Genomic DNA, 114336 nt, shown 5'->3' with positions numbered 1-114336 from the left:
AGCGGCGGGCGACGTCGACGTGCTGCTGCTCGACAAGACCGGTACGATCACGCTCGGCAATCGGCAGGCCTCGGCCTTTACGCCGGCTCCGGGTGTCACGGAGGAACAGCTTGCCGACGCGGCGCAACTGTCCTCGCTCGCCGACGAAACACCGGAGGGGCGCAGCATCGTCGTGCTGGCCAAGCAGCGCTTCAATATTCGCGAACGCGATATGCATGCGTTGCAGGCGACCTTCCTCGCCTTTAGCGCCCAGTCGCGCATGAGCGGTGTCGATCTGCCCGAACGGGAGATTCGCAAGGGGGCGTCCGATGCTATCAAACACTACGTCGAGGCGCACGGCGGCCGGTTTCCCGCGGAGCTGAGCGCGGCCGTGTCGGAGATCGCGCGGCGTGGCAGCACGCCGCTGGTCGTCGCGCAACATAATCGTGGCGAGAGTGCCGCGCGGTGCCTCGGTGTGATCGAGTTGAAGGATATCGTCAAGGGCGGCATCAAGGAGCGCTTCGCTGAGCTACGCAAGATGGGTATCAAGACCGTCATGGTGACGGGCGACAACCGTCTCACGGCCGCCGCGATTGCAGCCGAAGCAGGGGTCGACGATTTCCTCGCCGAAGCCACGCCGGAAGCGAAGCTCGCCACGATCCGCACGCACCAGACCGAAGGCCGCCTCGTGGCGATGACCGGCGACGGTACCAACGACGCCCCGGCGCTCGCGCAGGCGGACGTGGCGGTGGCGATGAACACCGGTACGCAGGCCGCAAAAGAAGCCGGCAACATGGTCGACCTCGATTCGAATCCGACCAAGCTGATCGAGATCGTCGAGATCGGCAAGCAGATGCTGATGACGCGCGGCTCGCTCACCACGTTCTCGATCGCCAACGACGTCGCCAAGTACTTCGCGATCATCCCGGCGGCGTTTGCGACAACCTATCCACAACTGCGTGTGCTCGACGTGATGCATCTGAGCTCGCCCTCGTCGGCCATTCTGTCGGCGGTGATTTTCAATGCGCTGATTATCGTTGCGCTGATCCCGCTGGCGCTCAAGGGCGTGAAATACCGGGCGCTGGGCGCGGCGTCGCTGCTGCGCCGCAACCTGCTGATCTACGGGCTGGGCGGAATACTGCTGCCGTTCCCGTTCATCAAGCTGATCGATATGGTGCTGAACGTGTTCGGCTGGGTCTGACCCAATAGAGTGAAGATCATGAAAACGCTGCTTCGTCCGCTGCTCGTTCTGTTCATCCTGATGACCGTGATCACCGGGGTGATCTATCCGATCGTCGTGACCGCAATCGGTCATACGGCCTTCGCGGCGCAAGCGAACGGCAGTCTGCTCGAGAAGAACGGCAAGACGGTCGGCTCCGCGCTGATCGGTCAGCAGTTCGACGCGCCGGCCTATTTCTGGGGACGCCTGTCGGCCACCACGCCCCAGCCCTATAACGCGCAGAACTCGGGTGGCTCGAACCTCGGCCCGACCAACCCCGCGCTCGCCGACGAAATAAAAGGCCGCCTCGACGCGTTGAAAGCGGCCGGCAACGACATGTCGCAACCGGTGCCGGTGGATCTGGTGACGTCCTCGGGCAGCGGGCTCGATCCGGAGATCAGTCCGGCGGCGGCCGCCTATCAGGCGGCGCGCGTGGCGAAGGCTCGCGGCCTGACGGTCGGCCAGGTGAACGATCTGGTTGCGCGTAATACGTCGGGGCGGCAGTTCGGCCTCTTTGGCGAGGCACGCGTGAACGTGCTGAAACTCAACCTCGCTTTGGACGATCTCAAGCCGATGCATTGAAGCGGTTGATTACTGTTGCTCTTTCTTTGCTGTTCAATCATTACGGAGACCCCGCCTGGACGTTGGCCGCTACCTCATCGGGCTGCTGCCGACGTGGCACATTCATGAGCGATCCCACCGTAACAGTCGTTGTGATCGACGCCGACAAAGCCATCCGCCGCTTTGTTCGCAGCAGCCTCGAAGCGAATGGCATGAGTGTCTTCGAAGCGCAGACCGGCGCGCAGGGCCTCGCACAGGCGGCGACGCGGCTAGCGGATCTCGTCATCGTCGATCTGAATTTGCCGGACATGGACGGCATCGAGGTGATTCGTGAGTTGCGCGGCTGGTCGGCGATGCCGGTGATCGTGCTGTCGGCGCGAAGCCGCGAGGAAGACAAGGTAGCCGCACTCGATGCCGGCGCCGACGACTACCTCACCAAGCCGTTCGGCCTGCCGGAGCTCAGCGCGCGGATTCGCGCCCATTTGCGCAGGCAGGCCAACGGCGACAGGGCCGGCACGCCTCAGGTTCAGTTTGGTCTGGTCACGATCGATCTCGGTGAACGAAGGGTGGTGCGCGGCAGCCACGTAGTCCATCTCAGCCCCACCGAATATCGCCTTCTGTCCGTGCTGGTGCGCCATCCTGGGCGCGTATTGACGCATGAGCAACTGCTCGGCGAGGTGTGGGGGCCGTTGCGACTCGACAATCACCATTACCTGCGCATCTACATGGCGCATCTGCGCCACAAGCTCGAACGCGACCCGGCGCATCCTGAGCACTTTGTCACGGAGGCCGGCGTCGGGTACCGGCTGGTCGGCGTGCGATGAATTTCACAGGATTTTTATGGCGCCCGCGGCAATCGTTTCCCGGTCTTTACGGTGTCGTCCGTATAGTTCAAATCTGGCATACCGCCGTAAGAATGAGTCCGCGAATTGAAAGAGGATGTATGGCATTCAAGCAAACAAAGGGTAACGTGACCGTCGAGGCGTGCGTATTCCCCGCGCCGGGCCACATGTTCAAAGGCGCACTGCGCGTAACGACCACGCGGCAAGACAGGCAGATCCAGCAGGTTACCGGGCGTGGCTGCGGCCGGCCGATGCGCGATTGCGCCGCGGCATTGGCCTTGGCCGAAGCTGAAGCTGAAGCACGCCGCATGCTCGGGGTTTGAAAATCCATGACGCCCTCGAGACCCGCCATGATATTCAGGGGAATGTGCAAGGTCGTCGCCATCGCCTTCGTCACCAATCAGGTTCTCACGACTATTTTTACGTACGTCGCGCAGCAACTCGACGCCGCGCTGCCCCATGAAACGATCTGGCTTTTCAGTTGCGTGACATGCGGGCTGCTCACCCTATGGTTGCAATCCGACGCGCGGCGCGCGTTCGGTTTCGCACGTGAGAAGGGTTTCGTGAAGACGGTTGGCGAGCGTAAGCAGGAGTTGCAGATTGCCGAGGATTGTCCGAAGCGGTGGCTGGTCATTCTGCATATCGAACTGAATCCCGCAGCGATACAGACATCGTGAGAACGCGGTACGCCGCAGTGGAATGTGCCTGCATGCGGACACATTCCACTGCGGCGTGCTTTAGCATGAAGATTTCTAAATGCCATTTTTTTACACGACATTAATACCGCATTGGCTAAGCTAAAAGTACAAGCTACCTGCCGGAGTTCTCGATGATACGAATGCTGATTCCTGTTCTCGACCATGGCGGCGCGATAGAAGCCGCGCGCTACGCGGCCTTCATGTTTCTGGAGCGTGGCGTGACCGAAGTCGAATTGCTGGAAGTACTCGAGCCGGTGGATCAGGGGCGCGCGGCAGCCTTCCACACCCGAAGCTCACTGGTGCGGATGGAAAAGCAGGCCATGCTGAAAGCGTTGATCGACGCCCGCACCATACTGGAAGAAGCAGGTGTGCCGTACCACTGGAAACGGGTATTCGGGCACCGCACGAAAGCCATCGCCGACTACGCGGCAAGCACCCGGCCCGACGTGATGGTGATCGACGCAAGCCAGATGGGCTTCTTCAGAAGGCTGGCCATGTTCGCTTCTCTATCGAGGCGGACCCCCACGCCGGTCACGATGGTTCATTGAAATAGCCCACGTTCATCGGCGGCAGCACCATCTGCTTGCCATGCCGGTGCAACCGCCTCGCGCTTATTCATTCCTTACCCAGCTCGGCAAAGCAGAGGGTGCTCGCCTCGCAGGCTTGCGTAAATGCGAGGTCGTAGCTCGAGAAAAAGACGGTGCGGGTTTCAGCGAGCGTTTTAAACAGATCCACCAGAACCGCACGCGCCGACGCGTCGAGTCCGCCTACCGGTTCATCCGCGATCACGACTTTCGTGTCGCCGAGTACCGCCCCCGTGAGAAAGATCTTCTTGCGCGTGCCGAACGACATCTGTTCGAAGCGCTTGTCGAGATGCGGTTCGAGTCCGAAGCGATGCGCGAGATCGAGCGTGTGAGCGTCGAGCACCGTGTTTCGCTCCGCCGCCACGCGATTCAGATACGCGCGGCCCGTCTCGTCGGGATACGTCATGCAGTCTTCCGGTACATAAGTGAGCACGGATTTCGCCAGACGCGGCGCGCTGCGCAGTGAGTGGCCGCCGAGCCATACCTCGCCCGTGTCGGGTTCGATCGTGCCTGCGAGCATGCCCAGCAATGTGGATTTGCCACTGCCTGATTCATCGTTGAGCGCCACGCATCCTGCCGCAGTGTCGTAATGCAGGTGCTGGAAGAGGATGCGTTCGCTATAGCGTTTGCTGAGGTTCTCGAATCGAAGCATAAACGTGGAGTGTGTCTGCCGAAGAATGGGCCGCGCGCGCTCGCGCTGAGTGCGATTCCGCGCGATGCGGCGGCTCGGGATTCATCGGGAAGTTGGCGGTGTGCAAGTGTAGCAGCGCGCCTGAAGGCACTGCCCGGCGTTCGACACTGCACCGGACGGTTGCGCCATTCGCCTGCGCAGTTGCGCGCAAACATCGGGGCAGGCGTGTAAAGTTGCGTCTCGCCGCGCCGTTAAGTAAAAAAGCGCCATTGACACGCCAACAATTTCCCGACTCTCCCGACGCTTTCCTCGTCAAGCGCAATCCATGCAAACCGCTGCCCGCGAAAGGACTCCGCCGTCCCGCGCCGAACTCAGACGTATCGTCACGGCGATTGTCGTCGGTAACGGCTTCGTCGCATACGACTTCACCGTCTACAGCTTTTCCGCCGTCATCATAGGCAATCTTTTTTTTCCTTCGGTTAATCCCGCGTCGTCGTTGCTGCTCTCGCTCGCCACCTTCGGTGCGGGTTTCGTGATGCGCCCGCTCGGCGCGATCATGATCGGCCACGTCGCCGACACCCGTGGCCGCAAAGCCGGTCTCACACTATCGCTAACCCTCATGACCGTCGGCACCTGGTTGATCGCGTGCCTGCCGGGCTATGCGTCGATCGGTCCGGCGGCGCCGGTATTGATGGTGCTCGCGCGCCTGATGCAGGGGCTCGCGGCAGGCGGGGAGATTGGGCCCGCGTCGGCTTCGCTGATGGAGTCGGCCGCTTACCGGCATCGCTGTTTCATGGTGAGCTGGCGCGGCGCGAGCCAGGGCGCGGCCGCGTTCGCCGCCGCGCTGGTCGGGGCGAGCATGACAGCGCTGCTGTCGCCCGCCGCGATGCAGGACTGGGGGTGGCGCATTCCGTTCGTGCTGGGCGGGCTGATCGGACCGGTCGGCTGGTATTTGCGCCGCCGGATGCCGGTGGCCGCGCCGCTGCCGCGTGCGCGGCTCAGCCCGTGGCGCATGCTCACGGACCATCCTCGTCCGATCATTTGCGGCCTGCTGATGATGGCGGCGCCTTCGGTGGGCATCTACCTCACCGTCTTCTATATGCCGGCTTATCTGGTTCGCACGCTGCATCGGCCGGCTGCGATCAGCTTGCTGACGGCCTGCCTCTCCGGGCTCGTGATCCTCGTCGTGACGCCGCTCCTCGCGTACGCGGCCGATCGCCTCGCGAGCCGCAAGACGCTGCAATACGCGGCACTCGTGGCCGCGCTGGCGGGCACATGGCCGGCATTCCGGGCGCTGGTTCACGGCGTGGGCGATGTCGCTGCGCTCGTCATCATCACGGCGTACGTCGCGCTTGCGGTCAATAACGCCGGCCCGGCGTCCGTGCTGATGATGGAGGCGTTTCCGGCGCATCGGCGCGCGGCCGGACTGGCGGTGATTTACAGCTTCGGGGTCGTGCTGTTCGGCGGATTTTCGCCGTTCCTCGTGACGTGGCTGATCAACCGGACGGGCGATCCGATGGTCCCCGCGTGGTATCTGATGGCCGCGACCCTGCTCACGCTTGCTGCGCTGCGGGCATTTCCCGAGGCAGAAACGCCCCGCGCGAGTGTTGCCCGCGCTTCGCAGCCGAGGCCGTAAGCTCGCCCGCGCCGTGGTGCTGCAGGATCAGCGCCCGCGCCCGCATGTCCTGCGGGCTCATGTCGAAGGCGCGGCGAAATGCGCGGGTGAAATCGGACGCGCTCTGGAAGCCGAGTCCGTACGCGATATCCGTCACCTGAAGATGTGGGAAACGGACCAGTTCGTCCGCCGCTTCCCGCAAACGGCGATTGCGGATGTAGGCGCCAAGGCCGCCGTCGTGCTCGAACCAGCGATAGATGGTGGCGCGTTTCAGTTGCAGCGCCTGGACCACGCTGGTTGGCGTGAGCTCGCTCTGATGCAGATTGGCGTCGACGTAACGCCGCACCTGTCCCATCACGGCCGCCTGCAGCGCCGCCCGGCTCGCACCCGTCAGGCTTGCTTCCTTGCGGAACGCGGCGATCATCAACTGGGCGCCTGTATGGAAGGCGTCTGCTGCGGCGAGCGGGTCGAGCGTGGGGATTTCCCTGGCGAGCGCCGCCATATGGTCCAGCACGAGACCGGTCAGCGGTGAGCCCTGCGGAACGATCCGCCCGTGAATGGCCGAACCGTCGCCCAGTTCCTCGTCCACGATCGCGGCTGGCACGAACAGATTCAGGAGCCGGCTTTCGGGCCGCGCGGCCCGAAACGGCTGGTTCATGTCGAACGCGACGATGCCCTGCACCGAACCCGGCGCACTGCGTTTCTTGCGAACCCCCGTTACTTCGCCGATTTCGCCTTCCACGCACAGATGGAAGACGTAGTCGCGCCGCGAGTCCGTGGAGACGCGCGCGACTGAGCGTTCCAGCCGCAATGCCTGCGTGCGGCAATCTGTAAATACGATGCCGCCGACCGCGTACAGATCGATCTCACCGCGAAATCCCGCCACGATCTGTTCCTTCGACGGCGGCACGTCGACCACATGGCCCACACGCTCGCGCCAGCCGAGAAATTGTTCCTCGATTGGGAGTGCATGCGTGCTGAAGCGGCTCGCGGAAATCGCAGAGCGCGATTCGGCTGCGGCGGCAGCGGCCAGATGCGGCGGCAAGGTGCGCTGATTCATGGATTGACGGTGCGAATTGGGGGGGCGCGGTCCTGCCGGATCGAGCGGCGGTAACCCGATATTTAACACGCCATCGTCCAAAACTGAGACGTATGGTAAAGCGTATCAAAAAAGCTGGGTTATTGTCGGACGATTGGCGGCGAATGGTTTTCATCTGCCGTTTAATGAGTCCATTGATAACAGAACAGGCCGCGGCGACGAATAGCCGTTTGAATCTGTCGAAGGAAGAGTTGCGAGGATCGGGGGTAGTTGCAGGAGAGCCGACCGGTGCCACCAGGCACCGGCAATAAGAAAAGATGGACCTGAGAGTGCGGCGAAATGCGGATGGACCCATAGAGGTCCGCCTCCCAGCCGCGAAAACGTTGGGCGCCTTGCCCGACGTCCGTCCGGCGGCGTGAGGTAGGCGCCGCCGGACTTGGCCGAGCGACCGGTCGGGGACTGCCACTAACGTGTCATCCCCGCCGGGCGCCCGCTCGGTTAACTTCTTCTACGCGACACGCGAAACCCGTTTATAGCCATCCGCCGTGTCTGGATGAATGTCTCTAATAATCCACGCTTTGCTGTCATTCTGACCGCTTTTAAATAGGGCGCGGTTACTTTCAGATCTGAAGAATACGCAGGGAATATAGCGCTGATAAACTGTGCGCCGGAGCAACCGGGCATCGCTTTAGCGCGCCGATTGCTCCCTGAATCCGACGCTATCGAAGGTCGGATAGACGGTAGAAACAGGCCTTTTCTGCAACCCGGAATGAGTGGCCAGCCGGTCTCCTGGCCGGCGGGTTGGCTGCTAAAAGGGACAAATGCTTTGGTGTCCTTCTTTTGGTGTCCTTCTTTCCGCACACGCATGGTGTCGCATCAGCGGATCTTCCCCATCAGCCTCTACCACCTGATTTTGACCAGTATTGAAGGCCTGTCTTGGCCTGTTTTTGGAAGTGACTCATGAAGCCGGGAAAGAATTCGCTTGAGAAAAGACGCGTACGCAAGATCGCCATGGCGCTCGGTGCGTTACTCGTCGCCGTATTGCTCGCCTTGAGCATGTGGGCTTACCAGCAGCGCGACGGGCAGGCCAATCCGGCGCTCACCGGCATTGCGAGTCAGATGCGTCACGATCCCTCGGCGTGGACACACGAAGAGAAAGACGCGTCGCAAATGCTGCGTGACGTTCGCGCCGCCAACGTAACAGCGATCGGCGTGAGCCCCAATGCGATCCTGGTGTCGACGCGCGAGGGCGCGAAATACTTCGTCACCGACCATAACGCCACGTTCTCGCACGCACTGCTGCTCGGCGAACCCAAAGCCGATCAGGCGGCGTCGTATCAGCTCGTCTGGCTGCCCGACGCCGATATCCGGACCGGCGCGGCGCGTTGGGTGCCGATATTCGGCCTGTTGCGCGACACGATCGGTCTGCTGCTGCCGTTGTTGCTGATCGGCGGCATGGTGTGGTACATGCGCCGCGAGATGAAGGGCGGCGCCTCGCTGCTCACCAAGGCGCCCACGCTGTGTTTCGACGACGTGATCGGCGCGGGAGAGGCCAAGGCGGCACTCGCGGACATCCGCGGCTATCTGTCCGATCCGAAGCAATTCACGTCGATGGGCGTGCGTGCGCCGTGCGGCATTCTGATGGTCGGCGGCCCGGGCGTCGGCAAGACTCGGCTTGCGCAGGCGCTCGCCGGCGAGTGCGGCGCGAACTTCATTTCGATCACGGGCAGCTATTTCAGTGCGAAGTACTACGGCGTCGGCATTCAGAAGGTCAAACACCTGTTCGAACTCGCGCGCAAGAACGCTCCCACGGTCATCTTCATCGACGAAGCCGACGGCCTCGCCAAACGCACGGATACCGGCGGCGGTCCCGTCGAAGCGGAGAGCAATCGCATCATCAATCAGTTGCTCGCGGAAATGGACGGCTTTGCTTCCAACGAAGGCGTCATCGTCGTCGCAGCGACCAATCATCCCGACAATCTGGACGAGGCGTTGCGCCGTCCGGGCCGCTTCGACCGTACCGTGCAGGTCCGTTTGCCCGACCGCGAAGAGCGCGCGGAAATTTTCCGCTTCTACGCGCAGAAACTGAAATCGAAAGCCGCCGATATCGACTACGACCAGCTTGCGCGCCTGACCACGGGGCTTTCTCCGGCAACCGTCGCGATGGTGGTGAATCAGGCAGGCCTCGTCGCGCGCAAAGCGGGCGAAACGGAAATCGCGTCGAGGCATTTCATGGAGGCGATCAAGATCGCGCGCATCGGCGACGTGAGCGGCGCCGAACGGGCGCTGAGCGAGGACGAACGCACGCGGATCGCGGTGCACGAAGCGGGGCACGGACTGGTTGCCGCGCTGCTCGGCACCGGTGTGCTGGAAGAGGTGACGATCTTGCCGCGTGGCGGCGCGTTGGGTGTCGCGCTGATCACGAAGGCGCAGGACAAGCACCTCTACCGCGAAACTGAAATTCGCAACGAGATTCAGGTTTTGCTGGGCGGACGCAACGCCGAAATCCTCACGTTCTCCGAAGCATCGAGTGGCGCCGCATCCGATCTGCAGGAAGCGTCGCGCATCAGCCTCGACATGGTGTCCAGGTTCGGCTTCAATCGCGACGGCGATCTGTTCAGCCTCGCGGCGCTGCCCTCGCAATACGCGGGTCTGCAAATGAAGAACGCCATCGAACACGCCAACGTGCTGCTGAAGGAATTGAACGAGTCGTGCTACGGACTGCTGCACGCCTATGAGCCTGTCCTACGCGCGATTGCCGACGAGCTGCTCGAACGGGAGACCGTTCCTGGCGAAACGGTTTACCGGTTGATCAAGGAGCACAAGAGTGCGCTGAAGATCGTCCACGAGCCGGCTGCTGCCTGAGCAATTTGCCCGTCACGCGTCGTCTGCGTGGGGCGCCGGTGGTGGTGTTTCGCCTTTTTGCGGTAACGGCTTATCGAGACCCGGTTCGACCGGTGTGGGGATGGCGTCGCCAATCGGCTTGGACACCTCGGTAGGCGGGCCGCCCGGATCTTCATCCGCCTTGCGGTCCGGCTCATTCGGCTCATTCGGGGGATTTGCCTTGGTTGCCAAGAGGGCTCTCCGGTTGATTGCGGTAAGCAATGACCAGCAAGGCGCGTTCCACGGCCTGAATTGACCGCCACACGGAACCCGAAACCTTATAAAACCCCGGATTTCCAGACCATCTGCGCGGCGGCGGCCAGAACGAACAGCAGAACCAGCACTCGAAACGCCGCCGGCGGCAAGCGGTCTCGCAGCGGCCGTACCAGTAGCATGCCGATGATTACCGGCACGCTCGCACACGCTGAAATGATCAGATCGCTCCAACTGGCATGCGCGCCGCCACTGAACGCGGCAACCAGCGTGATGATCGACACCACCAGGATAATTGCGATCTGCTTGGTAAAAGCTTTCCCCGTGGCGCCGGTGGCGATCAGATACATCGCCAGCAAAGGCCCCGGCACCGAGGCGATACTTTCCATCACGGCCGCGCCGAATCCCAGCACGAAGCCCGCCGGCTTCGCCCACGCCGGCGATAATGTCAGCCGCGGCGACAACAGCAGGAGCAGTGCCGCAACGATCAGCAAACTGCCTGCGGCAGCTTGCGCGCGATGCGGCGCCAGCGAGATCAATACGCTCACGCCGACAATATTGCCGACCACCGTGCCGATCAACGGCGCAGCAATGCGCCGGACTGTCGGCAGCATGTCGCCGCCTTCCAGCGCCTGAGGAATATTGCCGAGGATGATCGGCATCGACAGCAACAGCACGGCCTCTTTGATCGGCATGAACTGGCTGAGGATCGGCATCGCCACCAGCGGTACGCCGATACTGACTACGCCCTTGACCATGCCGCCCAGCAGCAGCGCCGCAATGATGCCAAGCAGCGCGTAGAGACTGAGCGTCTGCAGGCTCGCGCCAAGCACGCCGTCGGCAAAACTGAAATGAAACATCGTTGGTGTCCGCGAGCCAACCGCGCGGACCAGGTGGAGCGGCGTTCGCGGGCAGTGGCTTGTTTTTATTGTTCGGCCTGTTCAGTGCCCGCGTGTCGCGCAAGGATCGAAGCAGCCGGCTAAGTGAGGCCGCATGATACCGTGCCTGCGTTCAAATCGCATGAAGGCATATCGTAAGCTTCGCCGCGTTCAAATTGCATCTGACGTGACGTCTTCACCCTTGCGTGCACGCTCGTTGCGAGCGGCAGCGGAGGTTCCAACTGAGGCGGCAGGCGAGGCGGCAAGCGCCGGCACTCTTTGCGCGCTGACCGGGTCCGTCGTGTCCGTCTGCGCGTGCCGTGTTTTCAGGCGCAGAATCGGTGCTTCGATCAGCCGCCAGGACAGCACGGCCAGCGTCAGCGAAATCAGGAATGACGCGACAATGCCCGCGGCGTGCGCCCAGACCGGTACGACGCCACCGAAGAACGCCGTGGCGTGGCGGTTGCGAGTCAGGTCCGGAATCAGGTTATGGTAGAGATAAAAGCCGTAGCTGATGCGCCCGAAGTTCACCAGCCAGCCGGTTTCAAGCAGACCGATCACCACTGCATTGCGGCAGCACGCAATCGAACCCACAAGCGCCGCGATACAGACGCCATACACGGCGGTCACCATTGTGAAGGCAAGCGGACTGTTCAACTGGCTCCACCTCGGCTCGGTCGCGCAAAACCCCACAAGGCACACACTCAGTACGAGTAACGTCATGCCATGTCCGAGCATGACGCGTAAGCGGCTCGCTTCTCCTGCGATCATCAGGCCGCCCATGCCGCCTAAAGCCAGTAGCCAGAAGTTGGTTAGCGGATGCGTGTAGATGGTGATTTCCTGCCACTGTGCCGCACGCATCGCTAACAGCGAGACCAGCCCGACCGCGATGATCGCGAGACACACAGCCCGATGCCGCCGCGTCGCAACCAGCAGTAACAATGGCGCCAACACGAGATAAAACTGTTCTTCGATCGCGAGACTCCAGAGGTGCGAGTAACGTCCCGGCCAGTAATGGAGCACGGAGCCGATCCAGAAGTTCGACAAATAAGCGAAATGAAACGGCATGCCGCCCGCCAGTTCAGGACTTGCCATGCCCAGCGCCATCAGCACGCACATCACGCCCAGCATCAGGTAGTAAACCGGAAAGATACGCAACGTGCGGCGGAATAAAAAACGCTTCAGTTCGGCGCCGAAGCCACTGTCGTTTCTCTCGATACGTGTGCGTTGCGCGGACAGAATGCCGATGATCAGAAAGCCGCTCAGCGCGAAAAAAATCCATACGCCGAGGTGGCCGATCTCACCGATTTCACCGAACAGACGGTGTTGAAAAAAGACCATCAGGACTGCAATCGCGCGCAATCCGTCGAAGCCGGCGATCCTGTTGTTCATGGGGTTGTCTTCCAGCGGAAATGCATAAATTCATCCTACGATGAAAAAAAGCGAAAAAAATCGCGCGCTGGAATGTGTGATTTTTTTCAGCTGCCTTCAGTTGCCTTTACCGATCGCATTCGCACCGAACCTGGTAAAAGCCGCAAAACTTGCTGCAAGTTTTCCGTGAATCAACACGGGACGAAACTGTATTACGGTGTACCGACAGCCGAATTTCAGATTGCTGCCGCCTCGAATGCGTTTAAAGGGTGGTTGTCAGCGCGCACGGACAGGGCGCACGGACTCGGCGGGAACGATTTATTGTCATAGGGTTCCTAACGGGAACAACGACATCTACCGGCCTTCCACGGCGCCTGGCACGCACGCGCCATCTTGCGAGAAACAGCATGGACATTCGTCGCGGACGCTCGATCGAAGTGGACTTCTTCCGTGGCGTCGTGCTGATCGTCATCGTGCTGGATCACATTCCCGGTAGCACGCTGTCGCATCTGATGTTGCACGCCTATGCGTTGTGCGATTCGGCGGAAGTGTTCGTATTCCTCGGCGGCTATGCGTCGGCAGCGGCGTATACGGCGGTGCTCGCGGGCCGCGGCGAAAGCGCGGCGGCAATGCGCTTTGTCCGGCGCTGCTGGGAAATCTATCGTGCCTATCTGTTGACCGCGGTGTTGACCCTGCTGTCCGGCGCTATTCTCGCGCTATTGCATCTGAACCAGCCGATGATCGACCTCACGGGCTGGCAGCCGTTCGCGGTTCAGCCGCTGCACGCGGCGTTCGATATTGCCGTGCTGCGGCGCCAGCCGTATCTGTCGAGCGTGCTGCCCATGTACGTGATCTTTGCGCTGTGCGTGCCGCTCGCGGTGCCGCTGGCGCGCCGCTCGCCGCTCGCGGCGCTGGGTCTGAGCCTCGCGGTCTGGTCGCTCGCCCGGCCGCTGGCCGCGCTATTGAGCATTGACGACGTGGCCGACTGGGCTTTTAATCCGTTTGCGTGGCAACTGATGTTCGTGCTTGGTATTCTGTGCCGGGTGCAGCCCGTCAGCGAGCGCTTTCACGCCACCCGTGCGGCGCGCTGGCTCACGCGTGCCGCGGTGGTCGCCGTGCTGGCCTTCGCGATCGTCAAACTCTTTATACTGACGCAGCCATTGCCCGGCGTGCTTAAACAGAACCTTTCAGTGGATCGCGTGATCAACTTTGTCGTTATCGCCTGGCTCGCCGCGCAGTTCGTGCGCGCGGGCAGCATTGCGTGGCTTGCACAGCGGTTGCCGGCCGTGGTGACGGTCGGCCGCACCGGGCTGGTATGTTTCGTTTCCGGCACGCTGGTATCGCTGATCGTCGATACGGCGACACCGCATACGTTCCACGGCTTTCGCGGCACGCTGATCGGCCTCGGCGGCGATCTGGTCGCCATCGGCGCAGTGCTGATGATCGCGCGCGGCTGGAACGACTGGAAAGGGCAGCAGTCGCGCACGGCTGCCAGACGCGCGCGTTACGGATGAGGGCGCGTGCGGGCCTGGTGTGCCATGTGAATTTGACGCGAGGTTCGCGCACGCTGCTCATGGCCGTCGGCGCGATGCTGTGCTTGAACGCTCCGGCGGCATTCGCCGCGACCAAGGACGCCCCGCTCGCCATGCGCTGCGCGGAACTCGCGGGCGCCGTGCTGCCTCCTGAACTGATCGCCATACCCACAGCCGGCGTGCTGATCGAAAGCGCTGCCATGATCGCGGCCACCGCGCCCGGCAATCAGCAGGGCGGGGAATATTGCCGTATCACCGGCCGTATCAAAGGGCTCAAGGCCACCACCCCCGATATCCGCTTCGACCTGAATCTGCCGCGCCGCTGGAACGGCCGCGCGTTGCAGATTGGCGGCGGGGGCTATAACGGCGTGGTGGTGAGCGGCACGGGCGTGATGCCGTTCTCACCGGATCGCGCACCGCTCGCGCAAGGCTATGCGACCTTCGGCGACGACTCCGGGCATGTGGGCAATTCGTCACTCGCGGTCTTCGGCCTCGTGGATGAAGCGGTGACGAATTTCGGCTACGCGCATCTGAAGAAAACGCACGACGCCGCGCTCGCGCTCATTGTGCGTGCGTATGGCCGGCCGCCGCAGCGCATGTATTTCGCCGGCGGCTCGACGGGCGGCCGCGAAGGCTACACGGTGATGCAGCGCTACCCGGACGACTACGACGGCGTAATCGCCAATTCCCCCGCGCTCAATTTTTCCGGCGTGCGATTGATGGGCGTGAAGCTCGGCCAGGCGGAATACGCGACGCCCGGCGGCTTCATCCCGCCGCTGTTGCTCGAGCACGTGTATGAACGCACGGTTGCGGTGTGCGACCGGCTCGACGGCGCGGCGGACGGCATCGTCAGCGATGTTGCCGGGTGCCAGCAACACGAAGCGGAAATCATCGCCTCGTTGCGCTGCGCCGGACGAACACCCTCGCACGACGAGTGCCTCAGCGACGCGCAACTCTCCACCTTGCTGCTGATGCGCGACGGCCTGGCGTTGCCCTACAGGCTGGCGTGGGGCGTGACCGGCTATGCCGGCTATAACGTCTTTCAGGGCACGCGCCTGACCGGCCTGCTCGGGCTCGCGCATCAAGCCGAGCGTTTGCCGGTGCCGACTTTCTTCGCCAACGGCTACCTGTTCGCGCAGGGCGACGGCTACATCCGCTATTTCGTGACGCGCGACGAGGCGTTCGATTCGCTGAGGTTCGACCCGTCGCATCCCGGCAAGTATCGCGGCCAGCTTGTCGCGCTGTCGCAGACCATCGGCGCGATGAACCCCGATCTGGCAGGCTACATCGCGCACGGCGGCAAGCTCATCACACTGCAGGGTCTCGCCGACGAAGTCATTAGCCCGAACCAGACGATCGCCTACTACGAAGCGTTGGTCGATCGTTTCGGCGTCGATCAGGTCGATGCATTCATGCGGCTCTATATGGTGCCGGGTTTTCAGCATGGCAGCGGCGTGTTCATTCCCTCCGTGGATCTGCTGGGCGCGCTCGACAACTGGGTGACGCGCGGCGTATCGCCCGAAACGCTGACCGCCACCGATATCGCGCCCACCACCAACGGACGCTCGCGCCCGTTGTGCCGTTACCCGCTGTTTCCCCGCTACAGCGGCAAGGGCAACGTGAATCTGGCCGCCAGTTTCACGTGCGCCGAGCCCTGAGGGACCGCGCCCGGCGGTTTTCCGGATTATCGGGGTTATGCTGCACGCTTTCGCACTTTCAATTACATTGCGGGTGCGGCCGCCTATTCGCACCGCCCCCTTCCAATCAAAAACCGGTGTCTGCCATCGTCGAATCCATGCAGCCAATCGTCTCGGTCACGAATCTGTCGAAAACCTATGCCACGGGTTTTCATGCACTCAAAAACATCAATCTGGCGATCAACCGCGGAGAAATCTTCGCCTTGCTGGGCCCCAACGGCGCGGGCAAAACTACCCTTATCAGCATCATCTGCGGCATCGTCAATGCGAGCGAGGGCAGCGTGACGGTGGACGGCCGCGATATCGCGCAGGACTACCGTGGCGCACGTTCGCTGATCGGCCTCGTGCCGCAGGAACTCACCACCGACTCGTTCGAAACCGTCTGGGCGACCGTCTCGTTCAGCCGCGGCCTGTTCGGCAAGCCGAAAAACCCTGCTTACATCGAAAAGGTCTTGCGCGATCTGTCGCTGTGGGAAAAGCGCAATAGCAAGATCATTACGCTGTCGGGCGGCATGAAGCGCCGCGTGCTGATAGCGAAAGCGCTCTCGCACGAACCGCGCGTGCTGTTTCTCGACGAACCTACGGCGGGGGTCGACGTCGAGTTGCGCCGCGATATGTGGAAGCTGGTGCGCTCGCTCACGGCGAGCGGCGTGACGATCATTCTCACCACGCACTATATCGACGAGGCCGAGGAAATGGCTGACCGCATCGGCGTGATCAATGCGGGCGAGATCATGCTGGTGGAAGAGAAGACCGCGTTGATGCGCAAGCTCGGCAAGAAACAGTTGACGCTGCAACTGGAGAGTCCGCTCGCCGAAGTCCCCCCGGCGCTGGGCGGATATGGGCTCGATCTTGCCAAGGGCGGCAACGAACTGATCTACACGTATGAAGGCGACGGCGGCCGCACCGACATCATCGCTCTGCTCAAAGCGCTCGACGATGCCGGCATCCGCTTCAAGGATCTGCATACGACACAAAGCTCGCTCGAAGACATCTTCGTCAGTCTGGTACGAGGTAACGCATGAACATTTACGCAATCCGCGCGATCTACAAGTTCGAGATGGCGCGCACCTGGCGCACGCTGATGCAGAGCATCATCGCGCCGGTGATTTCAACCTCGCTTTACTTCGTCGTGTTCGGCGCGGCCATCGGTTCGCGTATCAAGGAGGTAGACGGTATCAGTTACGGCGCGTTCATCGTGCCGGGTCTGATCATGTTGTCGCTGCTGTCGCAGAGCATTTCGAACGCGTCGTTCGGCATTTACTTTCCACGCTTTACCGGCACGATCTACGAATTGCTGTCGGCGCCGGTGTCGTATCTGGAGATCGTCGTGAGCTATGTGGGCGCGGCGGCCACCAAATCGATTCTGCTCGGGCTGATCATTCTGGCTACCGCCGGCCTGTTCGTGCCGCTGCAGGTGCAGCATCCGTTCTGGATGATTCTGTTTCTGGTGCTCACCGCGGTGACCTTCAGCCTGCTCGGTTTCATTATCGGCATCTGGGCGGATGGCTTCGAGAAACTGCAACTCGTGCCGCTGCTGATCATCACGCCGCTCACGTTCCTCGGCGGAAGCTTTTATGCGGTCAATATGCTGCCGCCGTTCTGGAAAGTCGTCACGCTGTTCAATCCGATCGTCTATCTGGTCAGCGGATTTCGCTGGAGCTTCTATGGCCTCGCCGATGTGGATGTCGGTGTCAGCCTCGGCATGACCGCGTTGTTCCTTGCGGTGTTTCTCGCGATCGTCGCATGGATCTTCAAGACCGGGTATCGGCTCAAGAGTTGAGCGTTCTGGCGATACGAACGCACGCGGCATGCGAAACTGACGGGCGTGCCTACTTCGGAGCCGATAGCTGCCATGTCCGTCGATTTGAGTCTTATTGAGCGAAGCGCGTGCGAAATTGTCGATCTGCTGCGTGAGGAGGCCGTCAGTCCGCACGATCTGCTCGACACGCTGGCCGCCCAGGTGACGCGCGTCGAACCGCGGGTCAACGCACTGCCCACGCTGTGTTTCGAGCGTGCCTATGCCCATGCCGATGCACTGCTGAAAAAGCCGGTCGCCGAGCGCGGTCTGCTATGTGGGCTGCCGGTGCCGATCAAGGATCTGACCGATGTCGCCGGGGTGCGCACCACACGCGGTTCGCTCGTCTATCGCGACCGCGTTCCGGAGACATCCGACGCCGGCGTGACACTTCTTGAGGCGCGCGGCGGCGTGGTCTATGCGAAATCGAACACGCCGGAGTTCGGCTCGGGCGGTCATACGTACAACGGCGTGTTCGGCGTGACTCGCAATCCGTGGGACCTGTCGCGCTCGGCGGGCGGTTCGTCGGGCGGCGCGGCGGCCGCGTTGGCGTCGGGCACCGCATGGGTCGCGCAAGGTTCCGATCTGGCGGGGTCGTTGCGCACGCCCTCGGCGTTTTGCGGCGTGGTGGGCATGCGTCCCACGCCGGGGCGCGTGTCGTACGGGCCGGCTGCCAACCCGTACGAGACCATGAGCGTTCATGGACCGATGGCGCATAACGTGGCGGACGTCGCACTGTTACTCGATGCGATGTGCGGAGAGCTTGATTGTGCGCCCTTGTCTCTGAGCGAACCGGCGACCTCGTTTCTGGATCATGCACGCAGTCCGCGGCGGCCGGCGCGCGTTGCGTTCAGCGAAGGGCTGGGTATCGCGGCGGCCGAGCCGGAAATTCTCACGATCTGCCGCAAGGCGATGGACCGCCTGGCCGCTTGCGGCGTGGGAGTGGATGAAAGCGATATCGATCTGAGCACGGCAACCCAGGCTTTCCACACGCTGCGCGGTATTTCGTACGCGGCGAACTATGAAGACGTGCTGGCGCAGCATCGTGATGTGCTGAACCCCGACGTGATCTGGAACATCGAATTCGGCCTGCGGGTGGATAACCCCGCGATGCTCGCCGCACAGCGCACGCGCAGCGCGTTGTTCCACAAGATGAACGCGCTCTTGCAGCGGTACGACGTGCTGATCTGCCCGGCCTCCATCGTGCTGCCGTTCCCGGTGGAAGCGCGCGATGTTCGCGATGCCGCCGGCCGGCACCTCGAGACGTACATCGATTGGCTCGCGATCACCTACGCGCTGACGCTCACCGGCATGCCGGTCATCGCGATTCCGTGCGGGATGAGTGCGAGCGGCTTGCCGGTCGGCATTCAGATCGTCGGTAAGCCGCGCGGCGAGGCGGCATTGTTGTCCGCTGCGCGTGCGATCGAAGAGGCGATCGGGACGTGGTTTGTGGGTAGGCCGCAAACGGCCTGACAGGCACGCCAGCACGCTTGATGGGGGGACGTGACGGTGTTTGCCGTCACGGCTCCGTTCTCCGCCGCAATAGTTTCCTCGCGATTCCTTCGCCGCTTTCTCCGCGACGTCCTGCGCATTGCCTCTTCGCGATCCCACCGTCGGTCTGTTGGGAAACCTGCTGTCAGCCCTCTCCGGCAATCCCCTTAGTCCATCCGGACGATGCCCGCATGCCTCCGATCGCCGTCAATGACGGTATGAACCGGGAGCGGCGCGACAAGGTTGTTCGTCCGCCGTATCGAGGCGCACAGCCACGCGGCAGGCGTTTGAGCCGCGTATAGGAATGGGGACAAGCAGGATGAGGACGGGCGTGATGCGGGAGGAATGCAGATGAAATCCAGAGTTCAGCGGGATGGACTGGTTGCGGGTTTGCTGGTGGCGATCGGTGTGGTTGGCGTATCCGTGCGGCAGCTCTACGCATGCGCCTGGAGCGACGAGTTTCCCGGCATGGTGTGCACGGCCGGATCGTCGCTGTCGCTGTTTCTGGGCATCACCGGATTGGCCGCGCTGGCTGGAAGAATCTGGGCGCGCCGCTCGGGTGCGGACGAACAGTGTTTCACCTTCCTCGGCGCGGTCGGTGGTGCGGCGTTGGTGTACGCGATGGTGGTGAGCGGCTTCTAGCCGCCCGCGCCGCCCGCCGCGCCACGACGCGCGATGAAACGAAGCGGTACCGCACCAAGCGGTACGGCACAAGGCGGCTCGGCACAAAGCGGCACGAAGCGTCACGGCACGAAGCGCCACGAAACGGCACGGCGGGGCATCCAGAACCACCGCGCCAATCGCCCCGGCACTCCGTATCAGGCCACGATCGCCGGATGCGCCTGCACCGGGCCGCCTAACGCCTCGCGATGCGAAGGCGGCTGGCGACCGTCGAGCTCAGTGATGCCGTACTCGCGCGCAAGCTCCGCGCCGACCAGCACCAGGCCGGATTTCTGTTGACGTTGCGGGTCGCGATACAACGCGTCGATCAGGCGTCCGGTGAATTGCGGGGTCTCGGCGAGTTCGCTGAAACCGGCATATTGCTCGGGATGCGCGGCGATCACGCGCGCGGTGCGCTCGGTCTGCAGCATGCCCATCCAGATGGAGACCGCGGCAACGCCGTACGATTTCAGATCGACCGCCATGTCCTTGGCGAATTTATCGACGCCCACTTTCTGCGCCCCATACGCCGCGCCGTGCATATAGCAGCTTGCGCCGAACGAGGACGTGAACGCGATCAGCCCATCGCCTTGCGCGGCCATCAAACGCGCGGCGTGCCAGCTCGCGACATAGGCGGAGCGCAGACCCACGTCGAGAATGTCTACGAGGTCCAGCGGTTTCTCCCAGAACGGCGCCGGGCGAATCAGTTCGTCGTGCAGCGTCGTGGCATTGTTGACGAGAATGTCGAGGCGCCCGCTGTTGCGCCGGATGTAATCGAATACTTCGGCTACCTGCCGGTCGTCGGCGTGATCGCAGGTCAGGGCGATGCCCTTGCCGCCGAGCCTGTCGATTTCGATTGCCGTGGCGTGCACCGTGCCGGGCAACGGTGCGTCGCCTTCGCGCTGGGTGCGTCCGGTTACATAGACCGTTGCACCCGTCGCGGCGAGAGCGAGCGCGATACCCTTGCCGGCGCCGCGCGAGGCGCCGGTAACGAGAGCGACATAGGGCTGATTGGGTTGAGTCATCGGGGTAGTCACCATGAAGAGGCTTCGAGTTCGTACGATGCCGGGTGAGCGCTTGCCTGCATCACCGCGGTGGATCGAAGAGCCAGGGGTTTCAATGTCACGTCAATCCTCGGCGCGGCGGACACGCGATCGAACGCGTGCGGGTTTTCCAGGTCCGCTTCGCCAAGCGGAATGAACGCCATGATTTCCAGTTCATGCCCCGACAGCGCCGGCAGCCTGAATGGACTCGACAACACATTCAGGCGACGCACGCCGAGGTCGCGCAAGATCTGCGAGCCAATTCCGGAGAGTCTGCCGTCCCTGCGCGCCGGCATGCTGTTGCCGCCGCTTATTGAATCGGTTCGCATGTCGCAATCGAGCAGAACCGCCACGCCGCACCCTGCCGCATCGATTTTCTGCAGTGCCGCGTGCAACGGCCATGAATGCGCGGAGGGTTCCGCATCGAGCAGGTCGAGCAGCGAGAAGCATTCGTGCACGCGAGTGAGCACCGGCACATGGGGCATTGGCGTGCCGCGCACCAACGCCAGATGCGTGGAGTGACGCACGGTGTCGCGATACTGAATGGCGCGAAACGGTCCCCACGGCGTGTGCAGCGGTCTCTCGCCGACCCGCTCGACGAGTGACTCGTGCGTACTGCGATAGTGGATCAGATCGGCAATCGTGCCGATTTTCAGGCCATGGTGTTCGGCGAATTCGATCAGTTGAGGCAGACGCGACATGGTGCCGTCGTCGTTCATGATTTCGCAGATCACCGCTGCGGGCGTCAAGCCTGCCAACGCGGTGAGGTCGCAACCCGCTTCGGTATGTCCGGCGCGCACCAGCACGCCGCCTTCACGCGCCGCGATCGGAAATACATGGCCCGGTTGCACCAGATGTTCGGCGCGCACGTCCGGCTGAATCGCCGTGCGGATCGTGTGCGCGCGGTCGGCAGCGGAGATGCCGGTGGTCACGCCGTGCGCCGCCTCGATGCTGACCGTGAACGCGGTGCCATACTGCGTGCCGTTCTGTTCCGCCATCGGCGGAAGCTTCAGGCGCGCGCAGTGCTCGGCACTCAGTGTCAGGCAGACAAGGCCGCGGCCAAAGCGCGCCATAAAGTTGATCGCCTCGGGCGTGACGTGGTCGGCGGCAATCAGCAGATCGCCTTCATTCTCGCGATCTTCCTCGTCGACCAGAATGATCATGCGGCCGGCTCTCAGCTCGGCGACGATTTCGTCGGTAGTGGCCAGTTTCATGGGTTTGTCCCTGTGCTACTGCTGTTGTTGCTGCTGTTGTTGTCGTTGTTATTGCGGTTGCCGCGTTTAAACAAGCGAAGAAAAAACGCTTAACGTGCGCCAGAGCCGAATACAGGTGCGCGCTTCTCGAAGAATGCGTCGACACCTTCGCGGAAATCCTCGCCCGCCGCGCAGTGCAGAAAGCTGCGCTGTTCCGCGTACAGATGCTCGGCGAAGCTGCGCTCGGGTGCGTGCAGGATCAGATTCTTGGTTTGCGCGAATGCATCCGGCGAGAGCGCACCCATCCGCTTTAACAGCGAGCGCGTTTGTGCGGCGAGTTCGCCGTCAGGGACGACCCAGTTGACGATACCGGCCCGCAGAGCGTCATCGGCGCTATGCCGTTCGTCGAGATACATCCATTGCGCGGCCTGCTTGATGCCGAGCGCGCGCGGCAACGTATAGGTCGCACCGCCGTCGGGGGAGGTGCCGATGCGGCCATATGCCGACGTGAACGTCGCGCTCTTCGCGGCGATAGCCAGATCGCAGGCGGCGACGAGGCTCAGGCCGAAACCCGCCACCGCACCATTGATGCTGGCGATCACCGGTTTGCGCGAACCCGTGACGGTTTCGACCACGGTTTGCGCAAGCCGCACGAGTGTGCCGATCGCCCGGTCTCGTACCGCGGGCTTTGCATCGAGCGCGGCGCGCATGGTCTGCAAGTCGCCGCCCGCCATGAAGGCGCTGCCGGCGCCGGTCAGCACGATTGCGCGGATATCGTCGTGGTGAGCGAGGCGTGCGAGCTTGGCGTTCAGTTCGTTGGCCATCGCTTCGTTGAGAGCGTTCAGCGCCTCGGGGCGGTCGAACGTGAGCGTCGCGATACCGTCTTCGGCCGCGAGGCGGATTAATGCAGTCATGTCTTTTCGGGTGAACGGAGTCAGGTGTTCTGGACGTGCAGCGCATGACGCAAGGCGCGCGCTGCGAGCGTGAGTGCCTGGTCGGCCGCGTCGAGCGCACCGAGCAGACTGGCGAAGCCGTGCATCTGTCCCGGCCAGCGCAGATGGGTCGTAAGCACGCCCGCTTGCGCGAGACGCGCTGCATAGTGCTCGGCCTCGTCGCGCAATGGGTCGTACTCGGCACTGATGATGGTGGCGCCGGCTATACCCGGGAGATCGGCGGCGGCGAGCGGACTCGCGAGCGGATCGGCGCGATCGGCGTCCGGTGCGAAATATTCGTTTTTAAACCAGCGCATCATGTCCGCCGTCAGCAGATACCCGTCGCCCATCGATTCGTATGACGGATGCTCGGTGGCGCAATCCACCACGGGATAGAACAGCACCTGATGCGCGATATTCACCGCGCTATGACGCAACTGTTGCGCGACGACTGCCGCCAGATTGCCGCCGGCGCTGTCGCCCGCCACGGCAAGCGCGCCGGGTCGCACGCGCAGATCACGTGAATTGGCCGCCGCCCAGCGCACGGCATCGCACGCGTCGAGCGCGGCGGCCGGAAAGCGTGCTTCGGGCGCAAGCCGGTAATCGACCGATAGCACGACCGTTCGCGCGCGCTGCGCGAGGCAACGGCAAATGTTTGCGTGGGTATCGAGCCCGCAGGAAACGAAGCCACCGCCGTGAAAGAAGACGGTAAGGGGCAGCAGGGTATTGCTGTTGCCGCTGTTGCCACCCTCATCGGCGCTTTCCAGCGCAGGCCGGTAGAGGCGCGCGGCAATCGGGCCGTTGGCGGTCGGAATCGTCAGATCTTCTTCTGCCGCGACGGAGTCTCCCGGTGCAAAACCGCCGCCCGCGGCGAGCATCGCACGGTATGCGGGCACGGTGAGTTGCGCGAAATCGAGTGGGGGCATGCCGGCGAGAGCGGCGCGCACGGCCTGCGCCTGAGGATCGAGCGCCATCGGGTCTCCTGAGAATGTGATGAAAGCGGCTATACCGGGTATAGGCGATACGGCTGCGCCGAACCCGAATCGCGCTGCAAATCAGGGCATTCGGCGCGCACGCCGCAACCCTGAATGCATTGAAACGCGGCGGCTTCAAGGGGGCATCGTCCGATTGGACGAGAGTTCGTTCGCACGCTCAGCGAAACTTTCGTCAGCTAAGTACTTCCCCCGATGCCAGCAAGCAGATCGGCCCTTAAGCTTGGCGTCGCGCTGCAAAGTCGCATGGAGGACGGAGAGTGTTGATGGAGACAAAATGGGCCCCTGAAGAGGGCCAGGCCATGAGTGAACTGGCCGAGGTGAGCGTTGCGCAGTTCAGCGAACTGACCGCGCGCATTTATCAGGGGGCGCTGGAAAGCACACCGTGGGCCGGCGCGCTCGAGTTGATCCGCACCTCGCTGGGCGCGAGCTATGCCACCCTGATTCTGCGTTCGCCCTCCAGCGAGCGGCGCGGCCTGATGGTGCATGCTTCCGAAATGGGCTCGGGTGTGCCGGGTGAAGCGTCATACAACAACTACTACTATTCGCTCGATCCGTTCGTCGGTTTGCCGGCGGATCGCGTGGTCACTGTCGACGAAGTATTCGGCGACACGGGCTGGCTCACCAGCGAACTCTACAAACAGTTTCTGAAGCCGGCCGATATCCGCTACATCATGGGCGCCGATCTGCGTACGGAGTCCGGCGTGGAATGCCGGTTTCGCGTGTGCCGCAGCCACGCTTCGAAGCATTTTTCCGCGCGCGACAAGGCGTTTTGCGCGTTGCTGCTGCCGCATTTGCGACGCGCGGTCGAATTGCATTCGCGGCTCGATATCGTGGAGTCGGAGCGTACGCTGTATGCGAGCGCGATCGACCGGATGCTGGTGGGCACGGTGACGCTCGACGAGAGCGGTGCGATCATGCGCACCAATAGCGTGGCCGACGAGATTCTCGCGCAGAGCAACGGCTTGCGTATCGTGCATGGCAACGTCGAAGCGACCGATGCGCAGGAGAACCGCAATCTGCAACGTCTCGTGCGTCATGCGCTGATGGGGCACTTCGGCACCGCCGCGCCGATTGTCGAAGCCATGCCTATCACGCGTGGTTGCGACAAGCCGAAACTCGGCGTGCTGGTACGCACGATTCCACTCTCGGACTGGTCCGAGGACAACAAGCGCCGCCCGGCAACGGTGCTGTTTCTGCGCGATCCCGATCGCAAATCGCAGGGCTCGCAGGAGATCGTACGCAAGCTGTTCGACCTCACGCCGGCGGAGACCTCGCTTGCGTTGCTCCTGACCAATGGGTTGACGCTGGAAGAGGCCGCCGACGAATTGAGTATCAGCAAGAACACCGCGCGGGCCCATCTGCGGGCCATCTTTTCGAAGACGGGCGTCACGCGTCAGGCCACGCTCGTACGCATTCTGCTGGGCAGTGTGGTGCCGCTTGGTTGAAGCCGGCTGAGACGACGTGTGCCGCGCCTTTGTCAGGCGTGGCACACGCTCCACGGCCTTAAACCGCGCGCTTCTGCGACAACACCAGTAACGCGCCGTTCTTATCCTCCAGCACCGCACGCCATTCGTGCGGCCCTTGCTGCACCGGCACGCGCACTGACGCACCCGCCGCGACCACCCGCGCCATCGCTGCGTACAGGTCGTCGGTTTCGTCCACGCGAAACACCAGCGCCGCGCGTTCGACGATCCGTTCCTCGCCTGCCACCAGCGCGACGCTCAGCGCGCCACCGTCGAGCGCGCAATAGCGCTCGCCGTCACGAAACTTCACCGTCAAACCTAGCCCGTCGACAAAGAGCGGCAGCGCCGCATCGATCGTCTCGACCGGGTACAGCATCATCGAAGCCTTCATTGCATTGCACTCCCATCAGTTGAGCAGCGTTGTATAGCGGCCCGATCGTAGCGTCACGGATGCACGCCGTACGAGGTCCAATCGGACTAGCCCGGTTATGAAAAAGCATCGCCAAACTTGCGGCCGGGAATATGGCAAACACGTGGCAAAAACGTGGCAAACACCCCTTCGATCAAAGCTTCTACGGTAAAGCACACACCGTTAATCCAAATAGACGATGCCGCGCCGCACGCGCGAACTGAAACTTCATTCCGTGGACCGTCACGATCATCGTAGGAATCGGTGGGTCGGGAGCGGACCGCCCGTTTCAGCACAGTCCAAAATTCATGGAGACGCACGCAATGAAGTTTTCTCTGATTTACGAAGCCCAGACCACGGACGCTTCGCGGGAAGGCGATCACCGGGTATTCAAGGAGACCGTCGAGCAGGCGTTGCTCGCCGAACAGATGGGTTTCGATACTGTCTGGTGCGTCGAACACACGTCGCTGACGAATTACGCGCATATGAGCGCACCGGAAACCTTTCTCGCTTATCTGGCTGGCCGCACGACCCGTATCGGCCTTGGCCACGGCGTGATCTGCCTGCCGCCCGCGATGAATCATCCGATCAAGGTGGCCGAGCGCGTGGCCATGCTCGACATTCTGTCGGGCGGCCGCGTGCATTTCGGTGTCGGCAAAGGCGGCAGCCAGCAGGAAGCGGGCGCGTTCGGCTACGACCTCGCCGAGCTGCAACCGATGATCGACGAATCGATGTACCTGGTGCCGAAGATGTTCGTGCAGGACGAGATCGAGCACGACGGTAAATACATCAAGATTCCTAAGCGGCCGATTCATCCGAAGCCGTTTCAGGACCCGCATCCGCCCATGTACATGGCATGCACCAACAACGACGGCCTGCTGCGCGCCGGTCAGCGTGGCCTTGGTGCGCTGGTGCTCGGTTTCGGCGGTCCCGATGAAGTCGCGAAGAAAAACGCGCTGTATCGCGAAGCCTGGGCGACCCGCAAGGCCGAGGACCAGGTCGGTTTCCGTCCGACGCAGCATCTGGCCGCACTGTGCCCGACCGTCGTGCTGAGCGACGGCCAGCAGGCTCGCAAGATCGGCATTCGCGGTCAGCGCTATTTCATGGAGTCGCTGGCGTACTGGTACACCGGCGGCGAGCGTCCGAACCCGGATAGCTGGGGCGACGACCTCGTGAAGGGCAACACCGGCGAGATGGTGATCCGTTCGCGTTTCGCCTCGGAAGAGGTGGTGGTCGATTTCAGCGATCCGGCGCTGTCGATGATGAACCCGAATCACGCGTACGGCACGGTCGACGATTGCATCGGCTATGTGGGCCGTCTGATGGAAGCGGGTGTGGATGAAGTGCTGTTCCTCTGCCAGATGGGCACGGTGTCTCAGGAAGCGCAACTCGAAACGATCCGCAATATCGGCGAACACGTGATTCCGTACTTCAATCGCCTGAAGAGCGGGAAGCAGAAAGCGCAGGTTGCCGCCTGACGTTGCCGCGTAACAACGGGCGAGACGGGCGTCGCTAGTCTCTTCAGACGATGCGACGCCGCAGCCGGCGCTCGAAGATGAACCCAACAAAACAGGCGCGATATCCATCTTGCGCGCCATCATGGAGACAGCCGTGCATCGCGACAACGATTCGAACGCCCTTGCAACCGAACTGATCGCCCGCGCCGAAGCGCTCGCACCGGTGCTTGCCGGGCGTGCCGCGCAGGCCGAGGCGAATGGCCGGATTCCCGCCGAAACGCTGGCCGATTTTCAGGCCGCCGGTTTTTTCAAGGTGCTTCAGCCGAAGCGTTATGGCGGTTACGAACTCGATCCGCAGACCTTCTTCGAGATTCAGATGGCGGTGGCGCGCGGCTGCATGTCGACCGCGTGGGTGTACGGCGTGATCGGCGTGCACAACTGGCAACTGGCGCTGTTCGACGAACGCGCGCAGCAGGACGTGTGGGGTAAGGACCCCGCCACGCTGATCGCATCGACCTATATGCCGGTGGGGCGTGTGACGCCGGTTGAGGGCGGCTTCCGGCTGTCCGGGCACTGGAAGTTTTCGAGTGGCAGCGAACTGTGCGAGTGGGTCTTTCTCGGCGCGCTGGTGCCGCCGGCGAAAGAGGGTGAGCCGCCGGAATACCGCACTTTCCTGCTGCCGAAAAGCGATTACACGATCGAACACGATTGGGACGTGCTGGGCTTGCGTGCAACCGGCAGCCACGACATCGTGGTGAACGATGCGTTCGTGCCGGACTATCGCACCCACAAGGCGATCGACGGCATGATGGGCACGAGCCCCGGTCTTGCAGTGAACGACGCACCGCTGTTCCAGTTGCCGTTTGCGCAAATTTTCGTGCGCGCCGTGTGCACTGCGTGCATCGGCGCATTGCAAGGCGCGCTGGACGACTTCACGTCTTACGCGGCGACACGTGTGAGCGCCAACAGCGGCGCGAAAACCACCGACGACACCGGCGCGCAAACCGCCTGCGCCAATGCAGCCGTCGCTATCGACGAAATGAAAGTGCTGCTGATGCGCAACTTCGCCGAGCTGCTCGCGGCGGTCAATGGCGGCGCGGCGGTTTCGATCGAGCGGCGCGTGCATTTCCGTTATCAATCCGCACAGGTGGCCGAGCGCTGCGCGCAGGCTGCCAACGCGCTGCTGCGTTACGCGGGCGGTAACGGCATCTATAACCGCAATCCGCTGGTGCGGCGCTTTCTCGATCTGCATGCGGCACGCGCGCACTACGCGAACAACCTCGATCGTTTCGGCCAGAATCTCGGCGCGGTGATGCTCGGGCGTCCTAACACGGATTTCTTCATCTGATGGATGGCGCCATGAGCCAACAGCAAACGCAGAACTACGTGTTCGACGTGGTGGTGGTCGGCTCCGGCGCGGGCGGCATGCTGGCCGCCTGCCGCGCGGCCGATCGTGGCCTGTCCGTGGTGGTGCTCGAAAAGAGCGACGTGTACGGCGGGACTTCGGCGGTGTCGGGCGGTGGTATCTGGATTCCGTGCAACCACCATATCGCCGGGATGGGTGTCACGGATACGCGCGAGGCTGCACGAACCTACCTCGACGCCTGCACGCAGGGCGCGACCGCGAGCGAGCGGATCGACGCCTATCTCGACACGGCGCCCGAGATGCTGCGCTATGTCGAAGCGCATACGCCGGTGCGCTATGAGTCGTTGCCGAAGTACGCGGACTACTTTCAGGGCCTGCCTGGATCGATGCCGGGGTACCGCGCGCTCGATCCCTTGCCGGTGGACGGCGCGTCGCTCGGCGAAGAATTCGCGCGCCTGCGGCTGCCTTCACCGGGGACGCTGATCGGCGGACGCGTGGCGGTGACGTCGAAAGAGGCGCACGTCCTGCTGTCGAAAGCGCCGGGCTATATCGGCCTGGCGGTAAAGCAGTTCGGCCGTTACTGGTTCGATCTGCGCGCGCGCAGCCGCTCGCGGCGCGACCGGCGCCTGACGCTCGGCAACGCGCTGGCAGGTGGCCTGCGCCGCGCCTTGCTCGATCGCGACATTCCGTTGTGGCTCAACGCGCCGATGACCGAACTGCTCGAGGCAGAGGGCCGCGTCACGGGCGTCGTGGTGGAGCGTGACGGGCAGACTGTGCGTGTGCTTGCAAAACGCGGCGTGATTCTCGCGGCCGGCGGTTTCGAGCGCAATCAGGCGATGCGCGAACGCTATCTGCCACATCCCACGCAGGCACAGTGGAGCGCGACGCCGCCGAACAACACCGGCGACGCGATTGCAGCCGGTCTGAAACTGGGTGCGCAGATTGCGTTGATGGAACACGTGTGGGGCGCGCCGACAGTTCACGTGGATCATGAGGAAAAGCAGCGCGCGCTGTTCGTCGAACGCAATCTGCCGGGTTGCGTGGTGGTCAACGGGCTCGGCAAGCGTTTCGTCAACGAAGCCGCGCCGTATTCGGAGTTCGTCCCGGCGATGTATCGCGACCATGCGCAAACCGGAGCGTGCGTGCCCGCGTGGATGGTGTTCGACGCGCAATTCCGCCGTAAATATCCGTGCGGACCGATCATGCCCGGCGCGATGATGCCGGATAACCGTATCCCGGCGGCGTTCCGTTCGCTGCTCCACAAGGCCGATTCGCTCGATGCGCTGGCCGCAGGGATTGGCGTCGATGCGCAAGGCTTGCGCGACACCGTGGCGAAGATGAATCGCTACGCCGCGACCGGTATCGACGAAGAATTCGCCAAGGGCGGTAACGCCTTCGACACCTACTATGGCGACCCGGGCGTCGAGCCGAATCCGTGCCTCGCGCCGATTGAAACCGGACCGTTCTACGCCGTGCGTATCGACGCGGGCGACATCGGCACCAAGGGCGGCCTCCTTACCGACGCCAAAGCTCGTGTGCTGCACGCCGACGGCACGCCGATTGCCGGACTCTATGCAATCGGCAATACGAGTGCGTCGATGATGGGCGCGAGCTACCCCGGCGCGGGCTCCACGCTCGGACCTGCCATGACCTTCGGCTACATCGCCGCGAATCATCTCGCCGACGGCGGCGATGATCGCGACAGCAGCCCCTCAGAACCAGCACGCGCTGCCAGCAAAGAACTTCGCGGAGTCACGCCATGACCGAACTCACTTCCTCACACCCGTTGCGCGCCGACATGCTGCTGGCGATGCGCCGCCTCGCGCGCTCAGTCGCTGTGATCAGTTGCAGCGATGGCGAACGGCGCTATTCGATGTCGGCCACCGCGGTCGATTCGCTATCGACCGAGCCGCCTTCGCTGCTGATCTGCATTAACCGCACGTCGTCGATTTTTCCGCCACTCGACAAGGGCGCGGCGTTTTGCGTGAACGTGCTCTCGGCGCAGCATCAGCACATTGCGATCGATTGCAGCGGACGCCTCAAGGGCGAAGAGCGCTTCACGACCGGCAACTGGCAAAACTCCCAGCAGGGCGTGCCCTATCTGCACGACGCGCAGGCGAGTCTGCTCTGCATGCAGGACGGCCGCTTCGATTACGGCACGCATGCGATTTTTATCGGGCGGGTCGAGCAGGTGCTGATCAGCGGCGAGGTGGATCCGCTGGTGTATGTGGACGGCGTCTATACCACTGCTGCTGCGCCCGCGCCCGCGCGTTGTGCAGCGGTCTGATCGGATCCGCCGCGTGATGCAAAGCCCTTCGTTTGCCCAGCCGGAATCGGCCACGCCGGTCGAAGCACCCCTGGTCGTCGACGATCCCGCCGCTGTGCGTTGGGACGATGTCTGCGACGTGCTGGTGGCGGGCTTCGGTGCGGCGGGCGCCTGCGCGGCGCTGGAAGCGGCGGCGGCCGGCGCGAAAGTGCGGATCGTCGAGCGTTTCGAGGGTGGCGGCGCGAGCGCGAAAAGCGGTGGTGTGGTCTACGCGGGCGGTGGCACGCGCTATCAATCCGAAGCGGGCTACAGCGACACACCCGAAGCGATGTTCGCGTACTTGCGGCAGGAAGTGGGCGACGCGGTATCCGCGGTGACGCTCAGGCGTTTTTGCGCGGGCAGCGTCGATATGCTGCGCTGGCTCGAGCGCTTCGGTGTGCGCTTTGCCGCGTCGGTGCCGCCGCGCAAGACCTCGTACCCGCAGAACCGCTACTACCTGTACTACTCGGGCAACGAAGCGGTGGGTGACGCCGTGCGCGAACATCCGCCGGCGCCGCGTGGGCACCGGGTAGTCGGCGATGGCATGTCGGGGCGCGTGCTGTACGACACGCTGCGGCGCGCCGTGCAAGCGCAGCCTTTCGTCGACACGATGTGCCATGCCAGCGTGCGCAGGCTGGTTACCGACCGCGGCGGGCGGGTGATCGGCGCGCAGGTCTGGCAGGTGGCGCCAGGCCGTGCGCAGCGCGCCCATCGACGGCTCGCGCGCTGGGCCGAGCGTCTGCATAACGGCATGCCCGCGTGGGCCGACCGCTTGCGCGCCGCGCTGCATCGCGTCGAGCAGCGCGCGGGCCGGCTCTTCACGATCAAGGCCGATGCCGTGGTGCTGAGCACCGGTGGCTTCATCTTCAACCGGTCGATGGTGGCGCACTACGCGCCGCGTTGCTTGCCGAACTGGCGTTTGGGCACCACAGGCTGTGACGGTTCGGGCATCCGGCTCGGCTTGTCCGCCGGTGGGGTGGCCGAGCGGCTCGAACGTGTGTCCGCATGGCGCTTCATTAACCCGCCTTATGCATGGGCACAAGGCTGCGTCGTGGATCGCCGCGGCGAGCGTTTTTGCAACGAGGAAGTCTATGGCGCGGCGCTCGGTCACGCCATGTGCGAAACGCGCGACGGGCACGCGTGGCTGATTCTCGATGCGCGGCTTGTCAAGCAGGCGCTCAAGGAATGCTTGCGCGGCAAGCTGTGGGCGTTCCAGAGCGTGCCCGCGATGCTGTTGATGCTGGCGGGCCGCAAGCGCGCGTGGTCGCTGGCCGGTCTGGCCGCACGCATCGGTTGCGATCCGGCGGTGCTCAAGCGAACCGTCGATGCGTACAACCTGGGCGCACTGAACGGCGTCGACCGTGCGTTCGGCAAATCCGCCGCGATGTTGCAGCCGCTCCTGCACGGACCTTACTACGCGATCGACATTTCATCGGACAGCCGCGTTTTCCCGTGCCCGTCGATCACGCTGGGCGGCCTGCGAGTCGACGAGACGAGCAACGCGGTGCTGTCGGCGCAGGGCACGCCGATCGAAGGTTTGTTCGCCGCCGGCCGCGCCGCGTGCGGTCTCGCTTCGAATCACTACGTGAGCGGCCTTTCGCTCGCGGACTGTATCTGGTCCGGCCGCCAGGCGGGCCGGGCCGCAGCGGGCGTGGTTCTCGCGAACGCCGCCCATTTCCTGACTGAAACTGACTGACACTGAAAGAGAGAACGAAGATGGGAGACAGACTCAAAGGCAAGATCGCCGTCGTGACGGGCGCTGCGAGCGGCGTCGGCAAACAGGACGCGTTGCTGTTCGCCCGGGAAGGCGCGCGTGTCGTGCTTACCGACGTCAACGAGGAAGCCGGCCGCGAAGTGGCTGCGCAGATCGGCGACGCCGCACTGTTCGTGCGCCACGACATCTCGTCGGAAACCGGCTGGAACGATGTGTTCGGCGCGGCGCAAACGACCTTCGGCACACCGGATGTGCTGGTCAACAACGCTGCGGTGCTGTTGCTCGGCAGCATTGAAGACACCACGCTCGAACAATGGCAGCGTGTGCTGCGCATCAATGCCGAAGGCTATTTTCTCGGTTGCCGCGCGGCGGTCAAGGCGATGAAGGAGAAGGGCGGTTCGATCGTCAACATGTCGTCGGTGGCGGCGTTGGGTGGACTCGGCATGTTCTGCGCCTATTCGGCCAGCAAGGGCGCGGTGACGGCGATGACGCGTGCGATCGCGGCGCACTGCAAGCAGCAGGGCTACAAGGTCCGCTGCAACACGATTCACCCGGACGGCATTCTCACGCCGATGACCGCGCCGTTCTTCGGTGCGGCTGAAGAAACCCGCGATGCGCTCACGCAATCGGTCGATCCGCACGGCCGTATGTGTCTGCCGGAAGACATCGCGAATCTGGTGCTGTTCCTTGCGTCCGATGAATCTCGCTTTATCAACGGCAGCGAGTATCGGGTCGACAATGCGCAGATGATCATGGGCATTGCCTGAGTTCGCACGTCATGGCCGATTCGCGTTTTCACCGGCTCAAAGTGGCGGACGTGATCGCGGAGAGCGCCGACGCGCGCTCTTTCGTGTTCGATCTGCCACAGGCGCTGCACGATGCCTTCAGCTATCGCCCGGGGCAATTTCTCACGCTCAAGGTGCCGTGCGCGGATGCTGTCGTGCAGCGCTGTTATTCGCTCTCGAGTGCGCCGGGCATCGACCGCGCGCCGAAGATTACCGTCAAGCGGGTGCGCGATGGACGGGTGTCGAACTGGATGTGCGACAGCATTCAGCCCGGCGACGAGCTCGACGTGATGGCGCCCGCGGGCGTGTTCACGCCGCGCTCGCTCGACGGCGACCTGCTGCTGTTCGCGGGGGGCAGCGGCATCACGCCGGTGCTGTCGATCGTCAAGTCCGCGCTGGTGAACGGGCGCGGCATGCTGACCCTGATCTACGCGAATCGGGACGCGCAGTCGGTGATTTTCAGCGAAGAACTGCGGCAACTAGGGCAGCGGCACGCGGGACGGTTGCGGGTGATTCACTGGCTCGACAGCGTGCAGGGCATTCCGCAGCAGCGTCATCTGGAAGAACTCGCGCGGCCGTGGAGCACGCAGGAATGCTTTATCTGCGGACCGGCGCTGTTCATGGAGAGCGCGCTGGCAGCCATGCTTGCGCTGGGCTTGCCACGAGCGAAGGTCCATGTGGAGCGGTTTGCTTCGCTGCCGGATCTGCCGCGTGAGCCTGGGGTGTCCGAAGGATCCGGAACGACCGGCTTGCCCGAGGCACGTACCGCATCCGCCGCGCCCCAACCGCGCGAGCTGCCCTTAGCCTCCGATTCAGCCCAACCGGCTTCCAGGCCTGCTTGCATCGCCAACGCCGCCATTGAGACCGTGCTCGACGGCGACACCTTCACGTTCACCTGCGAAGCCGGTGAAACCCTGCTCGACGCCATGCTGCGCGCCGACGTGCCGGCGCCGAATTCGTGCCGCAGCGGCTTATGCGGCGCCTGCATGTGCCGGGTCGAGAGCGGCAGCGTGAACCTGAACGCCAACCACGTGCTCGATGCGGCCGATCTGACCGACGGCTGGACACTCGCCTGTAGTGCGATGCCTGCCAGCGCGACGCTGCGCGTGGTTTTCCCCGACTAGGTTTGCGGTTCGCACGTGCGACTCCTGTCTGTTGCGCGCGCTTCGAACCGCATCCATCGAATTCATCCTGACATTCTCCCCCTACCTGAAGGCCGAGGTTTCTCGGAGACACTGATGACGCTCAACCACATCCTGACGACGCCCGCGCTGATCGCGCGCGGCGCCGCGCGCTACGGCACGCGCACCGCGATCGAAACCGTTCAGGGCAGCCTGAGCTATGCGCAACTGGACGCCGCGCGAATCGAAGCGGCGCGCGCGTTGATGAGCTGCGGCATCCAGCCGGGCGAGCGTGTCGCGATCTGGGCGCCGAATATCGCCGAATGGATCGTGGCGGCGCTCGCGATTCATAGCGCCGGCGCCGCGCTGGTGCCGATCAATACCCGCATGAAGGGTCTCGAAGCCGCGGCGATTCTCGAGGACAGCGGCGCGCGGCTGCTGTTCTGCTGTGGCACCTTCCTCGGCGATTCGTATCCGGCCATGCTGGCCCCGCACCGTCCCGCGTCGCTTGAACGGATCGTGGTGTTCGACGGCCCGGTAGCGGAAGCGGGCAGCGCCGGCGACGAGACCTGGGACGCATTCCTGCTGCGCGCGGCCGGCACCGCGCTGGACCTGTTCCGTACCCGCGAGGCGGACGTGCGTCCCGACACGCTGATGGACATCATGTTCACGTCCGGCACGACGGGGCGTCCCAAGGGTGTGATGACCACGCACGGCCAGAACTTGCGAGCGGTTCACGATTGGGCGCAGATCGCGACGCTGCGCGAAAGCGACCGCTATCTGATCGTCAATCCGTTCTTTCATGCATTTGGCTACAAGGCCGGCTGGCTCGCGGCGTTCGCGAGCGGCGCGACTGTATTGCCGCATCTGGTGTTCAACCCGGAGCGCGTGCTCGAACGCATTGTCCGGGAGCGCGTGTCGGTGTTGCCGGGGCCGCCGACGCTGTATCACGCATTGCTCGACATGCCGGACCTGGCCACACGCGATCTGTCGTCATTGCGGGTCGCGGTGACTGGCGCGGCCGCGATTGCGCCGAGCCTGATCGAAAGGATGCGTGCGCAACTGGGCTTCGAAACCGTACTGACGGGCTATGGCCTCACGGAGTCATGCGGGTTTGCCGCGCTATGCCGCGGCGGCGACGACGCGCAGACGGTTGCCAATACGTCGGGACGCGCGATGCCCGGCGTGGAGATCCGGATCGCCGACAGCAGCGGTGCGGCGCTTGCCAGCGGCGAAACAGGGGAAGTGCTGATTCGCGGCTACAACGTGATGCAAGGCTATTTCGGCGAGCAGGACACCACCTTCGACACGATCGACAGCGACGGCTGGCTGCACACCGGCGACCTCGGCACGCTCGACGCACGCGGCTATCTGCGCATCACGGACCGGATCAAGGACATGTTCATCGTTGGCGGCTTCAACTGCTATCCGGCGGAGATCGAGCGGCTCTTCTGCGCGCATCCGGCGGTGGCGCAGGTCGCGCTGGTCGGCGTTCCCGACGAGCGGCTCGGCGAGGTAGGGCATGCCTATGTGGTGCTGCGTTCAGACGAGCACGCGAGCCCGGAAGAATTGACCGACTGGGCCCGCAAGAACATGGCGAACTACAAGGTGCCGCGGCATGTCACGCTGGTCGAACAGTTGCCTGTCAGCGCGGCCGGCAAGGTGCTCAAGTACCGCTTGCGCGAGACCGTCCGAAGTGACGTCCGAAGTGACGTCGGAAGCGAGGTCCAAAGCGACGCTGGAAGCGACCTCGAAAACCACCGGAAAACCGCGCAAAACACCGCTGCAAGCTAGTCCCAACAGACGATGTTGGCCTCCCTCCGGAGCGCCAGAATAAGCCTGACAACAACAGTTTCTGGAGGAGTCGGAGATGATCGATGTACGGGCTTTAGGCTACGTCGTCGTGCAGTCGGCGGAGGTCGACACATGGCGCGGCTATGCGGAAAACGTGCTGGGCATGCAGGCGCAGGACGCAACGGATGGCGCGCTGTACGTGAAGATGGACGAGCGCGATTTCCGCTACCTGATCGTACCCGGCGAAGCCGATCGCTACTTCGCGTCGGGTTGGGAACTGGCCGATGTGGCCGCGTTCGACGACGCCATTCGCAGCCTGGAGCTCGCCGGCGTGGAGCCGATCCGCGCCAGCGCGCAGGAAGCCGCGCTGCGCCGCGTGCAGGCGATGGTGTGGTGCACCGATCCGTCCGGCAACCGGCATGAGTTTTTCTGGGGCGTGCGTGCCGATTTCCGCCGCTTCGTTTCGCCGCTCGGCGTGCCCGGTTTCGTCACCGGCGCGATGGGCCTCGGCCATGCCGTGCTGCCCGCTCCGCAATTCGATGGGACCGACACATTCCTGCGCGACGTACTCGGCTTCGAGCTGTCCGACATCTTCCGCGTGCGCTTTACCGACGACCCCGCCGAACCCGAAAAGCGCATCCACTTCCTGCATTGCAGAAACGCGCGGCATCACAGCCTCGCGATCATGGATCTCGCCGTGCCGTCCGGCTGCATCCATGTGATGGCTGAAGTCGACTCGATGGACGAGGTCGGCCGCGCACTCGACCGCGTCGCCGCGCATAACGTGAAGCTCTCCGCCACGCTCGGTCGTCATTGCAACGACCACATGGTTTCGTTCTACATGAAAACCCCGAGTGGCTTCGATATGGAATATGGCTACGGCGGGCTGACGGTCGACTGGACGCAGCACAACGTCTACGAGGCGACCCGCGTGAGCCTGTGGGGCCACGATTTCAGCGTTGGATTCCGCTAGGCCGTAATGAGCGATCAGGGTGATCTGGTCGACCTCGTAGCAAACCCGCGGCGACCCCGTGGAAAACACGCAGCAAACCCGCAGGAATAACGCATGAAACCACTCGACAAAGCACTCAGCGCACGCGAAGCCGTCGCGCAACTCGCCGACGGCATGACGATCGGCATCGGCGGCTGGGGCCCGCGCCGCAAGCCGATGGCCCTCGTGCGCGAGATTGTCCGCTCGAATCTGAAGGACCTCACCGTGGTTGCGTATGGCGGCCCCGACGTCGGGCTGCTGTGCGCGGCAGGCAAAGTCCGCAAGCTGGTGTTCGGTTTCGTCTCGCTGGATGTGATTCCGCTCGAACCGCATTTTCGCCGGGCGCGGGAACAGGGCGCGCTCGACGTCTGGGAACTCGACGAAGGCTTGCTGCAACTCGGCCTGCGCGCGGCGGCGGCACGTCTGCCATTTTTGCCGACCCGCGTTGGCCTCGGCACCGACCTGTTGAAACACGCACCGCATCTGCGCACCGTGCAATCACCGTATGGCGATGAAACGCTGCTGGCAATGCCGGCGCTCGAGCTCGACGCGGCCTTGCTGCATGTCAATGCCGCGGACAGGATGGGTAACACGCGCATCGACGGTCCCGATCCGTTCTTCGACGCATGGTTCGCCCGCGCGGCGAAGAAGTGCTTCGTCAGCAGCGAAACGCTGGTCGATTCGCTCGCGAGCGAGGACCTCGATCTCGCGCGCCGCAACACCTTCGAGCGATCGCTCGTGAGCGGCGTGGTGCACGCACCGTGCGGCGCGCATCCCACCTCGTGTGCGCCGGCTTACGGCTGGGATTTACCGCATCTGAAGGCGTATTGCGCGAGCGCGGAAGATCCGCAGCAAACCGCGGCCTACCTGAGCGACGTAGTAGGCGCCGACGAACCGGGCTATCTGCAACGCGCGGGTGGCCGGTCCCATGTAGCGGCGTTGCCGTTGCCGATTCTGTAATGGAGCGCAAATGAGCGACTCTCTCGATTATTCCCTGGCCGAACTGATGATCGTTGCTGCGGCGCGAGTCTGGCGCGATGACGGCGAGGTGCTGGCAACCGGCATCGGTACGGGGCCGCGTCTGGCCGCCGGTCTCGCACGCCTCGCCTATAACGCGGGTTTGATGCTTACCGATGGTGAAGCCTATCTCGTGGAGAGCCCCGTGCCGCTGGGACCGCGAGAAGCGGGCTACCGCGTGCAGGCGTCCGGTCTGATGACCTATGAGCGCGTATTCGATTGTGTGTGGCATGGCAAACGTCACGCGCTGGTGATGCCCACTCAGATCGATCGCTTCGGCCAGGCCAACATTTCCTGGCTTGGTGACGACTATGCCCGCCCGAAAACGCAATTGCTCGGCGCACGCGGTTTTCCCGGCAACAGCATCAATCACGCGAACTCGTTTTTTGTCTCCGGCCACGGCAAGCGCACGTTCGTGGCCGGTGAAGTCGACATGGTGTGCAGCGTGGGCTACAACCCGGCGCGAGAAATCCCCGGCATGCGCGCGTTCACCGACCTGCGCAGTGTCATCACCGATCTGTGCGTGATGGATTTCGGCGGTGCGGATCATGCGGCGCAGGTGCGCTCGCTGCATCCTGGCGTGAGTTTCGACGAAGTGCAGGACGCGACCGGTTTCGAACTGCGTGCGCATCCCGAGATGCAGATGACGCCGCCGCCTGGCGCCGACGACCTGCGCATCGTGCGCGCGCTCGATCCGCACAACCTGCGGGCCGGCGTCGTGCGCAACAACCCCGCGCCGCGTCGCGTGTGAGGGACATCATGCAAGTCACCCACGACAACGTTGTCGACTATCGCGTGAACGACGGCATTGCCACGCTCACGATGAATCGCCCCGAGTATCACAACGCGCAGAACTCAAAGATGACGTATGCGCTCGACGCAGCGTTCAAGCGCGCGTCGAACGACGATGCGGTGAAGGTCATCGTACTCGCCGGTGCAGGCAGGCATTTTTCGGCGGGCCACGATATCGGCACGCCCGGCCGCGACATCGATCAGTCGTTCGAGCGCGCCTCGCTCTGGTACGACCATGTCGGCAAGGAAGGCGGCGAGTTTCTGTACGCCCGCGAACAGGAGGTCTATCTCGGCATGTGCCGCCGCTGGCGCGATCTGCCCAAGCCGACCATCGCGATGGTGCAGGGGGCATGCGTAGCGGGCGGCCTGATGCTGGCCTGGGTGTGCGACCTGATCGTCGCATCGGAGGACGCGTTCTTTTCCGATCCGGTCGTTCGCATGGGCATTCCAGGCGTCGAGTACTTCGCGCACGCGTATGAACTGAATCCGCGCATCGCCAAGGAATTTCTGTTTCTCGGCGAGCGGATGGACGCGGCGCGTGCCTATCAGATGGGTATGGTCAATCGCGTCGTGCCGCGCGAGCGACTCCAGGACGTCACGAGCGAAATCGCTGCGAAGATCGCGCGTATGCCGCGCCTCGGTCTGACGCTGACCAAGCAGGCCGTAAATCATGTCGAGGAATTGCAGGGCAAGCGCGCGGCAATGGATGCGGCGTTCGCCTGGCATCACTTCGCGCATGCGCACAACGAACTGGTGAGCGGCGACAAACTGGGTGGCTATGACGCGCGCAAGATGGCCGAGTCGCAACGGCCTGGCGGCGGCGCGCAGGAGAACGGTAAGGCCGGCGGAGAAGCCGCATGAGCGCGACGCTGCATACGCCCCTTTGCGACTTGCTTGGCTGTCGATATCCGATCGTGCAGACGGCGATGGGTTGGGTCGCCGATGCGAGACTCGTCGCCGCAACCTGTAATGCGGGCGGCTTCGGTTTTCTCGCCGGCGCAACGCTGGAAGCCGAACGCGTGGAAGCGGAAATCCTGCGTGTGAAGGAACTGACGGACAAGCCGTTCGGCATCAACTTTCATATGTTCCAGCCGAACGCGGCGCAGGTAGTCGATCTGGCGATCAAACACCGGCTGCGCGCGGTCAGTTACGGCCGCGGGCCGGACGCAAAGACGATCCGTCGCTTCAAGGATGCGGGCGTGATGTGCATTCCCACCGTAGGTGCCCCGAAACACGCGGCCAAAGCGGTCGAGCTGGGTGCCGATGCAGTCACCGTGCAAGGCGCGGAGGGCGGTGGCCATACCGGCTCGATGCCGACGACTTTGCTGGTGCCGCGCGTACTCGATGCAGTGAAGGTGCCGGTGATCGCGGCAGGCGGGTTCTACGACGGGCGCGGTCTCGCGGCGGCGCTTGGCTACGGCGCGGCGGGCATCGCGATGGGCACGCGCTTCCTGATGGCCGAAGAGTCGCCGGTGCCGCGCTCGACGCTCGCGCGCTACGTGGAGGTCGACGATCCTTCGCACATCCGCGTGTCCGCAGCGCTGGACGGCTTGCCGCAACGCATGATTGACACCCCGTATCTGCTGCGTCTCGAAGCATTCGGCCCGCTGCGCCGCACGCTTTTCGCGTTGCGCACGGCTGAAGCATGGCGCCGCCAGAGCGGCATGAGTTTGAGCCAGATGGCCGCGCTCGGTTTCAAGGCGCTGCGCGATCACAGCTACACCGCGAGTCAGACCTTGATGGCGGCGAACGCGCCGTTTCTGATTCAGCGCGCGATTGTCGAAGGCAGGCCGGATGAGGGTGTGCTGCCGAGCGGCCAGGTCGCGGCGGTGATCGGCGCGATCGAACCGTGCGAGACCTTGATTGCACGCATTGTCGAAGAAGCCCTGGTGCGGCTCGACGCACTCGCGGCGATGCGCAGCGAGCCGGTTCACGCATGACGTCGCGCATTCCCCAACGCAGCGCATGGCCAGCTAAAACAAATCAGCATCCTTCATCAGGGACGGAGACATGACAGAACCCATCAATAGCGTCCGCTCGCTGCCGTTCAGAATCGAACGCGAAGGCGGCATCGGCGAACTGGTGATCGACCAGCCGCCGGTCAATGCGCTCGACGCGCGCGGCTGGCAGGCGTTGGCCGACGCCATCGACGCGCTCGGCCGCGACGACAGCGTGCACGTAATTGTGCTGCGCGGTGCAGGGCGTGGCTTTTGCGCGGGCGTCGATATCAAGGAACTGGCCGCGCATCCCGAACGGATCGTCGCGGTCAACGCCGGCAATTACGCGACCTTTCGTGCGGTGCACCGTAATCCGAAGCCGGTGATCGTCGCGGTGCATGGTTTCGTACTGGGCGGCGGTATTGGCATCTGCGGCGCCGCGGACGTGATCGTTGCGTCCGAATGCGCGCGTTTCGGCGTCCCCGAGATCGATCGCGGTGCGATGGGCGGCGGCGCGCATTTGCAGCGCATGTTCGGCGTGCAGAAAGTGCGCGCGATGTATTTCACCGGCGACATGGTCGACGCCGCCGAAGCGTACCGGCTCGGCGCGGTCGAGCGTGTGGTGCCGCGCGAACAACTGCGTGACGCGGCCTTCGAGATTGCCCGCAAGATCGCCGCGAAGAGCCCCGCGATGTTGCAGCTTGCAAAAGAAGCGCTGAACGGTGTCGAAGACGGCGATCTCGAAGACAAATATCGCTGGGAGCAGGGCTTCACCTTGCAGGCGTACATGACGAACGATTCGGCGGAAGCACGCTCGGCCTTCGTCGAAAAACGAGACGCGCAGTTCAACGGCGGCAACGACGCCGAACGCCAGGGCGGAGCACGCGCATGAAGCTCGATTACACGCCGGCGCAACGCGCGTTTCGCGCTGAGATCCGCAGTTGGCTTGCGCTCCATGTGCCGCGCGAACCGCTGCCGAGCTTCGATACCGAGGCGGGTTTTGCCGCGCACCGGGAATGGGAGCGCACGCTGCATTCAGGCCGCTGGAGCATGGTGACGTGGCCGCGCGAACTGGGCGGACGCGGTTGCGATCTGATCGAGTGGCTGATCTTCGAAGAAGAGTACTGGCGCGCCGACGCGCCTATGCGCGTGAACCAGAACGGCATCTTCCTGCTCGGCCCGACCTTGATGGACTTCGGCACGGACGCGCAGAAGGCCCGCTTTCTGCCGGCGATGGCGGCGGGCGAGCACGTATGGGCACAGGGCTGGTCCGAGCCGAACGCCGGTTCCGACATGGCGGCGATCCGCGCCAGCGCGATCCGTACCGACGAAGGAAAGGGCGGCGAGTACATCCTGAATGGCCAGAAGATCTGGTCGACGCGCGCGGTATGGGCCGACTGGCTGTTCGGCCTGTTTCGCAGCGATCCGCAATCCACGCGCCATCATGGCCTGACCTTCCTGATGGTGCCGCTTGCGACGCCGGGCATCACCGTGCGGCCGATCCGTCAGTTGAACGGCCACACCGGCTTTGCCGAGATTTTCTTCGACGACGTACGCGTGCCGGTCGAAAATCGTCTGGCGGGCGAAGGCATGGGCTGGCAGGTCGCGATGGCGACCGCCGGGTTCGAACGCGGCCTGATGCTGCGCTCGCCCGCGCGTTTTCAGCGCACGGCCGAAGCATTGCGCGCGCTCTACCTCGCGCACCGTGAACAGGCTGATCGCGATCCCACCTTGCGCGAGCGCGTGATCAGCGCGTGGATGGATGCGCAGGCCTACGCGCTCTCCACCTACGCGACCGCGAGCCGCTTGCAGAAGGGTGGCCACATCGGTGCGGAGTCGAGCACCAACAAGGTGTTCTGGTCCGAACTCGATCTGCGCATGCATCAGACCGCGCTCGATATTCTCGGCGCGCACGCCGAAGTCGTGCCGCAGACGCACGAGCAGCACGCGGCGCTCGGCAACTGGCTCGACGGGTTCCTGTTCGCGCAGGCGGGGCCGATCTATGCGGGCACCAACGAGATTCAACGCAACATCGTCGCCGAACGGATGTTGGGTATGCCGCGCTCGTGATGCCGGTGCTGCAAGCATGCAAGCACTTAAGCCGTGACAGCCGGCATTCAGACGCGTAAAGGATTGAGCGAGGAACTATGGATTTCGTATTCAACGAAGATCAGGAAGCATTGGCCAGCAGCGTCAAGCGCTTTCTGATGACGGAGATGACGCCGGAGTTGATCCGTGAGTTGTGGACTACGCCCACGGGCCGCTCGGAGCGCATGTGGGACATGTTCGCATCGCAAGGGCTGACCGCCGTGTCGGTGCCGGAAAATTTCGATGGGCTGGGACTCGGTGACGTGGAGTGGGCACTGCTTGCGCAGACCTATGGCTATTTCGCGGGACCCGAGCCGTTACTCGATACGGCGCTCGTGGCGGTTGGCATGCTGGAAGGCTTGCCGGCGAGCGGGCAACGCGATGCGTTGTTGCGTGATATCGCGGCGGGTTCGGCGCGAGTAGCGATTGCACATCCGGTGAATCCTTATGTCAGCGACGCGCACGTCGCAAAGGTTCTGTTGTGCGAGCGCGGTGGCGAGCTGCATTGGCTCACGCCCGACGCTTGCAGATTGAATCCGGTGGAGAGCGTCGATCCTTCGCGTCGGCTGTTCGAGCTCGGGTGGCAGGCAACCCCGCACACGCGGGTGGCGACGGTCTCCGAAGCGCAACCCTTGCTGGCGCGCGCACTCGACCGGGGTGCGTTCGCCGTCGCCGCGCAATTGCTCGGGCTCACGCAGCGTGTGCTCGACGTCGCGATCGATTACAGCGCGCAACGCAAACAGTTCGGTAAGCCGATCGGTTCGTATCAGGCGCTCAAGCATCTGCTCGCCGACGTCGCGATTCGCTACGAGTTCGCGCGGCCGGTGGTGTACCGGGCCGCCTGCGCGATCGCCGACAACGACCCGCAGCGCGCGCTCTACGTCTCCCACGCGAAGCTTGTCGCCACCGCCGCGGCGCAACTCGCCGCGCGCCATGCGATGCAGGTGCACGGCGCGATCGGCTACACGTGGGAACTCGACTTGCAGATCTTCATGAAACGCATCTGGGCGCTCTCGGGCAGTTGGGGCGACACGACGTTTCACAAGGCCCGCGTGGCCGACGCGCTGATCGAGTCCTGTGCTCCGATCGGACCGGCCCGCACTTTCGAACTGGAATCGTAATGAAACAGGCTTATATCGTCGATGCGTTGCGCACACCCACCGGTCGCCGCAAAGGCGGACTCGCGCAAGTGCATGCCGCGGATCTCGGCGGCTTCGTATTGAAAGAGCTGGTCGCCCGCAATGGCATTCCCGCCGAGGAATACGACGACGTGGTGTTCGGCTGCGTCGATACGATTGGCCCACTGGCGGGCAATATCGCTCGCACCTGCTGGCTCGCCGCCGGCTTGCCGTTGACGGTGCCGGGTGTCACGGTGGACCGGCAATGCGGTTCGTCGCAGCAAGCCGTGCATTTTGCGGCGCAAGCGGTGATGAGCGGCACGCAGGATGTGGTGGTTGTGGGTGGCGTGCAGACCATGACGCAGATTCCGATTTCGTCGGCGATGACGGCGGCCGAGCCGCTTGGTTTCACCGATCCGTTCTCGGGCAGCATCGGCTGGCGCGCGCGCTTCGGCGATGCGCCGGTGTCGCAGTTTCACGCGGCGCAACGGATCGCAGACCACTGGAACCTGTCGCGCGAAACGATGGAACAGTACGCACTGGAGAGTCACCGGCGCGCGTTGGCTGCGATTGAGGGCGGCCACTTTGCGCGCGAGATTGTGCCGTTCGCCGGAGTCGTTCATGACGAGACGCCGCGTAAGGACACGACGCTTGCCAGAATGGCCGCGCTTGAACCGCTGATGCCAGGCGGTGCGCTAACGGCGGCTGTCTCGAGCCAGACCTGCGACGCGGCGGCGGCATTGTTGATCGTCTCCGAAGAGGCGCTCAAGCGTTACAACCTCACGCCGCGCGCCCGTATTCATCACCTCAGCGTGCTGGGCGACGATCCGCTGTGGATGCTCACCGCGCCGATTCCCGCGACACGTCACGCATTGAAGAAGACCGGTCTCGCGCTCGCCGAGATCGACGTGGTTGAACTGAACGAAGCGTTTGCCTCAGTGGCGCTCGCATGGCTCGCCGAACTGGGTTATCCGCATGAGAAGACCAATCCGAACGGCGGCGCGATTGCGTTAGGTCATCCGCTCGGCGCCACCGGCGCGCGCCTGATGACCACTCTCCTGCACGAGCTTGAACGCACGCAAGGCCGCTACGGTTTGCAGGCAATGTGCGAAGGCGGCGGGCTGGCCAACGTCACGATCATCGAGCGCCTCTAAGCGCAACCAGGTGCACTCAGGCGCACTCAGCCGCATCACTGTCTACGAGGATCAAGTATGGGAATCTGCAACGAACGCACCGTGATCATTACCGGGGCGGGGGGAGGGTTGGGCCGCGAATACGCGTTGGCGTTCGCCGCCGAGGGCGCGGCGGTGGTGGTCAACGATATTCGTCAGGAAGCCGCGCAAGCCGTCTGCGACGAGATCGCGCGAGCCGGTGGCCGGGCGCTGGCGAACGCCGACGACATCACGCGGATCGACACGGCGCAACGCATTATCGACGCCGCGCATGAGGCCTTCGGCGCGATTCATGTGCTTGTGAACAACGCGGGTATTTGCCGCGACCGGATGTTCACGAGCATGACCGAGAGCGATTGGGATGACGTGATGCGAGTGCATCTACGTGGCCATTTCTGTCTCTCGCAACTGCTGGCACGCGAGTGGCGTGACGCGTCGAAGGCAGGACGCGAGGTGGACGCACGCATTGTCAACACAAGTTCGGGGGCGGGTCTGCAAGGGTCGATCGGCCAGGCGAACTATGGCGCGGCCAAGGCGGCCATCGCGGCTTTGACTCTGATGCAGGCCGCGGAATTGCAGCGCTACGGCGTGCGTGTGAACGCATTGGCGCCGGCGGCGCGTACCTCGATGACCGAAGGCGTGTTCGCCGAGATGATGAAAAAGCCCGCCAACGGTTTCGATTACTTCGATCCGGCTAACGTGGCGCCGCTGGTCGTCTGGCTCGGCAGTGCTCAATCGCGCGACGTGACCGGTCAGGTATTCGAAGCGGCGGGGGGCATGATCGCGGTGGCAGAAGGCTGGCGTACGGGGCCGCGCATCGACATCGGCGCGCGCTGGCAAGTCACCGCGCTGGGGGCAGCGGTGGCGAAGCTGGTCGCGGAACGTGAGCCGGCACAGCAGGTCTACGGAAGCTGACGCGATGAACCTCGCTCTCTCCGAAGAACAGACCATGATTCGCGACTCGGCCGCCGATGTGCTGGCCGAGCGCAGCGCATCGGCGGCGGTGCGGCAGGCGATCGAACACACGGCGAGCCGCGACGAGGCGCTGTGGCACATGCTCGGCGGCGAACTCGGCTGGTGCGCACTGACCGTGCCGGAAGCGGCGGGCGGTGCGGGCCTCGGGGCGATGGAGCTGGTGTTACTGATGGAACAGATGGGGCGGCGCCTCGCCTGCGTGCCTTATTTCAGCACGGTGTGCCTTGCGGCGACTGCGCTCGCGCAGTGCGAATCGGCCGCAGCTCGCGTGTGGCTCTCGCGGATCGCGGGCGGCGAAGTGAGCGCGACGCTCGCGCTGGATGCGGCGGGTGGTTTCGATACGCGCAACGCGTCGGCGTGCGCCGTGCCCGGCTTTGATACGCGTTCGGTGACGGTCTACGCTGAAGAGACGGCTTACGGTTACCGTTTGTCTGGGGCGTTGGCACAGGTTATCGATGGCGCGAGCGCTGATCTCGTGCTGGTGCCCGCCTGGATCGCCAACGAGTCGCAAACCATCGCGCTGTTTGAATTGAACTGCGCCGATCTTGCGGGCCTCAGCCGTACGCCGCTCACCACGCTGGATGCGACGCGTCCGCTGGCACGTATCGAATTGCATGCGGTCGATGTGCCGCGCGACGCGCTGCTCGCGTGTGGCGGCGAGGCGCAACGTGCGCTCGAAATTTCCGTATGGTTTGCGGCTTTGGCACTGGCTGCCGAACAACTGGGCGGCGCGCAGCAATGCCTTGATCTCACGCTTGCCTATACAGCGGAGCGCGTGCAATTCGGCCGCGCGATCGCGTCGTTTCAGGCGATCAAGCACCGTTGCGCGCAGATGATGGTCGAGATCGAGGCGACCCGTTCGGCCGTGCTCGGCGCGGCACAAGCCTGGGACCAGGCACGCGATGAAGCAGGGAATCAGGCGGCCGTTTCGTTACCGCAGCCCGTGCTTGCCGACATCGCCGCGGCAAAAGCCACCGCCAACGACGCTTTCCGTTTCTGTGCTCAGGAAGCGATCCAACTGCATGGTGGCGTCGGCTTCACCTGGGAGTACGACCCGCAACTGTATTTCAAACGCGCACAGGCTTGCAGCGCGCAATTCGGCACGACCGCGCAGATGCTGTCGTTTATCGCGGAACACGTGATCGATCGTAGTGAGGCTTCGAGCGTAACCCGGCCCTTGCCGCCGGCGCATGCGGATCACGTGCAAGCTGTCCTCGCAGGAGTGCTCTGATGAACAGCGAAACGCAGCAGCAACGTTTGCGCGCGGAAGTCGCCGGGTGGATGAGTACCCATCTGCGTGGCGAGTTCGCCTGCCTGCAATACCGCGGCGGTCCCGGCGATGAAGAGGCTTATCCCGCGCTGCGCAAGCAATGGGAACGTGAACTGGCGAGCGGCGGCTGGACCGGGCTGGGCTGGCCGAAAGAACAGGGCGGCCGTGCGATGTCCGTCGCCGAACAGGTGATTTTTCATGAGGAATACGCCCGCGCCGGCGGTCCAGGGCGTATGGGCCATATCGGCGAGGGTTTGCTCGGGCCGACTTTGATCGCGTGCGGCACCGACGATCAGCGTCGCCGGTTTCTGCCGGGCATTCTGAACGGCACGCAGTTCTGGTGCCAGGGTTACTCGGAACCGGGTGCGGGTTCGGACCTCGCGAACGTCCGCACACGCGCGGTTCGCGACGGGAGCGGCAATTGGCGTGTGCATGGCCAGAAAGTCTGGACTTCGCTCGCGCACGATTCCGACTGGATCTTTGTGATTGCGCGCACCGACGCCGAATCGCGCGGCAATCGCGGACTCTCGTTCCTGTTGATGCCGCTCGATCAACCCGGCATCGAGATTCGCCCGATCAAACAATTGAACGGCGGAGCCGAGTTCAACGAAGTGTTCTTCGACGGCGCACTCGCGGCCGCCGAAGATCTGGTCGGCACGCCGGGCGACGGCTGGCGCATTGCGATGACCTTGCTCGGTTTCGAGCGCGGCATGTCCACGCTGGGTCAGCAGATGCAGTTCATCCGCGAGCTCGAATGGGTGGTCGATGCGGCACACGAGGCGGGTGTGGCGAACGATCCGCTGGTTCGTCAACGGATCGCGCGGGCGTGGACCGGCTTACGCGTGATGCGCTACAACGCGTTGCGGATGCTGGCGGGCGCCTCTACCGATGAAAACGGCGCCGGCGCGTTGAGCCGCGAAGCGCTGATCTACAAATACTACTGGTCGAACTGGCATCGCGATCTGGGCCAACTGGCGATGGACGTGCTGGGCCTCGACGCCAATCTGATCGACAGCAGCGACGCGAAACGTACCCGTCTGCAAGGCGTGTTCCTTTTCTCGCGCGCCGACACCATCTACGCGGGCACCAACGAAATCCAGCTGAACATCATGGCCGAGCGCGGGCTCGGTATGCCCAGAGAACCTCGAGGAACACTATGAACGAATTCCAAACGGTGCGTACCGCGCCTGCCTATGTGCCGGGCCATCGACTGCTGGCGGGTAAATCCGTGCTGATTACGGCGGCTGCCGGTGCGGGCATCGGTTTCGCCGCCGCCAAACGCTGCGCCGAAGAAGGTTGCCGCGCGCTTTTCATCTCCGACATTCACGAGCGGCGTCTTGAGCAGGCGGTCGACACCTTGCGCGCCGAAACCGGCTTACAGGCGATTTACGGACGCTTGTGCAACGTTTCGGTGGAACAGGACGTACGCACGCTGGTGGCGGATGCCGAAGACCGGCTGCAAGGCGTGGACGTGCTGATCAACAACGCCGGGCTCGGTGGCGCGCGTCGCATCGTCGAAATGGACGATGCCGAATGGTCGCGGGTGATCGACATTAGCCTCACCGGCACCTTCCGCACGACACGGGCAATCCTGCCGCACATGCAGCAGCGAGGCCGGGGCGTGATCGTGAACAACGCGTCGGTGCTCGGCTGGCGGGCGCAGGCGGAACAGGCGCATTACGCGGCAGCGAAGGCCGGCGTGATGGCGCTGACGCGCTGCGCCGCGCTCGAGGCCGCGCCGTACGGCGTGCGTATCAACGCGGTGGCGCCGAGCATTGCATTGCACGATTTTCTGAAGAAGTCGGCTTCGGCCGACCTGCTCGATCAACTGGCGTCGCGTGAAGCATTCGGACGCGCCGCCGAAGTGTGGGAGGTGGCGAACGTGATGGTCTTTCTGGCAAGCGACTACGCGTCGTATATGACCGGCGAAGTGCTGTCGGTCAGCAGTCAGCACGCGTGATGGAGCGCGTTATGACTGAAGTCGGCGACATCGGCGGCACCCGTGGCGTTGGCAGTGTGAGCGACGTTGACGGCCATGGCCAGCCCGCTCGCCTATTCGCCCATCCCGAAGCGCTGATAGCGGCCGTGGGTGAAACGCTCGGCGCGAGCGGATGGCTCGCGATCGATCAGGCGCGCATCGATCTGTTCGCCGAAGCGACGCTCGATCACCAGTGGATTCATGTCGATGCCGAACGCGCTCGCCATGGTCCGTTTGGCGGCTGTATCGCGCACGGCTTTCTCACGCTCTCGCTCGTTAATTTTTTCTTGCCGCAGATCGTGCGTGTCGACGGCGCGCGGCTCGGCGTCAATTACGGCTGCGACAAGATCCGCTTTCCCGCGCCGGTGCGAGCCGGCGCGCGCATTCGTGGCGTCGGCCAGTTGTTGCGCGCCGAAGCGATTGAAGGCGGCGTGCAGGCCTGGATTCGCGTGAGCGTGGAAATCGACGGCGAGACCAAACCCGGTTGCGTAGCGGACACCATCAGCCGCTACTACCTGTAGAAACCTGTAGAACCCGTAGAGGAAATCTCATGAACGAAGCGGTCATCGTCTCGGTTGCGCGCACACCGATCGGCAAGGCATTTCGCGGTGTGTTCAACGACACCGAAGCGCCCGCGCTCGGCGGCCACGTGGTGCGCGCCGCGGTCGAACGCGCGCAACTCGACCCTGCCGAGATCGACGACGTGTTGATGGGCTGCGCCGCCCAGCAGGGAAGCCAGGGCTACAACATCGGCCGGCTCTCGGCGGCCGCGGCCGGTTTGCCGGCTTCGGTGCCGGGCATGGCGATGGACCGGATGTGCTCGTCGGGCTTGATGACCATCGCGACCGCCGCACAGAACATCCTGTGCGGCGATGCGCGAATCGTGGTGGCCGGCGGCGTGGAGTCGATCACGCTCACGCAGAACAAGCACAAGAATGCGTACCGCGCGCGTTCCGAGGCGGTGCTCGCGCATCAGCCGGCTGCCTATATGGCGATGATCGAAACGGCGGAAATCGTCTCGCGCCGGTACGGCATTTCACGTGAGGCGCAAGACGAGTACGCGCTGACGAGTCAGCAGCGCACGGCGACGGCTCAGGCTGCGGGCCGCTTCGACGAAGAGATCGTGCCCCTCGACGCGCAGCGCGCGCTGTTCGACAAGGAAGGCAAGCCGGCCGGCAGCGAAGCCGTGCGGGCGAGCCGCGACGAATGCAATCGTGCCGATACCAGCGCGGCCAGTCTGGCGGCGCTCAAGCCGGTCTGGAGCGGCGGCGAGGCGGTCGCGCAGGGCGAATTCATTACCGCGGGCAATGCATCGCAACTGTCCGACGGCGCGGCGGCGGTGGTTGTGATGAGCGCGGCGGCGGCGAAGCAGCGCGGTTTGACGCCGCTCGGCATGTATCGCGGCATGGCTGTCGCCGGCTGCGAAGCCGACGAAATGGGTATCGGTCCGGCGCTCGCGGTGCCGAAACTACTGGCGCGCCATCGGCTGACGGTGAATGACATCGGGCTGTGGGAGATGAATGAGGCGTTCGCGTGCCAGGTGATCTACTGCCGCGATCAACTGCATATTCCGGCGGACCGTCTGAACGTGAATGGCGGTGCGATCTCGGTTGGCCATCCGTTCGGGATGTCCGGCACCCGTATGACGATGCACGGCTTGCTTGAAGCGCGGCGGCGCGGCGTGCGCTATCTCGTCGTAACGATGTGCGTCGGCGGCGGCATGGGCGCTGCGGCACTCTTCGAAATAGCGGCGTAGACCGCACTCGGAGCTTTGCATGGAACCAGAGTAAGTGCTCTGCGTGGGACCTGAGTAGCGCGACAAGGCGCGAACTCTGGACGACACGCTAAAGCGCGAACTCCGGTCGACAGGAGACAAAAAATGAAATCAACACTACCCGGTTTGCTGCTCTCTGCTGCCGTGCTGGGCGCGGCGCTGTTTGCGTTTTCGCCTCGCCCGCTGCCGGCTTTCGCGGCGACTGCCATTCAGGCCGACCGCCTGCAGATCAACGGACTTGCCCGAGCGGGCAGGCGTCTCGTCGCGGTGTGCGAGCGAGGCGTCATTCTGTTGAGCGACGACGCGGGCGCGTCCTGGCGGCAAGCCGCGGTGGCCTCCGACGAAGCGTCCGCGCTTACCCAGGTGTTTTTTATCACGCCGCGTATCGGCATCGCGGTAGGACATGACGGCTGGATCGTACGTACCGTCGATGGCGGCGCGCATTGGAGCGAGGTGCACTTCGATCGCAAGCATTCGGACCCGCTGCTGTCGGTGTGGGGCAATGCGAGCGGACTGGTGTTCGCCAGCGGCAGCTTCGGCCAGTTGTTCGTTTCGCACGATGCGGGCGCCACCTGGACCCAACAGAAAACGCCCGCCGACGATCGGCACCTGAATGCGATTGCCGGCGATGCAAGTGGCCGTTTGATCATCGCGGGCGAAACCGGCACGCTGCTCCTCTCGACCGACAACGGCGCGAGTTGGGAGAAGCGGCCCGTGCCCTATCAGGGTTCGCTATTCGGCGTGCTGAAGCTGGAGAACGGCGACTGGCTCGCATACGGCATGCGCGGCAACGTGCTGCGCAGTACCGATCAGGGCAGCACGTGGACGCATATCGACAGTCACGTCGGCACCTCGTATTTCGGCGCGGTGCAACTGTCCGACGGCGAACTGGTGCTGGTCGGCCAGGGCGGTGCGATCGTGATCTCGCGCGATAACGGACAGAGCTTCACGGTGCGCAAGGTGGGCGGCGTGCAGAGCCTCGCGGCCGTGGTCGACGCCGGGCATGGCGAGCTGGCGTTGGGCGGGGAGGCGGGCGTGGCGTTGCTGCCGGTTTCGCCGGCGGCCCAGCCACCGCTTGCGCCGCTGCACGCGTCGCTCGGCGCGTCACCGTCCTGAATCCTTCGGTTTCGTTCGCCGAATTCCATAGCGCGCCCGCCGGCCACCGACTCGCCACGCCCGCCGCGCTCCCCGTTGTTTTGCCGTGAGACGCACCATGAACGCATCGTCCCGTCCTTCTTCGTCCCGCCTTTCGCGTTTTGTCGAGCGCTGCGCCGACGCCATCATGCGGCACCGGCGCATTCTGCTGACGCTGTGTCTCGCGGTGACCGTCGCGCTGGGCTGGTCCGCGACGCGTCTGCGGCTCGATCCCGGCTTCAACAAGATGATCCCGATGCAGCACCCGTATATGCAGGTGTTCAACCGCTATGCGAGTGCTTTTCCGGGCGCCAACACGATTCTCGTGAGTCTGCGCTGGAAGGGTCGCGGCGACATCTACAACCCGGCGTTCATGGACGATCTGCGCCACGCGACCGATGACGTGTTCTTCATTCCCGGCGTGAACCGCTCGCGCGTGTTTTCGCTGTTCACGCCGAATGTGCGCTACACGGAGGTCACCGAAGCGGGTTTTCGCGGGGACGTGGTCGTGCCAGGCCAATTTAGCAGCAGCAATCCCGACGATCTCGCCAAAGTGCGCCGCAACGTGGCGCGTTCAGGGCAGATCGGCCGATTGGTCGGTAATGACCTGCATTCCGCGCTGATTCGCGCGGAGTTGCGCGAGACCGATCCGGTTACCGGCAAGCATCTGGATTACAGCGCGGTGGCGCGGCAACTCGAACAGATCCGTGCGCGCTATTCGAACCAGCATGTCGAGGTCGACATTATCGGCTTCGCGAAGCTCGTGGGAGATGTGGAGGCGGGAATCAGCGGCGTAATCGGCTTTTTCGCCCTCGCATTCCTGATTACGGCTGCGTTGCTGTTTGCCTACACGCGCTCGGCGAAGACCACGGTGCTTGCGCTGTTCGTCGCGTTGCTGCCGGTGGTGTGGCTGCTCGGCGCGTTGCCGGTGCTGGGCCTCGGTATCGATCCGATGTCGATCCTCGTGCCGTTTCTGATTTTCTCGATTGGCGTTTCGCACGCCGTGCAGATGACCAATGCGTGGAAGCAGGCGCTGGTTGCGGGCATGTCCTCGACCGATGCCGCCCGCGACGCTTTTCGCAAGTTGTTCGTGCCGGGCACCGTTGCACTGCTGACGAATGCGCTGGGCTTTATGGTGATCATGCGCATCCAGATCGAGATCGTGCGTGAGTTAGGTGTCACGGCGTGCCTCGGTGTACTGCTGATGATCGTCACCAACAAGGTTTTTCTGCCGATTCTTTTGTCGTACACACGATTGGAAGCCGGCACGCTGGCGCGTGCAAAAAACCGCGCGGCGCAGGGTGGCAGCCGCCTGTGGACGCGCTTCGCGATGTTCGCGCGTCCCGCGCCCGCTCTCGGCGTGTTCGTGATCGCGCTGTTATTGCTCGCGTTCGGCGCGAGGGAGTCGCGCAAGCTTCAGATTGGCGACATTGGCGCCGGCGCTCCCGAGCTACGCGCCACTTCGCGCTACAACCTCGATAACGCGCGCATCACGAGTCAGTACAACATTGGCGTCGATGCGCTCGCGGTGATCGTCGAGACCACCGGTTACGACGATGCCTGTCTGCATTACCCGGTGATGAGCGCAATCGAGCGCTTCGAGATGGAGATGCGCGGTGTGGCGGGCGTGCAGTCGGTGGTGAGCGTGCCTTCGCTTGCGAAGATTTCAATTGCCGCTTTCAATGAAGGCAATCCGCGCTGGGGTGCGCTGCCGCGTTCGAGCGATGGCCTTACCCAGGGTTCGAGCGCCTTCGATCCCGACAACGGTATGAACACCGAGAACTGTCAGGCGATTCAGGTGTTGATCTACACCACCGATCACGAAGGCAAGACGATCGCGCATATCGTCGATGAGATCAAACGTCTGGCGGCGCAGGATCACACGCCGAATATCGCTTTCAGGCTCGCGGGCGGCAATGTCGGCGTGATGGCGGCGACCAACGAAGCGGTTGGCGACGCCGAGGTGGCGATGTTGCTGTCGATTTTCGGTGCGATCGCGTTGCTGTGCTTCGTGACCTTCCGGTCGTGGCGTGCGGTGTTGTGCATCGTCGTGCCGCTGACCGTGGTGTCGATTTTGTGCAACGCGGTGATGGCGTGGCTCGGTATCGGGCTGAAGGTCGCCACCTTGCCGGTGATTACGCTGGGTGTGGGGGTGGGCGTCGACTACGGCATCTACCTGTACGAACGTTTGCAGCATGAAGTGCGCGGCGGAGCCTCGTTGCCCGAAGCGTTCGCGGCGGCGATGCGGCAACGCGGCACCGCGGCCTTGTTTACCGCGGTGACCATGTTCATCGGCGTGGGGACATGGGCGTTCTCCGCACTCAAGTTTCAGGTGGATATGGGGGTGCTGCTTGCCTTCATGTTTCTCGTCAACCTGTTCGGTGCGGTGTTTCTGTTGCCGGCGCTGGCGGCATGGCTTGGGGTGGAGCAGGCGGAGCGGCGCGCGGGTTCGCGGATCGGCGCAGCGGGCGTGGCCGTTACGAACGTACGAAACCCGACCGGGGCGGCTGATGCACCTGTGCGCGGTGCTGCACCGGCTCCTGGCGAGGTCGAGCCGGCTGCGCTCGAGCATGGCAATCCGGGGCGCTAACGACGTGCGGGTGCCGTGCAAACAACGCGCGGGCGAGGCGCTGAGGCGTAGCTGAAGTCCCTAGTCCATCGGGACGATGAAGGCGGAGTGCGTGGCGCTTATCGTCAGGCGTGAGCACGAAAATCTGCCCGCGCTCTGCAGAAGTATTGATGACGGCGGCTAATCAGAAGCGCCGTCTTTTCCATTGGAGGAGATAAGAGATGTCCGCACGGCCCTACAGAATTGAAGCGCAGCCGTTGGTGCAGCGATATGCACGCGGCTGGCATTGTCTTGGTCTTGCCAGCGAATACAAGGATGGCAAGCCGCATACGCTGAACATTTTTGGCCAACGTCTTGCTGCGTTCATGGATTCACAGGGGAAGGTGAACGTGGTCGATGGCTACTGCCCGCACATGGGTGGTGATCTGAGCACTGGCCGTGTGGACGGCGACACGCTGGTGTGTCCGTTTCACGGCTGGCAGTGGGACGGCGAAGGCAACTGCCAGTCGATTCCGTACTGCAAGCGGATTCCGCCGAAGGCCAGGATCGGCGCCTGGCAGACTTGCGAACAGAACCAGTTGCTGTTCATCTGGCATGACCCCGAGGGCAATCCGCCGGGCGAAGATGTTGCGATTCCCCGTATCGACGCATGTTTTTCCGACGAATGGTCCGATTGGGTTGTGGATCTGATGAAGATCGACACGAACTGCCGCGAGCTGGTCGACAACATCTCCGACATGGCTCACTTTGCTACTGTGCACGGCGCGCCGGTCGATTATTTCGCGAATCTGTTCGAAGGGCATAAGGCAACGCAATTGCTGGTTGGCCGCAGCGAGCGGCTGGGGGATGACGAACTGATCGCGCTGTCCACTTACTTTGGTCCGGCATATCACATCACGGAAATGACGGGTAAGAGTGGTGGTCATCCGATTCATTCGATTCTGCTGAACTGTCATGTGCCGGTCGATATGAACAGCTTCGAATTGCGGTATGGCGTGATGGTGAAGAAGGTGCCGGGTTTATCCGAAGAGCAGAACATGGAGATTGCGCGTGCTTATTCGAAGCAGGCGCAGGCTGCGTTTTATGAGGACGTCGCGATCTGGGATACGAAGACGCGGATTGACAATCCGCTGTTGTGTGAGGGTGATGGTCCGTTGTATCAGATGCGTGATTGGTACTCGCAGTTTTATGTCGACGCCGCGGAGGTGCGGCCTTCCAGTACGGCGAGAAAGGTCGTGGAGATTAAGGTTCGGGAGGGGGCGGGGAGGGGTGGGGCCTTGCGGCATGTGTTTGAAGAGTGAGATTTTTTGGGGGCGTTTTTTGCCTGCTCGGCGGGTTGCTTGTTGAGCTGGCGGTTTGGCTTTTTCCTGGTTTGTTAGTGGTCCGTTCTGTTGTTGGTCTTTTGGACTTTTTTGGCCTTTCCTTGATTTGTTAGTGGTCTATTAGCGTTGCCCCTGTGCGGGGCGGCACCTACTTCTCTTTGCCGCCGCAAAGAGAAGTAGGCAAGAGAAAGCGGCTCACACCGCTAATTCTTAAGTGGGTCCCCCGCGCAGCCACGGTAGTGGTGCATCTGGAATCTGTCGCCTCGCACACTCCGCCTCAGTGACAAGGCAGTCATACCTCCGGCGGCGCTGCGCGCGCCGACGCCCAGTTCTGAACACCACCCGCTGCGTTTTGCCGTGCGCCGTACGTGGCGCGATGGCACCTCCAGAATGCCGTGTTGCTTATGCATTGGTACCTTGCCACGGCGAAGCCGTGGCTCCGCTGTGCGAAGTAAACCCGCCGGTTTCCCTGGCAGACCCGTCCGCGACGCACGCAGTGCGGAGTGGGAGCTGATGAGTCCTTTGTCAAAGGTGCGGAGTGTGCGAGGCGACAAATTCCAGATGCACCACTACCGTGGCTGTGCGGGGGACCCGCTTATGAGCTGGCGGTTTGAGCCGCTTTCTTTTGCCTACTTTTCTTTGCGGCAGGCAAAGAAAAGTAGGTGCCGCCCCGCACAGGGGCAACGCTAATAGACCACTAACACAGCAAGGAAAGGCCAAAAGCCCAACAACAGAACACCCCCCAAAACCTTTACACCAAAACCTCCCTCTCGCGAGCAAGCGTCAACGCCGTATCTTCAATCATATCCTCCTGCCCACCGACCAGGCGCCTCCTCCCCATTTCAACAAGAATATCCCGTGCCGGAACCCGATACTTCGCTTCAGCCCGCTTGGCAAACAGCAAAAACGACGAATACACTCCCGCATACCCAAGCGTCAACGCATCGCGATCGATCCGGATCGGCGCATCCATAATCGGCACGACAAGATCCTCGGCAACATCCGAAATCCCAAACACATCGACACCCGTCTCGATCCCCATCCGCTCGCACACAGCAATAAAAACTTCCATCGGCGTATTGCCGGCACCAGCACCAAGCCCCGCAGCCGCCGCGTCGATACGATTGGCCCCGGCAGCAATAGCCGCAATCGAATTCGCAACACCCATCGCAAGATTGTGATGGCCATGAAACCCCAACTCGGTCTCAGGTTTCAACGCAGCACGAACCAAGCCAATGCGCGCAGTCACATCGTCAGGCAACATATAACCGGCCGAGTCGGTAATGTAGATACAGTTCGCACCGTACGACTCCATCAGCTTCGCCTGCTTGACGAGCTGCTCGGGTGGCGACATGTGCGCCATCATCAAAAAGCCCACCGTGTCCATCTCGAGCTTGCGGGCAAGACCTATGTGCTGCTCGGACACGTCCGCTTCCGTGCAATGCGTCGCCACACGAATCGTGTGCACGCCAAGCCCGTGCGCCATGCGCAAATGCTCAACCGTGCCGATGCCCGGTATCAAAAGCGCAGAAACCCGGGCCTGTTTTAGGTCTTCAATCACGGCGCTTAAATAGGCCTCGTCGGTATGCGCCGGAAATCCGTAGTTAACCGATGCGCCACCCAGGCCGTCGCCGTGCGTGACTTCAATGAGCGGTACGCCAGCGGTGTCGAGACCGCGCGCAATCGAGCGCATCTGGTCGAGTGAAATCTGGTGACGCTTGGGATGCATGCCGTCGCGCAACGTCATGTCGTGGACGGTAATGCGGGTTCCTGCTAATGACATGGGAGCTCCTTACGCAGTGGCAGGGGATGCGGCAAGCATCTGTTGGGCAAAGACTTCGGCAGTACGCGCGGCGGCCGCGGTCATGATGTCGAGATTGCCTGCATATTTCGGCAGATAGTCGCCGAGACCTTCGACCTCCATGAACACAGACACGCGGCGGCCGTCGAACACAGGACCGTTTTTCAACGTATAGCCGGGCACGTACTGGCGTACTTCATCAATCATCGCGTGGACGGAAGCCGTGATCGCCTCGACGTCCGGATCGGTCTCGGTCAGGCAATGGATCGTGTCGCGCATGATCAACGGCGGTTCGGCCGGATTGATCACGATGATCGCCTTGCCTACCGCCGCGCCGCCGATCTGTTCGATCGCGAGCGAAGTGGTGCGGGTGAACTCGTCGATGTTCTTGCGCGTGCCAGGGCCGACTGAACGCGACGACACAGTCGCGACGATCTCGCCATACGCCACGCGCTGTACGCGTGAAACGGCGTACACCATCGGAATCGTCGCCTGGCCGCCGCAGGTGACCATGTTGACATTCATGGCCTGCTGGTCGATCTGCGCGGCGAGGTTGACCGGCGGCACGCAGAATGGGCCGATCGCGGCAGGTGTCAGGTCGATCACGCGCACGCCGCGCGCGGTCAGCTTGTCGGAATGCTCGCGGTGGACATACGCGGAGGTGGCGTCGAAGGCGATACGAATATCGTCGGAGGCCAGATGGGGCAGCAGGCCGTCAATGCCGTCGGCCGTCGTTTTCAAACCCATCTCGCGGGCCCGTGCGAGGCCGTCGGAATCCGGGTCGACACCGACCATCCACACGGGTTCGAGTACCGCGCTGCGGCGCAGTTTGTACAGTAGATCGGTGCCGATATTGCCGGGCCCGATCAACGCGCATTTGATCTTGCTCATTCAATGCATCCTCAAGGAAAAGACGGTGAAGCGCTCAGACGAAGTGCTCGGATGAATGCTCAGATGAAGCGCACCGAACAACTGCCGATACCTTCGATCCGCATGTGCAACTGGTCGCCACGGGTGACAGGAATCAACGCCGCCAGCGAACCCGACAACACCACTTCTCCGGCGAGCAGTGGCACACCGAGGTCGCCCAGCGTGTTTGCAAGCCACGAGACTGCATCGGCGGGGTGACCTAGCGCGGCGGCGCCGAAGCCTTCCGCGGCACGCGCGCCGTTCTTATCGAGCACCATGTGGCAGGCCGCGAGATCGAGCGTATGTGGCGCGACGCGTTCTTCGCCAAGCACGTAGACACCGCATGACGCGTTGTCGGCCACCGTGTCGCCGATGCGAATCGCCCAGTCGCGGATGCGCGAATCGACGATTTCGAAGCACGCGCCGACCGTTTCGGTTGCCGTAAGTACGTCGTCTCGCGTGATGCCCGGACCGCGCAGATCGTCTTTCAGATAGAACGCTATCTCGCCTTCCGCGCGCGGCGCGATCAGCTTGTCGATCGGGATGTTTTCGCCTGCGACATAGTGCATGCCGGAAAGCAGCACGCCGAAATCCGGCTGGCGCACGTCGAGCATGTCCTGCACGGCCTGGCTCGTTACGCCGATCTTCTTGCCGACAATGGTTTCGCCGGCTTGAATGCGGCGGGCGACGAAGTGCTGCTGCACGCGGTAAGCGTCGGCAAGCGACAAACCCTCGGCGCGCGCCGAAAACGGTGCGATCGGCGCACGCTCGTGCCATGCGCGGTAAAGCTCGTCGCCGAGCGTGGTATGTAGTGTCGAAGTCATGGCGGGCGCGATTAGAAAGGAAAAAGCGCCGGGGCTGGACCTGAATCCGTCCCCGGCCGTGGTTTCGTTAGCGAGGCAACGAAATCAGTTGCCCGCGCCGCGAATCGCATCCGGCGAGAAGTACGCTTCGGTCAGTTGCGAGCCGCGTGTGAGCACCGGCATCGGTTCCTGATTCGACAGACGGTCCGCGTAATAAGCACCCGAGATCAGATCGTGATAGAACACGGCGGTCGAGTAGAACGATTTGGCGTCGTACGCGTAGAGCGTCGGGGCAAGGTTGGTGCGCCACAGCGTGCCGCGTGCGTCGTAGTTGTCGGCAGCGACCGCGTTCCAGGTGTCCTCGTCGAGATACAGCACCCGTTTCGCGTATTGATGGCGATAGCCGGACTTGAGCGTAGCCTGCAACACCCACACGCGATGCAGTTCGAAGCGCATGTATTGCGTGTTCTCATGGCCCTTGGTCAGCAGATCGGTGTATTTGATCGACGGGTCCATCAGCTTGTAGTTGTCGTACGGCACATACACTTCGCGCTTGCCGAGGATCTTCCAGTCGTAGCGCTCGCCCGAACCGTTGAAGAGGCGGTCGTCGTCGACGGTGCGAAAGCCACCCGGTCCTTCGGGCTGGTCGAAGCCGAACTCGGGCGCCTGGCGTACGCGCCGCGTACCGGGGTTATACGACCATGTGCGGCGGGTGTCGGAGCCTTCCTGGTCCCACATTTCGTAGCCGGTGATGATCGTGCCGCGATCGGAGAGCGGCAGCATGGTGGTCTGGCGGAAGAAGCTCTTCGCGTTCAACGGGCTCTTCGGATCGAAATGGTCCGCGCTGCGCGGTCCGTAAATCGCGTACTGCACCTTGCCCCACGCGATATTGCCGTCGGGGTAGACCACCGCCTGGTCGTAGGTCGCGGTTTCGCCTTCGACCGCGGACGCGAAGCGCAGATTCCACATCGCCTCGACGCCGTTTTTCGGCACCGGGAACGGCGTGACCGGCGGGAAGTCCTTCAGGCCGTTCTGGTCTTTCGTCATCGTGGTATTGGGCGAGTACAGGCGAATGTCCTTGTACACGGCGTCGCCATAGCTGAAATCGCGGTGGCTCGGGTAGACCGGGATCTTGAAGCTGTCGGGATACTTCTTGAGCAGCGCTTTTTCGCCATCGGTGAGACGCGCTTCGTACTGCTGCATGTTTTGCGCGGTGATCACGAAGAGCGGCTTCTCGTTCGCATACGGATCGGGGAAACGCTGGCCCGGCTTGTAGTCGACGCCCGGTGGCGTGCCGAACCATTTGCCGCTCCACGCGGGGATCGTGCCGTCGGTGTTGCCTGCGCGCTCCGCGCCCATCGGCGTGAGCGGGCCTTCGAGTTTGGCGAGATCTTCCGGGCTGGTTTTGGCAAACGACGGGGCACCCAGTGTGACGGCGAGCGCGGCGCCTGCCGCGAACACGCAGACACGCAATGCGGGATTGAAAATTCGACTCATGACCAAATCCTCTTGCAGTAAAAAGACGGCTGATTCAAAGGGTGATACCTGCCGCTAAGCGCCCAAAGCGTGCGATACGCGCAATGCTCGCAATACGCGGGGCGCTTTGCAGCATCAGAACGAGTAAGTGGCGGTGGCAAGCACGTAGTCGCGGTCGGCAAGCGGGCGATTGTTCGGGTCCGGCGTGCCGAGGAATTTCGCGTACACGATCCCGAGTTTCAGGTTGCTCAGACGCGTGAAGTTCACCCCCACTGTCACGCGGTGGTCGCCCACGCCGGTCAGCGAACCGAGCGCGCCGCTTAGCGCGGATTGGCCGGTGTAATCGTCGGCATAGGTGATCGGTACGTCGACGTCCCAGCCGCTAAAGACGTTCTTGTAGCTGAGCGTCCATGCCACCTCGAAGGCGGCGGAGTTGCGCGTGCTGGTGAGCGTCGTCGAGCCCATGACCGGCGTGATGTTGCCGGCGTGCACATACGAGATTTCGCCCACCAGCGTTTGCGACGCGGCAAGGAAGGTCGGTCCGATCGAATAGATCGCCGAGAGATTCGACTGCCAGACGTCGCCGCGCGTCGCCTGAGGCCCGGTGGGGGTATTCACGAGCACCGCGGCGCCTTGCCGGTACGACGTTTCACCCGCGACGTTCACGCCGTTCAGATCGGTCGAGAAGCTGAGGCCGGTGAGCTTGATGTGGTCGAAGTACTTTTGCTGGTACTGCAGTGTCGGGAAGTACGTCGTCACGACACTCGGGTTCATGTCGTTGTAGTGCAGGTAGTACGCGCCGAGCTCGGTGTCGCCGAAAACGCGCCAGCGCGCGCCCACGCCCCACTGGTCGTCGCCGTTCGGGCGGATGTCGTTGCCGCGCGGAATCTGCATGCCGCCTGGCCCGATGATGTATTGCGCGCCGGGGCCGACGACGTCCGAGTAGCTCCAGTAGCCGCCGGGCGGCACCAGCCGGTTAGGCTCGAACGCGAACTGGTAGTAGCCGAGCAGGCTGAAGTTCGGCGCGAGTTGCCATTGCGTCGAGATCTGCGGCACCGGCAGCAGGATATCTTTGACCTCCGCACCGGCCACATACGACGCGGTGGCATTGGAAGGCCCCTGGGCGCCCGCGATGTTCGGGAAGAACACGCTCTCGCCCCATGCGACAACCTGTTCGCCGACCTTGACGTTCAGGCTCGTGCTGCCCAGGTGGATGGTGTCGTACGCGTACGCCGCGAGCAACTGCGGATATCCGCCGGCAAAGTAGCTTGCGTCGCTGGTGAACTGGTTGTATGCGCCGCTGTGGTTGACGGTGTAGGGCGCGTTGTTGCTGTTCGGGTGCTGGTAAGCCTGATCGTAGAACACGTTGGCCCGCACGAAGACCCCCCAGTCGTCGTGCTTGAGGTTCACCTCGCCCAGCAGGCTCACCTGGTTCTCGATCAGCTTGTTCTTCGCGAAGTTGCGGTCGCCGTCGTCGCCGTTGATGTTCGCCGGCGTGAGCAGATTGCCACTCGGCGAGCGGGTGCGCATTCCGAGGCCGTAGCCGAGCGTGAAGGTGTAGTCGAGCGTGGTGTCCGCGCCGAGATTGACGGTGTCGCCCGCGTAGGCGGGCGTGGCGAAGGTCGTCATCGTTGCCGCCGACGCCGCTGCTAGCACGGCGAGTCTGCATGCCGCGCACACTGCGCGCATTGCCGGTGCGCGCGCTTGTGTTCCGTTGATCTGCATCCTGTCTCCTCTGTAGTCACGTCTGAAATTTGTTGTGATCAGAGGTTAGGGGGCACGTGCGGCGCGAGAATCGTCAAAACGGACTAGTCGCTTGCCCCAGGGATGCGAGGTGGGCGCGCGTGAATGCGTCTATGAGTGGGTGGCGAACGCCTTGTGCAGATCGGTGGCGGCGAGAAAGGCGGGCACTTCGCCGCCGCCTTCGAGAATCAGGTTGCTGCCCGACGCATAGGCGGCGTGCGGCGAGGCGAGGAACAGGCACGCGGATGCAACATCGCCGGGTTTCGCGAGACGGCCGGCGGGAATCGTCGCGGCGATGCTGGCGAGAGCGGACGCGGCATCCGCCGCGGAGGAACCCGTGTGGCCGCTCGTGGCGGCTTCTGTTTCGACGAGACTCGGGCTGACCGCGCACACGCGAACCTTGGGCGCCCACTCCACTGCGAGCGAGCGCACTGCATTCAGCAAACCCGCTTTCGCCGCACCATAGGCCGCTGTCCCGGGAGAGGGCCGCAAACCGCTCACGCTGCCGATGAACAGCAGGACGCCGCCTTCCGCTTGTTGCTGCATCAGCGCATTCGCTCGTTGCGCGAGATGCAGCGGCGCCAGCAGGTTCAGGCGGATGACGGCTTCGGTAAAGCGCGGCGAGGCCTGCGCGGCGAGCGCGAACGGCGCGCCGCCCGCGTTGTTCACGAGCACGTCGAGCCGGCCCGTTTCGCGTTCGATCCGCGCGAGCATCGCGTCGATGGCATCGATCTCGCGTACGTCTGCGGCGATGAAGCGTGGGGTGTTCTCAGACATGCCCGCCGCGGTGCTTGCGGGTGGTGTGCGTCCGCATATGTAAACGGTTGCCCCTGCCGCTTGAAAAGCCTGCGCGATGGCCGCGCCTATTCCCTTGGTGCCACCCGTCACCAGCACCACCTTGCCGCTGAAATCGAACCCTGTCATTGCCGCTGTCTCCGTCTGTCCATGTGGGCCCGATGGTAGGAGAAATGCGGCGCTGCCTCGTAGTCTGAAAAGACGATGCCTCGCTGTGGATTCAAAGGGATGATGCTTTCGCTGGCGACCCTCATACAATCTGCCGCGCCCAACGAGCGCGGCGCGAGCTAGGAGACAAGCGCGCATGAACGCAACGCCTACCGAGTCCCAACACGCCGGAGCGCCTAGTAAGTCCGGCAGCGCATCGCAATCCTTGCAGGCGCCCAAAGGGATATTCACGGAAGTCCCCGGCGGCCTGACACTGCATCACTTCGAAGCCGGCAGCGGCGCACCCGTTGTGTTCATCCACGGCAGTGGCCCTGGCGCGAGCGGCTTCAGCAACTTCAAGTACAACTACCCGCAGTTCGCCGCGGCAGGGTTCCGGGCGATCGTGGTCGATCTGCCGGGCTACGGCGCGTCGTCGAAGCCCGCGGATGTGAACTACACGCTCGATTTCTTCGTCGACGCGTTGCGCGCGCAACTCACGGCGAACGGCATCGGCCGGGCCACCTTGCTCGGCAATTCGCTCGGCGGCGCAATCGCGCTGCAATACGCGCTCGATTATCCCGACGACGTCGACAGTCTGATCATGATGGCGCCGGGCGGTGTCGAAGAGCGCGAAACCTACTTCAGGATGGAAGGCATCCAGAAGATGGTGTCGCTCTTCACCAACCGCCAGATGAACCGCCTGACGATGCGGCAACTACTCGAACTGCTGGTGTTCGACCGCAGCCTCGTCACTGACGCACTGGTCGAAGAACGGCTGAGCGTGTGCGAACAGCAGCCGCCGGAAGTGCTGTCGACCATGCGTGTGCCGAACCTCACCGAACGGCTCGACGAACTCAAATGCCCGGTGCTGGGTTTCTGGGGCACGGACGACCGCTTCAATCCGGCCAGCGGCGCAATGCGTTTTCTCGAACACTGCGCCGACGCGCGCTTTGTTCTGATGAATCGCTGCGGGCACTGGGTGATGGTCGAGCATCGGCGATATTTCAATCGCGAATGCCTGGAATTTCTCGCGGAACGGCGCGCCGTTTGAGGCATCCTTCGGATGCGGCGCGCCAGGGTGAACGGCTCGACGGGGGTGCCCGGCACGAGCCGCTCAAGTCCGCACGCCGCCGCAACCCCAACTACAACATGACAACATGACGGAGACGGTATGACATTCCCTCATCAACTATTCGACATGAGCGGCAAGGTGACCGCCATTACCGGCGGCGCGCGCGGCATCGGTGCGCAGACTGCCCGCACCCTGGCGGCGGCAGGTTCGGCGATCGCGGTGCTCGACGTGCTGACGGAGCCGGGCGAGAAACTGGTCGCCGAAATCAACGAGTCGGGCGGCCGCGCGGCGTTCTGGAAGATGGACGTCACGCAGGAAGAGAACGTGCAGCGCGTGTTCGGCGAAATCGCCACGCGCTTTGGACGGCTCGACGCGCTGGTGAACAACGCCGGGATCGAAGGGGCGAATCTGCCCACGCACGAAATGACGCTGCAGCAATGGCAGAAAGTCATCGACGTCAATGTGACGGGCGTGTTCCTCTGCACCAAGTACGCGATTCCGCACATGCTGACGGCGGGCGGCGGCTCGATCGTGAATCTGTCGTCGATGTATGGGCTGGTCGGCGGCCCGGATGTGCCGGCATACCACGCCTCGAAGGGCGCGGTGCGGCTGATGGCGAAGACCGAGGCGATGCTGTACGCCGCGCAGAACATCCGCGCGAATTCCGTGCATCCTGGCTTTATCCGCACACCGCTGCTGGAAGAGGCGTTCGAAAAGCTCGGTGACCCGGAGCAGATTTTCGCGCATATGAAAACGCTCGTACCGCTCGCGAAGATCGGCGATCCGCAGGATATCGCGGCGGGCATTCTGTATCTGGTGTCGCCGGCCGGCCGCTATGTGACCGGCACGGAGCTGGTGATCGACGGCGGCTACACCGCGCGCTAGGAGGACAGATGAACGCCAGCGAAAACATGAAAGCGCGCCTCGTCGACTATATCGAGGCATTCAATGCGGCCGATGCCGCTCGCGTCGTCGCGCTGTTCGCCGACAATGCGAGCGTCGAAGATCCGGTCGGCACGCCCTTGAAAGAAGGTCGCAGCGAGATCGAAACGTTCTATACCTACGCGACCTCGGTGGGCGCCCGGCTCGAACTGATGGCGCCGCCGCGCGGCTCGCACGGCAACAGCGCGTCGATCAGCTTTCGCGTGCATATCACGGGGCAGGACGGTCGGCCCGCATACATCGACGTGACCGACGTGATGGACTTCGACGCCGCCGGCAAGATTGTGCGCATGCGCGCCTACTGGGGCGCGGACGACTATCACGTGCTCGCGGCCGCGAGCTGAACCGGAGCGGCGGCACAGTGGCGCTCTACGAGTTCAACGGCAAGCGGCCGCGCGTCGATCCGTCAGCGTACGTGCATCCGAGCGCCGTGCTGATCGGCGACGTGACGGTGGGCGCCCGCTGTTACATCGGGCCGCATGCGAGCCTGCGCGGGGATTTCGGTGCGGTGGTGGTGGAGCGTGGCAGCAACGTGCAGGATAGTTGCGTGCTGCACACCGGTGTGGCGAGCACTTGCCGGCTCGGCGTCGACAGTCATGTCGGGCACAGCGCGATCGTTCACGGCGCGACGCTTGAACCGAACACGATGGTCGGCATGCATGCCGTTGTGATGGACGGCGCCGTGCTTGGCGCAACGAGCATCGTGGCCGCTTGTGCGTTCGTCAAGAAGGATTGGCGGGTGCCGGCGGGCGTGCTGGTGGCCGGGGTGCCGGGGCGAGTGGTGCGTACCCTGAGCGATGACGAGATCGTGGCGAAATCGTCCGGCACCCGGATTTACCAGCAGCTCGCGGCAGATTGCCTGCGCACGATGCGCAGCGTTTGAGTCGAGTGCCGCTCATCGCGAGCGGCAACGGGTGCTAAGTAAATCGCGGCGGCAACGAGTGTTGCGCAAAAGTTCAAACACTGCGTCCGGCGCGCTTATCGCGCCGGACGCAGTGTTTTTTCAAGCTCTTCTACGTCACATACCCCTGCGCCACGTTGATCAACTGCACGCGATTGCGCACGTTGAACAACTGCCGCAAACGCCGCAGGTGATAGTCGACGTTATGCGGAGACAGCCCAAGGAAATACGCAATCTCCTTGTCGCGCTGTCCCTGCACGACCGCCTTCAACACCGCGTGCTGCAACTCGCTCAGCGTGACACGCTGTTGCTGCTGCGCGGGCGCGATCCCGATCACGCTCTTCGCGTGCGTCCAGATGAATTCGTGGATCGTGTGCGCGAACATCAGCGTTTCGGCCACGATCGACTCCGTCATCCAGCGCGGGTTGCCGATCTCCGAGTTGAAGCACAGGCTGGCGCTCAGCTCCGGCTCGGGCAGCGGCATCTGCGTAAGAATGCCGCTTTTACGGCCGGTGGCCTCCAGCATGTCGATCAGCCCGCCGAGCCTTTCGCTGCGCATCTGCGCACGCGGCAGGTCGGCGCGCATATCGGCCGTGTTCCAGAGGAACGGCATGCCGGTCGGCGACGCCAGCGCGACGCGCGGATCGAGTTCGAAATAACGCTCGCGGAAATAGCGCGTGAGCCAGGCCTGCGACTCGTAGCTGGTCAGCACGAACATCGTCTTGTGATGCGCGGTGGTGCGCGTGGCTGAATAGCTGAACGAGTCGAAGCCCAGTTGCTTGATGCGCCGCCGCACGAACTCCATGCGGTCCTGCGCGCTGCCGAATCGCACCAGCGGACTGATGATCGGCGCGGACCGCCGCGCGGCGGGCGAGGGCGTGCCGATCTCCTCCTCGGTGAAGAGCGTGAGGAAACCTGCGGGCGCGACGCTTGTTGCGGTGCGGGCAGATGCCCTGGATGCTTCAGCCGCGTGGGCTGAATTCCCGGGTTGCCGCGTGCCGGCCGGGTAAGCCGGTTGTGCGGCAACCGCTGAGGTGTAAGCCGCCGACACGTGGCTGGCTTCGCCTTGCGGCGAGCCGGTTAGCCAATGCGGCAGCGTATCGCATTCGTGTTCCATGAAACGGTAGCTCCAGCGTTCAAAACGCATGAAAGACGACAACCTGGATGATTAACTATTTCCAAATATTACGGTAGCCGGTTCCTTGCTATCATTTTTGAGATCTTGCGCTGACCTCTAACCGGCGATGCGGGTGTGACAGGGTTTGCTCATGTACATACGGGACCTCCCAGGAAGAGACGTGATGGCAAAAATTCCAAGGCTGACAACGACGCTTGCCTACGACCGCTATATGGCGGGAAAAAAACTGGTGTCGAGCGTGGATCGCCCGTGGCGGCACCTGGTGCTGCGCTCGTACCTCGAACCGGCCGAGCAGGAACTGCTGGAAGCACCTGGCCTGCAGGACGTCACGTTGATGACGCTCGGCAGCGGCGCCGAACACCTCGAGCGCAACGTGAATGGGCACTGGGAGAGCGCCGAGTTGCGCATGGGCGACGTCTGGTACGTGCCGCCCGTGCCGGTCTCGTGGCGCTGGCGTTCGACCAGCGATGAGCCGCTGTCGACTGTCCATTTGCACCTGGAGCGCAGCCTGATCGACAGCGTCGCCGACCAGATGGAAATGGGCGGCTCACGCGAGCTGTCGCTGGGCGACGCGATGCAGTTTCACGATCCACTGATCGCCGCGATGCTCGGCGCGCTGCATCGCGCCGCGGGCGACCCCGCCGACTCGCGGCTGTATGTCGACGCGCTGGCCCACGCGCTCGCCGCTCATTTACTGCAACACTATTCGCGCGGCCCTCAGGTGGGCTGCCTGCCATCGCATCCCGAGCGCCTGGTGCCGCGCCGTATCCGGCGTGTAACCGATTACATCCGTGCCAATCTTGCCGCCGATCTGGCCATTGGCGAACTGGCCGCACAGGCCGGTTTAAGTAACTTTCATTTTGCTCGGGTGTTTCGCCGCGAGACCGGTGAAACGCCTCATCAGTTCGTTACGCGTTTGCGGCTCGAGGAGGCCGCGAGATTGCTGCGTGCCACCGATCAGCCGGTGCTGCAAATCGCGCTTGCGGTTGGTTACGAGAACGCCAGTCATTTCTCCGTGCAGTTCAAACGTGGCTACGGCGTGACGCCGCTTGCCTACCGGCTGCGCGGCTGAGTGTCGGGTTGTGCGGCTGAATCGTATGAGCGGCTCGCCAGCATGCGATGCCCGAGCGGTGCGCCGGCGCTTCAAGGCGCGCGGGGGTTCGCCGGTTGCGACACGCTGTTCTGCCGGGCGGCGCCGCAAGGTTCGCGCGTGGCCTGGCATGTCAAGATAGTCGCAGGGGTATCGAGGGCAAGGTTCTCGTGGCGGCGTGCGAAACTTCCACGGTGACGCCGGTTCCTTCGCCAGCTTTGCCGTCCGTTGAATTGCCGGAACGGACGTCATGCACTTTTCGCAGTTTGCTGCGCATTGCATCGCTTGCAAACTACGAAGTTTCGTGGCGTGCGCGCCGGTAAAGCTGGCATGCAGGGGCCCGATCGGTGTTCAGGCCGGTTTACCGCCGACCTTTTCGCCATCGTGCAGCATGAAACAACAAGCCGGGAGCAGCCATGGCCTTGGACGGATCGCGGAGCATTGCGGCACAGCCTGATAGTTGGTGATGGGGCACGGCGATCCGCTTCCCGAGCGGTAGCCGTCGCCACTGGTTCAACTGGCCTGACCAGTTGGACGGCAAGTGTATCTGTCGAAGCCTTGCACGGGCCGACAGAATGTTGCGCCTGCAGCCGCGCCCCGGCCGGCGTCTGACCGACCTTTCCACTCAACCCGTCACACGGATATCCAGCGATGACCCGACTTCGAATTACCGCCTGCGGCCATGTTTTTACTGCCGAAACGCATCCTGACGCGCCGCAAACGGTGGCTGCTTTTCTGAAGCTCCTGCCGTACCGTCAGAAGCTCATCCACGTGCGCTGGAGCGGCGAGGGCTGCTGGGTTCCGCTTGGCGACTTCAAACTCGAAAACGACGGCGCGGCGGTCGGCTTCGAAAATCACACGAGCCATCCGTCGGTTGGCGACATCCTGTTCTATCCGGGCGGTTACAGCGAAACGGAGATCATCCTCGCGTACGGGTCGTGCTGCTTCGCGAGCAAGCTGGGCCAACTCGCGGGCAATCACTTCCTGACGATCGTCGAAGGCAAGGAAAAGCTGCGCGAACTCGGTACGAAGGTGCTGTGGGAAGGCGCGCAGGATGTGCTGTTCGAGAAGATCTGAAGCGGCGATGGACCGGTGAGAGGCCGGCGGCAGGGACAGCGGGCAGAGACGAATGCGCGGTTTGCGCGCGCCGTCGGCCCGCTTTTTTTGCGCCCCGCACGGTCGATCGTGCGGGGGTTGTGCAGCGCAGTGCAGTGCTTACTTGAACAGCTTCATGGCCTGCGTGAGCGTATTGATCACGCCCCATGCCAGCGGCAGCGTCACATACAGCCAGAAGACGGCGAGCTTGACCTTGTTGGTCGGATGAACGGCTTGAACGGTCGACATGCGAGTCTCCTTAGGCGCCTTTGGCGAGTTGTGCGTCGGTCATGTGGTGCTTGTCGTCGACACGCTTGACCAGCAGGTTGCAGATGAAGCCGATCACCAGCAGCACGACCATGATGTGAATCGTCATCGTGTAGGCATCCGCCTTGGCGACGCCGTGCTCCACCTGATAAGCGCGGATGTAGTTCACCAGCACCGGGCCCGCCACACCCGCCGCGGCCCAGGCGGTCAGCAGACGGCCGTGAATGCCGCCCACGAATGCCGTGCCGAACATGTCCGCGAGATACGCGGGGACCGTCGAGAAGCCGCCGCCGTACATCGACAGGATCACGCAGTACGCGAGCACGAACAGAGCGATCTGGCCGGAAGCCGCGAAGCCGGGCACGAGGTAGTACAGCACGGCGCCTAGCGCGAAGAAGATGAAGTAGGTGTTCTTGCGGCCGATCCAGTCCGAAGCCGAAGCCCACACGAAACGGCCGCCCATGTTGAACAGCGACAGCAGACCGACGAACCCGGCCGCCGCGGCTGCCGTCACGGTACCCTTGAAGCTTTCCTGAATCATCACCGACGCCTGGCCGAGAATGCCGATGCCCGCGGTCACGTTGAGGAACAGCACCAGCCAGATCAGATAGAACTGCGGCGTTTTCAACGCCTGGTCGATGTGCACGTGGTTACGCGAAATCATCTTCTTCTGATTGGTCGCGGGCGGCGTCCAGCCGGCCGGCTTCCAGTCTGCCGGCGGCACGCGAATCGCGAGTGCGCCGATCGACATCGAGATGAAGTACGCAATGCCGAGCACGACGAAAGTTTCGGCCACGCCAATGCTCGTCGCGCTGCGGAAGTGGTTCATCAACGCCACGGACAACGGCGCGGCAATCATCGCGCCGCCGCCGAAGCCCATGATCGCCATGCCGGTCGCCATGCCGCGGCGGTCGGGAAACCAGCGGATCAACGTCGACACCGGCGACACATAGCCGAGCCCGAGTCCAATTCCGCCGATCACGCCGTAGCCCAGATAGAGCAGCGCGATCTGATGCAGATGCACGCCGAGTGCGGCAATCAGGAAGCCGCCCCCGAAGCAGCACGCGGCGGTAAACATCGTGCGGCGTGGACCGACGTGTTCGAGCCACTTGCCGGCAAACGCCGCCGACAAACCAAGGAACACGATCGCCAGCGAAAAGATCCAGCCGAGCGAAGTCAGCGACCAGTCGTCAGGGGCGGATTGGGTAATGCCGATAACTTTGGTAAGCGGCCCGTTGAACACGGAGAAGGCGTAGGCCTGGCCGATACACAGGTGAACCGCGAGCGCCGCGGGCGGAACCATCCAGCGCGAAAACCCCGGTTGCGCGACGGTGGCCTGTTTGGAAAAGAATGGGGCTGAGCCTGAAGTGCCATTCGGCTCGGTGATACTACTCATGGTCGGTCTCCGGTGAGGAATTCTTTGTTATCGGCGCTTCATACACAATGCTTAAGTGTCGCGGCGTAAAAAAATTGCAAGTAATTCGTCATCAATATATGTACTCGAATTTCATATGTTGTATGCAAATTCGATATAAGCCCCGATTGGACGAACGATAGGACGCAGGCATAGCCTTTGCAATATGAGATGCAAATGCATAAGGTATTAGCCTGGTGAAATACGACCGTAATTTGCCGAATTGCGGCAACGCGGCATGAAGCATCGGAATGAACGACCTGAAGCGCGGGATCTGGATGCCGGAACCGGCAAGAAGGGGTCGAAAGAGAAGCGGGCCGGCGTGGCGTTTTCGCCCGGCCGGCCCGTCGGAACATCGCAACAATCAGAGATCAGTGAGAACCACGGTGAGAGTCAGGCGACACCACGCCCGGTCTTCATCTTCGCGGCCACCAGCACCGAGATCAGACAGCCGATCGCGAGGTAGGCCGCCACCGGATGCCATGAGCCGCCGGCAAAGCTGACCAGCGCCACCGCGATAAACGGCGTGAAGCCGCCGCCGACCACGCTCGCCACCTGATAGCCGACCCCCGCGCCGCTATAGCGATACTCGGTACCGAACAGCTCGGTGAACATGGGCTGCTGCACGCTCACGACCATATCGTGGGCGACGTTGGCGAGCATGACCGCGAAGATCACGATCCACACCGTCGAGCGTGCTTCGAGCGCGAGGAAGAACGGCACCGCGCTGAACATGCCGACCAGCGCGCCGATGATATACACGCGGCGGCGGCCGAAACGGTCAGCCAGCCACGCGAAGCAGGGAATCGTCACGCAACTCACCGCGCCCACCAGCAGGCCGATCGAGAGGAAGAACTCGCGCGGCATGTGCAGATTGGCCGTGGAGTAATTCAGCGCGAACGCCGTCACGATGTACATCGTGAACAACTCGGCGAGGCGCAGTGCGATGATCAGCAGGAAAGCCTTCGGGTGCTTCAGCAAGGCCTCGACGATCGGCAGCCGCACGCTGCGTTCGCCGTGCGCGCCGACCTTCTCGACGAACTCCTTCGACTCTTCCATGCTCGAGCGGATCCACAGCGCGATGAGCACCAGCACCACACTGAACAGAAAGGGCAGGCGCCAGCCCCAGCTCAGGAACGACGCGTTGTTCATCGAACGGCTGATGATCGCCACGAGGCCGGTCGAGAGCACGAGACCCACGCCATAGCCGACCTGCACACCACTGCTGTAGAAGGCCTTCTTCTTTTCCGGCGCGCTTTCGACCGCCATCAACGCCGCGCCGCCCCATTCGCCGCCGACCGCGAAACCCTGGATCGCGCGCAAGGTCACGAGCAGCACCGGCGCCCACCAGCCGATGCTGGAGAAAGCCGGCAGCAGGCCGATCGCGGCGGTGGAGAGGCCCATCATCATGACCGTGAGAACCAGCATGCGCTTGCGTCCAAGCCGGTCGCCGTAGTGGCCGAACACGAAGCCGCCGAGCGGCCGGAACAGAAAGCCGACGCCGAAGGTCGCGAAGGCGGCGAGCGTGCCCATTGCCGGACTGACCTTCGGGAAGAACTCAGCATTGAAGACCAGCGCGGCGACGATGCCGTACAGCAGAAAGTCGTACCAGTCGACCACGGCGCCGACAAAGCTGCCGAGCGCCGCCTTGCGTGCCTGGCTGCGCGCGGAGTTGTTGCCGGCCACGGCCGATTTCGGCGCTTTGGGGATGGTGGTACTCATGACGGTGTCTCCTTCGGATTCTCGGACTGCGGTTCGGGATCGCGTGGCGGAAGATAAGCCCAGGAATCAGCGCCGGCCGCCGCCGACCCGTTGCAGGATTTCCGAAGGTTAATGACGCGATGCATATCTCACAATCCGCATTCGATGCAGATTGCGCGATTATCGATCGCATCTGCGCGAATAGCGCGCGTTTTACGCGTTTACACCAAGCTGCTTCAGTGATTGTGCTGGGCTCCGCACGCCGGAGCCGCGCCGAATCACGCAGGGTGTCGCTCGCAAGCAGTTGCGCCTCGCCAATGCGATTGCGCTGTACCGGGAGCCGGGCGGCGACTGGCAGGCGGAGGGTGGCGTGACCGTCTGGGCGATTCAGGCGTGCCTTGTAGCGGGCGATCGTGCTACCTTGACTTGATGTCTGGAAACAACAACTCCTGATATACTACATACGGAATATTGATATTTGCGGCATTGCAGCATATGATTGAGGCATCTGTTCATTTACTCAATCATTGGAGTTGCAAATGGAATTTGTTCCTTTCGCGTTGCTCGCCGTCGCTGTCGTGGGTTTAGGCTCGGCCGCCACCGTTCTGTTGACCCGCTGGATTCCGCAGCCGGTTGCGCAACTTGCAGCGCAGCATGGCCGTTTTGTCGGTCTGGGCGAGCAGGGCGTCGCAGTGCCGGCGGCGCCGTATCGTGCGCATGTTCAACAAGAGGCGATGAATGTCGTCAGAACTTCAAACTGAAGCAGTGGCCACACCGTTGACGTTGTCATTGCAGCCGATCGGCGCGAGCGCGAGCTTGCGCGATCAGGCGTATACGATGCTCCGCCAGGCGATAGCCGACGCGGACATCTATCAGAATCGCGAAGAAATCCGTCTCGACGAGCGCGTGCTGAGCGAATCGCTGGGCGTCAGCCGCACGCCGGTGCGCGAGGCAATGACGCTGCTCGAACAGGAAGGTTTTCTGCGCATGGTGCCGCGCCGCGGCATCTACATCGTGCGCAAGAGCAAGCGTGAAATTGTCGAAATGATCCAGATGTGGGCCGCGCTCGAAAGCATGGCCGCGCGTCTGGCCACGCTGCACGCCACGGACGAGGAAATCGCCCGTCTGCGCCATATGTTCGACAATTTTCGCGACGCCACGCCGGCCGAACATATCGCCGAGTATTCCGATGCCAACATCGCGTTTCATCAGGCGATCGTCGAACTGTCGAAATCGCAGATCATTCTCGACACGATCAAGAACATCTTCATCCACGTGCGGGCGATTCGCCGCATGACCATTTCGCAAAGTGACCGCGCGTCGCGTTCGATCGTCGATCACCTGCGCATTATCGAGGCGCTCGAGCAGCGCGATACCGAACTCGCGGAGCGGCTTACACGCCAGCATTCGCTGGATCTGGCGGCGTTTGTCGAAGCCAATTGCGATTTTCTGGATTGAGTTGATCGCTGCCCGGACGCCTGAGTAGCGGCGCGAATTAAAAGCCTGCGGTGATGTTCACCGCAGGCTTTTTTGTATCTGTGCCCTGAATCTGCCAGGCGAGGCTTGCGTATCGTGCCATGCAGCAGTGTCTGAATCGCACCCTGATGCTGTATTTAGCCGGCATGTTCGAAGCAGATTCGCGCACATTTTCCTAGTTCGTCCATTCGCTGTCATTTGGCGCTACGGGATAAGCCTCGCTTGACGCTCCGTAAAATATGGTATGTGATATATCAAAAGGGTAAGCAGCTGACGGAAGACTTCTGGAGACAAGATATGAGTAAAGCACTCGACGGCGTGCGCATTCTCGATTTCACCCATGTGCAATCGGGCCCGACCTGCACGCAGTTGCTCGCGTGGTTCGGTGCGGACGTGATCAAGGTGGAGCGGGCCGGCGCCGGCGACATTACGCGCGAGCAGTTGCGCGATATTCCCGACGTGGACAGCCTGTACTTCACGATGCTCAATCACAACAAGCGCTCGATCACGATCGACACCAAGAATCCGGAAGGCAAGCTGGTGCTCGAGGCATTGATCCAGAAGTGCGACGTGCTGGTGGAGAACTTCGCGCCGGGCGCGCTCGATCGAATGGGCTTTACGTGGGAGCGGATTCAGGAACTGAATCCGCGCATGATCGTGGCGTCGGTCAAAGGCTTCGGCCCGGGTCCCTACGAGGACTGCAAGGTCTACGAGAACGTCGCGCAATGCGCGGGCGGCGCGGCTTCGACCACCGGTTTCGACGATGGCCCGCCGGTAGTGACCGGCGCGCAGATCGGCGACAGCGGCACCGGTTTGCATCTGGCGCTTGGCATTGTCACGGCGCTGTATCAGCGCACGCAAACCGGGCGCGGCCAGAAGGTGCTCGCCGCGATGCAGGACGGCGTGCTTAACCTGTGCCGCGTAAAACTGCGCGACCAGCAGCGGCTCGAACGCACCGGCGTGATGAAGGAATATCCACAATATCCGAACGGGACGTTCGGCGAAGCGGTGCCGCGCGCGGGGAATGCTTCAGGTGGTGGCCAGCCAGGCTGGATTCTGAAGTGCAAGGGCTGGGAGACGGACCCGAATGCGTATATCTACTTCATCACCCAGGCGCCGGTGTGGGCAAAAATCTGCAATGTGATCGGCAAGGAAGAATGGGCCACCGATCCGAACTACGCGACCCCGGCCGCACGCTTGCCACATCTGAAGGACATCTTTGCCGAGATCGAGCGCTGGACCATGACCAAGACCAAGTTCGAGGCCATGCAGATTCTGAACAAATACGACATTCCTTGCGGGCCGATTCTGTCGATGAAGGAAATTGCCGAAGAGCCGTCGCTGCGCAAAACCGGCACGATTGTGGAAGTGGATCATCCGACCCGCGGCAAGTACCTAACCGTTGGCAATCCTATCAAACTGTCCGACAGCCCGACCGAAGTCAAACGCTCGCCGCTGCTGGGTGAACACACCGACGAAGTGATGGCTGAACTCGGCTACTCACCCGAGCAGATCAACGCATTGCGGACCGCCGGCGCGATTTGACGGCTCAAGGAGCGACGTATGGATACGTGGATGCGTTTCATGTCTAGCGACGGTGGCATCGTGTTCGGCCGGGTGGAAGGCGGCTATCTGCACGAGTACGAAAGTCTCGAGCAACCGGTGCCGACCGGCGCGGTGTTGTCGACACGAGCACTTACGCCGCTCGCGCCATGTGCGCCCGGCAAGATTGTCGCGTTATGGAATAACTTTCATGCGCTCGCGGCGAAGCTCGACAAGCCTGTGCCTGCCCATCCGCTATTTCTGCTGAAGCCGGCGGGATCGGTGATCGGCTCGGGTGAGGCAATCCGGCGGCCGCCCAGCTATGCGGGCAAGATCGCCTACGAAGGTGAACTCGGGATCGTGATCGGACGGCGCTGCCGCGATGCGAGTGCTGAAGAGGCCGCGGATTCGATCTTCGGCTACACGCTGGTCAACGACGTGACCGCGGCCGATCTGCTGAACGAAAATCCCCACTTTCCGCAGTGGTGCCGCGCAAAGGGCTTCGATACGTTCTGCTGTATCGGACCTTCGATCGTTTCCGGTTTCGCCTGGTCCAAAGCGCGTCTCGTGACGATGCTCGACGGTGTGGAGCGGCAAAACTATCCGCTTGCCGATATGGTGTTTTCTCCTGCCGAGCAGGTGCGGCTGATTTCACAGGACTTGACGCTCGAACCGGGCGATGTGATTGCATGCGGCACGTCGGTGGGTGTCGGATCGATCAAGGATGGTGCGACCGTGACGATCACGGTCGAAGGGATCGGCACGTTGAGCAATGCGCTGACCGCCGCCTGTGAGGTCGTGCTATGACGCAACGGCCCGGCCTCGTAGCGTTGTTCGGCAGCGCCATGGGGCTGGCTGTGATGGTGGGCGGCTTCGCCTGCTATCTTTCGGCGGCGATGGTGACGACGGTGACACGGACGAATGTCGAGCGTTTCGAACTCTATACGGCGGTGTTCATCGGCGCGCTGGTTTTTGCCGCGTGCGCAATCGCGTTCTGCATGCTGCGCGGCACATTGAATCTCAGCGCGGCGGCGCGTCCGGGTCACGGCATCGTCAATGTATCGGCGCTGCTGCTGTGTGGGTGGCTTGGCTACGGCTTCGTCACCGAGCAGGCCCAGCCGTTCGGGCTCGCCGCGCTGCTGGCGATGAGCGTGCTAGCAGCGGCGCTGGGTATGCATCTGATGGCGAATCGCGCCCACTCCCACTTCCATAATTCCGGCGCCTACGCGTTCGGCGCACGCCGCCATGCGCGCGGCGATGCGCGTTGTCACGCGGGAACGCGCAAGCAACAAGGCGTGTTGGCGCGCATCGAATGGCACGGAGGGGAAGAGCAAACATGGGCGCTGCGTGAGATCACGCCGGGCATGGTGCGCGCGGCAGCATACCGGCATCGTCGCGGCTGGCACGATGCTGGGAAGATGGGCGCACACAGGCATGGGCCTGTACGCCAGCACGCCATGCACCGCGCGATGTACCGTCAAAGATGAATACAGGGATACGTCGAGCGGAACGCTGGATGAATGGCGGGAGCCTCCCACCGAAGTCTCTATTCGCCGGCTTCGCTGGCCCCGTTGGCTGGCGCGAACTCGCTGTAATACCTGAGCTTCCTGCTCAGAATCATCTGGGCAAGAAACTCGGCGTCATACGCTCGGTGAAGATGCGCGTGAAATCGCTCGATGTAGGCTGTGATACGCGCCGCTTCACTATTGAATTCCTTCAGCACATCGAGTGTGGTCTGGTCCCAGCGGAACCGGAGGCCGAGGTCGCTGAAGGCGGCGTTGTAGGCGCTCAGGTGGGCGTCGTCGGCGCTGCTCACGGCAGCGCGTGGGGACAGCGTGCTGGCATGAGCGTCAAGCGGAGCGGAATTCATGATCGGCCTCCTCGGCAGACAAGTAAAAGAACTCACTTGCAGCATAGGGATACTGATCAGCCTGAAATAGTTAAAGTTTTAATGGGTTTGCATAAGCTACTGTTTATAGACGCTCAATTCCTTCACGCGGGTAATTTTTTCGATGAGATTCGCGCCTTCCTCCATCAGGAAGCGTTTGAAGGCAACCGCAACCGGCGGCAGGCGCTTGTTCTTCCGATGCACGACGTACCAGTTGAGCATGACGGGAAAGCTCTCGACGTCGAGCACGACCAGATGGCCGAGCTGCAACTCGAGACTGATCGTATGGGCGGACAGGAACGCGATGCCCATGCCGGCGATCACAGCCTGCTTGATGGTCTCGGTGCTCTTGATCTCCATCGCGATCTTGAGATTGGAGAGACGGCCGGCGAAGCCTTCCTCCATCGAATTCCAGGTGTCGGAGCCGCGCTCGCGCACGATAAAAGCCTCGTTCGCCAACTGGCTCATCTTGATGTTGCGTTTGTGCGCGAGCGGATGCGTGGGCGCCGCCACGATCACATAAGGGTGCGGCGCGAACGGCTCATTGGTCGCGTCGGTTTCGTGCGGCGGGCGCACCATCACGGCGAGATCGGTCTGGTTGGTCGCGAGCTGATGCAGCAGTTCCGCGCGATTGTGTACCGCGAGATTGAGCACGACGCCCGAGTAGCGCCGCGTGAACTCGGCCAGCACCCGCGGAAAGAAGTAGTCGCCGGCGCTGATCACCGCGACGTTCAGCTTGCCGCCGGACACGCCCTTAAGCTGCCCCATCGCCTCGTCGACTTCGTGGAACTGCTGGATGATCGCGCGGCTGTAGTGGAGCATCTCGGTGCCGGCCGGCGTCAGGTAGATTTTCTTGCCGAGCTGTTCGAACAGCGGCAGTCCTGCATGTTCCTCGAGTTGCCGGACCTGGGTGGAGACGGCGGGCTGCGTCAGATGCAGTTCCTCCGCGGCGCGCGAGAAGCTCAGGTGGCGCGCCACCGTTTCAAAGACCTTCAGTTGCCGCAGAGTCGCATTGCGCATCGTCATGGCCAATGTATAAGCAAATGTGAATCAACATAATAACAAACTTTAATTATTAGTAATTCAGCAATGACCCTAGCATGGGCCATTATTAGAAGCGGAATTGCCGGCGCGGTGGTTAGCCGGGTACTCGGGTTAACGCTTGAATCTGACGCATGGCGGTGGCGAAAGAAGAAGTTGGCGCGGTACCGATGCTTAATTGATCGGAATAAAACAACTGATCTGAAAAGCAATGATTAAGGCAGGATTTTTTCGAATAATGCGAATTAAAGACGCAAATATCAAATATTCCCGAATGGCAAGGCTATTCGGGTCATAACCAGAAGGTGAGACACATGGTGCGCGGCGCGACGGCCGGCCGCACGCTAAAAAATGGCGGAGACTAGGCGCATGGACGATATTACTCAGCAGACCACGGCTCGCGTATTCTGGGCGAACCGTTGGTGGCAGCTCGTCATCGGCATGATGTGCATGGCATTGGTAGCGAATCTGCAATATGCATGGACGTTGTTCGTGACGCCGATGAATGCGCGACATCATTGGGGGGAAGCGTCCATCCAGCTCGCTTTCGCTATTTTCATTCTCACCGAAACGTGGCTCGTGCCGGTAGAAGGCTGGCTGGTCGACAAGTTCGGTCCGCGCCCCGTGGTCGCCGGCGGCGCGGTATGCGCGGGTCTCGCCTGGGTCATGAATTCCTATGCGACGACCTTGCCGATGCTGTATGTGTCGGCGGTCATTGCCGGGATCGGTGCGGGCGGCGTGTACGGTACGTGTGTCGGCAATGCGTTGAAGTGGTTTCCGGATCGGCGCGGTCTCGCGGCCGGTTTGACGGCGGCGGGATTCGGCGCCGGCGCGGCCGTCACCGTCATTCCGATCGCCAGCATGATCACGCGCTCGGGCTACGAGCACACGTTCTTTTTCTTCGGCATCCTGCAGGGTGTTTGCATACTCGCCCTCGCGCTGCTGCTGAAGAAACCCACCTTGCGCCAGCAGGCGGCGCCGAAGAAGAAGTTCGCGGTCACCAAGGTCGATTACACACCGGGCCAGATGATCAGGACACCGGTGTTCTGGGTGATCTACGTGTCGTTTGTCGCGGTGGCGGCCGGCGGCCTGATGGCGACGGCGCAAATTGGTCCGATTGCGAAAGACTGGGGGCTCGCACGCATCCCGATGACGATCTTCGGCATGACCCTGCCGCTGCTCACCGCCACGCTTTCGATCGACAACATCTGCAACGGCTTTACGCGCCCCCTATGCGGTTTCATTTCCGACAAACTCGGCCGTGAAAACACGATGTTCGTGATCTTCATCGGCGAAGGGCTGGCGTTGCTCGGCCTCATGCAATACGGCAGCAACCCGTATGCGTTCATGACGTTCGCGGCATTGATCTTCCTGTTCTGGGGCGAAATTTTCTCGATCTTCCCGGCAATCTGTGCCGACACCTTTGGCAGCAAATACGCGGCCGCCAATGCGGGCACGCTCTACACCGCGAAGGGCACGGCTTCGCTGCTGGTGCCGATCGCTTCGGTATTGTCGGCGGCAGGCGGCTGGAATCTCGTCTTTATCGTCTCGGCGGTCGTCACGATTGTCGCGGGCATCTCGGCGAAGTTCATTCTTGCGCCCATGCGTTCGCGCTGGATCGAAACGCACAACGAACCTCAGGGTGCGCTCGCCGTTGCCGGCAGCAAGTCCTCGCGGCTTAGCCATTGGCCTGAACAGACAGGCGAATAGAGTGAGCTGCCCACCCCCGGCGGTAACCTCATGAATGTGTCGCTGCAGCAACTCAAGGTGTTCGTCGCCGTGGCGCGTGAACGGAGCTTCACGCGCGCGGCGCGCCAGTTCGATCTGACACAGTCGGCGGTGAGTCGTTGTGTGCGCGAACTCGAGGACGCGGTCGAATTGAAACTGTTCGATCGGACCACACGCCAGGTGGAACTGACGCATGCGGGCGCGAGTCTCGAACGCAGAATCGGTCGCCTGCTCGATGAAATCGAACTGACCTTGCGCGAGGAGCGCGCCGCTTACGACGGACACACCGGCGTGGTCGTGCTGGCGAGCAATCCCGTGCTGTCGTCGAGTTGGGTGGCTCAGGGGCTGGCCCGTTGCGCCTTGGCGTTTCCGGAGCTGATCGTGTCGGTCAAGGACTTGGCGCAAGGCGCTGTGCTGGCGAGCGTCGAGCAGGGCGAAGTGGACTTCGGCGTAGTCTCGGTCGTGGAGCCCCTGAGTTCCGATCAGTTGCATGCTCAAATGGTTTTCGACACGCAGCTGCACGTGGTGATGCCGCCCGGGCATCCGTTGGCGCGACAAACCGTTGTTCCGTGGCGCGCCTTGCAGGAGTACGCGCTCGTCACGCTCAATGCCGACGCGGGGGTGCGCACGGCGCTCGAACTCGCTTTCACTACGCACGGCCTGAAGCGACGGCCGGTCCAGGAGCTCGGACACGTCGCGGCGGTGTCGCGCATGGTCGAGCTCGGGATCGGCATCGGCGTGTTACCTGTCGGTGGACATTGGCCCGCACCCGCTGCGTCACTGGTGAGCAGACCGCTGGTTCCCGAGATGAATCTGACGACGCTGCTCGTGCATCGCCGCAACCGCTCCCTCAGACCCAACGCCGCGGCGGCGTGGGCGCAGTTCGCTGCCCTGACCGATCCGCTGCTGGTCAGCCCACGCGACATTCCACACAAGGAGCTTCATGATGGAAACTGAAACCGACCTCAGGCGCCATGATCTGCTGATCGACGGCAAGCGTTTGCCGCCCGGCACGGGCGAATATTCCATCGATATCAACCCGGCGACCGAAGAACCGATTGCACTGGTTGCGCAAGGCAGTGCCGCCGATGTCGATACCGCGGTACACGCGGCGCGCGCCGCGTTGAAAGTTTGGAATGCGATACGGGCAGCGGAACGAGGCCGCATCCTGATGCGTCTCGCCGGTCTGATGCGCGCGAATCAGGAGGAACTCGCCGCGCTGGAAAGCCTCGACGCGGGCAAGCCGATCTCGGCGGTGATGCGTCAGGATATTCCCGCCGCGATCGATACGCTCGAATACTACGCAGGCTGGTGTGACAAGATCAACGGGCAGGTGGTGCCGGTGCGTCCAGACGCCTTGACGTACACGCTGCGCGAGCCGGTCGGTGTGGTCGCGGCGATCGTGCCGTGGAATTTCCCACTGATGATCGGCATGTGGAAAATCGCACCCGCGTTGGCGTGCGGTTGCACGTTGATCGTCAAACCCGCGGAGATGACGCCGCTGAGCGCCTTGCGCATCGGCGAGCTCGCGCTCGAAGCAGGCGTGCCGCCGGGCGTATTGAACATCGTCACGGGCAAGGGACGGGTGGTCGGCGATGCGCTGGTGGCGCATCCGGGCGTCGACAAAGTGACTTTCACGGGCTCGCCTTCAGTGGGGCGCGGCATTCTGCAGGGCGCGGCCGGCAATTTCAAGCGTGTCACACTAGAGCTCGGCGGCAAATCGGCGAACCTGATCTTTCCGGATGCGAATCTCGACAATGCGGTGCGAGCTGCGGCGTCCGGTATTTTCTTCAACACGGGGCAGGTATGTTCCGCCGGCTCGCGCATTCTGGCCCACCGCGATGTGTATGACGAAGTTGTCGAGCGTCTTGCGGCGCGTGCGAAGGCAATCAAGGTCGGCGATCCGGCGGCACGCGAAACGTCGATGGGACCGCTGATCTCCGCTGCGCAGATGAAGACCGTGCTTGGCTATGTCGAGGCAGGGCGCGCCGAAGGGGCGTCGCTCGTGACGGGCGGCGAGCGGGTGGGCGAGCGGGGCTTTTTCGTCGAGCCGACGGTATTCGCCAATGTCGAACATGAAATGCGCATTTCGCAGGAGGAGATCTTTGGGCCGGTGGCAAGCGTGATTCGTTTCAACGACGAAGCCGATGCGTTGCGGATTGCCAATGGCACCTTGTATAGCCTCGCGGCCGGCGTATGGAGCGCGGATATCGGCCGGGTGCATCGGGTGGCGCGCGAGCTGAAGGCTGGCACCGTGTGGATCAATACTTACGGTTATACCGACGTGCGTTTGCCCTGGGGCGGTTCGGGCGATTCAGGATTCGGCCGCGAGCACGGCGACGTCGCGATCGAAAACTTCACCGAACCGAAGGCAGTGTGGCTGGCGATCGATCAATAGCAGCGTAAATAAAGGATCGAACGCCTGGCGTTCGATCCTTGCCTCGGGCCTGCCGCTGCCGCCTGCCGCGAGAGGTGGGCAGGCAGCGTGAACTGACGTTCAGTTGCCCTGCAATGCCATCCGTTCGCGCAGTTTGATCAGGGCGAGCACGACGTCGATAGTCGGCGTGGGCTCGGCAACGAGACGGCCCATCTCCTGGACCACCGTCAGGAGCGGATCGATTTCCATCGGCCGGCGGTTCTCCAGATCGACCAGCGTCGAGGTTTTATGCGCGCCGACCGCACCCGCGCCGTCGATGCGCTTTTCCACATCCACCCGAAAATGCACGCCGAACTGATCCGCAATGCGCTTGGCCTCCAGCATCATTGTGCGTGATACCGCGCGCGTGCCGGGGTCGCTGGTGAGGACGTCGAGTGTGGCGTGAGTCAACGCGCTGATCGGGTTGAAGCACAGGTTGCCCCATAGCTTGAGCCAGATTTCGTCGCGGATATTGTCGCGGATCGGCGCATCGAAACCCGCTGCCTGCATGATCTCGTGCAACTGCTGAATGCGTGGCGTGCGTTCGCCGCTCGGTTCGCCGATCGGGAATTTCTTGCCATACACGTGCTTGATGACACCCGGTTCGACGATCTCCGCAGCGGGGTACAGCACACAGCCAATCGCGCGTTCCGGACCGAGTCTCGTCCACTGGCTGCCGTCCGGGTCGATGCTGGCGAGGCGCGTGCCGGCGAATTTTCCGCCGTGCTGATAGAAGTACCAGTAAGGAATGCCGTTGACGCCCGTGACGATCGCCGTGTGCTTGCCGAGCAGCGGTTGCATGGTCTCGACCACGCCCGGCAGCGAGTGTGCCTTCAACGTGATGATGACGAAGTCCTGCACGCCGAGTTCGCGCGGGTCCGACGTACAGCGTACCGGCGCGCTGTACGTTTCACCGTCCATGATCAACCTCGCGCCGTGTTCGCGCATCGCCGCCAGATGCGCGCCGCGTGCGACGAAACTCACCTCCGCGCCGACGCGCGCCAGTTGCACGCCCATCAAACCGCCAATCGCTCCTGCTCCGAAGACGCAAATCTTCATGATGCCGCCCCTGTGACTATGAGAAGTCGCTTGCCCGCCGCCGCATGTGGTCTTGCCGCGGCGGCGGGTCATTGATCGAGCATAAGTCTCCCACGCAATTGCAGATAGTTAAAGTTTCTCCGCCGATGTATTAGGGATTGGTTATGGAAGAGAGGAGTGGGGAGGCGCTGAGCGTATCTCGGAACCAGTCAGAAATTGGCGTAGTTCGTCTGATTGATACCGGGCAGAAATGGGAAATTTCGCAATCGATCAGGATGTCGTTGAGAGGAGAATGCGGCTTCGTTGAAAAGTGATGCAGATGAATGGCATTGCGAACTGATTCCTGGAAGCGATGCCGTGAAGTCGAAGATTGATTTGCAGAATTCGAAAGTGTTTTTGTGTGTGCCGCTGGTGTGCGGATGGCATGGCGGCGAGTGTACGGCACTGCGGCGCGGCCGAACGACAGGTTAAGCGCCATGCTCACGATGAGTCGTCACGCCGCTCGCGAGGATTTTGCGTACATCGAAAACGTACTCGCGCGTCTGCTCGATGTGATGTTGATCGCACTCGGCGCGGCGCTTGCTTCGCTCCTGTTGGTGACCGGCGCCGCACATCCGATTCTCGAAGGCGCCTTTGTGGTGCTTGACATGGCATTGGCGATTTTGCTGTTGCCCCTGTTCGGCACTTACGACTCGTGGCGCGGTCGCTCGAAATGGCGTCTTGTCGTCAACATCGTGTTCGGCTGGATTGCGGTGCAGCTTTGCGGTCTCGCGATCATGTTCCTGCTTCACCGCACGGCGTCGGTGTCGCGGCTCTGGTGTGTGAGTTGGACCCTGATGACCGCGGGCGGACTCGTCGCATCGCGCTTGCTCGTGCATACCGTGCTCGGCCGGATGCGCCGCGCGGGACGCAATCTGCGCATGGTGGCCGTGGTGGGCGCGGGGGCGCATCGCGATAGCGTGATAGGCAACATGGTGAGTTCGCCGAGCGCCGGCTTCAAGGCGGTTGCCACCTTAAACACGCAGCCGCACAGCGAGCCTGACTTTCCGGGTTTGCGCTCATTCAAGCGTGTGCGTGAATTTGCACACTGGGTGCGAAGCGAACGAATCGAAGAAGTATGGATCGCGTTGCCGATGTCCGAAGAGCAGATGGTATTACGGCTAATCGATGAATTCAGCGGCGACCTCGTCAATCTGCGGTTCATCCCCGACGTACGCAGTCTCGCGATGTTCGATGGACACCTCGTCGATCTGATCGGCGCTCCGGCCGTCAATCTGATGGCCTCGCCCATGACACCGCGCGCGTTGCTCCAGAAAGCGATCTTCGACCGGCTGTTTGCGGCCGCGGCATTGCTCGCGCTGTCGCCGCTCATGCTCGCGATTGCGGCGGCTATCAAGCTGTCGTCGAAGGGGCCGGTGTTCTTTACCCAACGGCGCAAGGGCGTGGACGGCGAGGTCTTTCGCATCTTCAAGTTCCGCACGATGCGCGTGCACGCAGAGCAAGCCGGTGTGGTGCGCCAAGCCACGCGCGGAGATCCGCGCATCACGCGGGTGGGCGCGTTTCTGCGCCGCACGAGCCTTGACGAGTTGCCTCAGTTTCTCAATGTCTTGCGTGGCGAGATGTCGGTGGTGGGGCCGCGTCCGCATGCACTCGAGCATGACGATCAGTACCGCAGTCTGGTTGACGGCTATATCCACCGCTACCGCATCAAACCTGGCATCACGGGCTGGGCGCAAGTGAACGGCTTTCGAGGCGAGACCGATCGGATCGAGAAGATGCAGGGGCGGGTCGAGCGCGATCTTTATTACTTGCGCAACTGGTCGTTCGGGCTGGATATGCGCATCGTTGTTGCCACGGTGGTGAAGGGACTGGTGCATCGAAACGCGTACTGACGTGCGGCGTATTCGTATCAGGCAGAGAGCGTCAGTGCGCGCGAAGTTCGGCAAGGCTTGGCCGGCGCGCATGGCATGAACGCAAATGGAAGTTGAGTTGGGATGGCCTAGTGGCTCGTGACGACACGAGCGGTGCGCGTGGCGCGACTCGTTTAGGAAACAGGTTGAACAGGATGTTAGTGGTGACCCCTACGCAGACGATCGGTCGTCTTGGATCTTTGACAGTTGCGGCGACTCTGCTGCTGTCCGCTTGCGCGGCGGCGCCTGGCATGCGTATGAAGACTTCGTCAAGCCAGGTGCAGACCACGGCAGCGGACTTTGCTTATCCGGCGAACGCGCCGGGCGTGGCCGCTGGCGCCATGGTTGCGAACGATACCGCGGGGGCCACGAAAGCATCTGATCCCGCAGCGCAAGAGGATTTGAGCAAGGCGCGCGGGAAGGTGGATGCCACGGCGGGTACGCCGGAGATTCCGCTGACGGAACTCGATATTGCACTGGTCAAGCGCATGTCCGAAGAGCAAAAGCAGAAGCAGCTGGAGCAGGCGCAACTCCTTTCCGGGGCGCCCCAGGCTTATACAGTCGGCCCGGGTGACGTGCTTCAGATCGTCGTCTGGGATCACCCTGAGTTTGCCGCGGCGCTGGGCTCGGCACAGACGCAGTCGTCGCCGCGTCCGGCCGACCCGATGGCCGGTTTTGTCGTCGACCAGGGCGGTAAGTTGACCTTTCCTTACGCGGGCACGCTACAGGTAGCGGGTTTGCATATCGAAGAGATTCAGCAGCGTGTGACGACCGCACTGGCGAAGTATCTCGTCAAGCCGCAGGTGACGGTGCGAATGGCGTCGTATCGGGCACATCAGGTTTATGTCGATGGCGAGGTGCATAACCCCGGCGTTCTGGCTGTGAATGACGTGCCAATGACTTTCTACGAAGCGATCAGCAGGGCTGGTGGGTTCAGCGATACGGCCGATCAGAGTGACGTCGTACTGGTGCGTGACGGTGTCTCGCATCGAGTGAATCTGACCCAGATGATTGCCCAGGGGATGAGCCCATCGCGGTTGTATCTGAAGTCCGGCGACATGTTGCGTGTGGTGTCGCGTGACGAAAACACGGTGTACGTGATGGGCGAAGTGAACAAACCCGTTTCGGCCATTCCGCGCAGAACCGGGCGTATCACGCTGGCGGATGCGCTTTCGCAGGCGGGAAGCGTGAACTCGAGCACCGCTGACGCCGCGCAGATGTTTGTGATTCGCGGTTCGCTCACCGAGGCACCGCAGGTCTTTCACCTCGACGGCAGTTCGCCGGTTGCAATGTTGATCGCCAAGGAATTCGACCTGGAGCCGAAGGATGTCGTGTATGTGGATGGCAGCGGCCTCGTTCGCTTCAATCGTGTGCTGAGTTTGTTGATGCCGCTTGTCAACGCGGGGTTGACCGCAGGCGTGGTGGCGAAATGATCGGTAGCGTTCTGATGGTTTGCGAGGGCAATGTGTGCCGGAGCCCGGTCGCGCGAGTGATGCTTCAGAGGGAGCTGCCGCAGCTCGTCGTGAGTTCGGCAGGCACCAGGGCGTTGGTTGGCGAGCGCGCTGATCCGCTAGCTATGCAGCTTGCGAGCGAGCAGGGTCTGGATATCAGTGATCATGTGGCAACCGCTCTGACGCGCGAGGATGTGTGTGCCGCCGAACTGATCCTGAGCATGACTCAGGTGCAGCGCGAGTTGATTGTGACGACTTATCCGTTCGCAAGAGGAAAGGTCTTTCGCCTGGGCGAACACGATCAGATTGACATCGTCGATCCCTATCGGCGGCATCGCGCCGCATTTGACCTGGCATTTGCACAGATCGAACACGGTATTTCGAACTGGCGCGACGTTATTGCAAGGTTGGCTCACTGAATCATGAATCTGCTTAAACAAAGTCGTGCGGCCGATGCGTCGGCTGACGACGAAATCGACCTTTCCGAAATCATTGCGGTTATTCGCGAGAATCGGCTTTTGATCGCGCTTGTTACCGCCGGGATGCTGATTCTCGGCGTAGCGTACGCATTCTTTGAAACGCCCGTCTATAGAGCCGACGCCATGATTCAGGTGGACGACGACTCTGGTGCTGGCAACATCAATGACAAGCTGGGTGATCTTGCCTCGCTTTTCCAGAACAAAGCGACGGCAGACGCGGAGATTGAACTGATCCGTTCACGGATGGTCGCCAGCGAAGCCGTGAGCCGCCTACACCTCGATATCGGTGTCGAGCCACGCTATTTCCCGGTGATCGGAGCACTAATTGCAAGGCGTGCTTCGGGGGATGGGCTCGCCGACCCGGTAATGGGGCTGCGTCATTTTGCGTGGGGTGGCGAAAGGCTCGACATGACGCAATTCGACGTGCCGCGCGTGCAGTACGACAGGACCTTTACGATTATCGCTGAGGCGAATGAGCGCTTTGAGCTTCGCGATCCGAAAGGCAACACGGTACTTCACGGCCGTGTCGGAAATCCTGAACGTGGCACGACTGAGTATGGGCCCATAGAGTTGACCGTGGCCAGGATGGTCGCCCACGCTGGTACGACGTTCGACGTCACCCGGTCGTCGACCCAGCTCACGATTGATGATCTACGCAAGGCGCTCGACATCAAGGAAAAGGTCAAGCAGTCCGGCATCATCTCAGTCGCACTTGATGGAACAGATGCCGCTCAAACTACAGCGACGGTGAACGCCATCGCGCATATCTACGTGCAGCGCAATGTAGACCGGAAGTCGGCACAGGCCGAGCAGATGCTCAGCTTTCTCGGTGAGCAGCTTCCACAGTTGAGAGGAGATCTCGACAAGGCCGAGCAGCGTTACAACTCGTTCCGGGCGCAACACGGTACCGTCGACCTGGAGGCGGAGGGCAAGCTTTTATTGCAATCGATCGTCGATAGCAAGGCGAAATTGATCGACCTGCAACAGCAGCGCTCACAGCTTGTTCAGCGCTTTACTGCTGCGCACCCGTCCGTTGCGGCGATTGATGCGCAAATCGGCGAGCTTCAGCAGCAGCAGAATGCGTTCGATCGCAAAGTCGGAGCTATGCCCGACATTCAACAGCAGGCGCTGCGGTTGATGCGCGACGTGCAGGTGAATACGGACCTGTACACAAAACTTCTCGACAGCACGCAGCAATTGCGAATTTTGAAGGCGGGCCAGTTGGGCAACGTGCGTACGGTCGATTACGCCGTCGTTGCAGAAAAGCCAGTCAAACCCAAGAAGCTGCTTGTCGTTGCCTTGTCGGCCGTCTTCGGTCTGTTACTCGGATGCACGATTGCATTCGTACGACGCGTACTCAATCGCGGTCTTGAGAGCCCGGCGGAAATCGAACGCGCGGTTGACGTGCCGGTGTACGCAATCATTTCGCGTAGCGAGCGTCAAATGAAGTTGCAACAGTCGCCTCGCAGAGACGCGTTGGGTCCCCGCGTGCTGGCCGCGGCCTTCCCCGAAGATATCGCCGTGGAGGGTATCAGGAGCCTGCGTACGGCGTTGCAGTTCGGCATTCTGAAGCCCGACAACAATATCGTGATGCTCACCGGGCCGCGGCCCGGTGTCGGCAAGTCGTTCCTCTCCGTGAATCTCGCGACGGTGCTCGCGGCCACAGGGAAGCGGGTATTGCTTGTTGATGCGGACATGCGTCGCGGCAACGTTCACACCTATTTTGAATTGCCGCGCAAGCCGGGGCTATCAGACGTAATTAGCGGTATTGCTCCCGAAAAGGCGATTCATCGCGAGGTTCTACCCAAACTCGACGTACTCATGAGCGGCACCGTTCCGTCGAGTCCGGCTGAGTTGTTGATTAGCGAGCGCTTTGCCCAGGTATTGGCGCAGTTCGGCAAGGAATACGACGTAGTCATCGTGGACTCGCCGCCGGTTCTGGCCGTCACCGATCCTGTCCTGATCGGAAAACATGCCGGCGCGACATTGCTCGTCATGCGCCATGGCCGTCATTCCGCAGCGGAACTAGGCGAAACGACGCGTCAGTTGAATAGCGCTGGCGTAGCGGTGAACGGCATCCTGCTAACTGATGTGCCGCAACGCGCCAGCAGCTACGGTGCATTCTCGGAATACGAAGCAAAGAAGGCTGAATCATGAACTCCGAAAATCAGACCGGGTGCTGGGCGCCGGCATGCGGCATTAATGCAATGCATACCTGTGAAACTTACACGCTCAGTACGTGGTGGCCGCTATGAACAGCCGGATACTGCTTACGTTCGGAACCCGTCCGGAAGCCATAAAGATGGCGCCGCTTGTGAGGCGGCTCAAGAATACGAAGGGGATTGACTGTTTCGTTTGCGTGACGGGTCAGCATCGGGAAATGCTCGACCAGGTGTTGTCCCTATTTCGGATACGTCCTCATTTCGACCTGAACGTGATGAAGCGAGGCCAGGACCTTTATGACGTGACGACCTCCATCATGCTCGGCATGCGAGATGTGCTGACCGATTGCAGGCCGGACCTCGTTCTCGTGCACGGCGACACCACGACGACGATGGCGGCAAGTTTGGCTTCGTTCTACCAACGCATTCCGGTTGGGCACGTCGAAGCTGGTCTGCGGACCGGAAATCTCCTGTCGCCGTGGCCTGAGGAGGCGAACCGCAAACTGACCGGGGTGCTGGCGGCAACACATTTTGCGCCCACAGAGCGTGCGCGTCAGAACCTGCTTGCTGAAAACGTGCCAGACGATCGGATCGTAGTGACAGGCAATACGGTGATCGACGCACTGTTGCACGTACGTGAGTTGCTTGCGAACGATCCGCAGTTGCGCGCCTCAGCGGAGCGCCACTTACCGAACCTCGAGGCGGATCGGCGCATCGTTCTCGTTACGGGGCACCGCCGGGAAAGTTTCGGCGACGGATTCGAACGTATCTGCTCGGCGCTTGCGCAACTGGCACGTGCGCATCCAGACGCGGACATCGTGTACCCAATGCATCTCAATCCAAGCGTACGCGAGCCTGTGAACCGCCTTCTTTCAAATATTCCGAACGTTCATCTTATTGAGCCGCTTGACTATCTACCTTTTGTTTACCTGATGGATCGCGCGTTTCTGATTCTGACCGATTCTGGTGGCGTTCAGGAAGAGGCGCCATCGCTTGGAAAACCGGTGCTCGTGATGCGCGATACGACCGAACGGCAAGAAGCAGTGGATGCCGGCGTGGTGAAGCTTGTCGGAACCGATGCACAGAAGATTTTTGACGGCGCGTCGCAACTACTTTCTGACTCCAGGATGTATGACGCAATGAGCCGCGGCAGCAATCCGTACGGCGATGGCAACGCTTGCGAGCGCATCGCCCGCGCACTTACGGCAAATCCCCCGGCGGCGACCCTTGCGGCGTAACGGCAAACAGATAACTCTACAGATTGATCAATATGGAATTCGAAACTATTTCGGTAGTTGGACTCGGCTACATTGGCTTGCCGACTGCAGCAGCCTTCGCGGTGCGCCGAAAGCGCGTGATCGGTGTCGATGTCAATCAGCACGCAGTCGACACTATTAACAAGGGTGCTATTCACATTGTCGAACCCGAACTCGACATGCTCGTTCATGCAGCAGTTACGCAAGGCTATCTGCGAGCGACGACAGTGCCGGAACCCGCCGACGCGTTTTTAATCGCCGTGCCCACACCATTCGCCGACGGATTTCGGCCGGACCTAAGCTATATCGAGGCGGCGAGCCGTGCTGTTGCTCCTGTGCTTAAGAAGGGTGATCTGGTCGTGCTCGAGTCGACTTCTCCGGTGGGCGCAACCGAGCAGATGGCGGCATGGATGGCGGAACTTCGGCCTGATCTAAGCTTTCCGCAGCAGTCGGGTGAAAACTCGGACATTCGTATCGCGCATTGCCCTGAGCGTGTTTTGCCGGGGCACGTGATTCGCGAACTCGTTGAAAACGATCGTGTGATTGGTGGGATGACACCCCGATGCAGCGAACTGGCGCGCGAACTGTACCAAAGCTTCGTGCGCGGTGAATGCATTCTGACCGATGCTCGCACTGCTGAGATGTGCAAGCTTACCGAGAATTCGTTTCGGGACGTGAATATTGCGTTTGCAAACGAACTGTCGATCATCTGCGACAAACTTGATATCAACGTTTGGGAGTTGATTCGCCTTGCGAACCGACATCCGCGCGTAAGCATCCTGCAACCGGGGCCCGGCGTGGGTGGTCATTGCATCGCCGTCGACCCATGGTTCATCGTGGACTCCGCTCCGGAGCAGGCGCGCTTGATTCGTACCGCGCGAGCAGTGAACGACGATAAGCCAGGCTACGTGATCGACCGGGTCGAACGCGCGGCGCGGCGTTTCAAGGATCCGGTGATCGCGTGTCTTGGACTGGCGTTCAAGGCGAATATCGATGACCTCCGCGAAAGCCCGGCGTTGCATATCGCCAGCGAACTCGCGGAGCGATTCGCAGGACAAGTGGTGGTGGTCGAACCGAACGTCAGAACATTGCCGGAGGCGCTTGAAGGGAAAGCTCAGCTTTGCGAATTGACCGAAGCGCTGCTCAAAGCTGACATCATCGTCATTCTGGTCGACCATGCACAGTTCCGGCGCGTGGATCACGTGCGCTTCCAGGCCAAAGTTGTGATCGATACGCGTGGTGTGCTGGCGCATGCGTAAGCTTGCGCACTGCCTGGCGCGTCAATGCCGGGATATCTCGTGAGCGGCGAGCAGATGAAGCACGCCGGGTCCGCAACGAAGGCCGCGCGTATGCGCATGAACTTCCTTGCGTTGATGATGTGGCAGATCGGCAACTATATTGTGCCGCTGGCAACATTTCCGTACCTGACGCGCGTGCTTGGCGTGGCGCATTTTGGCGTGCTCGGCTATGCGACGGCGGTTGCAACCTACGGCATGCTAGTGACCGAGTGGGGATTCTTTCTGAGTGGCCCCAAGGCGGTGGTCGAATGCCGTGACCAGCCGAAGGTTCTTAACGAGCTCATCTGGTCGACGATGATCGCCAAGAGTTGTCTTTGTGCGATCTCGTTCATCGCGCTGCTGGTCGTCGCGCACTTTGATAGCAAGCTCGCATCGGTGTACCCCGTGGTATTCGCAGCGTGGCTGACGGTGATCGGCAATGTCTTTACATTGAACTGGCTGCTGCAGGGGCTGGAGCGGTTTTCCGTTTTTTCAACCGTGGCGCTAGCCGGACGCTTTTCCAGTTTGCCGCTGACATTCATTTTCGTGCATCACAGTAGCGATGTTGCAGTTGCAGCGGCAATACAGGGGTTGACGGCGGTCCTGACGGGACTGTTCTCGCTGGTTGCCGCATGGCGCCTCGGCGTTTTGCACCGCCCGAGCGTGTCGGCACATTCAGTTTGGCGGCGCATTCGGGAAAGTGCAGACATGTTTGTGTCGTCCGCATCGGTGAGCCTGTTCGGCGTAACGAATGCGGTCATTCTCGCGTCAACGACGACGCCTTATCAGGTGGGTATCTATATCGCGGCCGACAAGCTGAAGACCGTGGCCAATATGGTCCCGGCACAGATTAATACGGTGTGCTACCCGCGTGTTGCCGCGCTTTTCAGAGGGCACCCCTTGGCGGCTGCCCGGCTTACGGTGATCGGAACTGCAGCCACTGCGGTAACGACCGTTGCTGGAGTGGTCGCTGTCGCCTATCTCTCGGCGCCACTCGCGACAGTGTTGGGCACTGGTTTTGCAGCTTCGGCGTCGGTGCTGAAGCTGCTCAGCCTGGCAACCATCTTCGGCAATCTGGCTTATTTCCTCGGATTGCAGGTGCTTGTGCCGTTCGGGAATACGCGTATCCGCACGATGATGATGTTGGCTGCAGGCGTGCTGAATGTTGGGCTTGCAATTGTCCTGACGCCGCGTTTTGGCGCCGACGGGGCGGCGGCATCGCTTCTCGTTGCCGAGGTGGTGCTGCTCGGTATCTATGTGTTGATGATTTTGCGCAAGCCGTTGCTGCGCAACCACTTTACTCAATTGTTGAATCGATGATGGAGAGCAGAGTCCCTATTCACGTCATATCGTTATTGCGTTCGGGCCGTCGCGAGGCGATCGCCAAGGTATTGACTGATCATGACACTGCATTCCGTATCGAGGATGCGGTCGATGCGCGTGCGCTTACCGAAATCGAACTCAGTACCGCCTATGACGACAAAGCGGCGCGCCATCGTTACGGACGCGCAATGACCCCCGCTGAGGTCGCGTGCTTCATGAGTCATCGTTCAGTGTGGCGTGCGATTGCCGACACGGGACACGCCGCGGTGGTTCTCGAAGACGATGCGATCCTGGAGCCAGCATTTTTTGCCTGTGTGCTCCGGGCGAATGAGTTTGAGTTGTCTCGCTGCGCCGACATTGTATTGCTTGGACGATCCAAGTTGCGACGCGCGGCGTCGTTGTGGACGTACTTCAACGAACCGCTGAGGCGGGTCTCGACTGTCGAGGGGCTGAGAATTGGCGTTCCGTTCAAACAGTGGACTTCAGGGTCGGTGGGCTACTGGATGTCCGCACAAGCGGCCCGTAAGGCACTCGCCTACACGGACGGTCCAATCGGCACGCTGCTTGATGACTGGCCGTGGCATCGGGATCACGGTGCTGCTCGCGTGGTCGAACTCCGTCCCTATGCCGTGTGGGAGGACTTTGAACGACTAGCCAGCAGCATCGATCCGGAGCGCAAAGTGCGCATCGGTTCGCGTACGTGGGTGCATGACGCGACGCTTTGGCCGCTGCGCCTTCTGCGAACCACTGCTCGATGGGGCGCGGTCGCGTTAAACCGGCTTTCGTCTCCAGGCGAGGATGGAAGAGCACGTCATGAATAACCCAGCATCACTACACCGGCGAAGCGCCCAAAGTGGCGTGAGCGTGCAGAAATCAACACGACGGGCGCCAATCACGCTGGGGTGGATCATATTCGCTGGTGGTCTCGCGCTATCTCCGTTCGCGGATTTTCTATCGGTCAGAGCCGCGCACGGGTTCGACTCCGCAGGTGGCGATGCCCGTTATTCGTTGTTCGTTCGCGGGAGCATGGTTGCTGGGCTGCTGTTGGTATTGTTGGCGGGTAGCAGGTTGAAGAGGTCGAGTTGGCGCACTGCACTGTTGGCGGTGCTTGCGATTCTGGCGGCGGCCGTGACTTACGCGTTCGGCGATATGTCGAGCGCTGAGTTGGCGCAACAGATAGTGTTCGTTCTCAAAGTATTCTCTTTCTTTGTGTGCTTTGCGGCGCTATCGGGAATGAGTGCCCAGCAACTGGAAGAGCTCGAACCGATCATGCGCTTCACGCTGCTGGCCTACGCGTTGTCCATTGTCACGGGTGCGGTGTTTTCGATCGATATGTTTCGTAGTTATTGGGCCGACACGCAGATAAGGTCCGGCTACAAAGGTATCGTGTATGCGCAGAACGAAGCGTCGGCACTGATGATAGTGGGCCTGAGCTACGGTCTGCTCCGAGTGCTGAAGTCTGGTTGGTCGGTATGGAATGGCGCGCTGATTGGCAGTATTGTGTTGGCTTCGGGTCTGGTTGGCACGAAAGCCGCGATGGCCGGGACCGTCGCGGTGACCTGTTCGTACTTCTATGCCAGATATCGGGTGCCGAAGGCGACCGCTCGCGCGTTGGGTGTCGTCGGTACGTTGGCCGCTATCGCGGTTGTCGTCTATCTGGTGGTGCCGGGCGTTAAGAGCGCCGTTGCGCTTAGCCTGCAATATTTCATGTACCAGCATGGCCAGACTCGCGGCGCAGGCATGCTCACCATGGCCCTGTCCGGACGTGACGTCAAGTTTTCTAACGTATGGGACGACGTGGCGAAAGAGGGCTACGTGGCGCTGCTGACGGGGGGCTATCCGGTGGTGCGCTATCTCGTTGAGATCGACGTACCGGATCTGGTGTTGGCAATGGGCTTGCCGGTTTGTGTCCTCTACTTGTGGAGCATGGGCAAGGCGTTCCTTTATGGCGAGGGCGGCGCCATGCCGCGGTTTGGCAAGTGGTTTTTTATCGTTCTGATGGCGACGGCGTGTACGGCGGGGCACGTCCTCGTGTCCGCGATCATCAGCCCGTACTTGGCCATGATCGCTGTGCTTGTCAAGCGCGCCGCTGCCGAGCATCCCGCTTCAAGGGAAAAGTCCGGCGATGCGTAAGCTCAATGACTTTGACTCGAACGCGCACTATAGAGCGTCGCCGTTGCGGGTGCTGCACGTAGGACCGGGCCATGGGCAGCGAGGCGGCATTGCTTCGGTTCTCGCAGAACTCGGTGCTCAGCGAAACCAGTTCCAGCGCGAGGCGGTGGTGTTAGCGATCTTCGAAACACATGGATTCCAGAGCGTGAATTCTTTGTTGTGCTTTCTGCTGCTCGATATTCCGCGCTTTCTGATTGCGATGTTGAACGGCGTCGACCTGGTTCACTTCCATGTGTCGGTCCGCGGATCGTTTTACCGGAAATTCACCTTATACGTTCTTGCCAGGCTCATTGGAAAGAAGACGATTTTCCATCTGCATGCGGGAAACTTCCGCAAGTTCTGGACCAATAGTGGCTCATTCACGCGTAAAGCGGTGTCATGTTTTATTCGCGGGGCTGACGGCGTGGTGGCGGTGTCATCGGCGATTGCGGCCGAGCTTCAAGGATATCGCGGGGGGGCACATGGCCTCTATGTGATCGGAAACACCGCGTGTGAGGCCGAGGCGATGGCAGGTGCGGCGCTGCGTGACAGCTCTGACGCGCAAGGTACCGACGTCACGCCATACGTCGCTTTTGTCGGCAGATTTACGGAAGGAAAGGGGATTGACGAGCTGTTGAGAGCGACGGCGCTATTGACCCGTCAAGGACTGAACTTCCAATTGAGGTTGGCGGGGGGCGGCGACACAGACAGATGGGCGCGTGCGGCGATTGGTTACGGTATAGGCGATCAGGTGCGCTTCGTTGGCTGGCTGCAGGGCGATGAAAAGCTCGCGTTCTATCGCGACGCTCGCCTGTTTTGCATGCCGAGTCATTTCGAGGCATTTGGCATCTCGACGTTGGAGGCGATGTTTATCGGGCGACCGGTGATCGGCACCGGAGTGGGAGGTTTCCTGGATCTGGTCGAGGACGGGGTGACAGGTTATCTGGTACGCCCCGGAAGCGTGCGCGCACTTGCGAAAAGAATTCGGTTTCTGATAGAGCGCCCCGATATCGCGTATGCGATGGGGGAAGCAGCTGTGTCCCGGGCGCTAAGCCGCTATTCGGTTGGCGCGATAGTGAGTCAGTACGTTCACTGCTATCGGGTAGTGAACGATTCAAAAGGGGAGGAAGGTCTATGAACGTCATGCCCGGTTACCGATGGAGTCTGATTGGTATTTTTGGAATCCTATGTAGCGTAGTTAGCGCGCAGGAAATGGGTGTCGTCTGGACCGATCCGAAAATGACAGCGTTGGCGAGCACCTACGACAAGCTGTTCTCGACGACATGGAGCGGTGGCGTTGATGCGAACATCGGCGTTCAGGCGAATGTCGGCGATATAGCCGTAGTTGATGATCCGGTGATGCCAGGAAGGAAGGCCGTACGCGTTCATCTGTCAAAATCCGAAGACTTTTCGAAGATTGCCAACGGCGTCCCTCGTGCGGAGTTGATCTTCCCGAAAGCAGTGAGTTTTTCGCAAGGCTCAGACTATTTGCTGAGATGGAGCACCTTCATTCCTGCTGGGTTCAAGTTCGACACCAAACAGGCGGTCATTGTCACGCAGATCCATCAAGGAGAGTGGACGGGCGGCCCAACGATCGCGCTGAGCCTGCAAGGCAATCGGTACGCAATTTCCGAACGTGGAGGCGCAAATACAATGACCGTTTCGGCAGGGAAGTGGCTGTGTTGCGCCGAGGCCGATCAGGGCAAGTGGGTCAACTGGGCGCTGCGCTATGTTGCCGACGATTCAGGTCATCACGCATCGACTCAATTGTGGAAAGACGGGCATTCGGTGTTTGCATCGCAAGGGACGCCGAACGCCTATCCGGGGGTGCAGGACGCATATCTCAAGATGGGGTTGTACAAGGCCGGATGGAATGCGTCGCCATCCGATGTCAGTGAAATTACGCTGTTCTTCGGGCCGGTTTCGGTTTCGAAGAAATGAGTATCCCATCCGCGATAAACCATTGATTCGCGGAGGCTATAGAGAGTGGTTTTATGAAGCGCATTGAAATACTTGGATGTCCTATGGACTCGGCGACAATGGATGAAACCGTTTCCGCAATTTCAACGAGGATTGTCACGAAGCAGTTCACGCAACATGTTGCGGTCAACGTGGCGAAGCTCGTGCATATGCAGTCCGATAAGGAACTCGCGCAGTCAGTCCATTCCTGCGACCTGATCAGCGTCGATGGAATGGGGGTGGTCTGGGCAGCCCGGATGCTCGGCCATGCAGTACCGGAGCGTGTTACAGGCGTTGATCTGTTTGACAGGTTACTTGCGGAGGCGGCGAGGCTGGGACTGCCGGTATATCTGCTCGGCGCGACGGAGGAGGTTGTCGCGCGGGTGGCCGCGATATGCGAGAGACGTTATTCAGGACTTCGGATTGCCGGCTATCACCACGGCTATTTTGGCGAAGATCAACAACCGGTTGTCGACTGCATCCGCGAGTCTGGCGCGCGGATGCTTTTCGTGGCGATTACGTCACCCGCCAAGGAAAACTTCATTAACCGCTGGAAAGGCACGCTCGGTGTCGACTTTGTAATGGGAGTTGGCGGGACGTTCGATGTGGTGGCGGGTAAAGTCAGCCGCGCACCTCGTTGGATGCAAAGGGTGGGACTGGAATGGTTTTTTCGTGTCCTGCAGGAGCCGCGCCGAATGTGGCGTCGCTATCTGGTTACCAATAGCAGGTTCGCGCTGATGTTGGGTAAGGCGCTGATCGTAGAGCGGTAGCAGGTCGTGGGGATGAGTGGGCAACCGCTCCGGCTTCTTTAAACAGGACGAGATTCATGCTGCATATCTATCGGCTTGCACATCTGCTTTATCGCTTGCGCGTGCCCTTTCTACCTTGGGGCTTGAAGGTGCTTAACCGTGTTGTCTTCTCGGTGTCCCTGCCACCTTCGGTAACGGTTGGGCGCAATGTGGTATTCGGCTATCAGGGGCTCGGCATCGTCGTTCATCGGCAGGCGGTACTCGGTAGCAACATCATTATTGCGCCCAATGTGGTGATTGGAGGGCGAGGGCGTCCCGGCGCGCCCGTCATTGAAGACGATGTGCTTATTGGTGCGGGAGCATGCATTCTGGGCCCGGTGACTATTGGGCGCGGAGCGAAGATTGGTGCGAACGCTGTTGTGATGATCGACGTGCCGCCTAACGCCACGGCGGTGGGCGTCCCAGCTCGCGTGCTTGGCGTGGATTGACTTACCCCCTCCGAACCAGCAAAAAACTCACCCCAATCGCCCCAAGAAACGCCCCACAGCAGCGATTGAACCACCGCCGAACCTTCGCACGAACCAGCCACTTGCCAAGGTGCATCCCCGCCCACGAGTAAAGCGCGATCGCCACCCACTCAAGCACCAGGAAACTCGCACCGAGCACCGCGAATTGCGGCAGCATCGGCTTGGCGATATCGACGAACTGCGGCAAGAACGCGGTGAAAACCAGAATCGCCTTCGGATTGCCGGCAGCAACGAGGCATTCCTGCCGCGCGATCCGCCACAGCGACGCGTCGTCTTGCTGCATCGTGTCGATCGCGGGGGCGTCGCTGCGCCACAACTGTATCGCCAGCCAGATCAGGTAGGCGGCGCCCGCCAGTTTGATCGCTAGAAAGAACCACTCGGATGCATGCAACACAACGGCGAGACCGGTTGCAGCCAACACCAGCATCAACGCGAACGCGACAAGCCGGCCGGTGCCGCCGACGAAGGCCGTCATGAAGCCGTGGCGCGCGGCGACGTTAATCGACAGAAGATTGTTTGGGCCGGGCGCGAGGTTGATCGCGAAGCAGGCGGGCAGGAAGAACAGCCAGGCGGTGAGGGACATGACGGCTCGCACGGAGAAAGGCACGGGATTGCGACGAACGGGCGTGCGCGGAGCCGCGGGCGCCTGTAACGCCCTGATTCCGCGATTTCCCGATATTTGCCGATTGTAGCGAATCGGCGAGCCGTGCCGATTCAGTCCGCGCGTTCAATTCACCGATTTAACAAAGCCCGGGTCGCTGATCAGCGCATCGACGCTCAGCTTGACCGTGTCTTCGATGGCGATGGTATTGCTGGTGAATTTGGGTGACTTCTGCCGGACTGTCTTCGTGGTCGAGAACACCACTTTCTGGCTCGCGGCATCGGTCACGACGTAGCGCATTTTCAGTGTCCAGTATGCAGGTGAGCGCGTGTCGTCCACCGTGAACTTCTCGATGCTTCCGCTCAAAACCCTGCGGCCTTCGGTGAGATGAAAACCGGCAATCTGCAACCTGCTGGCGATGCTGTTGCGCACGGCCTCGTTGATGTCGCTTTTGAGCACGATGCCGGTCATTGCCGTGTTTTCGATCCGGTTCGGCGAAACCTGGCCGTTGCGCGCAGCCATGTACACGAAGTCGCGAGCAGGGGCGACGCTGAGCCAGCCGGTGGAGTGCGCGGCCGCGCGCGGTGGACTATTCAGGCCGAACCACGACCAGGAGCAGGCAGACAGCATCAACGGCAGTGCTACGGCGCCACAACCCTTGAGCACAGTGGATCTCAAGGCCGGACGCATGGGACCATGCGATTGCCGCTGAGATTGGCTCTGGTGCGGCGACTTGGGCGCTGTGCTGGAAAAAGCGGCGGTCGAGGTCAGAGGGGTTGCCTTTTAAGTTGAGTCATCCCGGTACAGAGCAGCATGGTAACAGCGAGCCGATCCCATTCGTCTTCTTAACAGGATCAGGGGCCGGAATTCGCGACCGATTGAAACGGCCCCGCTCATCATAACGGGCCGTTTCTTCAATAGGCACTGCGTCATTAGAGGATAGCTGCTACCCATGCCGCATCCGCGCGCTCACATCGATGCGCTGGCGGTTGTTCCAGTTGTCTCACGACAATAACCGTCGCGCGTGAAAATCGCGAGACTTGCGCGTCATCTCATGCAGGCCGCTATATCCATCATTACGTGTCGATCGGCGTGTGATTTCGGCGAAGCTGCGTGGCATAATCTCCCGGCTTTCATTTCTCCAACATCTCGCCCTATGCTGCGCCGCCATCTGCAGAAGATCGGCAGTATCCTCGGATTGCTCGCAATCCTGATGGCAACGCTCGCACCTACGGTGTCGCAGGCGTTGAATGCGCGGGATCGTCTCGACGCGGCGTTGGTCGACCATTGTTCGGCGCAGGCCGATGCGTCGACGAGCAGTGGCGCAAGTGACTCGCATTCGCTGGCGTTTCATTGGGAAGCATGCGGCTATTGCGGATTGCTCGCACATTTCCCGGCCGTGCCACCGGTGCCGCTTGCCTTCGCGACTCAAGCAGCTTTCGCGCATACCGCTGTCGTCCACGGCAGCGTCAGCGCACCGTCCGTTACGCCGCATCTGTCCGCGCAGCCCCGCGCCCCACCTGCCGCCGTTATCTGATTCCCACCGGTCTGCCTGCATGCCAGGTGTGGCGTGCTCGCGCATGAATGCCGCTGTTGCGACGACGACGCGCATGCCTGCCTGAGCGCGCAGACCCTCTTTCCTTCGCCACCGGCTTTTATCGTTAGCTAGCAGAGCCTGCGCGTGCTTGCATGCGCACGCCTGTGCCTGTTGGCGTGTGCTTGCCGCGTGGCCCATTCACACGCGTATTCGACCTGATCGAATGCGCGCGATATGCCACATTCAAAAAAGACGCTGCCACGATGCAGCGCCGGGACCTCATCCTATGTATCGATTCATCAAAAGAAGCGGCGCGCTGTCGAGCGCCGCGGTTTTCTTCGCTACGCACGCGCTTGCGCAGACCAGCAAACCCTCCGACGTTTCGGAGCCGAAACTATTGGCGCCGGTTGTTGCGCAAGGGCAGGCCGGGCATTCTCTAACGTCCAGCACGCCGGTTCAGCAGAAGCGCAAGCTCGACGAAACGGCGGGTTCAGTGGGCTTTGTGGATAGCGAGTCGTATACGAACACGTATGCCTTTACCCTGCGCGACGTGCTGAAGGACGTGCCGGGCGTGTTCGTGCAGAACCGCTATGGGCAGGAGTTGCGTCTGTCGATCCGCGGCTCGGGGATTGCGCGTTCTTATCACACACGCGGGCTGGAAATCCTGCAGGACGGCATACCGACCAATCAGGCCGACGGCAGCGGCGATTATTATCAGATCGATCCGCTCGCGTTGCAGGCAACCTTGGTCTACAAGGGCGGCAACGGGCTCGCTTACGGGTCTTCGACGCTTGGCGGCGCGATCGATTTTCTGACGCCAACTGCACACACAGCGGTCGCGCCGAACATCTTGCGGCTCGAAGGCGGCAGTTTTGGCACGGTGCGCAGCAGTGCGCAGTTTTCGCGCGTGGTGGGGCCACTCGATTTCATCGGCACGTTCACGGTCGATCATAACGACGGCTTTCGCCAGCATTCGCGCGGTCAATATGAGCAGTTCAACGCCAACATCGGTTACCGCTTCAGTCCGAACGTCGAGACGCGCTTCTATCTCGGCGCATACATCGTCGATCAGCAATTGCCGGGTACGCTCAGCCTGAGCGATGCGCTGAACAATCCAACCAAAGCTGCCGCTAGCGCGTTGTCAGGCGACCAGGCGCGCAACACACGCACGGAGCGGATCGCGAACCGCACGACGGTGAAACTCGACGTCGGCCAGCTCGACATCGACACGTGGGCCATCCACAAGAGCCTCTATCACCCGATCTTTCAGGTCATCGACCAGGACGGCTGGACCTATGGCGTGGCGCCTCGTTATACGGCAACGCTGAACCTCGGCGGCATGCGCAACGACGTGATTGCGGGCGCACGCTTTTTCGGCGGCAATACGCAGGCGCGGCAGTACGTGAACGTTGCCGGCAATCGTGGCACGCAGACACTCGACGCGTCGCAGAACGCCTACAACTACGAGGCCTACGTCGAGAACCGGCTGTTTTTCCTGCCGACCGTCGCGCTGATGACAGGAGTCAAGGCGCTGCGTGACGTGCGTGAATATGTTGACCACGGCGGCCTCGCTGCCGACCCAACCTATAAATCGGCGAGCCAGACCTACAACGGCATCAATCCGAAGCTCGGTTTGTTGTGGCAGCCGAATCGCGAGATTCAGGCCTTTGTCGACATTACCCGCAGCCAGGACACGCCGGATTTCACCGACCTCGCGCAGTCGTTCGCATCGACCACGCGCTTTACGCCGTTGCAGTCGCAACATGCGTGGACGCTGGAGGTCGGGACGCGCGGCACGCGTGGCGCGGTGAGTTGGGACCTCACGGCGTATCAGTCGATGGTGCGCGATCAGTTGCTGCAGTACACGACGAATCCGGATATTCCGGCCGCTACCTTCAACGCCAACAAGACCGTGTTGCGCGGCATTGAAGCGGGTGCTTCGGTCGATGTGTGGCGCGATGTTTTCAAGCCGGGCTCGGGAGACCGGATTACGCTGTCGGGGCTATGGAATCTGAGCGATTTCCGTTTCAAGGACGATCCGCAGTACGGATCCAACCGGATTGCCGGCGTGCCGGTCAACGTGCTGCGCGCCGCGTTGAGCTATGCGCGGCCAGACGGTTTTCATGTGTCGGCGACCGTGGATTGGGTGCCCGCCGGCGCCTGGGCCGATGATGCCAACACGCTGCGCGTGCCGGGATACACCTTGCTGGGCCTGCAAGCCGGAATGGATTTCCGCAATGGCGTGTCGGTGTTCGTCGATGCCAGGAATCTGACCAACAAGCGCTACGTTAGCGATATCAGCACGGTGGCCAATGCCGCTACCGCGAGTGGGGCGATCTTTTATCCCGGGGAGGGAAGGAGTGTTTTTGCCGGCATAAGATACGCGTTCTGATTCTGCGTTTGCCCTCTTCGCGACGAGCGCGGAGGGCAAATGCGATCAGAAGAAACCGGCCTTGCCCTGAGTCATATCCACGAGCGCCAGCCGTGCATCGTCGACCGCGTTGACCGGAAGCCGGATCGTCATCTTCACCAGCATCCCGTAAGTGCTGTCGACGAGTCCATAGCCTTCGGCTTCGATCCATCTGCGCACTTTCGCTTCGTCGGCATAACTCACTTCGACGATCAGCGTGACCTGAGCAATCCGCTCCACCCGTGGCGCATCCAGTAGGGCCGAGGCAATCGCATCGGTGTACGCTCGCACGAGCCCGCCGGCACCCAGTTTGACGCCGCCGTAATACCGCACGACGGCCGCGAGCACGCCGTCCAGATCATGATGCCGCAGCACTTCAAGAATGGGGCGGCCCGCGGTCCCCGAGGGCTCGCCGTCGTCGGACATGCCTGACTGACCGCCCGCCAGCAGCGCCCAGCACACATGCGTCGCGCCGGGATGCTCGTCGCGCAGACGCCGCAACTCGGCCATCGCGGCGTCGCGGTCGGCGACCGGTATCGCATGCGCGATGAAACGGCTCTTACGGATTTCGAGTTCCGCGCTGAGCGGCGCGGGCAGGGTATAGGTGGGCAAGGCTAAGACTTCAGTGGACGGAAAAGTTGCGGACTCATGGGGCGTGTGCATCTCACGCAGCCCCGTGCCCGCCATGGTAACGGATCGCCGACGGCTAATCGGCGAATGTCTATAATCGACTGCTGAACGCGCCCTGTCCACTGAACGAGGCGCGCCACCCAGGAGATGACATGCTCGACCTTTCAACGCTAGGAACGTTTGTCGCCGTTGTACTAGGGCTCTTTCTGATTCCCGGTCCGGCCGTGCTGCTGGTTTTGACGCGCACGGTGCATGGTGGGCGCAAGGCCGGCATACTCACCGGTCTCGGTATCGCCGTGGGCGATTTCATCCATACGCTAGGCGCGGCGGTCGGGCTGTCGGCCCTGCTGATGACCTCGGCACTTGCCTTCAATGCCGTGAAATTCGTCGGCGCGGCGTACCTGGTCTACCTGGGCATTCGCGCGTTGCGCGAGAAACAGGCGAGCACGCATTTGCCGGCGGTCGCGCCAGTATCCGCTTCCAAGGCCTTCTTTCAGGCGATTCCTGCCGAAGTGTTGAATCCCAAGACCGCGCTGTTTTTCCTTGCCTTCCTGCCGCAGTTCGTTCACCCGGAGCACGGCTCGTCATTCCTGCAGTTCGCGACGCTCGGATTGATCTTCGTGGGCATGAGCGCGCTTTATACAACGCTGATCGTGCTGACCATTCGTCCGTTGGGCAAACTCGTCAAGCGCATGACATGGCTTAGCCGCTGGCAGAACAAGATTATCGGCGTGCTGTTTATTTCGCTCGGCCTGCGCGTTGCGACGCAAACGCGCTGATTCAGCGGGACCGACCTTGCCGCGCGCCGTGCCTAAGTTCGGGCGCGCGCAGAAATACGCCGGTTAGCTCGGGCACCGTGCCCGAGCTAGATATTCCGCCGCTGCCGCCTCAAGCGGCCTTCACGTGCGTATTCCATCTGGCCCTGAGTGCGCACGGCGAGCTTTTCCTGTGCGGCGCGGCTCATCTGCCGCGTATCGTCGATATCCCCCACACGCAGCACCTCTTGCGCGATCCGTATGCGTAGTGTCATTAATGGCTCGCCGCGCTCGACTAGCGAGCGGTCGGCGGCACGCGCCTGCTGGACGCCGCTGTCGATCAGGTTGCGCAATTCCAGCAACGTGAGCCGTTGGCGCTGGATCTCGAGGATAAGCCGATGAATGGCCTGCTCATCGCACGTGCGCCACCAGGCGCGCAGTTCAGCGAGCGTGGGAGGGTCGAAGGGAGGAAGGTGCATTGCTCAGACGAAAATTACTGTATATGCATACAGTATAGCCCGTCTTTTTACGGAAACGCGTAGCGCGTGTCGAGCGAATATCAGCCCCGTCAAAAGGGCGCGGTTACGACGCTCAGCTGAGCGCGAGCATGATGGACGTGGAGACCACGATGATGAAAAGACAGGCGGCAGTCAGTACATCGTACGGATAGTTCATGTCGGGACCATAGCGCGTCGGATGAATCGAGCCATGATAGGTGTAACCGTTCGCCGTGACTGTCAACCATTGCAAAGGCCTGGTTAGCTGCCCGCATCGCCGCATAGCAACGCCACCCTTGCAACAGCCGTGGCCCGCAACGACGCGCGCGAATCGCCCGCGCGGGAGCGTAACGCGAGGCTGTGCAAAATCGCCGACGCAAGCTTCGGGAGACGGCCGGCCTCGATATAACGTTCGAGCGTGGTCAGATACAACGCGCGTTTGTCGCCGGATGCGGCATACAGGCCCGGGTGGTTCATGCTCGCTCGCCACGCGGATTTCTCTGTATGAAGCGGGGGCGCAGGCCGGAAAAATTCAGGTCGATACAAAGTCGAAGCAGCTGGCGGATGGTTCGGACTTCTATTCGAACAACGCGCTCGGCCAGATCAGTCGTCGCTTTGCTGGCAGAAACGGCGCCCCGGAATGTGCGACACGACCGCCTGTGCGATTTCGAGTGGCGTGCTTTCCGCGGGCACCACGCGGCGGCTCGACTCGGGGGTGTGTTTCATGGTCCATTCGACGAGCCTGTACGAGCGTCCCCAAGGGGGCTGCAAAGGGTCCGAGACTTTGCACGAGTGGATCTGGCGCACCCATTCGTTGCCGGGCATCGCGCGCAAATACTCGAATACCGTGTCTTCCACCATGGTTTGACTCCTTGTTCGCAGGCATGCTGCCCATGTATCCGCGCGTCGGCGACACCCCCGGAGAAAAAAGCGCCGCCGATGTTCTGGCGGCTCAACAGGGGATGTTGAGTGTGATAGTTACAGGTAAGAATTAAGCCAAACTTAAAAGCCAAACTTAAGCGCGCGACCGGATTCCCGCACTGAGTCCGTTTGCCCGATCGTCTCGTCAAGCCGCTGTTTTACGCGCGCGATGATCCAACCCTCAAGACCTCACAGAATTGGCCGTTATTACAGCGATTGGGGCCGCCGACCTCGCTCCGCCTTCGGGCTCGCATCGATAACGTGACGAATCTCGCTCAAACGCCGCTCTCAGACCGCCTTCGCTCGCTCGTCGATACGGTGCAGCACAATGAGCGCACGCTGCGCCGCTTCCAGAACGTCGAGTTGAGGTTGATCGGCGCTCAGGATTTCACGTCGTTTCTCGACACGCTGTTTAGCCATCTGCCGCGAGAATTCTCGCTGGCGAGCGTCGTGTTATGGCTCGACGACCGCGCGCCGATGTTGCTCGAACTCCTCGAGCCGGGCGCTTTGCATGCGCTCGATCAAGCCAATCTGAGAACCTCGCGCGAAGGTGGTCTCGCCGCCCAGGGGCTGTGCGACGCGGGACGGCCGTGGCTGGGCAAGCTGAACGAACTGGATGAAATGGCGCGCCGCGCGTTCTTCGGCGACATCGATACGCCGGCTAGCGCGATCTTGTTGCCGCTTGCCGCCGGCGATACCGCCAGTGGCTATCTGTGCCTCTGCAGCGACGATCCCGCGCGTTTTGCCGAAGGCATGGCGACGGATATTCTGGAACGCTTTGCAAGCATCGTGACGGCGAGTCTCGACAACGTCGCGCATCGCGAGCGGCTCAAGCAACTCGGTATGACCGATTCGCTGACCGGCCTCGCCAATCGCCGCTACTTCGACGAACGGCTGCGCGAGGAGATCATGCGCGCCGTCCGGTATGGCGTGCCGGTCGCGTGTCTGTTCATCGATATCGACAATTTCAAGCTGATCAACGACACCTACGGGCACCAGACCGGCGACCGCGCGCTGGCGGCGGTGGCGGCCTGTGTGCGGCAGCAGGTGCGGCTGGGCGACACCGTGGCGCGTTACGGCGGCGAAGAATTCACCGCGCTGCTGCAAGGCGATCGGGCCGATGCGCTGACGGTAGCCGAGCGTGTGCGGCAGGCGGTCGAAAAACTGGATTTGCAGGACGACCACGGCGAACGAATTGCACTGACTGTGTCGGTTGGCGTGGCGGCGCGCACGATTACCGGCACGCCGGCCGAGGCGGCCGTGCACGGTCACGCGATGATAGAAGAAGCCGATCGGGCGATGTACTGCGCCAAACGCAATGGCCGCAACCGCATCGAAGCGCTGATGCAAGCGGCCAGCAATAGCGCTGCACGCTGACCCTTGCTGCGGCAACGGCAGCGCGCGTAATTTGACGGAGCAGCGGAGACCCTCACGCGTCCGGCGGCACGCCCAGCAATTGCAGCGCGCCACCCGTCACCGCGCCGAACACGGGGCCGGCCACCGTGCCTCCGTAGAACGCTTTGCCGGCCGGGTCGTCGATCATGACGGCGACGATCAGCCGTGGATCGCTCATCGGCGCCATGCCGACAAACAGCGCGCGGTAACGGTTTTTCGCGTAAGTGGCGCCGACCTGTTTGCGCGCCGTGCCGGTTTTGCCGCCGATCCGGTAGCCTTCCACTGCCGCTGCGCGCCCCGTGCCGCCCGGACCCGTGGCCATTTCGAGCATCAAGCGGATCGCGCGCGCGGTGGCGGGCGTCGTGACCGCATGGCCTGTGTCCGCCGCCGGCGCCGCGCGGGCCGCACCCGCGTCCCTGTCCGCGCCCTGGTCCTTGCGCAACAGACTCACGTGATGCAGGGTGCCGTCGCCGGCATAGGCGGTGTAGACCTGCGCAATCTGCAGCAGCGAAGTGGACAGGCCGTAGCCATAGGCCATGGTCGCCTGTTCGATTGGACGCCAGCGTTTGTACGGGCGAACCTTGCCCGACGCGACACCCGGAAAGGTCAAGTCCGGCCTCAATCCGAGCCCGTATTCCTGATACTTGTTCCAGATCGTTTCGGCGGGCAGATTCAGCGCAAGCTTGGCAAGTGCGATATTGCTCGACTTCTGCACCGCTTCGGCAACCGTCATGGCGCCATGATTCGACGTGTCGTGAATCACGGCGGGGCCGATCTTGTACCAACCCGGCGCGGTATCGATGATGCTTTGCGGCCGCACCTTGCCTTCGTCGATCGACAGTGCGACGACGACCGGCTTGATCGTCGAACCCGGCTCGAAGGTGTCGACCACCGCGCGATTGCGCAGTTGCCTTCCGGTTAGCCGCGCGCGATCGTTCGGATCGAAGCTCGGATAATTGGCGAGCGCCAGAATCTCGCCGTTACGCGCGTCGAGCACCACCACGCTGCCGGCTTCAGCATGATGTTTGGCGATGGCGTCCTTCAGTTGGGTGTAGGCGAGCTGCTGAATGCGCCGGTCGATCGTCAGGTGGATCGTGTCGCCGTTTTGCGCGGGTACCAGCGGCCGGGTCTCGGATACCACCCGGCCCAGCCGGTCGCGGATCACTTCGCGCTGGCCCGGCACGCCGAGCAGTTGTTCGTTGGCGGCGAGTTCGACGCCTTCCTGGCCGTTGTCCTCGATATCCGTGAAGCCAACCACGTGCGCGGCCGATTCGCCTTCCGGATAAAAGCGTTTCGAATCCGCGATTTGCGTGATGCCTGCGAGGCCGAGTTTGTTCAGATGGTCGGCGGTGTCCGCATCCACCTGGCGCTTGAGCAGCACGAAGGTCTTGTCGCCATTCAGACGCCGGCGCAGTTCCGCCAACGGCAGGTCGAGCAGCTTCGACAGCGGTGCGAAGGCGGCTTCGTCGAGCAGCTTGGGGGAGGCCCAGATCTCATAGGTCGCGAGGCTAACGGCGAGCAGCGAGCCATTACGGTCGACGATGCGCCCGCGTGCGGCATCGAGTTCGAGGGTGCGCTGATAGCGTTTTTGCCCCTGATCGACGTAGAAATCCTGATTGACGATCTGCACCCAGAACGCGCGCGCAACCAGCGACGCGAACGCGCTGAACACCAGCAGGATGACGAGTTTCGAGCGCCACATCGGCAGGCGCGCGGCCAGCAAATGGTTCTTCGCGACGGGCGCGTACGGATCATGCGACTGCGATTTCTTCTTTTGGACCATGAGTGCGGTGAGCGAGCAGCGCTCGCGTGGCGGGCTGAAACCGGCAACGCCGGCGGCCTGTTACGCGTGACTGTCGAGCGGGCTCCTCGAATGAAAGCCGCACGCGCGTGGCGTGCTGCGGGATTAGCTTGCGCCGCCCGAATCGGCGGCGGTGAATACCTTGAGTTGCCAGCGAAACCGCACGGCCAGCATGCGCACCGTGAAGCCGCCTGCCAGCACCACGATGGAAGCCGGCCCCGACGCGACATCGCAGGCTTGCAGGGCCACATACAGTGCGCCCGCGCCGAGCGCGATGCTGGCGTACAGTTCCTCGCGCAGCACGAGCGGTATCTGATTGCACAGCAGGTCGCGCAGCATGCCGCCGCACACGCCGGTGATCGCGCCTGCCAGCACGACGATGGCAGGGCTCACGTCGAGTGTCGCGGCAACATCGCAACCGATGATCGTGAACGCGATCAGGCCGATGGCGTCGACCGTGACAAACAGCCCTTGCCAGTTGCGCAACCATCTGGCGCCGGCCGCGGCAATCGACGTCGCCCCAATTGTAATCAGAACGTAATCTGGATGCGAGATCCATGCAAGGGGATAGTGGCCGAGCAACACGTCGCGCACCGTGCCGCCGCCCAGTGCGGTGACGGTGCCGACGAGGCATAGGCCGAAGCGGTCCATGCCGCGGCGCATGCCCATCATGGCGCCGGACATGGCTTCGGCGACGATCGCAAGCAGGTAGAGGGAATGGAGCAACATGGCGGCGAGCCTTGGTGGGGCGGCGCTCGCGAGATCAAGGACTCCGCGCATCGGAGCTTGCCGCGAGGCGCGTGTTCGAAAGCGGCCATTATCGGAAGCGGCGGCTCTTGATGAAAATTTCTTAAGCCGAATTCGGCACTGCCAAATTCGGCTTAATTTCGTTGCGGGATCGAGCGAAGTAAGCGTTTGCTGAATGACAGGGGCTTTATTCCGATCTTTTTGAAGCGGACGTGGCTGTGGCCTGAGCCGTCGCCCCGAGCGCCCACAAAAAAGCCGCGCGGACTTGAAAATCCGTGCGGCTGGTTCGTTCGATTAATGCGTCTACTCCGACGCGGCGTGTTAAAGAGGCGCTCTCTGCCTGTTGGGCGCCTTCTTTTTTCTCCGACGTTCTCAGGCCGGCAACGCGAAGCTCGAGATCGCCTCGCGCAATACGCCGACCTGGTCCTTCAGCGAATGGGCGGCGGCTGCGGCCTGTTCGACGAGCGCGGCATTCTGTTGCGTGACCTGATCCATTTCGCCGACTGCGCGATTGACCTGTTCGATGCCCGCGCTCTGTTCGCGCGACGCATTGCTGATTTCCTCGAGGATTTCGTTCACGCGGCGCACCGACTGCACGATCTCGCCCATGGTCGAACCCGCGTTGGCGACTAGCGACGCGCCGGCTTCGACGGTGTGAGTGGACGTTTCTATCAACGCCTTGATTTCCTTCGCGGCTGTGGCCGAGCGCTGTGCGAGGCTGCGCACTTCGGCGGCGACCACGGCGAAGCCGCGTCCCTGTTCGCCCGCGCGGGCTGCTTCGACGGCCGCATTGAGCGCGAGGATGTTGGTCTGGAACGCGATGCCGTCGATCACACCGATGATGTCGCCGATCTGCCGCGAGCTGCTGGTGATCTCGCCCATCGTGCGCACCACGTCGTCGACCACGCGGCTGCCGCGCGTGGCCACATCCGCAGCCTGGCCGGCGAGATGGGCGGCCTGCAGCGCGCTGTCCGCGTTCTGCTTCACGTTGACCGTCATCTGATCCATGCTCGACGCCGTTTCGACGAGCGCCGCGGCTTGCTCCTCGGTGCGTTGCGACAGATCCGTGTTGCCGGCGGCGATTTCGGTTGCGCCGATGTTGATGTTTTCGGTGCCCAGACGCACGCGCGACACCGTATCGACGAGACCTGCCTGCATGGTGTGGAGCGCGTGCAGCAGACTGTTGGTGTCGTTCGTGTGTATCGGCACGCGCGTGGCGAGGTTGCCGCGCGCCATGAGTTGAGCCGCTTCGACCGCGACTTCCAAGTCGCCGCCGAGTGTGCGGCGGATGCTGCGCAATACCAGCAGCATGACCGCGGTCGCGATTGCGCCGAGCGTCACGGTGATGACGAGCCAGCGCAGCAGATTGGCGTAGAACGCGTTCTGCACGTCGTCCATGTACATGCCGGTGACGAGATACCAGTCCCACGGCGCGAAGCGCAGCGAGAAGCTGGTTTTCGCCACGGGTTTGTCGCTGCCGGGCTTGGACCAGAGATAGTCGACGTAGCCGCCGCCGTCGTGATTACCTGCCTCGACGATATCGGTGAAGAGGTGATTGCCGGCCGGGTCGGTGAATTGAGTCAGGTTTTTGCCGACCAGTTCCGGTTTGAACGGGTGCATTAGCATGACCGATTGCGAGTTGTTGACGGAGATGTAGCCGTCTTTGCCGTAGCGCATCGCGGCGAGTGTTTCTAGCGCCTGTTTTTTGGCTTCGTCTTCGGTGATTGTGTGTTGCTGGGCTACGGTGTAGTAGCGGTTGACGATGTGATTCGCCTGGTCGATCAGCGAGGCGAGTTGGTCACGGCGGTCCGAGATCATCGACGCACGGTTTTGCCATGCGCCGAAGCCGCCGATCAGGATCAGGCCGGTCCAGAGGACGGCGATCATTGAGGCTAGTTTTTTGTTCAGAGTCATAGCGGGAGGGGTTTCGCTTTCGCTTTCGCGAGGTGGTCGGTCAAGGGCTCTTTCTGTAGTTCGCTTGCAGCGAGTGGCTTGTCGCTTACTGTGTTTACGGGTTCTTGTTCGTTGCTCCGCAGGGAGGGGAAACCCGTTGTTTTTATTTGTCTGATCAAAAGGGGGTTATGCCGTTGGGCTTTTTTTGTATTGATTGTGGTCTGTTCTGGTGTTGGTCTTTTGGCCTTTCCTTGCTTTGTTAGTGGTCTATTAGCGTTGCCCCTGTGCGGGGCGGCACCTACTTTTCTTTGCCTGCCGCAAAGAAAAGTAGGCAAAAGAAAGCGGCTCAAACCGCTAATTCTTAAGCGGGTCCCCCGCGCAGCCACGGTAGTGGTGCATCTGGAATCCGTGCCCCCGCGCACTCCGCGTTAGCGACAAGGCGCTCATCAGCTCCCACTCCGCACTGCGTGCTTCGCGGACGGGTCTGCCAGGGAAACCAGCGGCTTCGCTTCGCGCAGCGGGGGCCGTCGGCTTCGCCTCGGCGAGATGCCCCCGCTCTGATTGGCCAACCCCACTTCAATGAAATGGCGTGCGTCGCATTCGCGGTGCAATCGCGATCGCTGCCGCGGTTGCGCTTGCAGCAGCGAAGCAACGGCGAGTTAGGGAAAGGCGCAAACGCGATAGCGAAACGGCATCGAGGGAGCAGCGAGGCAACAACGAATCAGGGAACGGGACAAACGGGAGAATGAAACCGCAGCCCGGTGGCAGCGACGCAACGGCGAGCTGGGAAGGGACCAAACCGCGGAAGCGAAAATCCGGCGGCCGGTTTTATGAGCCGGGTATCGGCGCGCGCAGCGCCGCCGGAGGTATGACGGCCTTGTCACTAAAGCCGAATGTGCGAGAACGCAGATTCCAGATGCACCACTACCGTTACTGTGCGGGGGACCCGCTTAAGAATTAGCGGTGTGAGCCGCTTTCTTTGCTTATCTTGTATATTGGTCCCAGTGTCCGGAAACTGATCCTTTCCGTTCACCGGAAGCGGTAGCCCGTTTTGCTTACCGGGGCTCACAGCCCGAA

At 62.2% G+C, this 114336-nt stretch carries 105 protein-coding genes (1 of these 105 only partly in view); 72 read left to right on the top strand and 33 right to left on the bottom strand.

Going from position 1 to position 114336, the window contains the following annotated elements:
* The 6 genes from kdpB to HWX91_RS11635 form a co-directional block, all read left to right on the top strand.
* Positions 1–1180, top strand: partial view of a potassium-transporting ATPase subunit KdpB gene (gene kdpB / locus HWX91_RS11660; protein WP_028193904.1) — the 3' portion only. 956 nt of this gene lie to the left of the window's left edge; the window shows 1180 of its 2136 coding nt (coding positions 957–2136); its start codon lies off the left edge, out of view; the stop codon is at positions 1178–1180.
* 18 nt (positions 1181–1198) lie between these two features.
* On the top strand, positions 1199–1780 hold the full coding sequence (gene kdpC / locus HWX91_RS11655; protein WP_028193903.1) for a potassium-transporting ATPase subunit KdpC: 582 nt from the start codon (positions 1199–1201) through the stop codon (positions 1778–1780).
* 104 nt (positions 1781–1884) lie between these two features.
* Positions 1885–2583 (top strand): response regulator, encoded by a 699-nt coding sequence (locus HWX91_RS11650; RefSeq protein ID WP_028193902.1) that lies wholly within the window; start codon positions 1885–1887, stop codon positions 2581–2583.
* A gap of 119 nt (positions 2584–2702) precedes the next feature.
* The gene (locus HWX91_RS11645; RefSeq protein WP_028193901.1) at positions 2703–2924 is read left to right on the top strand and encodes a hypothetical protein; all 222 of its coding nucleotides are present in this window, start codon (positions 2703–2705) and stop codon (positions 2922–2924) included.
* A gap of 27 nt (positions 2925–2951) precedes the next feature.
* The gene (locus HWX91_RS11640) at positions 2952–3278 is read left to right on the top strand and encodes a hypothetical protein (RefSeq protein ID WP_035519153.1); all 327 of its coding nucleotides are present in this window, start codon (positions 2952–2954) and stop codon (positions 3276–3278) included.
* Positions 3279–3430: 152 nt separating this feature from the next.
* A complete protein-coding gene (locus HWX91_RS11635; protein WP_028193899.1) occupies positions 3431–3847 on the top strand; it encodes a universal stress protein in 417 nt (138 codons plus the stop codon).
* A 67-nt stretch (positions 3848–3914) separates the two neighbouring features.
* Here HWX91_RS11635 and HWX91_RS11630 read toward each other — a convergent pair whose 3' ends face one another.
* Positions 3915–4535: an ABC transporter ATP-binding protein gene (locus HWX91_RS11630; RefSeq protein ID WP_028193898.1), complete on the bottom strand. Its 621-nt coding sequence runs from the start codon at positions 4533–4535 to the stop codon at positions 3915–3917.
* A 304-nt stretch (positions 4536–4839) separates the two neighbouring features.
* Here HWX91_RS11630 and HWX91_RS11625 point away from each other — a divergent pair, with 304 nt between their 5' ends.
* Positions 4840–6150 carry an MFS transporter gene (locus HWX91_RS11625; RefSeq protein ID WP_028193897.1) on the top strand — a complete coding sequence of 437 codons (1311 nt, stop codon included), beginning with the start codon at positions 4840–4842 and terminating at the stop codon, positions 6148–6150.
* On the opposite strand, the gene HWX91_RS11620 is transcribed toward HWX91_RS11625, so the two are convergent.
* Entirely contained in the window at positions 6068–7189 is a 1122-nt protein-coding gene (locus tag HWX91_RS11620; protein WP_042273566.1) for an AraC family transcriptional regulator, read from the bottom strand. The two genes, HWX91_RS11625 and HWX91_RS11620, sit on opposite strands and share 83 nt — an antisense overlap.
* 939 nt (positions 7190–8128) lie before the next feature.
* On the opposite strand from HWX91_RS11620, the gene HWX91_RS11615 reads away from it, so the two are divergent.
* On the top strand, positions 8129–10033 hold the full coding sequence (locus HWX91_RS11615; protein WP_028193896.1) for an AAA family ATPase: 1905 nt from the start codon (positions 8129–8131) through the stop codon (positions 10031–10033).
* 12 nt (positions 10034–10045) lie between these two features.
* Here the strand turns inward: HWX91_RS11615 and HWX91_RS11610 are convergent, their stop codons facing one another.
* The 3 genes from HWX91_RS11610 to HWX91_RS11600 all read right to left on the bottom strand — a co-directional run bounded on the left by HWX91_RS11610 (position 10046) and on the right by HWX91_RS11600 (position 12534).
* Positions 10046–10243, bottom strand: a complete 198-nt coding sequence (locus HWX91_RS11610) for a hypothetical protein (protein ID WP_035519152.1) — start codon at positions 10241–10243, stop codon at positions 10046–10048.
* 86 nt (positions 10244–10329) lie between these two features.
* On the bottom strand, positions 10330–11124 hold the full coding sequence (locus HWX91_RS11605) for a sulfite exporter TauE/SafE family protein (protein ID WP_028193895.1): 795 nt from the start codon (positions 11122–11124) through the stop codon (positions 10330–10332).
* 189 nt (positions 11125–11313) lie between these two features.
* Positions 11314–12534 carry an acyltransferase family protein gene (locus HWX91_RS11600; RefSeq protein ID WP_081832885.1) on the bottom strand — a complete coding sequence of 407 codons (1221 nt, stop codon included), beginning with the start codon at positions 12532–12534 and terminating at the stop codon, positions 11314–11316.
* 386 nt (positions 12535–12920) lie between these two features.
* On the opposite strand from HWX91_RS11600, the gene HWX91_RS11595 reads away from it, so the two are divergent.
* From HWX91_RS11595 to HWX91_RS11570, 6 genes are all read left to right on the top strand, one after another.
* On the top strand, positions 12921–14027 hold the full coding sequence (locus HWX91_RS11595; protein ID WP_028193894.1) for an OpgC domain-containing protein: 1107 nt from the start codon (positions 12921–12923) through the stop codon (positions 14025–14027).
* A 59-nt stretch (positions 14028–14086) separates the two neighbouring features.
* Positions 14087–15703: a tannase/feruloyl esterase family alpha/beta hydrolase gene (locus HWX91_RS11590; RefSeq protein ID WP_244144072.1), complete on the top strand. Its 1617-nt coding sequence runs from the start codon at positions 14087–14089 to the stop codon at positions 15701–15703.
* 137 nt (positions 15704–15840) lie between these two features.
* Complete coding sequence (locus HWX91_RS11585; RefSeq protein WP_028193892.1) at positions 15841–16767, top strand: ABC transporter ATP-binding protein; 927 nt, start codon at positions 15841–15843, stop codon at positions 16765–16767.
* Positions 16764–17525: an ABC transporter permease gene (locus HWX91_RS11580; RefSeq protein WP_028193891.1), complete on the top strand. Its 762-nt coding sequence runs from the start codon at positions 16764–16766 to the stop codon at positions 17523–17525. Before HWX91_RS11585 ends, HWX91_RS11580 begins: the two co-directional genes overlap by 4 nt.
* A gap of 72 nt (positions 17526–17597) precedes the next feature.
* On the top strand, positions 17598–19013 hold the full coding sequence (locus HWX91_RS11575; protein ID WP_028193890.1) for an amidase: 1416 nt from the start codon (positions 17598–17600) through the stop codon (positions 19011–19013).
* Between the two features lie 369 nt (positions 19014–19382).
* On the top strand, positions 19383–19673 hold the full coding sequence (locus HWX91_RS11570; RefSeq protein WP_028193889.1) for a hypothetical protein: 291 nt from the start codon (positions 19383–19385) through the stop codon (positions 19671–19673).
* A gap of 176 nt (positions 19674–19849) precedes the next feature.
* Here HWX91_RS11570 and HWX91_RS11565 read toward each other — a convergent pair whose 3' ends face one another.
* From HWX91_RS11565 to HWX91_RS11550, 4 genes are all read right to left on the bottom strand, one after another.
* Entirely contained in the window at positions 19850–20716 is an 867-nt protein-coding gene (locus HWX91_RS11565; protein WP_028193888.1) for an SDR family NAD(P)-dependent oxidoreductase, read from the bottom strand.
* An 8-nt stretch (positions 20717–20724) separates the two neighbouring features.
* Positions 20725–21948 carry a bifunctional 3,4-dihydroxy-2-butanone-4-phosphate synthase/GTP cyclohydrolase II gene (ribBA, locus tag HWX91_RS11560; protein WP_081832884.1) on the bottom strand — a complete coding sequence of 408 codons (1224 nt, stop codon included), beginning with the start codon at positions 21946–21948 and terminating at the stop codon, positions 20725–20727.
* Positions 21949–22037: 89 nt separating this feature from the next.
* On the bottom strand, positions 22038–22841 hold the full coding sequence (locus tag HWX91_RS11555) for an enoyl-CoA hydratase/isomerase family protein (protein ID WP_028193887.1): 804 nt from the start codon (positions 22839–22841) through the stop codon (positions 22038–22040).
* A gap of 20 nt (positions 22842–22861) precedes the next feature.
* Complete coding sequence (locus tag HWX91_RS11550) at positions 22862–23833, bottom strand: alpha/beta hydrolase (protein WP_028193886.1); 972 nt, start codon at positions 23831–23833, stop codon at positions 22862–22864.
* Positions 23834–24117: 284 nt separating this feature from the next.
* Between HWX91_RS11550 and HWX91_RS11545 the strand changes: the two genes are divergently transcribed.
* A complete protein-coding gene (locus tag HWX91_RS11545) occupies positions 24118–25299 on the top strand; it encodes a helix-turn-helix transcriptional regulator (protein WP_028193885.1) in 1182 nt (393 codons plus the stop codon).
* 58 nt (positions 25300–25357) lie between these two features.
* Here HWX91_RS11545 and HWX91_RS11540 read toward each other — a convergent pair whose 3' ends face one another.
* Positions 25358–25708 (bottom strand): VOC family protein, encoded by a 351-nt coding sequence (locus HWX91_RS11540; RefSeq protein WP_028193884.1) that lies wholly within the window; start codon positions 25706–25708, stop codon positions 25358–25360.
* Between the two features lie 341 nt (positions 25709–26049).
* Between HWX91_RS11540 and HWX91_RS11535 the strand changes: the two genes are divergently transcribed.
* The 26 genes from HWX91_RS11535 to HWX91_RS11410 all read left to right on the top strand — a co-directional run bounded on the left by HWX91_RS11535 (position 26050) and on the right by HWX91_RS11410 (position 56384).
* The gene (locus HWX91_RS11535) at positions 26050–27204 is read left to right on the top strand and encodes an LLM class flavin-dependent oxidoreductase (protein WP_028193883.1); all 1155 of its coding nucleotides are present in this window, start codon (positions 26050–26052) and stop codon (positions 27202–27204) included.
* A 133-nt stretch (positions 27205–27337) separates the two neighbouring features.
* Complete coding sequence (locus tag HWX91_RS11530) at positions 27338–28531, top strand: acyl-CoA dehydrogenase family protein (protein WP_028193882.1); 1194 nt, start codon at positions 27338–27340, stop codon at positions 28529–28531.
* 11 nt (positions 28532–28542) lie between these two features.
* Positions 28543–30312: an FAD-dependent oxidoreductase gene (locus tag HWX91_RS11525; protein ID WP_028193881.1), complete on the top strand. Its 1770-nt coding sequence runs from the start codon at positions 28543–28545 to the stop codon at positions 30310–30312.
* Complete coding sequence (locus HWX91_RS11520) at positions 30309–30836, top strand: flavin reductase family protein (RefSeq protein WP_028193880.1); 528 nt, start codon at positions 30309–30311, stop codon at positions 30834–30836. The genes HWX91_RS11525 and HWX91_RS11520 overlap by 4 nt, the downstream gene beginning before the upstream one ends.
* Before the next feature lie 16 nt (positions 30837–30852).
* Complete coding sequence (locus HWX91_RS11515) at positions 30853–32550, top strand: FAD-binding protein (RefSeq protein WP_042273557.1); 1698 nt, start codon at positions 30853–30855, stop codon at positions 32548–32550.
* Between the two features lie 20 nt (positions 32551–32570).
* A complete protein-coding gene (locus HWX91_RS11510; protein WP_028193879.1) occupies positions 32571–33335 on the top strand; it encodes a glucose 1-dehydrogenase in 765 nt (254 codons plus the stop codon).
* Between the two features lie 11 nt (positions 33336–33346).
* The gene (locus tag HWX91_RS11505; RefSeq protein ID WP_028193878.1) at positions 33347–34477 is read left to right on the top strand and encodes a ferredoxin--NADP reductase; all 1131 of its coding nucleotides are present in this window, start codon (positions 33347–33349) and stop codon (positions 34475–34477) included.
* A 114-nt stretch (positions 34478–34591) separates the two neighbouring features.
* Positions 34592–36268 (top strand): FadD3 family acyl-CoA ligase, encoded by a 1677-nt coding sequence (locus tag HWX91_RS11500; RefSeq protein ID WP_081832883.1) that lies wholly within the window; start codon positions 34592–34594, stop codon positions 36266–36268.
* Between the two features lie 76 nt (positions 36269–36344).
* Entirely contained in the window at positions 36345–37241 is an 897-nt protein-coding gene (locus HWX91_RS11495; RefSeq protein ID WP_028193877.1) for a VOC family protein, read from the top strand.
* A gap of 93 nt (positions 37242–37334) precedes the next feature.
* On the top strand, positions 37335–38219 hold the full coding sequence (locus HWX91_RS11490) for a CoA transferase subunit A (RefSeq protein WP_028193876.1): 885 nt from the start codon (positions 37335–37337) through the stop codon (positions 38217–38219).
* Positions 38220–38229: 10 nt separating this feature from the next.
* A complete protein-coding gene (locus HWX91_RS11485) occupies positions 38230–39027 on the top strand; it encodes a CoA-transferase subunit beta (protein WP_028193875.1) in 798 nt (265 codons plus the stop codon).
* Between the two features lie 8 nt (positions 39028–39035).
* Positions 39036–39929 carry an enoyl-CoA hydratase gene (locus HWX91_RS11480; RefSeq protein ID WP_028193874.1) on the top strand — a complete coding sequence of 298 codons (894 nt, stop codon included), beginning with the start codon at positions 39036–39038 and terminating at the stop codon, positions 39927–39929.
* The gene (locus tag HWX91_RS11475) at positions 39926–41008 is read left to right on the top strand and encodes an NAD(P)H-dependent flavin oxidoreductase (RefSeq protein WP_028193873.1); all 1083 of its coding nucleotides are present in this window, start codon (positions 39926–39928) and stop codon (positions 41006–41008) included. The genes HWX91_RS11480 and HWX91_RS11475 overlap by 4 nt, the downstream gene beginning before the upstream one ends.
* Before the next feature lie 70 nt (positions 41009–41078).
* Positions 41079–41897, top strand: coding sequence for an enoyl-CoA hydratase family protein (locus HWX91_RS11470; protein ID WP_028193872.1), 819 nt, complete (start codon positions 41079–41081; stop codon positions 41895–41897).
* Positions 41894–43075 carry an acyl-CoA dehydrogenase family protein gene (locus HWX91_RS11465; RefSeq protein WP_028193871.1) on the top strand — a complete coding sequence of 394 codons (1182 nt, stop codon included), beginning with the start codon at positions 41894–41896 and terminating at the stop codon, positions 43073–43075. The genes HWX91_RS11470 and HWX91_RS11465 overlap by 4 nt, the downstream gene beginning before the upstream one ends.
* Positions 43076–43152: 77 nt before the next feature.
* Positions 43153–44214 (top strand): acyl-CoA dehydrogenase family protein, encoded by a 1062-nt coding sequence (locus HWX91_RS11460; RefSeq protein ID WP_028193870.1) that lies wholly within the window; start codon positions 43153–43155, stop codon positions 44212–44214.
* Complete coding sequence (locus HWX91_RS11455; RefSeq protein WP_028193869.1) at positions 44214–45365, top strand: acetyl-CoA C-acetyltransferase; 1152 nt, start codon at positions 44214–44216, stop codon at positions 45363–45365. Before HWX91_RS11460 ends, HWX91_RS11455 begins: the two co-directional genes overlap by 1 nt.
* A 57-nt stretch (positions 45366–45422) precedes the next feature.
* Positions 45423–46298, top strand: coding sequence for an SDR family oxidoreductase (locus HWX91_RS11450; RefSeq protein WP_028193868.1), 876 nt, complete (start codon positions 45423–45425; stop codon positions 46296–46298).
* A gap of 4 nt (positions 46299–46302) precedes the next feature.
* On the top strand, positions 46303–47589 hold the full coding sequence (locus tag HWX91_RS11445) for an acyl-CoA dehydrogenase family protein (RefSeq protein ID WP_042273554.1): 1287 nt from the start codon (positions 46303–46305) through the stop codon (positions 47587–47589).
* Positions 47589–48788, top strand: a complete 1200-nt coding sequence (locus HWX91_RS11440; RefSeq protein ID WP_028193867.1) for an acyl-CoA dehydrogenase family protein — start codon at positions 47589–47591, stop codon at positions 48786–48788. Before HWX91_RS11445 ends, HWX91_RS11440 begins: the two co-directional genes overlap by 1 nt.
* The gene (locus HWX91_RS11435; protein WP_028193866.1) at positions 48785–49588 is read left to right on the top strand and encodes an SDR family oxidoreductase; all 804 of its coding nucleotides are present in this window, start codon (positions 48785–48787) and stop codon (positions 49586–49588) included. The genes HWX91_RS11440 and HWX91_RS11435 overlap by 4 nt, the downstream gene beginning before the upstream one ends.
* An 11-nt stretch (positions 49589–49599) precedes the next feature.
* On the top strand, positions 49600–50127 hold the full coding sequence (locus HWX91_RS11430; protein ID WP_081832882.1) for a MaoC family dehydratase: 528 nt from the start codon (positions 49600–49602) through the stop codon (positions 50125–50127).
* 29 nt (positions 50128–50156) lie between these two features.
* Entirely contained in the window at positions 50157–51362 is a 1206-nt protein-coding gene (locus HWX91_RS11425; RefSeq protein WP_028193864.1) for an acetyl-CoA C-acyltransferase, read from the top strand.
* Between the two features lie 123 nt (positions 51363–51485).
* Positions 51486–52496 (top strand): beta propeller repeat protein, encoded by a 1011-nt coding sequence (locus HWX91_RS11420; protein WP_028193863.1) that lies wholly within the window; start codon positions 51486–51488, stop codon positions 52494–52496.
* Between the two features lie 97 nt (positions 52497–52593).
* Positions 52594–55104: an efflux RND transporter permease subunit gene (locus HWX91_RS11415; protein WP_028193862.1), complete on the top strand. Its 2511-nt coding sequence runs from the start codon at positions 52594–52596 to the stop codon at positions 55102–55104.
* 200 nt (positions 55105–55304) lie between these two features.
* The gene (locus HWX91_RS11410) at positions 55305–56384 is read left to right on the top strand and encodes a 3-ketosteroid-9-alpha-monooxygenase, oxygenase component (protein WP_028193861.1); all 1080 of its coding nucleotides are present in this window, start codon (positions 55305–55307) and stop codon (positions 56382–56384) included.
* A 772-nt stretch (positions 56385–57156) separates the two neighbouring features.
* On the opposite strand, the gene dmpG is transcribed toward HWX91_RS11410, so the two are convergent.
* From dmpG to HWX91_RS11380, 6 genes are all read right to left on the bottom strand, one after another.
* The gene (dmpG, locus tag HWX91_RS11405; protein ID WP_028193860.1) at positions 57157–58188 is read right to left on the bottom strand and encodes a 4-hydroxy-2-oxovalerate aldolase; all 1032 of its coding nucleotides are present in this window, start codon (positions 58186–58188) and stop codon (positions 57157–57159) included.
* Positions 58189–58197: 9 nt separating this feature from the next.
* On the bottom strand, positions 58198–59097 hold the full coding sequence (locus HWX91_RS11400) for an acetaldehyde dehydrogenase (acetylating) (RefSeq protein ID WP_028193859.1): 900 nt from the start codon (positions 59095–59097) through the stop codon (positions 58198–58200).
* 59 nt (positions 59098–59156) lie between these two features.
* Positions 59157–59939, bottom strand: a complete 783-nt coding sequence (dmpE, locus tag HWX91_RS11395) for a 2-oxopent-4-enoate hydratase (RefSeq protein WP_028193858.1) — start codon at positions 59937–59939, stop codon at positions 59157–59159.
* An 84-nt stretch (positions 59940–60023) separates the two neighbouring features.
* Positions 60024–61415: a DUF1329 domain-containing protein gene (locus HWX91_RS11390; RefSeq protein ID WP_028193857.1), complete on the bottom strand. Its 1392-nt coding sequence runs from the start codon at positions 61413–61415 to the stop codon at positions 60024–60026.
* A gap of 114 nt (positions 61416–61529) precedes the next feature.
* On the bottom strand, positions 61530–63119 hold the full coding sequence (locus tag HWX91_RS11385; protein ID WP_081832881.1) for a DUF1302 domain-containing protein: 1590 nt from the start codon (positions 63117–63119) through the stop codon (positions 61530–61532).
* 129 nt (positions 63120–63248) lie between these two features.
* Positions 63249–64061: an SDR family oxidoreductase gene (locus tag HWX91_RS11380; protein ID WP_028193855.1), complete on the bottom strand. Its 813-nt coding sequence runs from the start codon at positions 64059–64061 to the stop codon at positions 63249–63251.
* Positions 64062–64236: 175 nt separating this feature from the next.
* Between HWX91_RS11380 and HWX91_RS11375 the strand changes: the two genes are divergently transcribed.
* The 4 genes from HWX91_RS11375 (at position 64237) to HWX91_RS11360 (ending at position 66976) form a co-directional block, all read left to right on the top strand.
* On the top strand, positions 64237–65130 hold the full coding sequence (locus HWX91_RS11375) for an alpha/beta fold hydrolase (protein ID WP_081832880.1): 894 nt from the start codon (positions 64237–64239) through the stop codon (positions 65128–65130).
* A gap of 120 nt (positions 65131–65250) precedes the next feature.
* Positions 65251–66036, top strand: a complete 786-nt coding sequence (locus HWX91_RS11370) for an SDR family NAD(P)-dependent oxidoreductase (RefSeq protein WP_025647803.1) — start codon at positions 65251–65253, stop codon at positions 66034–66036.
* An 8-nt stretch (positions 66037–66044) separates the two neighbouring features.
* Positions 66045–66437, top strand: a complete 393-nt coding sequence (locus tag HWX91_RS11365; RefSeq protein WP_028193853.1) for a nuclear transport factor 2 family protein — start codon at positions 66045–66047, stop codon at positions 66435–66437.
* A gap of 17 nt (positions 66438–66454) precedes the next feature.
* Positions 66455–66976 (top strand): acyltransferase, encoded by a 522-nt coding sequence (locus tag HWX91_RS11360; protein ID WP_028193852.1) that lies wholly within the window; start codon positions 66455–66457, stop codon positions 66974–66976.
* A gap of 130 nt (positions 66977–67106) precedes the next feature.
* Here the strand turns inward: HWX91_RS11360 and HWX91_RS11355 are convergent, their stop codons facing one another.
* Positions 67107–68111, bottom strand: a complete 1005-nt coding sequence (locus tag HWX91_RS11355) for a helix-turn-helix transcriptional regulator (protein ID WP_025647807.1) — start codon at positions 68109–68111, stop codon at positions 67107–67109.
* 184 nt (positions 68112–68295) lie between these two features.
* Between HWX91_RS11355 and HWX91_RS11350 the strand changes: the two genes are divergently transcribed.
* Both HWX91_RS11350 and HWX91_RS11345 read left to right on the top strand, forming a co-directional pair.
* Positions 68296–69204 carry an AraC family transcriptional regulator gene (locus HWX91_RS11350; protein ID WP_028193851.1) on the top strand — a complete coding sequence of 303 codons (909 nt, stop codon included), beginning with the start codon at positions 68296–68298 and terminating at the stop codon, positions 69202–69204.
* Between the two features lie 669 nt (positions 69205–69873).
* Positions 69874–70299 carry a DUF3830 family protein gene (locus tag HWX91_RS11345; protein WP_025647812.1) on the top strand — a complete coding sequence of 142 codons (426 nt, stop codon included), beginning with the start codon at positions 69874–69876 and terminating at the stop codon, positions 70297–70299.
* Between the two features lie 138 nt (positions 70300–70437).
* Here the strand turns inward: HWX91_RS11345 and HWX91_RS11340 are convergent, their stop codons facing one another.
* From HWX91_RS11340 to shiA, 3 genes are all read right to left on the bottom strand, one after another.
* Positions 70438–70566: an MFS transporter small subunit gene (locus HWX91_RS11340; RefSeq protein WP_025647814.1), complete on the bottom strand. Its 129-nt coding sequence runs from the start codon at positions 70564–70566 to the stop codon at positions 70438–70440.
* A gap of 10 nt (positions 70567–70576) precedes the next feature.
* Positions 70577–71980, bottom strand: coding sequence for an L-lactate MFS transporter (locus HWX91_RS11335; RefSeq protein ID WP_025647816.1), 1404 nt, complete (start codon positions 71978–71980; stop codon positions 70577–70579).
* A gap of 411 nt (positions 71981–72391) precedes the next feature.
* Entirely contained in the window at positions 72392–73720 is a 1329-nt protein-coding gene (gene shiA / locus HWX91_RS11330) for a shikimate transporter (protein ID WP_028193850.1), read from the bottom strand.
* Positions 73721–74238: 518 nt separating this feature from the next.
* Here shiA and HWX91_RS11325 point away from each other — a divergent pair.
* The 5 genes from HWX91_RS11325 (at position 74239) to HWX91_RS11305 (ending at position 78204) form a co-directional block, all read left to right on the top strand.
* The gene (locus HWX91_RS11325) at positions 74239–74460 is read left to right on the top strand and encodes a hypothetical protein (protein WP_028193849.1); all 222 of its coding nucleotides are present in this window, start codon (positions 74239–74241) and stop codon (positions 74458–74460) included.
* Positions 74438–75157, top strand: coding sequence for a GntR family transcriptional regulator (locus HWX91_RS11320; protein WP_025647825.1), 720 nt, complete (start codon positions 74438–74440; stop codon positions 75155–75157). The genes HWX91_RS11325 and HWX91_RS11320 overlap by 23 nt, the downstream gene beginning before the upstream one ends.
* A 315-nt stretch (positions 75158–75472) precedes the next feature.
* The gene (gene frc, locus HWX91_RS11315; protein WP_028193848.1) at positions 75473–76720 is read left to right on the top strand and encodes a formyl-CoA transferase; all 1248 of its coding nucleotides are present in this window, start codon (positions 75473–75475) and stop codon (positions 76718–76720) included.
* Between the two features lie 18 nt (positions 76721–76738).
* Entirely contained in the window at positions 76739–77524 is a 786-nt protein-coding gene (locus HWX91_RS11310) for a fumarylacetoacetate hydrolase family protein (RefSeq protein WP_028193847.1), read from the top strand.
* Positions 77521–78204 carry an NAD(P)(+) transhydrogenase (Re/Si-specific) subunit beta gene (locus HWX91_RS11305; RefSeq protein WP_052660593.1) on the top strand — a complete coding sequence of 228 codons (684 nt, stop codon included), beginning with the start codon at positions 77521–77523 and terminating at the stop codon, positions 78202–78204. The genes HWX91_RS11310 and HWX91_RS11305 overlap by 4 nt, the downstream gene beginning before the upstream one ends.
* A 59-nt stretch (positions 78205–78263) precedes the next feature.
* Here the strand turns inward: HWX91_RS11305 and HWX91_RS11300 are convergent, their stop codons facing one another.
* Entirely contained in the window at positions 78264–78587 is a 324-nt protein-coding gene (locus HWX91_RS11300) for a hypothetical protein (RefSeq protein WP_028193846.1), read from the bottom strand.
* A 96-nt stretch (positions 78588–78683) separates the two neighbouring features.
* A complete protein-coding gene (locus tag HWX91_RS11295; protein ID WP_025647831.1) occupies positions 78684–79631 on the bottom strand; it encodes a LysR family transcriptional regulator in 948 nt (315 codons plus the stop codon).
* A 384-nt stretch (positions 79632–80015) separates the two neighbouring features.
* Between HWX91_RS11295 and oxlT the strand changes: the two genes are divergently transcribed.
* Genes oxlT through HWX91_RS11280 form a run of 3 tightly spaced genes read left to right on the top strand, consistent with a single transcriptional unit; the run spans position 80016 to position 83772 of the window.
* Positions 80016–81356, top strand: a complete 1341-nt coding sequence (oxlT, locus tag HWX91_RS11290; RefSeq protein ID WP_028193845.1) for an oxalate/formate MFS antiporter — start codon at positions 80016–80018, stop codon at positions 81354–81356.
* Positions 81357–81386: 30 nt separating this feature from the next.
* Positions 81387–82331, top strand: coding sequence for a LysR family transcriptional regulator (locus HWX91_RS11285; RefSeq protein WP_042273513.1), 945 nt, complete (start codon positions 81387–81389; stop codon positions 82329–82331).
* Entirely contained in the window at positions 82321–83772 is a 1452-nt protein-coding gene (locus HWX91_RS11280) for an aldehyde dehydrogenase family protein (RefSeq protein WP_028193844.1), read from the top strand. The genes HWX91_RS11285 and HWX91_RS11280 overlap by 11 nt, the downstream gene beginning before the upstream one ends.
* A gap of 99 nt (positions 83773–83871) precedes the next feature.
* Here HWX91_RS11280 and HWX91_RS11275 read toward each other — a convergent pair whose 3' ends face one another.
* Positions 83872–84849: a 2-dehydropantoate 2-reductase gene (locus HWX91_RS11275; protein WP_028193843.1), complete on the bottom strand. Its 978-nt coding sequence runs from the start codon at positions 84847–84849 to the stop codon at positions 83872–83874.
* Between the two features lie 455 nt (positions 84850–85304).
* Between HWX91_RS11275 and HWX91_RS11270 the strand changes: the two genes are divergently transcribed.
* From HWX91_RS11270 to HWX91_RS11210, 13 genes are all read left to right on the top strand, one after another.
* Complete coding sequence (locus HWX91_RS11270; protein ID WP_028193842.1) at positions 85305–86720, top strand: undecaprenyl-phosphate glucose phosphotransferase; 1416 nt, start codon at positions 85305–85307, stop codon at positions 86718–86720.
* 173 nt (positions 86721–86893) lie between these two features.
* Entirely contained in the window at positions 86894–88171 is a 1278-nt protein-coding gene (locus HWX91_RS11265) for a polysaccharide biosynthesis/export family protein (protein WP_028193841.1), read from the top strand.
* Complete coding sequence (locus HWX91_RS11260; protein WP_025647939.1) at positions 88168–88608, top strand: low molecular weight protein-tyrosine-phosphatase; 441 nt, start codon at positions 88168–88170, stop codon at positions 88606–88608. Before HWX91_RS11265 ends, HWX91_RS11260 begins: the two co-directional genes overlap by 4 nt.
* Positions 88609–88611: 3 nt before the next feature.
* The gene (locus HWX91_RS11255; protein ID WP_028193840.1) at positions 88612–90825 is read left to right on the top strand and encodes a polysaccharide biosynthesis tyrosine autokinase; all 2214 of its coding nucleotides are present in this window, start codon (positions 88612–88614) and stop codon (positions 90823–90825) included.
* Positions 90826–90919: 94 nt separating this feature from the next.
* A complete protein-coding gene (gene wecB, locus HWX91_RS11250; protein ID WP_042273509.1) occupies positions 90920–92068 on the top strand; it encodes a non-hydrolyzing UDP-N-acetylglucosamine 2-epimerase in 1149 nt (382 codons plus the stop codon).
* A gap of 32 nt (positions 92069–92100) precedes the next feature.
* A complete protein-coding gene (wecC, locus tag HWX91_RS11245) occupies positions 92101–93345 on the top strand; it encodes a UDP-N-acetyl-D-mannosamine dehydrogenase (RefSeq protein ID WP_028193838.1) in 1245 nt (414 codons plus the stop codon).
* A gap of 39 nt (positions 93346–93384) precedes the next feature.
* Positions 93385–94683 (top strand): flippase, encoded by a 1299-nt coding sequence (locus HWX91_RS11240; protein ID WP_028193837.1) that lies wholly within the window; start codon positions 93385–93387, stop codon positions 94681–94683.
* Positions 94680–95507 carry a glycosyltransferase family 25 protein gene (locus HWX91_RS11235; RefSeq protein ID WP_028193836.1) on the top strand — a complete coding sequence of 276 codons (828 nt, stop codon included), beginning with the start codon at positions 94680–94682 and terminating at the stop codon, positions 95505–95507. The genes HWX91_RS11240 and HWX91_RS11235 overlap by 4 nt, the downstream gene beginning before the upstream one ends.
* On the top strand, positions 95500–96819 hold the full coding sequence (locus tag HWX91_RS11230; RefSeq protein ID WP_042273519.1) for an O-antigen ligase family protein: 1320 nt from the start codon (positions 95500–95502) through the stop codon (positions 96817–96819). The genes HWX91_RS11235 and HWX91_RS11230 overlap by 8 nt, the downstream gene beginning before the upstream one ends.
* Positions 96812–97975 (top strand): glycosyltransferase family 4 protein, encoded by a 1164-nt coding sequence (locus tag HWX91_RS11225; RefSeq protein WP_028193835.1) that lies wholly within the window; start codon positions 96812–96814, stop codon positions 97973–97975. Before HWX91_RS11230 ends, HWX91_RS11225 begins: the two co-directional genes overlap by 8 nt.
* Positions 97972–98778: a heparin lyase I family protein gene (locus HWX91_RS11220; protein WP_025648115.1), complete on the top strand. Its 807-nt coding sequence runs from the start codon at positions 97972–97974 to the stop codon at positions 98776–98778. The genes HWX91_RS11225 and HWX91_RS11220 overlap by 4 nt, the downstream gene beginning before the upstream one ends.
* A gap of 98 nt (positions 98779–98876) precedes the next feature.
* Positions 98877–99566 (top strand): WecB/TagA/CpsF family glycosyltransferase, encoded by a 690-nt coding sequence (locus HWX91_RS11215; protein ID WP_279614211.1) that lies wholly within the window; start codon positions 98877–98879, stop codon positions 99564–99566.
* Between the two features lie 56 nt (positions 99567–99622).
* Entirely contained in the window at positions 99623–100033 is a 411-nt protein-coding gene (locus tag HWX91_RS11210) for a serine O-acetyltransferase (protein WP_025648112.1), read from the top strand.
* Between the two features lies 1 nt (position 100034).
* On the opposite strand, the gene HWX91_RS11205 is transcribed toward HWX91_RS11210, so the two are convergent.
* Complete coding sequence (locus tag HWX91_RS11205; protein WP_028193833.1) at positions 100035–100655, bottom strand: LysE family translocator; 621 nt, start codon at positions 100653–100655, stop codon at positions 100035–100037.
* Between the two features lie 144 nt (positions 100656–100799).
* Positions 100800–101363 (bottom strand): hypothetical protein, encoded by a 564-nt coding sequence (locus tag HWX91_RS11200; RefSeq protein ID WP_221306724.1) that lies wholly within the window; start codon positions 101361–101363, stop codon positions 100800–100802.
* Between the two features lie 466 nt (positions 101364–101829).
* Here HWX91_RS11200 and HWX91_RS11195 point away from each other — a divergent pair, with 466 nt between their 5' ends.
* Positions 101830–102210, top strand: a complete 381-nt coding sequence (locus HWX91_RS11195) for a DUF2946 domain-containing protein (RefSeq protein ID WP_028193831.1) — start codon at positions 101830–101832, stop codon at positions 102208–102210.
* A gap of 286 nt (positions 102211–102496) precedes the next feature.
* The gene (locus tag HWX91_RS11190; protein ID WP_028193830.1) at positions 102497–104602 is read left to right on the top strand and encodes a TonB-dependent receptor family protein; all 2106 of its coding nucleotides are present in this window, start codon (positions 102497–102499) and stop codon (positions 104600–104602) included.
* 45 nt (positions 104603–104647) lie between these two features.
* Here HWX91_RS11190 and HWX91_RS11185 read toward each other — a convergent pair whose 3' ends face one another.
* Positions 104648–105283, bottom strand: coding sequence for an IMPACT family protein (locus tag HWX91_RS11185; protein ID WP_035519199.1), 636 nt, complete (start codon positions 105281–105283; stop codon positions 104648–104650).
* Between the two features lie 119 nt (positions 105284–105402).
* Here HWX91_RS11185 and HWX91_RS11180 point away from each other — a divergent pair, with 119 nt between their 5' ends.
* Entirely contained in the window at positions 105403–106029 is a 627-nt protein-coding gene (locus tag HWX91_RS11180; protein ID WP_028193829.1) for a LysE family translocator, read from the top strand.
* A gap of 86 nt (positions 106030–106115) precedes the next feature.
* Here the strand turns inward: HWX91_RS11180 and HWX91_RS11175 are convergent, their stop codons facing one another.
* The 4 genes from HWX91_RS11175 to HWX91_RS11160 form a co-directional block, all read right to left on the bottom strand.
* Positions 106116–106484, bottom strand: a complete 369-nt coding sequence (locus HWX91_RS11175; RefSeq protein WP_028193828.1) for a hypothetical protein — start codon at positions 106482–106484, stop codon at positions 106116–106118.
* 112 nt (positions 106485–106596) lie between these two features.
* On the bottom strand, positions 106597–106755 hold the full coding sequence (locus tag HWX91_RS11170; RefSeq protein WP_156034494.1) for a hypothetical protein: 159 nt from the start codon (positions 106753–106755) through the stop codon (positions 106597–106599).
* A gap of 8 nt (positions 106756–106763) precedes the next feature.
* Positions 106764–106979: a hypothetical protein gene (locus HWX91_RS11165; protein WP_028193827.1), complete on the bottom strand. Its 216-nt coding sequence runs from the start codon at positions 106977–106979 to the stop codon at positions 106764–106766.
* Between the two features lie 126 nt (positions 106980–107105).
* Complete coding sequence (locus tag HWX91_RS11160; protein WP_028193826.1) at positions 107106–107363, bottom strand: DUF2866 domain-containing protein; 258 nt, start codon at positions 107361–107363, stop codon at positions 107106–107108.
* Positions 107364–107684: 321 nt separating this feature from the next.
* On the opposite strand from HWX91_RS11160, the gene HWX91_RS11155 reads away from it, so the two are divergent.
* On the top strand, positions 107685–108800 hold the full coding sequence (locus HWX91_RS11155; RefSeq protein WP_028193825.1) for a GGDEF domain-containing protein: 1116 nt from the start codon (positions 107685–107687) through the stop codon (positions 108798–108800).
* Positions 108801–108852: 52 nt separating this feature from the next.
* Here the strand turns inward: HWX91_RS11155 and HWX91_RS11150 are convergent, their stop codons facing one another.
* From HWX91_RS11150 to HWX91_RS11140, 3 genes are all read right to left on the bottom strand, one after another.
* Complete coding sequence (locus HWX91_RS11150; protein WP_028193824.1) at positions 108853–110601, bottom strand: peptidoglycan D,D-transpeptidase FtsI family protein; 1749 nt, start codon at positions 110599–110601, stop codon at positions 108853–108855.
* A 123-nt stretch (positions 110602–110724) separates the two neighbouring features.
* Positions 110725–111348 carry a trimeric intracellular cation channel family protein gene (locus HWX91_RS11145; RefSeq protein WP_028193823.1) on the bottom strand — a complete coding sequence of 208 codons (624 nt, stop codon included), beginning with the start codon at positions 111346–111348 and terminating at the stop codon, positions 110725–110727.
* 390 nt (positions 111349–111738) lie between these two features.
* Positions 111739–113280 carry a methyl-accepting chemotaxis protein gene (locus HWX91_RS11140; RefSeq protein WP_028193822.1) on the bottom strand — a complete coding sequence of 514 codons (1542 nt, stop codon included), beginning with the start codon at positions 113278–113280 and terminating at the stop codon, positions 111739–111741.
* Positions 113281–114336 lie beyond the last annotated feature (1056 nt).

The sequence above is a fragment of the Paraburkholderia fungorum genome (assembly GCF_902833645.1).
Classification (GTDB): domain Bacteria; phylum Pseudomonadota; class Gammaproteobacteria; order Burkholderiales; family Burkholderiaceae; genus Paraburkholderia; species Paraburkholderia fungorum.
Note: the sequence above shows the minus strand (reverse complement) of the source record. Positions and strands in the feature narration are given on the sequence as shown.

Coding starts and splice junctions, on each gene's coding strand:
- kdpC (WP_028193903.1), top strand. CDS start 1,199: ATGAAAACGCTGCTTCGTCCGCTGCTCGTTCTGTTCATCCTGATGACC.
- HWX91_RS11650 (WP_028193902.1), top strand. CDS start 1,885: ATGAGCGATCCCACCGTAACAGTCGTTGTGATCGACGCCGACAAAGCC.
- HWX91_RS11645 (WP_028193901.1), top strand. CDS start 2,703: ATGGCATTCAAGCAAACAAAGGGTAACGTGACCGTCGAGGCGTGCGTA.
- HWX91_RS11640 (WP_035519153.1), top strand. CDS start 2,952: ATGATATTCAGGGGAATGTGCAAGGTCGTCGCCATCGCCTTCGTCACC.
- HWX91_RS11635 (WP_028193899.1), top strand. CDS start 3,431: ATGATACGAATGCTGATTCCTGTTCTCGACCATGGCGGCGCGATAGAA.
- HWX91_RS11630 (WP_028193898.1), bottom strand. CDS start 4,535: ATGCTTCGATTCGAGAACCTCAGCAAACGCTATAGCGAACGCATCCTC.
- HWX91_RS11625 (WP_028193897.1), top strand. CDS start 4,840: ATGCAAACCGCTGCCCGCGAAAGGACTCCGCCGTCCCGCGCCGAACTC.
- HWX91_RS11620 (WP_042273566.1), bottom strand. CDS start 7,189: ATGAATCAGCGCACCTTGCCGCCGCATCTGGCCGCTGCCGCCGCAGCC.
- HWX91_RS11615 (WP_028193896.1), top strand. CDS start 8,129: ATGAAGCCGGGAAAGAATTCGCTTGAGAAAAGACGCGTACGCAAGATC.
- HWX91_RS11605 (WP_028193895.1), bottom strand. CDS start 11,124: ATGTTTCATTTCAGTTTTGCCGACGGCGTGCTTGGCGCGAGCCTGCAG.
- HWX91_RS11600 (WP_081832885.1), bottom strand. CDS start 12,534: ATGAACAACAGGATCGCCGGCTTCGACGGATTGCGCGCGATTGCAGTC.
- HWX91_RS11595 (WP_028193894.1), top strand. CDS start 12,921: ATGGACATTCGTCGCGGACGCTCGATCGAAGTGGACTTCTTCCGTGGC.
- HWX91_RS11590 (WP_244144072.1), top strand. CDS start 14,087: ATGGCCGTCGGCGCGATGCTGTGCTTGAACGCTCCGGCGGCATTCGCC.
- HWX91_RS11585 (WP_028193892.1), top strand. CDS start 15,841: ATGCAGCCAATCGTCTCGGTCACGAATCTGTCGAAAACCTATGCCACG.
- HWX91_RS11580 (WP_028193891.1), top strand. CDS start 16,764: ATGAACATTTACGCAATCCGCGCGATCTACAAGTTCGAGATGGCGCGC.
- HWX91_RS11575 (WP_028193890.1), top strand. CDS start 17,598: ATGTCCGTCGATTTGAGTCTTATTGAGCGAAGCGCGTGCGAAATTGTC.
- HWX91_RS11570 (WP_028193889.1), top strand. CDS start 19,383: ATGAAATCCAGAGTTCAGCGGGATGGACTGGTTGCGGGTTTGCTGGTG.
- HWX91_RS11565 (WP_028193888.1), bottom strand. CDS start 20,716: ATGACTCAACCCAATCAGCCCTATGTCGCTCTCGTTACCGGCGCCTCG.
- ribBA (WP_081832884.1), bottom strand. CDS start 21,948: ATGAAACTGGCCACTACCGACGAAATCGTCGCCGAGCTGAGAGCCGGC.
- HWX91_RS11555 (WP_028193887.1), bottom strand. CDS start 22,841: ATGACTGCATTAATCCGCCTCGCGGCCGAAGACGGTATCGCGACGCTC.
- HWX91_RS11550 (WP_028193886.1), bottom strand. CDS start 23,833: ATGGCGCTCGATCCTCAGGCGCAGGCCGTGCGCGCCGCTCTCGCCGGC.
- HWX91_RS11545 (WP_028193885.1), top strand. CDS start 24,118: ATGGAGACAAAATGGGCCCCTGAAGAGGGCCAGGCCATGAGTGAACTG.
- HWX91_RS11540 (WP_028193884.1), bottom strand. CDS start 25,708: ATGAAGGCTTCGATGATGCTGTACCCGGTCGAGACGATCGATGCGGCG.
- HWX91_RS11535 (WP_028193883.1), top strand. CDS start 26,050: ATGAAGTTTTCTCTGATTTACGAAGCCCAGACCACGGACGCTTCGCGG.
- HWX91_RS11525 (WP_028193881.1), top strand. CDS start 28,543: ATGAGCCAACAGCAAACGCAGAACTACGTGTTCGACGTGGTGGTGGTC.
- HWX91_RS11520 (WP_028193880.1), top strand. CDS start 30,309: ATGACCGAACTCACTTCCTCACACCCGTTGCGCGCCGACATGCTGCTG.
- HWX91_RS11515 (WP_042273557.1), top strand. CDS start 30,853: ATGCAAAGCCCTTCGTTTGCCCAGCCGGAATCGGCCACGCCGGTCGAA.
- HWX91_RS11510 (WP_028193879.1), top strand. CDS start 32,571: ATGGGAGACAGACTCAAAGGCAAGATCGCCGTCGTGACGGGCGCTGCG.
- HWX91_RS11505 (WP_028193878.1), top strand. CDS start 33,347: ATGGCCGATTCGCGTTTTCACCGGCTCAAAGTGGCGGACGTGATCGCG.
- HWX91_RS11500 (WP_081832883.1), top strand. CDS start 34,592: ATGACGCTCAACCACATCCTGACGACGCCCGCGCTGATCGCGCGCGGC.
- HWX91_RS11495 (WP_028193877.1), top strand. CDS start 36,345: ATGATCGATGTACGGGCTTTAGGCTACGTCGTCGTGCAGTCGGCGGAG.
- HWX91_RS11490 (WP_028193876.1), top strand. CDS start 37,335: ATGAAACCACTCGACAAAGCACTCAGCGCACGCGAAGCCGTCGCGCAA.
- HWX91_RS11485 (WP_028193875.1), top strand. CDS start 38,230: ATGAGCGACTCTCTCGATTATTCCCTGGCCGAACTGATGATCGTTGCT.
- HWX91_RS11480 (WP_028193874.1), top strand. CDS start 39,036: ATGCAAGTCACCCACGACAACGTTGTCGACTATCGCGTGAACGACGGC.
- HWX91_RS11475 (WP_028193873.1), top strand. CDS start 39,926: ATGAGCGCGACGCTGCATACGCCCCTTTGCGACTTGCTTGGCTGTCGA.
- HWX91_RS11470 (WP_028193872.1), top strand. CDS start 41,079: ATGACAGAACCCATCAATAGCGTCCGCTCGCTGCCGTTCAGAATCGAA.
- HWX91_RS11465 (WP_028193871.1), top strand. CDS start 41,894: ATGAAGCTCGATTACACGCCGGCGCAACGCGCGTTTCGCGCTGAGATC.
- HWX91_RS11460 (WP_028193870.1), top strand. CDS start 43,153: ATGGATTTCGTATTCAACGAAGATCAGGAAGCATTGGCCAGCAGCGTC.
- HWX91_RS11455 (WP_028193869.1), top strand. CDS start 44,214: ATGAAACAGGCTTATATCGTCGATGCGTTGCGCACACCCACCGGTCGC.
- HWX91_RS11450 (WP_028193868.1), top strand. CDS start 45,423: ATGGGAATCTGCAACGAACGCACCGTGATCATTACCGGGGCGGGGGGA.
- HWX91_RS11445 (WP_042273554.1), top strand. CDS start 46,303: ATGAACCTCGCTCTCTCCGAAGAACAGACCATGATTCGCGACTCGGCC.
- HWX91_RS11440 (WP_028193867.1), top strand. CDS start 47,589: ATGAACAGCGAAACGCAGCAGCAACGTTTGCGCGCGGAAGTCGCCGGG.
- HWX91_RS11435 (WP_028193866.1), top strand. CDS start 48,785: ATGAACGAATTCCAAACGGTGCGTACCGCGCCTGCCTATGTGCCGGGC.
- HWX91_RS11430 (WP_081832882.1), top strand. CDS start 49,600: ATGACTGAAGTCGGCGACATCGGCGGCACCCGTGGCGTTGGCAGTGTG.
- HWX91_RS11425 (WP_028193864.1), top strand. CDS start 50,157: ATGAACGAAGCGGTCATCGTCTCGGTTGCGCGCACACCGATCGGCAAG.
- HWX91_RS11420 (WP_028193863.1), top strand. CDS start 51,486: ATGAAATCAACACTACCCGGTTTGCTGCTCTCTGCTGCCGTGCTGGGC.
- HWX91_RS11415 (WP_028193862.1), top strand. CDS start 52,594: ATGAACGCATCGTCCCGTCCTTCTTCGTCCCGCCTTTCGCGTTTTGTC.
- HWX91_RS11410 (WP_028193861.1), top strand. CDS start 55,305: ATGTCCGCACGGCCCTACAGAATTGAAGCGCAGCCGTTGGTGCAGCGA.
- dmpG (WP_028193860.1), bottom strand. CDS start 58,188: ATGTCATTAGCAGGAACCCGCATTACCGTCCACGACATGACGTTGCGC.
- HWX91_RS11400 (WP_028193859.1), bottom strand. CDS start 59,097: ATGAGCAAGATCAAATGCGCGTTGATCGGGCCCGGCAATATCGGCACC.
- dmpE (WP_028193858.1), bottom strand. CDS start 59,939: ATGACTTCGACACTACATACCACGCTCGGCGACGAGCTTTACCGCGCA.
- HWX91_RS11390 (WP_028193857.1), bottom strand. CDS start 61,415: ATGAGTCGAATTTTCAATCCCGCATTGCGTGTCTGCGTGTTCGCGGCA.
- HWX91_RS11385 (WP_081832881.1), bottom strand. CDS start 63,119: ATGCAGATCAACGGAACACAAGCGCGCGCACCGGCAATGCGCGCAGTG.
- HWX91_RS11380 (WP_028193855.1), bottom strand. CDS start 64,061: ATGACAGGGTTCGATTTCAGCGGCAAGGTGGTGCTGGTGACGGGTGGC.
- HWX91_RS11375 (WP_081832880.1), top strand. CDS start 64,237: ATGAACGCAACGCCTACCGAGTCCCAACACGCCGGAGCGCCTAGTAAG.
- HWX91_RS11370 (WP_025647803.1), top strand. CDS start 65,251: ATGACATTCCCTCATCAACTATTCGACATGAGCGGCAAGGTGACCGCC.
- HWX91_RS11365 (WP_028193853.1), top strand. CDS start 66,045: ATGAACGCCAGCGAAAACATGAAAGCGCGCCTCGTCGACTATATCGAG.
- HWX91_RS11355 (WP_025647807.1), bottom strand. CDS start 68,111: ATGGAACACGAATGCGATACGCTGCCGCATTGGCTAACCGGCTCGCCG.
- HWX91_RS11350 (WP_028193851.1), top strand. CDS start 68,296: ATGGCAAAAATTCCAAGGCTGACAACGACGCTTGCCTACGACCGCTAT.
- HWX91_RS11345 (WP_025647812.1), top strand. CDS start 69,874: ATGACCCGACTTCGAATTACCGCCTGCGGCCATGTTTTTACTGCCGAA.
- HWX91_RS11340 (WP_025647814.1), bottom strand. CDS start 70,566: ATGTCGACCGTTCAAGCCGTTCATCCGACCAACAAGGTCAAGCTCGCC.
- HWX91_RS11335 (WP_025647816.1), bottom strand. CDS start 71,980: ATGAGTAGTATCACCGAGCCGAATGGCACTTCAGGCTCAGCCCCATTC.
- shiA (WP_028193850.1), bottom strand. CDS start 73,720: ATGAGTACCACCATCCCCAAAGCGCCGAAATCGGCCGTGGCCGGCAAC.
- HWX91_RS11325 (WP_028193849.1), top strand. CDS start 74,239: ATGGAATTTGTTCCTTTCGCGTTGCTCGCCGTCGCTGTCGTGGGTTTA.
- HWX91_RS11320 (WP_025647825.1), top strand. CDS start 74,438: ATGTCGTCAGAACTTCAAACTGAAGCAGTGGCCACACCGTTGACGTTG.
- frc (WP_028193848.1), top strand. CDS start 75,473: ATGAGTAAAGCACTCGACGGCGTGCGCATTCTCGATTTCACCCATGTG.
- HWX91_RS11310 (WP_028193847.1), top strand. CDS start 76,739: ATGGATACGTGGATGCGTTTCATGTCTAGCGACGGTGGCATCGTGTTC.
- HWX91_RS11305 (WP_052660593.1), top strand. CDS start 77,521: ATGACGCAACGGCCCGGCCTCGTAGCGTTGTTCGGCAGCGCCATGGGG.
- HWX91_RS11300 (WP_028193846.1), bottom strand. CDS start 78,587: ATGAATTCCGCTCCGCTTGACGCTCATGCCAGCACGCTGTCCCCACGC.
- HWX91_RS11295 (WP_025647831.1), bottom strand. CDS start 79,631: ATGACGATGCGCAATGCGACTCTGCGGCAACTGAAGGTCTTTGAAACG.
- oxlT (WP_028193845.1), top strand. CDS start 80,016: ATGGACGATATTACTCAGCAGACCACGGCTCGCGTATTCTGGGCGAAC.
- HWX91_RS11285 (WP_042273513.1), top strand. CDS start 81,387: ATGAATGTGTCGCTGCAGCAACTCAAGGTGTTCGTCGCCGTGGCGCGT.
- HWX91_RS11280 (WP_028193844.1), top strand. CDS start 82,321: ATGGAAACTGAAACCGACCTCAGGCGCCATGATCTGCTGATCGACGGC.
- HWX91_RS11275 (WP_028193843.1), bottom strand. CDS start 84,849: ATGAAGATTTGCGTCTTCGGAGCAGGAGCGATTGGCGGTTTGATGGGC.
- HWX91_RS11270 (WP_028193842.1), top strand. CDS start 85,305: ATGCTCACGATGAGTCGTCACGCCGCTCGCGAGGATTTTGCGTACATC.
- HWX91_RS11265 (WP_028193841.1), top strand. CDS start 86,894: ATGTTAGTGGTGACCCCTACGCAGACGATCGGTCGTCTTGGATCTTTG.
- HWX91_RS11260 (WP_025647939.1), top strand. CDS start 88,168: ATGATCGGTAGCGTTCTGATGGTTTGCGAGGGCAATGTGTGCCGGAGC.
- HWX91_RS11255 (WP_028193840.1), top strand. CDS start 88,612: ATGAATCTGCTTAAACAAAGTCGTGCGGCCGATGCGTCGGCTGACGAC.
- wecB (WP_042273509.1), top strand. CDS start 90,920: ATGAACAGCCGGATACTGCTTACGTTCGGAACCCGTCCGGAAGCCATA.
- wecC (WP_028193838.1), top strand. CDS start 92,101: ATGGAATTCGAAACTATTTCGGTAGTTGGACTCGGCTACATTGGCTTG.
- HWX91_RS11235 (WP_028193836.1), top strand. CDS start 94,680: ATGATGGAGAGCAGAGTCCCTATTCACGTCATATCGTTATTGCGTTCG.
- HWX91_RS11230 (WP_042273519.1), top strand. CDS start 95,500: ATGAATAACCCAGCATCACTACACCGGCGAAGCGCCCAAAGTGGCGTG.
- HWX91_RS11225 (WP_028193835.1), top strand. CDS start 96,812: ATGCGTAAGCTCAATGACTTTGACTCGAACGCGCACTATAGAGCGTCG.
- HWX91_RS11220 (WP_025648115.1), top strand. CDS start 97,972: ATGAACGTCATGCCCGGTTACCGATGGAGTCTGATTGGTATTTTTGGA.
- HWX91_RS11215 (WP_279614211.1), top strand. CDS start 98,877: ATGGATGAAACCGTTTCCGCAATTTCAACGAGGATTGTCACGAAGCAG.
- HWX91_RS11210 (WP_025648112.1), top strand. CDS start 99,623: ATGCTGCATATCTATCGGCTTGCACATCTGCTTTATCGCTTGCGCGTG.
- HWX91_RS11205 (WP_028193833.1), bottom strand. CDS start 100,655: ATGTCCCTCACCGCCTGGCTGTTCTTCCTGCCCGCCTGCTTCGCGATC.
- HWX91_RS11200 (WP_221306724.1), bottom strand. CDS start 101,363: ATGCGTCCGGCCTTGAGATCCACTGTGCTCAAGGGTTGTGGCGCCGTA.
- HWX91_RS11195 (WP_028193831.1), top strand. CDS start 101,830: ATGCTGCGCCGCCATCTGCAGAAGATCGGCAGTATCCTCGGATTGCTC.
- HWX91_RS11190 (WP_028193830.1), top strand. CDS start 102,497: ATGTATCGATTCATCAAAAGAAGCGGCGCGCTGTCGAGCGCCGCGGTT.
- HWX91_RS11185 (WP_035519199.1), bottom strand. CDS start 105,283: ATGCACACGCCCCATGAGTCCGCAACTTTTCCGTCCACTGAAGTCTTA.
- HWX91_RS11180 (WP_028193829.1), top strand. CDS start 105,403: ATGCTCGACCTTTCAACGCTAGGAACGTTTGTCGCCGTTGTACTAGGG.
- HWX91_RS11175 (WP_028193828.1), bottom strand. CDS start 106,484: ATGCACCTTCCTCCCTTCGACCCTCCCACGCTCGCTGAACTGCGCGCC.
- HWX91_RS11165 (WP_028193827.1), bottom strand. CDS start 106,979: ATGAACCACCCGGGCCTGTATGCCGCATCCGGCGACAAACGCGCGTTG.
- HWX91_RS11160 (WP_028193826.1), bottom strand. CDS start 107,363: ATGGTGGAAGACACGGTATTCGAGTATTTGCGCGCGATGCCCGGCAAC.
- HWX91_RS11150 (WP_028193824.1), bottom strand. CDS start 110,601: ATGGTCCAAAAGAAGAAATCGCAGTCGCATGATCCGTACGCGCCCGTC.
- HWX91_RS11145 (WP_028193823.1), bottom strand. CDS start 111,348: ATGTTGCTCCATTCCCTCTACCTGCTTGCGATCGTCGCCGAAGCCATG.
- HWX91_RS11140 (WP_028193822.1), bottom strand. CDS start 113,280: ATGACTCTGAACAAAAAACTAGCCTCAATGATCGCCGTCCTCTGGACC.